This window comes from Rhizobium sp. SU303 (assembly GCF_021052345.1).
Taxonomy (GTDB): Bacteria; Pseudomonadota; Alphaproteobacteria; order Rhizobiales; family Rhizobiaceae; genus Rhizobium; species Rhizobium laguerreae.
Genome location: NZ_CP088095.1, coordinates 4,491,720 through 4,607,062, shown reverse-complemented (window position 1 = coordinate 4,607,062; position 115,343 = coordinate 4,491,720). Strand labels below are relative to the sequence as shown.

Annotated in this window: 93 protein-coding genes, 1 tRNA gene and 1 pseudogene (2 of these 95 cut by a window edge); 46 read left to right on the top strand and 49 right to left on the bottom strand. The window is 60.5% G+C overall.

Annotated elements, in window-relative coordinates; all coding sequences use genetic code 11:
- The 3 genes in view from holA to leuS are tightly spaced (at most 10 nt apart) and all read right to left on the bottom strand, a layout consistent with a single transcriptional unit that may run on beyond the window.
- Positions 1-353 carry the beginning of a DNA polymerase III subunit delta gene (gene holA, locus RlegSU303_RS22585; protein ID WP_231283330.1) on the bottom strand. Its footprint begins 688 nt before the window's first position, so 353 of the gene's 1,041 nt are visible here — the first part of the coding sequence; it begins with the start codon at positions 351-353; the stop codon falls past the left edge of the window.
- Between the two features lie 10 nt (positions 354-363).
- Positions 364-885 carry an LPS assembly lipoprotein LptE gene (gene lptE / locus RlegSU303_RS22580; RefSeq protein WP_065281676.1) on the bottom strand — a complete coding sequence of 174 codons (522 nt, stop codon included), beginning with the start codon at positions 883-885 and terminating at the stop codon, positions 364-366.
- Positions 875-3,505, bottom strand: a complete 2,631-nt coding sequence (gene leuS, locus RlegSU303_RS22575; protein WP_231283329.1) for a leucine--tRNA ligase — start codon at positions 3,503-3,505, stop codon at positions 875-877. The genes lptE and leuS overlap by 11 nt, the downstream gene beginning before the upstream one ends.
- Before the next feature lie 200 nt (positions 3,506-3,705).
- Here leuS and RlegSU303_RS22570 point away from each other — a divergent pair, with 200 nt between their 5' ends.
- From RlegSU303_RS22570 to RlegSU303_RS22560, 3 genes are all read left to right on the top strand, one after another.
- Positions 3,706-4,365: a YggS family pyridoxal phosphate-dependent enzyme gene (locus RlegSU303_RS22570; protein ID WP_231283328.1), complete on the top strand. Its 660-nt coding sequence runs from the start codon at positions 3,706-3,708 to the stop codon at positions 4,363-4,365.
- Between the two features lie 75 nt (positions 4,366-4,440).
- Positions 4,441-6,351, top strand: coding sequence for a propionyl-CoA synthetase (locus RlegSU303_RS22565; RefSeq protein ID WP_231283327.1), 1,911 nt, complete (start codon positions 4,441-4,443; stop codon positions 6,349-6,351).
- Between the two features lie 155 nt (positions 6,352-6,506).
- A complete protein-coding gene (locus RlegSU303_RS22560; protein WP_017962612.1) occupies positions 6,507-7,442 on the top strand; it encodes a flagellin N-terminal helical domain-containing protein in 936 nt (311 codons plus the stop codon).
- Positions 7,443-7,518: 76 nt separating this feature from the next.
- Here the strand turns inward: RlegSU303_RS22560 and RlegSU303_RS22555 are convergent, their stop codons facing one another.
- Complete coding sequence (locus RlegSU303_RS22555) at positions 7,519-8,223, bottom strand: DUF1013 domain-containing protein (protein WP_032984599.1); 705 nt, start codon at positions 8,221-8,223, stop codon at positions 7,519-7,521.
- Between the two features lie 228 nt (positions 8,224-8,451).
- On the opposite strand from RlegSU303_RS22555, the gene acs reads away from it, so the two are divergent.
- Positions 8,452-10,407: an acetate--CoA ligase gene (gene acs / locus RlegSU303_RS22550; protein WP_017962610.1), complete on the top strand. Its 1,956-nt coding sequence runs from the start codon at positions 8,452-8,454 to the stop codon at positions 10,405-10,407.
- A 230-nt stretch (positions 10,408-10,637) separates the two neighbouring features.
- On the opposite strand, the gene RlegSU303_RS22545 is transcribed toward acs, so the two are convergent.
- Entirely contained in the window at positions 10,638-10,862 is a 225-nt protein-coding gene (locus RlegSU303_RS22545; protein WP_017962609.1) for a DUF1674 domain-containing protein, read from the bottom strand.
- Positions 10,863-10,972: 110 nt separating this feature from the next.
- Between RlegSU303_RS22545 and htpX the strand changes: the two genes are divergently transcribed.
- The 4 genes from htpX (at position 10,973) to purH (ending at position 17,025) form a co-directional block, all read left to right on the top strand.
- Complete coding sequence (gene htpX, locus RlegSU303_RS22540) at positions 10,973-11,935, top strand: zinc metalloprotease HtpX (RefSeq protein ID WP_017962608.1); 963 nt, start codon at positions 10,973-10,975, stop codon at positions 11,933-11,935.
- Positions 11,926-13,314: an RsmB/NOP family class I SAM-dependent RNA methyltransferase gene (locus tag RlegSU303_RS22535; protein WP_017962607.1), complete on the top strand. Its 1,389-nt coding sequence runs from the start codon at positions 11,926-11,928 to the stop codon at positions 13,312-13,314. The genes htpX and RlegSU303_RS22535 overlap by 10 nt, the downstream gene beginning before the upstream one ends.
- A gap of 214 nt (positions 13,315-13,528) precedes the next feature.
- Complete coding sequence (locus RlegSU303_RS22530) at positions 13,529-15,202, top strand: heparinase II/III family protein (protein ID WP_231283326.1); 1,674 nt, start codon at positions 13,529-13,531, stop codon at positions 15,200-15,202.
- Positions 15,203-15,408: 206 nt separating this feature from the next.
- Positions 15,409-17,025 carry a bifunctional phosphoribosylaminoimidazolecarboxamide formyltransferase/IMP cyclohydrolase gene (gene purH, locus RlegSU303_RS22525; RefSeq protein ID WP_131620077.1) on the top strand — a complete coding sequence of 539 codons (1,617 nt, stop codon included), beginning with the start codon at positions 15,409-15,411 and terminating at the stop codon, positions 17,023-17,025.
- A gap of 46 nt (positions 17,026-17,071) precedes the next feature.
- On the opposite strand, the gene RlegSU303_RS22520 is transcribed toward purH, so the two are convergent.
- Together RlegSU303_RS22520 and RlegSU303_RS22515 are read right to left on the bottom strand one after the other, a co-directional pair.
- A complete protein-coding gene (locus RlegSU303_RS22520; RefSeq protein ID WP_017962603.1) occupies positions 17,072-18,460 on the bottom strand; it encodes an MFS transporter in 1,389 nt (462 codons plus the stop codon).
- 26 nt (positions 18,461-18,486) lie between these two features.
- Entirely contained in the window at positions 18,487-23,262 is a 4,776-nt protein-coding gene (locus RlegSU303_RS22515; RefSeq protein WP_168279322.1) for an NAD-glutamate dehydrogenase, read from the bottom strand.
- A gap of 276 nt (positions 23,263-23,538) precedes the next feature.
- Between RlegSU303_RS22515 and pdxY the strand changes: the two genes are divergently transcribed.
- The 3 genes from pdxY (at position 23,539) to RlegSU303_RS22500 (ending at position 26,844) form a co-directional block, all read left to right on the top strand.
- Positions 23,539-24,414 (top strand): pyridoxal kinase PdxY, encoded by an 876-nt coding sequence (gene pdxY, locus RlegSU303_RS22510; RefSeq protein ID WP_062940004.1) that lies wholly within the window; start codon positions 23,539-23,541, stop codon positions 24,412-24,414.
- 71 nt (positions 24,415-24,485) lie between these two features.
- Entirely contained in the window at positions 24,486-25,127 is a 642-nt protein-coding gene (locus tag RlegSU303_RS22505; RefSeq protein WP_017962600.1) for a carbonic anhydrase, read from the top strand.
- Between the two features lie 97 nt (positions 25,128-25,224).
- Positions 25,225-26,844, top strand: a complete 1,620-nt coding sequence (locus RlegSU303_RS22500; protein ID WP_094087090.1) for a GGDEF domain-containing protein — start codon at positions 25,225-25,227, stop codon at positions 26,842-26,844.
- A 45-nt stretch (positions 26,845-26,889) separates the two neighbouring features.
- Here RlegSU303_RS22500 and RlegSU303_RS22495 read toward each other — a convergent pair whose 3' ends face one another.
- From RlegSU303_RS22495 to RlegSU303_RS22485, 3 genes are all read right to left on the bottom strand, one after another.
- Positions 26,890-27,711, bottom strand: coding sequence for a lytic murein transglycosylase (locus RlegSU303_RS22495; protein ID WP_094087091.1), 822 nt, complete (start codon positions 27,709-27,711; stop codon positions 26,890-26,892).
- 278 nt (positions 27,712-27,989) lie between these two features.
- On the bottom strand, positions 27,990-29,024 hold the full coding sequence (locus RlegSU303_RS22490) for an aspartate-semialdehyde dehydrogenase (protein ID WP_012759513.1): 1,035 nt from the start codon (positions 29,022-29,024) through the stop codon (positions 27,990-27,992).
- Positions 29,025-29,135: 111 nt separating this feature from the next.
- On the bottom strand, positions 29,136-29,348 hold the full coding sequence (locus RlegSU303_RS22485; protein ID WP_017962597.1) for a hypothetical protein: 213 nt from the start codon (positions 29,346-29,348) through the stop codon (positions 29,136-29,138).
- Positions 29,349-29,620: 272 nt separating this feature from the next.
- Here RlegSU303_RS22485 and RlegSU303_RS22480 point away from each other — a divergent pair, with 272 nt between their 5' ends.
- Entirely contained in the window at positions 29,621-31,507 is a 1,887-nt protein-coding gene (locus RlegSU303_RS22480) for an MFS transporter (protein ID WP_017962596.1), read from the top strand.
- A 164-nt stretch (positions 31,508-31,671) separates the two neighbouring features.
- On the opposite strand, the gene lpxE is transcribed toward RlegSU303_RS22480, so the two are convergent.
- Together lpxE and leuB are read right to left on the bottom strand one after the other, a co-directional pair.
- Positions 31,672-32,406 (bottom strand): lipid A 1-phosphatase LpxE, encoded by a 735-nt coding sequence (lpxE, locus tag RlegSU303_RS22475; protein WP_094087093.1) that lies wholly within the window; start codon positions 32,404-32,406, stop codon positions 31,672-31,674.
- A 274-nt stretch (positions 32,407-32,680) separates the two neighbouring features.
- The gene (leuB, locus tag RlegSU303_RS22470; RefSeq protein WP_168279320.1) at positions 32,681-33,793 is read right to left on the bottom strand and encodes a 3-isopropylmalate dehydrogenase; all 1,113 of its coding nucleotides are present in this window, start codon (positions 33,791-33,793) and stop codon (positions 32,681-32,683) included.
- 166 nt (positions 33,794-33,959) lie between these two features.
- Between leuB and RlegSU303_RS22465 the strand changes: the two genes are divergently transcribed.
- Entirely contained in the window at positions 33,960-34,892 is a 933-nt protein-coding gene (locus RlegSU303_RS22465; protein ID WP_168279319.1) for a pyridoxal-phosphate dependent enzyme, read from the top strand.
- Positions 34,893-34,952: 60 nt separating this feature from the next.
- On the opposite strand, the gene leuD is transcribed toward RlegSU303_RS22465, so the two are convergent.
- The 3 genes from leuD to RlegSU303_RS22450 form a co-directional block, all read right to left on the bottom strand.
- The gene (gene leuD / locus RlegSU303_RS22460) at positions 34,953-35,561 is read right to left on the bottom strand and encodes a 3-isopropylmalate dehydratase small subunit (protein WP_003543984.1); all 609 of its coding nucleotides are present in this window, start codon (positions 35,559-35,561) and stop codon (positions 34,953-34,955) included.
- Positions 35,562-35,694: 133 nt separating this feature from the next.
- Complete coding sequence (locus RlegSU303_RS22455; RefSeq protein ID WP_020052186.1) at positions 35,695-36,117, bottom strand: VOC family protein; 423 nt, start codon at positions 36,115-36,117, stop codon at positions 35,695-35,697.
- Positions 36,118-36,245: 128 nt separating this feature from the next.
- A complete protein-coding gene (locus RlegSU303_RS22450) occupies positions 36,246-36,479 on the bottom strand; it encodes a hypothetical protein (protein WP_025396469.1) in 234 nt (77 codons plus the stop codon).
- Positions 36,480-36,616: 137 nt separating this feature from the next.
- On the opposite strand from RlegSU303_RS22450, the gene RlegSU303_RS22445 reads away from it, so the two are divergent.
- Together RlegSU303_RS22445 and RlegSU303_RS22440 are read left to right on the top strand one after the other, a co-directional pair.
- A complete protein-coding gene (locus tag RlegSU303_RS22445; protein WP_131628226.1) occupies positions 36,617-37,537 on the top strand; it encodes an HpcH/HpaI aldolase/citrate lyase family protein in 921 nt (306 codons plus the stop codon).
- Complete coding sequence (locus RlegSU303_RS22440; RefSeq protein WP_017962591.1) at positions 37,537-37,743, top strand: DUF1737 domain-containing protein; 207 nt, start codon at positions 37,537-37,539, stop codon at positions 37,741-37,743. The genes RlegSU303_RS22445 and RlegSU303_RS22440 overlap by 1 nt, the downstream gene beginning before the upstream one ends.
- Positions 37,744-37,847: 104 nt before the next feature.
- Here RlegSU303_RS22440 and RlegSU303_RS22435 read toward each other — a convergent pair whose 3' ends face one another.
- Positions 37,848-38,285: a metallopeptidase family protein gene (locus RlegSU303_RS22435; protein ID WP_131628227.1), complete on the bottom strand. Its 438-nt coding sequence runs from the start codon at positions 38,283-38,285 to the stop codon at positions 37,848-37,850.
- Between the two features lie 161 nt (positions 38,286-38,446).
- Here RlegSU303_RS22435 and RlegSU303_RS22430 point away from each other — a divergent pair, with 161 nt between their 5' ends.
- The 5 genes from RlegSU303_RS22430 (at position 38,447) to bfr (ending at position 45,280) form a co-directional block, all read left to right on the top strand.
- A complete protein-coding gene (locus RlegSU303_RS22430; protein ID WP_231283325.1) occupies positions 38,447-39,391 on the top strand; it encodes an ImuA family protein in 945 nt (314 codons plus the stop codon).
- A gap of 40 nt (positions 39,392-39,431) precedes the next feature.
- Positions 39,432-40,847, top strand: a complete 1,416-nt coding sequence (locus RlegSU303_RS22425; RefSeq protein ID WP_231283832.1) for a Y-family DNA polymerase — start codon at positions 39,432-39,434, stop codon at positions 40,845-40,847.
- Positions 40,844-44,308, top strand: a complete 3,465-nt coding sequence (locus RlegSU303_RS22420) for an error-prone DNA polymerase (protein ID WP_168279317.1) — start codon at positions 40,844-40,846, stop codon at positions 44,306-44,308. The genes RlegSU303_RS22425 and RlegSU303_RS22420 overlap by 4 nt, the downstream gene beginning before the upstream one ends.
- 122 nt (positions 44,309-44,430) lie before the next feature.
- On the top strand, positions 44,431-44,829 hold the full coding sequence (locus RlegSU303_RS22415) for a (2Fe-2S)-binding protein (RefSeq protein WP_017962586.1): 399 nt from the start codon (positions 44,431-44,433) through the stop codon (positions 44,827-44,829).
- Positions 44,795-45,280, top strand: coding sequence for a bacterioferritin (bfr, locus tag RlegSU303_RS22410; protein ID WP_003543950.1), 486 nt, complete (start codon positions 44,795-44,797; stop codon positions 45,278-45,280). The genes RlegSU303_RS22415 and bfr overlap by 35 nt, the downstream gene beginning before the upstream one ends.
- A 165-nt stretch (positions 45,281-45,445) precedes the next feature.
- On the opposite strand, the gene RlegSU303_RS22405 is transcribed toward bfr, so the two are convergent.
- The 6 genes from RlegSU303_RS22405 to rsfS form a co-directional block, all read right to left on the bottom strand.
- Complete coding sequence (locus RlegSU303_RS22405; RefSeq protein ID WP_131645104.1) at positions 45,446-45,979, bottom strand: RNA pyrophosphohydrolase; 534 nt, start codon at positions 45,977-45,979, stop codon at positions 45,446-45,448.
- Positions 45,980-46,016: 37 nt separating this feature from the next.
- Complete coding sequence (locus RlegSU303_RS22400; protein WP_131645103.1) at positions 46,017-47,213, bottom strand: divergent polysaccharide deacetylase family protein; 1,197 nt, start codon at positions 47,211-47,213, stop codon at positions 46,017-46,019.
- 76 nt (positions 47,214-47,289) lie between these two features.
- Positions 47,290-48,612, bottom strand: coding sequence for a S41 family peptidase (locus tag RlegSU303_RS22395; protein ID WP_065281649.1), 1,323 nt, complete (start codon positions 48,610-48,612; stop codon positions 47,290-47,292).
- Positions 48,602-49,999 (bottom strand): murein hydrolase activator EnvC family protein, encoded by a 1,398-nt coding sequence (locus RlegSU303_RS22390; RefSeq protein WP_131708597.1) that lies wholly within the window; start codon positions 49,997-49,999, stop codon positions 48,602-48,604. Before RlegSU303_RS22390 ends, RlegSU303_RS22395 begins: the two co-directional genes overlap by 11 nt.
- Before the next feature lie 172 nt (positions 50,000-50,171).
- Positions 50,172-50,654, bottom strand: coding sequence for a 23S rRNA (pseudouridine(1915)-N(3))-methyltransferase RlmH (gene rlmH / locus RlegSU303_RS22385; protein ID WP_131708598.1), 483 nt, complete (start codon positions 50,652-50,654; stop codon positions 50,172-50,174).
- 118 nt (positions 50,655-50,772) lie between these two features.
- Entirely contained in the window at positions 50,773-51,216 is a 444-nt protein-coding gene (rsfS, locus tag RlegSU303_RS22380) for a ribosome silencing factor (RefSeq protein ID WP_032984631.1), read from the bottom strand.
- 210 nt (positions 51,217-51,426) lie between these two features.
- On the opposite strand from rsfS, the gene RlegSU303_RS22375 reads away from it, so the two are divergent.
- Positions 51,427-51,801: a winged helix-turn-helix domain-containing protein gene (locus RlegSU303_RS22375; protein ID WP_131708599.1), complete on the top strand. Its 375-nt coding sequence runs from the start codon at positions 51,427-51,429 to the stop codon at positions 51,799-51,801.
- Positions 51,802-51,804: 3 nt separating this feature from the next.
- On the opposite strand, the gene modC is transcribed toward RlegSU303_RS22375, so the two are convergent.
- From modC to obgE, 7 genes are all read right to left on the bottom strand, one after another.
- Entirely contained in the window at positions 51,805-52,872 is a 1,068-nt protein-coding gene (modC, locus tag RlegSU303_RS22370; RefSeq protein ID WP_131708600.1) for a molybdenum ABC transporter ATP-binding protein, read from the bottom strand.
- Positions 52,869-53,570, bottom strand: coding sequence for a molybdate ABC transporter permease subunit (gene modB / locus RlegSU303_RS22365; RefSeq protein WP_131708705.1), 702 nt, complete (start codon positions 53,568-53,570; stop codon positions 52,869-52,871). Before modB ends, modC begins: the two co-directional genes overlap by 4 nt.
- A gap of 243 nt (positions 53,571-53,813) precedes the next feature.
- The gene (gene modA / locus RlegSU303_RS22360; protein WP_168279327.1) at positions 53,814-54,605 is read right to left on the bottom strand and encodes a molybdate ABC transporter substrate-binding protein; all 792 of its coding nucleotides are present in this window, start codon (positions 54,603-54,605) and stop codon (positions 53,814-53,816) included.
- A 498-nt stretch (positions 54,606-55,103) separates the two neighbouring features.
- The gene (locus RlegSU303_RS22355; RefSeq protein ID WP_168279315.1) at positions 55,104-55,766 is read right to left on the bottom strand and encodes a nicotinate-nucleotide adenylyltransferase; all 663 of its coding nucleotides are present in this window, start codon (positions 55,764-55,766) and stop codon (positions 55,104-55,106) included.
- Positions 55,741-57,024 carry a glutamate-5-semialdehyde dehydrogenase gene (locus tag RlegSU303_RS22350; RefSeq protein ID WP_168279313.1) on the bottom strand — a complete coding sequence of 428 codons (1,284 nt, stop codon included), beginning with the start codon at positions 57,022-57,024 and terminating at the stop codon, positions 55,741-55,743. Before RlegSU303_RS22350 ends, RlegSU303_RS22355 begins: the two co-directional genes overlap by 26 nt.
- Positions 57,017-58,186: a glutamate 5-kinase gene (gene proB, locus RlegSU303_RS22345; RefSeq protein WP_017962574.1), complete on the bottom strand. Its 1,170-nt coding sequence runs from the start codon at positions 58,184-58,186 to the stop codon at positions 57,017-57,019. Before proB ends, RlegSU303_RS22350 begins: the two co-directional genes overlap by 8 nt.
- Positions 58,173-59,261, bottom strand: coding sequence for a GTPase ObgE (gene obgE, locus RlegSU303_RS22340; RefSeq protein ID WP_017962573.1), 1,089 nt, complete (start codon positions 59,259-59,261; stop codon positions 58,173-58,175). Before obgE ends, proB begins: the two co-directional genes overlap by 14 nt.
- A gap of 84 nt (positions 59,262-59,345) precedes the next feature.
- Between obgE and RlegSU303_RS22335 the strand changes: the two genes are divergently transcribed.
- Positions 59,346-60,212, top strand: a complete 867-nt coding sequence (locus RlegSU303_RS22335; protein ID WP_017962572.1) for an endonuclease/exonuclease/phosphatase family protein — start codon at positions 59,346-59,348, stop codon at positions 60,210-60,212.
- Positions 60,213-60,304: 92 nt separating this feature from the next.
- Here the strand turns inward: RlegSU303_RS22335 and RlegSU303_RS22330 are convergent, their stop codons facing one another.
- The 4 genes from RlegSU303_RS22330 to rplU form a co-directional block, all read right to left on the bottom strand.
- Positions 60,305-60,892 (bottom strand): GNAT family N-acetyltransferase, encoded by a 588-nt coding sequence (locus RlegSU303_RS22330; protein ID WP_017962571.1) that lies wholly within the window; start codon positions 60,890-60,892, stop codon positions 60,305-60,307.
- A complete protein-coding gene (locus RlegSU303_RS22325) occupies positions 60,889-61,545 on the bottom strand; it encodes a GNAT family N-acetyltransferase (protein ID WP_003543911.1) in 657 nt (218 codons plus the stop codon). The genes RlegSU303_RS22330 and RlegSU303_RS22325 overlap by 4 nt, the downstream gene beginning before the upstream one ends.
- Before the next feature lie 126 nt (positions 61,546-61,671).
- Positions 61,672-61,941, bottom strand: a complete 270-nt coding sequence (rpmA, locus tag RlegSU303_RS22320) for a 50S ribosomal protein L27 (RefSeq protein ID WP_003543909.1) — start codon at positions 61,939-61,941, stop codon at positions 61,672-61,674.
- Between the two features lie 33 nt (positions 61,942-61,974).
- Positions 61,975-62,292: a 50S ribosomal protein L21 gene (gene rplU, locus RlegSU303_RS22315; RefSeq protein ID WP_003543907.1), complete on the bottom strand. Its 318-nt coding sequence runs from the start codon at positions 62,290-62,292 to the stop codon at positions 61,975-61,977.
- A gap of 304 nt (positions 62,293-62,596) precedes the next feature.
- Between rplU and RlegSU303_RS22310 the strand changes: the two genes are divergently transcribed.
- From RlegSU303_RS22310 to RlegSU303_RS22290, 5 genes are all read left to right on the top strand, one after another.
- A tRNA-Ser gene (locus RlegSU303_RS22310) sits at positions 62,597-62,686 on the top strand.
- 89 nt (positions 62,687-62,775) lie between these two features.
- The gene (locus tag RlegSU303_RS22305) at positions 62,776-63,966 is read left to right on the top strand and encodes a hypothetical protein (RefSeq protein ID WP_131708606.1); all 1,191 of its coding nucleotides are present in this window, start codon (positions 62,776-62,778) and stop codon (positions 63,964-63,966) included.
- Positions 63,967-64,252: 286 nt separating this feature from the next.
- Positions 64,253-64,993, top strand: a complete 741-nt coding sequence (locus RlegSU303_RS22300) for a hypothetical protein (protein ID WP_231283324.1) — start codon at positions 64,253-64,255, stop codon at positions 64,991-64,993.
- Between the two features lie 430 nt (positions 64,994-65,423).
- Entirely contained in the window at positions 65,424-68,963 is a 3,540-nt protein-coding gene (locus RlegSU303_RS22295; protein ID WP_231283323.1) for a DEAD/DEAH box helicase, read from the top strand.
- On the top strand, positions 68,960-72,133 hold the full coding sequence (locus tag RlegSU303_RS22290; protein ID WP_231283322.1) for a sacsin N-terminal ATP-binding-like domain-containing protein: 3,174 nt from the start codon (positions 68,960-68,962) through the stop codon (positions 72,131-72,133). The genes RlegSU303_RS22295 and RlegSU303_RS22290 overlap by 4 nt, the downstream gene beginning before the upstream one ends.
- A 49-nt stretch (positions 72,134-72,182) precedes the next feature.
- On the opposite strand, the gene RlegSU303_RS22285 is transcribed toward RlegSU303_RS22290, so the two are convergent.
- The 5 genes from RlegSU303_RS22285 to RlegSU303_RS22260 form a co-directional block, all read right to left on the bottom strand.
- Positions 72,183-72,245, bottom strand: coding sequence for a hypothetical protein (locus RlegSU303_RS22285; RefSeq protein ID WP_231283831.1), 63 nt, complete (start codon positions 72,243-72,245; stop codon positions 72,183-72,185).
- A 98-nt stretch (positions 72,246-72,343) separates the two neighbouring features.
- Positions 72,344-72,541: a hypothetical protein gene (locus RlegSU303_RS22280; RefSeq protein WP_231283321.1), complete on the bottom strand. Its 198-nt coding sequence runs from the start codon at positions 72,539-72,541 to the stop codon at positions 72,344-72,346.
- 58 nt (positions 72,542-72,599) lie between these two features.
- Positions 72,600-74,231 (bottom strand): ArnT family glycosyltransferase, encoded by a 1,632-nt coding sequence (locus tag RlegSU303_RS22275; RefSeq protein WP_231283320.1) that lies wholly within the window; start codon positions 74,229-74,231, stop codon positions 72,600-72,602.
- Between the two features lie 301 nt (positions 74,232-74,532).
- Entirely contained in the window at positions 74,533-75,093 is a 561-nt protein-coding gene (locus RlegSU303_RS22265; protein WP_231283319.1) for a DsbA family protein, read from the bottom strand.
- A 34-nt stretch (positions 75,094-75,127) separates the two neighbouring features.
- The gene (locus RlegSU303_RS22260) at positions 75,128-76,564 is read right to left on the bottom strand and encodes a DUF6880 family protein (RefSeq protein ID WP_231283318.1); all 1,437 of its coding nucleotides are present in this window, start codon (positions 76,562-76,564) and stop codon (positions 75,128-75,130) included.
- A 200-nt stretch (positions 76,565-76,764) separates the two neighbouring features.
- Here RlegSU303_RS22260 and RlegSU303_RS22255 point away from each other — a divergent pair, with 200 nt between their 5' ends.
- Complete coding sequence (locus RlegSU303_RS22255) at positions 76,765-77,019, top strand: DUF2934 domain-containing protein (protein WP_026158941.1); 255 nt, start codon at positions 76,765-76,767, stop codon at positions 77,017-77,019.
- 34 nt (positions 77,020-77,053) lie between these two features.
- On the opposite strand, the gene RlegSU303_RS22250 is transcribed toward RlegSU303_RS22255, so the two are convergent.
- Positions 77,054-77,623 carry a GNAT family N-acetyltransferase gene (locus RlegSU303_RS22250; RefSeq protein ID WP_231283317.1) on the bottom strand — a complete coding sequence of 190 codons (570 nt, stop codon included), beginning with the start codon at positions 77,621-77,623 and terminating at the stop codon, positions 77,054-77,056.
- A 157-nt stretch (positions 77,624-77,780) separates the two neighbouring features.
- Complete coding sequence (locus tag RlegSU303_RS22245; RefSeq protein WP_131620062.1) at positions 77,781-78,425, bottom strand: ThuA domain-containing protein; 645 nt, start codon at positions 78,423-78,425, stop codon at positions 77,781-77,783.
- Between the two features lie 249 nt (positions 78,426-78,674).
- Between RlegSU303_RS22245 and galE the strand changes: the two genes are divergently transcribed.
- Together galE and RlegSU303_RS22235 are read left to right on the top strand one after the other, a co-directional pair.
- Positions 78,675-79,658, top strand: coding sequence for a UDP-glucose 4-epimerase GalE (gene galE, locus RlegSU303_RS22240; RefSeq protein ID WP_025396443.1), 984 nt, complete (start codon positions 78,675-78,677; stop codon positions 79,656-79,658).
- A complete protein-coding gene (locus tag RlegSU303_RS22235; RefSeq protein ID WP_231283316.1) occupies positions 79,636-81,195 on the top strand; it encodes an alkaline phosphatase family protein in 1,560 nt (519 codons plus the stop codon). Before galE ends, RlegSU303_RS22235 begins: the two co-directional genes overlap by 23 nt.
- Before the next feature lie 15 nt (positions 81,196-81,210).
- Here RlegSU303_RS22235 and RlegSU303_RS22230 read toward each other — a convergent pair whose 3' ends face one another.
- Positions 81,211-81,708 carry a DUF1993 domain-containing protein gene (locus RlegSU303_RS22230; protein WP_017962562.1) on the bottom strand — a complete coding sequence of 166 codons (498 nt, stop codon included), beginning with the start codon at positions 81,706-81,708 and terminating at the stop codon, positions 81,211-81,213.
- 374 nt (positions 81,709-82,082) lie between these two features.
- Between RlegSU303_RS22230 and RlegSU303_RS22225 the strand changes: the two genes are divergently transcribed.
- The 13 genes from RlegSU303_RS22225 (at position 82,083) to RlegSU303_RS22165 (ending at position 103,431) form a co-directional block, all read left to right on the top strand.
- Complete coding sequence (locus RlegSU303_RS22225; RefSeq protein WP_065284428.1) at positions 82,083-83,012, top strand: sugar ABC transporter substrate-binding protein; 930 nt, start codon at positions 82,083-82,085, stop codon at positions 83,010-83,012.
- Between the two features lie 68 nt (positions 83,013-83,080).
- A complete protein-coding gene (locus tag RlegSU303_RS22220; protein ID WP_131620058.1) occupies positions 83,081-84,622 on the top strand; it encodes a sugar ABC transporter ATP-binding protein in 1,542 nt (513 codons plus the stop codon).
- Positions 84,623-84,656: 34 nt separating this feature from the next.
- Positions 84,657-85,682, top strand: a complete 1,026-nt coding sequence (locus RlegSU303_RS22215; protein WP_017962559.1) for an ABC transporter permease — start codon at positions 84,657-84,659, stop codon at positions 85,680-85,682.
- A 267-nt stretch (positions 85,683-85,949) separates the two neighbouring features.
- Positions 85,950-87,008 (top strand): dipeptidase, encoded by a 1,059-nt coding sequence (locus RlegSU303_RS22210; RefSeq protein ID WP_131628233.1) that lies wholly within the window; start codon positions 85,950-85,952, stop codon positions 87,006-87,008.
- A gap of 37 nt (positions 87,009-87,045) precedes the next feature.
- Entirely contained in the window at positions 87,046-88,689 is a 1,644-nt protein-coding gene (locus RlegSU303_RS22205) for an ABC transporter substrate-binding protein (RefSeq protein WP_231283315.1), read from the top strand.
- 18 nt (positions 88,690-88,707) lie between these two features.
- Complete coding sequence (locus tag RlegSU303_RS22200; protein WP_231283314.1) at positions 88,708-89,775, top strand: ABC transporter permease; 1,068 nt, start codon at positions 88,708-88,710, stop codon at positions 89,773-89,775.
- Positions 89,772-90,707 carry an ABC transporter permease gene (locus RlegSU303_RS22195; RefSeq protein ID WP_017962555.1) on the top strand — a complete coding sequence of 312 codons (936 nt, stop codon included), beginning with the start codon at positions 89,772-89,774 and terminating at the stop codon, positions 90,705-90,707. Before RlegSU303_RS22200 ends, RlegSU303_RS22195 begins: the two co-directional genes overlap by 4 nt.
- Entirely contained in the window at positions 90,704-91,537 is an 834-nt protein-coding gene (locus tag RlegSU303_RS22190; protein ID WP_131628234.1) for an ABC transporter ATP-binding protein, read from the top strand. Before RlegSU303_RS22195 ends, RlegSU303_RS22190 begins: the two co-directional genes overlap by 4 nt.
- Positions 91,534-92,283, top strand: coding sequence for an ABC transporter ATP-binding protein (locus tag RlegSU303_RS22185; protein ID WP_231283313.1), 750 nt, complete (start codon positions 91,534-91,536; stop codon positions 92,281-92,283). Before RlegSU303_RS22190 ends, RlegSU303_RS22185 begins: the two co-directional genes overlap by 4 nt.
- A gap of 162 nt (positions 92,284-92,445) precedes the next feature.
- The gene (locus RlegSU303_RS22180) at positions 92,446-92,634 is read left to right on the top strand and encodes a hypothetical protein (protein ID WP_179039126.1); all 189 of its coding nucleotides are present in this window, start codon (positions 92,446-92,448) and stop codon (positions 92,632-92,634) included.
- Between the two features lie 127 nt (positions 92,635-92,761).
- Positions 92,762-92,926 carry a hypothetical protein gene (locus tag RlegSU303_RS22175; RefSeq protein ID WP_003543858.1) on the top strand — a complete coding sequence of 55 codons (165 nt, stop codon included), beginning with the start codon at positions 92,762-92,764 and terminating at the stop codon, positions 92,924-92,926.
- Positions 92,927-93,572: 646 nt separating this feature from the next.
- Positions 93,573-102,092, top strand: coding sequence for a GH36-type glycosyl hydrolase domain-containing protein (locus RlegSU303_RS22170; protein ID WP_231283312.1), 8,520 nt, complete (start codon positions 93,573-93,575; stop codon positions 102,090-102,092).
- A gap of 100 nt (positions 102,093-102,192) precedes the next feature.
- Positions 102,193-103,431: an OpgC family protein gene (locus RlegSU303_RS22165; RefSeq protein ID WP_231283311.1), complete on the top strand. Its 1,239-nt coding sequence runs from the start codon at positions 102,193-102,195 to the stop codon at positions 103,429-103,431.
- 49 nt (positions 103,432-103,480) lie between these two features.
- On the opposite strand, the gene RlegSU303_RS22160 is transcribed toward RlegSU303_RS22165, so the two are convergent.
- The 4 genes from RlegSU303_RS22160 to RlegSU303_RS22150 form a co-directional block, all read right to left on the bottom strand.
- Positions 103,481-103,834, bottom strand: coding sequence for a VOC family protein (locus RlegSU303_RS22160; RefSeq protein WP_222354481.1), 354 nt, complete (start codon positions 103,832-103,834; stop codon positions 103,481-103,483).
- A complete protein-coding gene (locus RlegSU303_RS34575) occupies positions 103,749-104,252 on the bottom strand; it encodes a transposase (RefSeq protein WP_168279290.1) in 504 nt (167 codons plus the stop codon). The genes RlegSU303_RS22160 and RlegSU303_RS34575 overlap by 86 nt, the downstream gene beginning before the upstream one ends.
- Positions 104,253-104,298: 46 nt before the next feature.
- Positions 104,299-104,673 (bottom strand): IS5 family transposase, encoded by a 375-nt coding sequence (locus RlegSU303_RS22155; protein WP_168279288.1) that lies wholly within the window; start codon positions 104,671-104,673, stop codon positions 104,299-104,301.
- A gap of 113 nt (positions 104,674-104,786) precedes the next feature.
- Entirely contained in the window at positions 104,787-106,550 is a 1,764-nt protein-coding gene (locus RlegSU303_RS22150; protein ID WP_026158939.1) for a glucan ABC transporter ATP-binding protein/ permease, read from the bottom strand.
- A 319-nt stretch (positions 106,551-106,869) separates the two neighbouring features.
- Between RlegSU303_RS22150 and RlegSU303_RS22145 the strand changes: the two genes are divergently transcribed.
- From RlegSU303_RS22145 to RlegSU303_RS22135, 3 genes are all read left to right on the top strand, one after another.
- Positions 106,870-107,625, top strand: coding sequence for a helix-turn-helix transcriptional regulator (locus RlegSU303_RS22145; RefSeq protein ID WP_017962546.1), 756 nt, complete (start codon positions 106,870-106,872; stop codon positions 107,623-107,625).
- Positions 107,626-107,840: 215 nt separating this feature from the next.
- On the top strand, positions 107,841-111,305 hold the full coding sequence (gene pyc, locus RlegSU303_RS22140; RefSeq protein ID WP_131628237.1) for a pyruvate carboxylase: 3,465 nt from the start codon (positions 107,841-107,843) through the stop codon (positions 111,303-111,305).
- A 190-nt stretch (positions 111,306-111,495) separates the two neighbouring features.
- A complete protein-coding gene (locus tag RlegSU303_RS22135) occupies positions 111,496-112,068 on the top strand; it encodes an NADPH-dependent FMN reductase (RefSeq protein WP_041936515.1) in 573 nt (190 codons plus the stop codon).
- A gap of 409 nt (positions 112,069-112,477) precedes the next feature.
- Here the strand turns inward: RlegSU303_RS22135 and RlegSU303_RS22130 are convergent, their stop codons facing one another.
- The 4 genes and pseudogenes from RlegSU303_RS22130 to RlegSU303_RS22115 form a co-directional block, all read right to left on the bottom strand.
- Complete coding sequence (locus tag RlegSU303_RS22130; RefSeq protein WP_131628238.1) at positions 112,478-113,239, bottom strand: amino acid ABC transporter ATP-binding protein; 762 nt, start codon at positions 113,237-113,239, stop codon at positions 112,478-112,480.
- A complete protein-coding gene (locus RlegSU303_RS22125; protein WP_131628239.1) occupies positions 113,236-113,916 on the bottom strand; it encodes an amino acid ABC transporter permease in 681 nt (226 codons plus the stop codon). The genes RlegSU303_RS22130 and RlegSU303_RS22125 overlap by 4 nt, the downstream gene beginning before the upstream one ends.
- A gap of 221 nt (positions 113,917-114,137) precedes the next feature.
- Positions 114,138-114,911: an amino acid ABC transporter substrate-binding protein gene (locus tag RlegSU303_RS22120; protein ID WP_168279286.1), complete on the bottom strand. Its 774-nt coding sequence runs from the start codon at positions 114,909-114,911 to the stop codon at positions 114,138-114,140.
- A gap of 160 nt (positions 114,912-115,071) precedes the next feature.
- Positions 115,072-115,343, bottom strand: a pseudogene (locus RlegSU303_RS22115) (DMT family transporter); its annotated part runs 77 nt beyond the window's last position; the annotation flags it as partial.

Here is a 115,343-nt window from a genome sequence, read left to right as displayed (position 1 = left end):
CCGGCCTCGACGATCAGATAGGCGGCTTCGAGTGGTTTTTCGGCCAGCAGTGCCAAGGAATCGACGAGGTATTTCTCGTTGGCGACACCGCGGATCCAGATTAGTTTCTCGCCGCCGAACAGACCGATCGACTGGACCTCGTCTACCAACCGACCGGGGTCTTTCTGCAGGTCGCCGATATCGAGCTTGGTCAGCGAGAAGGGATCATCGAGAGCAACACCGCTCTTGCCGGCGAGCAGGCTTGCCCGTTCGGAAACAAGACCACGATCCGGCCCGTAGATGACGTAAATCCGATAGTTCCGCGCCGATTTCTGCAGGAACGTCTCGAATTCGTGGGATTTTATCTCTGCCACATCTCCGCCCTCAGCGGCTGAGGGCAGCGGCGATATCGGCTCCCACGAATTCCGCCACCTGATCCGCCGCGCGGTTCTGGGCATCACGGATCGCGCGCTGCTTGGCGAATTCCTGTTCGGAAAAATCCACCAGCGCCGTGGTAGCGCGACTGCCGGCCTTGATCACGTGATTGTCGCTCGCCGAACGCAGCGTGTAGGTGACGCTGACGGTCACACGGCCGGCGCGCGACGTGTCCGAGGAATCCGTCAGGAGCGTATCGGTAACAGACGAGGTAGCGCGAATCTCAACCTGATATTGCGGGTTTACCGCTTCACCGGCACCGCGCGACGCAAGGAAGATAAGGCGATTGCGCACCTGCTGCTCGACGCGGCTGCTTGCTGGGGAAAAGCCGACCGAGGAAAGCTTTTCGACGACACCGGAACTCTCGGAATAGAGCGGTCGGACCTGGCAGGCGGAGAGAAAAGCCGCCGAGGCAAGGATCATGGCGATGCCGGCATTGCGGGCCAGCTTGCAAGCGATATCAAACGACAATGTTTACAATCCTTTGGGGAACCACGATGATCTTCTTCGGTGCCTGTCCGTTCAGCGCGTTCTTCACCGCATCCAGATCCAGCACAGCGTTGGTGACGGCATTCTGATCTGCATCGCGAGAAATTGTCAATTCAGCGCGTTTCTTGCCGTTGATCTGTACCGGCAAGACGACATCGTTTTCGATGACGAGTGTTTCGTCGTATCGCGGCCAGCTTGTCCGGGCAAGCAGGCCTTCATTGCCGAGCGCGGCCCAGCATTCCTCAGCCAGATGCGGCGTCATCGGAGAGACGAGCTGAATCAGAATCTCGGCGGCATCGCGCACCGCCGCGCGATAGGTGGCATCACCCTCACCTGCCGCAACCCTCGTCATCGGTGCGGCCAGCGCGTTGACGAGTTCATAAATTCGGGCAACGGCCTTGTTGAACCAGAGCTTGTCATAGTCGTTCTCGACAGCCTTCAACGTCTTGTGGGCGGCCTGGGAGATCGACAACGCCTCCCCATCGGTTGCCGGCGCAGGTACCACGGCGGAGAGCGCGTCGGCTGCTTCGGAAATCAAGCGCCACAGACGCTGAGTGAAACGATGAGCGCCTTCGACGCCCGCTTCGGACCAGATGACGTCACGCTCGGGTGGAGAGTCGGACAGAACGAAGAAACGGGCGGTATCGGCGCCGTAGGAGGCGATGATATCGTCGGGATCGACAACGTTCTTTTTCGATTTCGACATCTTCTCGATCGAGCCGATCGCAACTTCCTCATTGTTCGCCAACAGGAAGGCTCGGCGTTTGCCGTCGAGTTCGTCGATGCGGATATCGGCGGGTGCCACCCATTCGCGATTGGCGCCGGCGCCGCGGCTATAGGTTTCGTGGACCACCATGCCCTGGGTGAAAAGACCTTTGAAAGGTTCGGTGGCGGCGACGTGACCGGTCTCGCGCATGGCGCGGGTGAAGAAGCGGGAATAGAGCAAGTGCAGGATCGCGTGCTCGATGCCGCCAATATACTGGTCGACCGGCAGCCAGCGGTTTGCCGCCTCCGGATCGGTCGGCTTTCCTTCCCAGGGCGCGGTAAAGCGGGTGAAATACCAGCTCGAATCGACGAAGGTATCCATCGTATCCGTCTCGCGGCGGGCATCCTTGCTGCAGTTCGGGCAGGAGACATGGCGCCAGGTCGGATGACGGTCGAGCGGATTGCCCGGCAGGTCGAAGGTGACGTCGTCGGGCAGCTTAACCGGCAGGTCCGCCTTCGGCACCGGCACGACGCCGCAATCATCGCAATGGATGACCGGGATCGGGCAGCCCCAATAACGCTGGCGGGAAATGCCCCAGTCGCGCAGTCGGAAATTGACCTTGCGTTCGCCCTGCGGCGCATTGCCGAGCGAAGCGGCCGACAGCCGGTCGGCAACGATATTGAAGGCTTCCTCGGTCGTCTTGCCGTCGAGGAAGCGCGAATTGATCATCACGCCATCGCCGTCATAGGCGGTATCGCCGACGGCAAAGCTTGCCGCATCGCCATCCCTCGGCATGACGACTGCCACCACCGGCAGGCCATATTTGCGTGCAAAATCAAGGTCGCGCTGATCGCCCGATGGGCAGCCGAAGATGGCGCCCGTGCCGTAATCCATCAGGACGAAATTGGCGATATAGACAGGCAGCTCCCAGGAGGGATCAAGCGGATGCCTGACGCGGATACCGGTATCCATGCCCTTCTTTTCGGCGGTCTCGAGTGCTGCGAGCGAGGTGCCGGCGCGGCGGCACTCGTCGCAGAAGGCGTCGATATCAGGGTTCTTCGCGGCGGCATCCTTCGCCAGCGGATGATCGGCGGCGATCGCCAGGAAGGAAGCGCCGAACAGCGTGTCCGGCCGGGTGGTATAGACCGTCACTTCGCTCTCGCCGGCAGGTGCCGTTTCCGGCACGATCTCCCAGCGGATCGTCAGGCCTTCCGAACGGCCGATCCAATTCTTCTGCATCAGACGCACTTTTTCCGGCCACTGGTCGAGGGTATCCAGTGCGTCCAGCAGATCCTGGCTGAAGTCGGTGATCTTGAAGAACCATTGCGTCAGTTCGCGCTGTTCGACCAGCGCACCGGAACGCCAGCCGCGGCCATCGATCACCTGTTCGTTGGCGAGCACGGTGTTGTCGACAGGATCCCAGTTCACCTTCGACTGCTTGCGATAGACCAGGCCCTTTTCCAGGAAATCCAGGAAGAGGTGCTGCTGATGCTGGTAATATTCGACGTCGCAGGTGGCAAACTCACGGCTCCAGTCCAGTGAAAGCCCCATGGCCTTCAGCTGCGCCTTCATCGAGCCGATATTCTGGTGCGTCCAGGAAGCGGGATGCACGCCGCGCTCCATGGCGGCATTCTCCGCCGGCATGCCGAAGGCGTCCCAGCCCATCGGATGCAGCACGTTGTAACCGCGGGCGCGCTTGTAGCGGGCGACGACGTCGCCCATGGCGTAATTGCGGACATGACCCATATGGATGCGCCCCGACGGATAGGGGAACATTTCGAGGACGTAATATTTTTCGCGCGGATCGGCGTTGTCGGTCTCGAAGACCTTGTCTTCATTCCATTTCTGCTGCCAGCGGGGCTCGGCATCGCGCGGGTTATAACGTTCGGTGGCCATGGTATTCGTATTTCCGGAAAATCAGGGGAGTTGGTCGAGACCTTCACCATGAAACCACCGTAGCGTCAAGTTTTGCAGGCGCTGCAAGCGTCCGATCTTGATCACGCGCAAGCGATTTCGCGAAGGCGGGCCTTGGCAAGCACAGGTTGGCTGGTTAGTTCATTGCCAATCCTTTCATGTTGGTATGTCGAGGCAAAACGATGGAACTTCAAGAGCGGTTGAACGACGTGCGGTCGCGGATCGCCGCCGCGGAACGCGAAGCAGGCCGATCGGCGGGCTCCGTTCAGCTCGTCGCGGTGTCGAAGACTTTCGAGGCGGACGCGATCCGCCCGGCCATCGAAGCCGGGCAGCGTGTGTTCGGGGAAAACCGGGTGCAGGAAAGCCAGGGCAAGTGGCCGGCGCTGAAGGCCGAGCATCAGGATATCGAGCTGCATCTGATCGGACCGCTGCAATCGAACAAGGCGGCGGATGCCGTCGCACTTTTCGACGTCATCGAGACGGTGGACCGGGAAAAGATCGCCCGCGCACTTGCCGAGGAGATGAGGCGGCAGGGCAAGGCGCTGCGGCTCTATGTCCAGGTCAATACCGGGCTTGAACCGCAGAAGGCGGGTATTGCTCCTGACGACACTCCGGCCTTCGTCGCCGTCTGCCGCGAGGGGCTCGGCCTTTCGATCGAAGGTTTGATGTGCATTCCGCCGGCCGAGGAAAATCCCGGGCCGCATTTCGCTCTGCTGGCAAAGCTCGCGCTCAAATGCGGCGTCGAAAAACTTTCCATGGGCATGTCGGGCGACTACGGGACGGCTATCGCCTTCGGCGCCACCAGCGTGCGGGTGGGATCAGCGATTTTCGGCACGCGCTGAAACGCTGCTTTGGTCGGGCTTCCTGTTCCCCTCAATGCCGCCTAGATTAGGTTTGCATGTCCTGGGGAGGAGCAGATGCGGAACGGCTATCATCAGGCCTATGCGGCCTGGAAACGCGATCCCGAAGCCTTCTGGCGCGAAGCGGCCAGTGACATCGACTGGTTCAAGCCAGCGGAACGGGTGTTCTCGCCGAATGACGGCGTCTATGGCCGTTGGTTCTCAGACGCGGAAACCAACACCTGCCACAATTGCCTGGACCGGCATGTGGCTGCCGGCCGCGGCGGCGAGACGGCGGTCATCTTCGACAGCGCAATGAACGGCGAGAAGCGCCGTTTTACCTATGATGAGCTGCTTCGGGAGGTGATGGCCATCGCGGCAGCGTTGGTCGAGCGCGGCATCGGCAAAGGCGATCGCGTCATCCTTTATATGCCGATGGTGCCGCAGGCGGTCTTTTCGATGCTCGCCTGCGCCCGCATCGGTGCGGTTCACTCCGTCGTTTTCGGCGGGTTTGCCGCCAGCGAACTTGCGGCGCGCATCGACGATTGCGCTGCGAAGCTGGTGATCACCGCGAGCTGCGGGCTCGAGCCCGGCCGCATCGTCGCCTACAAACCACTGGTCGATCAGGCGATCGAGATCGCGCATTCGAAGCCGGAGCACTGTCTGGTGCTGCAGCGGCCGGAGCTTCGGGCAGATCTCGTCAGCCGCCGCGATCAGGATTTCGAGGCGGCGGTGGCGCGGCATCGTGGCAATAAGATCGCCTGTGTCTCCGTCAAGGCGACCGATCCGCTCTACATCCTCTATACCTCGGGCACGACGGGCCAGCCGAAGGGCGCCGTGCGTGACAATGGCGGCCATATGGTCGCGCTCAACTGGTCGATGCGGAATATCTACGGCTTGAAGCCGGGCGAGGTCTTCTGGACGGCTTCGGATATCGGCTGGGTCGTCGGGCATTCCTATATCGTCTATGCCCCGCTGCTATCAGGCGTAACCACTCTGATCTTCGAGGGAAAACCGGTCGGCACTCCGGATGCCGGCACATTCTGGCGCATCGTTTCGGAATATCAGGTGCGGGTGCTCTTCACGGCGCCGACGGCATTCCGCGCCATCCGGCGGGAGGACGGTGACGGTGAACTGATGCGCCAATATCCCATGCCGGATTTGCGCGCACTGTTTCTTGCCGGCGAGAGGGCGGATCCGGAGACGTTGAAATGGGCCGAGCGCATGCTTGGCATACCCGTCATCGACCATTGGTGGCAGACGGAGACCGGCTGGCCGATCGCCGCAAATCCGCTCGGTCTCGGCGCCCTTCCCGTCAAGCACGGGTCGCCGGCGCTGCCGATGCCCGGCTACGATATTGCGGTGCTCGACGATGCCGGTCATCCGATCGAGGCGGGAACGCTCGGCAATATCGTCGTGAAGCTGCCCCTGCCGCCCGGCTGCCTGCCGACCCTCTGGAACGCCGACGAGCGTTTTCGCTCGGCCTATCTCGATGAGTTTCCCGGCTATTACAAGACGGCCGATGCCGGCTATGTCGATGAGGACGGCTATCTCTTCATCATGTCGCGCACCGACGACATCATCAATTGCGCCGGTCATCGTCTCTCGACGGGGGCGATGGAGGAGGTCTGCGCGCGTCATCCAGATGTCGCCGAATGCGCGGTCATCGGCGTGATCGATGCGCTGAAGGGTCAGGCGCCCTGCGGTTTCCAGGTGCTGAAACGACATGTTTCCCGTGACGCGACGGCGATCGAATCAGAGGTCGTGGCGATGATTCGTGATTCGATCGGGCCTGTCGCCGCCTTCAAGACGGCCATCACCGTTAACCGGTTACCGAAGACACGCTCCGGCAAAATACTGCGCGGCACGATGCAGAAGATCGCCGACGGCATACCCTGGAAAATGCCTGCAACTATCGATGATCCAACGATTTTAGAGGAAATTGCCGAGGCGCTGCGCGGACGCGGTTTAGGCTCCTTGCCGATGTGAATTAAACTTTCGGTAAGCCTAATTGAGGAATTGTTAACCATGTTGATGCAAGCATTTGTTAACGGCAATGGCTTGCATAGCAGGCTTTGCATGACGCGGTCGCCGTTACCGGCTTAGTCCGGATTGCCCCTTTCTCAACGATTGTGGAACGGATCATGACAAGCATCCTCACCAACAACGCTGCCATGGCAGCGCTGCAGACTTTGCGCGGCGTAAACGATAGCCTCAAGGACACCCAAGGTCGCGTTTCATCGGGTTATCGTGTCGAAAAGGCGGCGGACAATGCCGCCTATTGGTCGATTGCGACGACCATGCGTTCTGACAACAAGGCGCTTTCGGCCGTCTCCGATGCGCTCGGACTTGGTGCAGCCAAGGTCGATACCGCCTATTCGGCCATGGATAGCGCGCTCGATGTCGTCAGCGAAATCAAGGCCAAGATCGTCGCCGCCACGGAAAAGGGTGTCGACAAGACGAAGATCCAGCAGGAACTCGACCAGTTTCAGGAGCAGCTGCTCAGCATTGCCCAATCGGCGTCCTTCTCCGGCGAAAACTGGGTTGCCGGCGCCTCCGGCACGAAGAGCGTCGTCTCGTCCTTCGTGCGCGATGGCAGCAATGCCGTTTCGGTCAAGACGACGGACTACGTGCTCAATTCAGGCACGCTTGGAAATGTGCTTTTCGGCATGACGAGCACCGGTGCGATCGAGACGAGCAGCGGTATCATTGGTACGGCCTTCAACGGAACCTATGGCGGTACCGTCATCGTCATGCCGTCGATATATGCTCTCGACATCACCGGTTTCACTCAGGGTCAGCTCGACGCAGCCCTGGCCGGTATCGAACTGGTTCTCGGCGCCATGACCGCCGCCGGCTCGGCGCTCGGCTCGATCTCGACCCGTATCCAGCTGCAGGAAACGTTTGTCAGCGGCCTTCACGATTCGATCGACTCCGGCGTCGGACGCCTGGTCGATGCCGATATGGAGGAGGAATCGAGCAAGCTCACGGCGTTGCAGACGCAGCAGCAGCTTGCCATCCAGTCGCTTTCGATCGCCAATAGCTCGGCGCAGAACATCCTCACCCTGTTCCGCAACTAATCGAAACAGGCAATCCGCAACAAAAACCCCGCCGGTCAGCTCATACCGGCGGGGTTTTTCATTAGATCGTGATATCTCAGTACTGATCGTCGTCTTCGTCCTTCGGGGCCGAGCGCAGCGAGCTCAGCTTGCGGAAGACGGCGTCGGCATCGATTTCCTTTTCCTTTTCCTCCTCGCGCTCGTAGCTCGGGGTCAGGCGCTCGGTGTCCTGGGCCGATTGCAGCGTTGCGCCCAGCTCGGCAGCGGTCGGCAGCGGACGGCCCTTGGAGGCCTTTTCCACTTCCATGTCGAGATCGATCTGGCTGCAGAGGCCAAGCGTGACCGGATCCATCGGCGCCAGGTTGGCGGAGTTCCAGTGGGTGCGCTCGCGGATCTGCTCGATCGTCGATTTCGTCGTGCCGACGAGGCGGGAAATCTGCGCGTCCTTCAGCTCCGGATGGTTGCGAACGAGCCAGAGAATGGCGTTCGGGCGGTCCTGACGCTTGGAAACCGGCGTATAACGCGGACCGCGGCGCTTGGATTCCGGCACCCGCACCTTCGGTTCGGAAAGCTTCAGCTTGTGGTTCGGATTGGCCTCGGCGCGGGCAATCTCGTCGCGGGAAAGCTGTCCTGTCGAGATCGGGTCGAGGCCCTTGATGCCCTGCGCCGCTTCGCCGTCGGCGATCGCCTTGACTTCGAGCGGATGCAGTTTGCAGAACTGCGCGATCTGATCGAAAGACAGTGCCGTATTGTCGACGAGCCAAATGGCTGTCGCCTTCGGCATGAGCAGTGTTTGAGCCATGGATATAGTCCTTCTATCGTCCGCGCCGGTCGCGGTCCGTGGATTGTCACCACAATGTCCGGGAAATATGGCGCTATATAACCGCACTGTCGCAGAATTGCAATTCTTCCGAAATGAAATGACCTTTGTCTAATTGCCGTGGCGAGGCGAACTGCTATGAATTGCCGTGATTTCAAGTCCGGGCCATAGCTCACGCGGCCCGTCGCATGTCCCATGAGGAGGAGTTGCATGTCGGAGAAGATCTATCCGGTCACGAAGCCGGTGAAGGCGCGCGCCCTGATCGATAAGGAAAAGTACCTGAAATGGTATGAGGAAAGCGTCGAGAACCCCGACAAGTTCTGGGGCAAGCACGGCAAGCGGATCGACTGGTTCAAGCCCTATACCAAGGTCAAGAACACTTCCTTTACCGGCAAGGTTTCGATCAAGTGGTTCGAGGACGGTCAGACAAATGTCTCCTACAACTGCATCGACCGTCATCTGAAAACGAATGGCGACCAGGTGGCGATCATCTGGGAGGGCGACAACCCCTATATCGACAAGAAAGTCACCTATAACGAGCTCTACGAGCATGTCTGCCGGATGGCGAACGTGTTGAAGAAGCACGGCGTCAACAAGGGCGATCGCGTCACCATCTATATGCCGATGATCCCGGAAGCGGCCTATGCGATGCTCGCCTGCGCCCGCATCGGCGCGGTGCATTCGGTCGTCTTCGGCGGTTTCTCGCCCGAGGCGCTGGCCGGGCGCATCGTCGACTGCGAATCCACTTTCGTCATCACCTGCGACGAAGGCCTGCGCGGCGGCAAGCCGGTGCCGCTGAAGGACAACACCGATACGGCGATCCATATCGCCGCCCGCCAGCATGTTAATGTCAGCAAGGTGCTGGTCGTTCGCCGCACCGGCGGCAAGACCGGCTGGGCGCCCGGCCGCGACCTCTGGTATCACCAGGAGATTGCTACCGTGAAGGCGGAATGCCCGCCGGTGAAGATGAAGGCGGAAGATCCGCTCTTCATTCTTTATACGTCCGGCTCGACCGGCAAACCGAAGGGCGTGCTGCACACGACGGGCGGTTATCTCGTCTATGCGGCGATGACGCATGAATATGTCTTCGATTATCATCACGGCGACGTCTATTGGTGCACGGCCGATGTCGGCTGGGTGACCGGCCACTCCTATATCGTCTATGGGCCGCTTGCGAACTGCGCGACGACGCTGATGTTCGAGGGCGTGCCGAACTTCCCGGACCAGGGCCGTTTCTGGGAAGTCATCGACAAGCACAAGGTCAACATCTTCTATACGGCGCCGACGGCGATCCGCTCGCTGATGGGTGCCGGCGACGACTTCGTCACGCGCTCCTCGCGCTCTTCGCTGCGCCTGCTCGGCACGGTCGGCGAGCCGATCAATCCCGAGGCTTGGGAATGGTACTACAATGTCGTCGGCGACAAGCGTTGCCCTGTCATCGATACGTGGTGGCAGACGGAGACCGGTGGCCACATGATCACGCCGCTGCCTGGCGCCACCGATCTGAAGCCCGGTTCTGCGACGATCCCGTTCTTCGGCGTCAAGCCTGAGTTGGTCGACAATGAGGGCAAGGTGCTGGAAGGCCCTGCCGACGGCAATCTCTGCATCACCGACAGCTGGCCGGGCCAGATGCGCACGGTCTATGGCGATCACGAGCGCTTCATCCAGACCTATTTTTCGACCTACAAGGGCAAGTATTTCACCGGCGATGGCTGCCGGCGCGATGCGGACGGTTATTACTGGATCACCGGCCGCGTCGACGATGTGCTGAACGTCTCCGGCCACCGGCTCGGCACGGCGGAGGTGGAATCCGCCCTTGTCTCGCATAATCTGGTTTCGGAAGCCGCGGTCGTTGGTTATCCGCATCCGATCAAGGGCCAGGGCATTTATTGCTATGTGACGCTGATGTCCGGTCACGAGGGATCGGATACGCTTCGCCAGGAACTGGTGAAACATGTGCGGGCCGAAATCGGCCCGATCGCCGCGCCCGACAAGATCCAGTTTGCGCCCGGCCTGCCGAAGACCCGCTCCGGCAAGATCATGCGCCGCATCCTGCGCAAGATTGCCGAAGACGATTTCGGTGCGCTCGGCGATACCTCGACGCTCGCCGATCCGGCAGTCGTCGACGATCTGATCGCCAACCGGCAGAACAAGGCGACCGCCTGATAGATCGAGCCGTTCCGGTCCCTTTCGGGCTTCCGGGGCGGCTCTTTTGTTTCCGCGTATTCGATGCGTGGTTTACGGCATCCAAGCATGTTTATGGGCGAAGCCCTGAGACCATTCCCGGCGAGGTCACGCCTGCTAGATGTGGCTGAAATACCTGTCGCCTAAGATGTCGTTAGCCGGATTCTTAACTCCATTCTGCTGCGGCCGGAGAAGCCAATAGTAATATTGGCTTAGAAATCGATCGCCCTGCCATTGATTTCGTAATCGCCGAAACGCGCCGGCTCAGCTCCGCCGCGGCCGCCGATCTCCGGCGGCAGCTCCAGCGGCTTCTGGTTTTTTCGCCGCTCCTCGGCTTCGGCAAGGGCGCGTCTGGCAGCCGGGGACAGCATCTTGCGCGGCGGCTCGGATCCCCCGGCCGTCGGCGTTTCGCTGTTGTCGTTATCGGCGTCCTGCATGGCCGTCTCCTGCCGGAAATATTGAAAATGGCTGATGAATAACCAAATCATAATGCGCCGGTGCCGGGATTGAAAGCTTGTGGTGCCGAAATTGGAGATGGAGATCCGCCATGAACCTCGTTCGCACTGCCATGTTGCTTGCCTTCATGACGGCGCTTTTCATGTTTGTCGGCTTCCTGATCGGCGGTCGGGCCGGCATGATGATCGCATTCGTCATTGCCGCCGGCATGAATTTCTTCTCCTATTGGAATTCCGACCGCATGGTGCTTTCGGCCTATCGCGCCCAGGAGGTCGATGAGCGCAACGCGCCGGAATTCTTTGCGATCGTGCGCGACCTCGCCCGCAATGCCGGCCTGCCGATGCCGAAGGTTTATCTTTACGACAGCCCACAGCCGAATGCCTTCGCCACTGGCCGCAATCCCGACAATGCCGCCGTCGCCGCCTCGACCGGCCTGCTCAGCGCCTTATCTGCCGAGGAGGTCGCAGGCGTGATGGCGCATGAACTGGCCCACATCCAGTACCGCGACACGTTGACGATGACGATCACGGCAACGCTTGCCGGCGCGATCTCCATGCTCGGCAACTTCGCCTTCTTCTTCGGCGGCAACCGTGAGAACAACAGCAATCCTCTCGGCTTCGTCGGCGTCATCGTCGCGATGATCGTGGCGCCGCTCGCCGCCATGCTGGTGCAGATGGCGATCAGCCGCACCCGCGAATATTCGGCCGACCGCCGCGGCGCCGAGATCTGCGGCAATCCGCTCTGGCTTGCCTCGGCGCTCGGCAAGATCGCGCGCGGTGCTGCCCATGTGCCGAACGAGGATGCCGAGCGCAACCCGGCGACAGCGCATATGTTCATCATCAATCCGCTCTCCGGCGAGCGCATGGACAATCTGTTTTCGACGCATCCGAACACGGAAAACCGCATCGCCGCGCTGCACGACATGGCGCAAGGCGGCATGAATGTCTCGACGTCGCCGGCTCGTGCTGCTAATCCGTCGCGCAAATCGCGCTCTGTTCCGGATACGGGTCTTGGTCGCGGTGGTTCGCAACCGCCAAAAGGTCCGTGGTCTTGAATTCAGACGGCACGAAGAAGCCATTCCGCAAGCATAAGCCCTCCACCGAGCGATCCGCTCCGGCAAAGCCTGGCCTGCAGGCCCGGGCCGCGGCTGCAAAAATTCTTGCTGCCGTCGTCGACCGCAAGCTGCCGCTCGACGGTGCTCTCGATCATGAACACGGCAATCCGGCCTATAGGGCGCTCGGCGAAAGCGACCGGGCGCTCGTCCGCGCCATCCTGAACACGACGCTACGCCACCTGCCGCGCATCGATGCCGCGATTGCCGGGCTGCTGGATTCGCCGCTGCCGGAGGGCGCAAGGGCGCTGCATCACGTGCTCGCAATCGGAGCGGCGCAGATCCTCTATCTCGACGTCCCGGATCATTCTGCCGTCGATCTCGCCGTCGAGCAGGCCAATCAGGATCCCCGCAATCGCCGTTTTGCCAAGCTGGTCAATGCCATTCTTCGCCGGCTCGGCCGCGAGAAGGAACAGGTGCTTGATGAGATCGGCAAGGTCGCGCCGATGCCGGCCTGGTTCATCGCCAGGCTGGAAAAGGCCTATGGCCGGGACGCGGCGCTGGCAATTTCGGAATCCCAGCTCGAACCGGCTGCAATCGATCTGACCGTCAAGTCCGACCCCGAAGGCTGGGCGAAGCGGCTGAACGGCGTTGTTTTGCCCACAGGCGGCATTCGTCTCGCCGCCTTCGACGGCGGCATCCCCTCGCTCGAAGGCTTCGACGAGGGCGCGTGGTGGGTGCAGGATGCGGCGGCAAGCATACCGGCGAAGCTTTTCGGCGATCTCTCAGGCAGACGCACCGCCGATCTCTGTGCGGCGCCCGGCGGCAAGACAGCGCAGCTCATCCTTGCCGGCGGTGCAGTCACCGCCCTCGACCAGTCGGAAAACCGGCTGAGACGGCTGCGGTCGAATCTCGACCGGCTCGGTCTCAAAGCGGAGACGATTGCGGCAGATCTGACGACATTCGAGCCGGCGGAGCGTTTTGACGCGATCCTACTCGATGCCCCTTGCTCTTCCACCGGCACGACGCGTCGGCACCCCGACGTGTTGTGGACCAAGGGAGCTGAGGATATCGCCAGGCTGGCGGCGCTGCAGGAACGGCTGCTGCGACACGCGCTAAGATTGCTGAAGCCGGGCGGCACGCTGGTTTTTTCGAATTGCTCGCTCGATCCTGTCGAGGGTGAGGACGTCGTCGCCCGTGTTCTTTCCGATACGGATGCGGTCGAGCGCGTTCCGATCGGCGCCGGTGACTGGCCGGGCCTTGAGACGGCGATCACGCCACTCGGCGAGTTCCGCACGCTTCCCACCATGCTGAAAATGCCTGACGGCATCGGCTCCGGCCTCGACGGCTTTTATGCGGCGGTGCTGCGGCGCGTGGCCTGATTGCAGGCTTGAGCGCTCGCGGCGAGCCTGGGCTGTACGAGGTGCTTCGTAGCCTCGTGTCACGCATGCCGTTCTCCAAACCGCCCGCGTGATTTCAGGTGAAACGCGTCAATGTGCGTATATTCGAACTTTGTCACGAATTAATTCATTGCGGACGATGAAATCGGCCACTTTTCACCTATTCTTAACCACGAGGGTCAATAGACAATAGAATATGCAGTCCGGTCGGCGTTTTGCGAGCATGTATGTTCGGGAGGCTTGGCGGCGCGCCTTGCGCCGCGTCGCGTTGTTGCGCCTGAAGCTCTTTCGCCATTCGATCAAGGTGCCGGAGCGTCTGATCGTCGCACCGACCGATCTGCGCAGCATCGATCCGCATGTGGCCGACGAGATCCTCAACGGACGGTTTCTCCTCGCCGGGCGCATGCTGGAAACCAACGAGAAGTCGCCCTTCACCTTCACCCTGCCCTCGCGCCCCTTCGCCATCCGTCTTCACAGCTTCGGCTGGCTGCGGCATATGCGGGCGAACAAGACGGAGCGTAGTTCGGCTGTCGCCCGCGCGATCGTCGACAGCTGGCTTTCCATCCATGCCGGTCGCATGGAGGGGATTGCCTGGGAAACCGACGTCACCGCCCAGCGCGTTATTGCCTGGCTGTCGCATTCGCCGGTGGTACTGCAGAATGCCGACCGCGGCTTTTATCGCCGCTTCATGAAGTCGCTGGCGTTCCAGGTGAGGTTCCTGCACCGGATGGCGCCGTTCACCCTCGGCGGCCTGGAGCTGTTTCGGCTGCGTATCGCGCTGGCCATGGCCTCCGTCGCCATGCCGGCGCGCGCCTCTACGCTCAGAAGGGCGGCGCAGGCGCTCGACCGCCAATTCGATAGCCAGATTCTGCCGGATGGCGGTCATATCTCGCGCAATCCGCGCGTCGGGCTGGAATTGCTGCTCGATCTGCTGCCGCTCCGGCAGACCTATGTCAATCTCGGCCATGACCTGCCGCAGAAGCTGATCTCCGGCATAGACCGCATCTATCCGGCGCTGCGATTCTTTCGCCATCAGGACGGAGACCTGGCGCTCTTCAACGGGGCGACCTCCACGCTCGCAAACGAGCTGATGTCGGTGCTCAGATATGACGAGACCGCCGGTCAGCCGTTCAAGGCTTTGCCGCATTCGCGTTATCAGCGGCTTTCCGGGGGCAAGACGGTGATCATTGCCGATACCGGCACGCCGCCTTCGGGAGGCGCGCTTCGGACCGCGCATGCCGGCAGCCTCTCCTTCGAGATGTCGTCCGGACGTCATCGCTTCATCGTCAATTCGGGTTCGCCGAAATTTGCCGGGCATCGTTATGTCCAGATGGCGCGCACGACGGCGGCGCATTCGACCGTTATCCTCAACGACACCTCGTCCAGCCGCTTTTCGCCTTCGCCCTTCCTGAACCACGCAATCACCGAACCGGTGAGGACAATCACCGTCGAGCGTGCCGAAACCGAAGACGGACGCGACGGCATAAAGCTCAGCCATGACGGTTATCTCAGGGTGTTCGGGGTGCTGCACGAGCGTGAGCTGACACTCAATGCCGCAGGTTCGATCGTGACCGGCCGCGACCGGCTCGTCGTCCGCAAAGGATATGAGAGTGACGAGCCCCTGAAGGCCGTCGCCCGTTTTCATATCCATCCTTCGATCGTCCTGCATCAGAGTGACGGGGAGTCCGTGCTGCTGACGGCGCCGGACGGCGAAAGCTGGCTGTTTTCCGCACCCGGCAATGAAGTGCTGATCGCCGAGGATATCTTCTTTGCCGACAGCTCCGGCATCTGCGGCTCGGACCAGATCGAGATCGATTTCGATCTTGCCGAGAAGACCGAAATCCGCTGGTTTTTGTCCCGCAAAGGCTAGAAGCGGATGATTTTGAGCCGAGCGGCCAAAATCGGGATCGCATCCACATCAAAGAAGTAAAGTACGATGCCGTCCAAAAATGGCTCGTGCTTTTTGGCGTCATGCGCTGACGCCTGTTTGCGCGGCGGCAAAGCTGTGCTAACGCGGCGCCAGCATGCGAACATCCCTTGCGGATGTCCTCCCGAAGCCCGAACGGAGAAGGTTTCATGGCCGTCATTTCCAAGAAGATCCCCACCCCCGACAAGGTCGAAATCAAGACTGCGCTCATCTCCGTCTTCGACAAGACCGGGATCGTCGACCTCGCCCACGCCTTGTCTGCCAGAGGTGTGCGCCTGCTTTCGACCGGCGGCACGTTTAAAGCTATCACCGCTGCCGGTCTTGCAGTCACCGATGTCTCCGAAATCACCGGTTTTCCGGAGATCATGGATGGGCGTGTGAAGACGCTGCATCCAACGGTGCATGGCGGCCTGCTGGCGATCCGTGACGACAGCGAACACCAGGAAGCGATGAAAAAGCACGGCATCGAGGGTATCGACCTCGCCGTCATCAACCTCTACCCCTTCGAGGAGGTGCGCGCAGCCGGCGGCGACTATCCGACGACCGTCGAGAATATCGATATCGGCGGTCCGGCGATGATCCGCGCATCGGCCAAGAATCATGCCTATGTGACGACCCTGACCGATCCAGCCGATTATGCCGAGCTGCTGGAGCAGCTTTCCGCAGATGACGGCAAGACCGCCTATGCCTTCCGCCAGCGCATGGCCGCCAAGGCCTATGCCCGCACCGCCGCCTATGATGCAATGATCTCCAACTGGTTCGCCGAGGCGCTGTCGATCGACATGCCGCGCCACCGGGTCATCGGCGGTGCGCTGAAGGAAGAGATGCGTTACGGCGAAAACCCGCACCAGAAGGCCGCCTTCTATGTGACCGGCGAGAAGCGTCCGGGTGTTTCGACGGCCGCTCTTCTCCAGGGCAAGCAGCTCTCCTACAACAATATCAACGATACGGATGCGGCCTACGAGCTCGTCGCCGAGTTCCTGCCGGAGAAGGCGCCGGCTTGCGCGATCATCAAGCACGCCAATCCCTGCGGCGTCGCCACCGGATCGAGCCTGGTCGAGGCCTATCGGCGGGCGCTTGCCTGCGATTCCGTTTCCGCCTTCGGCGGCATCATAGCGCTCAACCAGACGCTCGATGCCGAAACGGCCGAAGAGATCGTCAAGCTCTTCACCGAAGTGATTATCGCGCCGGATGTCACGGAGGAGGCGAAGGCGATCGTCGCCCGCAAACCGAACCTGCGGCTGTTGTCTGCCGGTGGCCTGCCCGATCCGCGTGCCGCGGGCCTGACGGCAAAGACCGTTTCCGGCGGGCTGCTGGTCCAGAGCCGCGACAACGGCATGGTCGAGGATCTGGAACTCAAGGTCGTCACCAGGCGCGCGCCGACGGCGCAGGAACTTGATGACATGAAGTTCGCCTTCAAGGTCGGCAAACATGTGAAGTCGAATGCCGTGGTCTATGCCAAGGACGGCCAGACGGCCGGCATCGGCGCCGGCCAGATGAGCCGGGTCGATTCCGCCCGCATCGCCGCGCTAAAGGCCGAAGAGGCCGCCAAGGCCCTTGGCCTTGCAGTCCCGATGACGCATGGCTCGGCGGTTGCCTCCGAGGCCTTCCTGCCTTTTGCCGACGGTCTTCTGTCGATGATCGCCGCAGGGGCGACGGCGGTTATCCAGCCGGGCGGCTCGATGCGCGACCAGGAAGTCATCGATGCCGCCAACGAACACGGCGTCGCAATGGTCTTTACCGGCATGCGCCATTTCCGGCACTGATCGGGTGCCGGCGGTGGCCGGCGCTCTTCCTCGAGCAGGTTTGTCCCTATGCGCGATCGGCCGGATAGGATGTGCGGATCAAGAGTATCAATCCGCCGGCGAGGAACAGGATCAGCGTTGCCATTCCGAGCCGCGGTGATCCGCTCATATAGGTCACCAGCGAAAAGAGCAGAGTCGCCATGAAGCTGGTGGCGCGCCCCGAAAGCGCGTAGATGCCGAAGTAGCGGCCGGCTTCCTCGATGTTGACGCTGCGGGCGAGATAGGAGCGTGACGAGGCCTGCACCGGCCCGAAGGCGAGCCCGATCAGCAGGCCATAGAGGATATAGGCCTTTTCCGCCGCCGTGCCGAAGAGGCCGCCGGAATCCGCCGTCGGCAGCGGCATCAATCCGAACAGGGTGTAGCCCGGTCCTGTCGAAATAATACCGATGGTGGCGAGAAGCAGCATCGTGAGGCTGATGACGACGGTCACCTTCGAACCGACGCCCTTGTCGATGCGGCCGGCGATCAGGCAGCCGAAGATCGCAATCACATTCAGGATGATGCCGTAGATACCGATCTCGATCGTCGCCCAGCCGAACATGCCGGCCGCGAAGATACCGCCAAGGATCAGCAGGCCGTTGACGCCGTCCTGATAGATCATGCGGGCGATGAGGAATTTCAGGATGCCGCGGCGCTCTCTGAGCTCGCCAAGCGTGTTTTTGAGTTCCCGCAAACCGGAGCGCACCGCGGTGCCGAAGGGAAGACCCTTGCCGACATCGGGCGTGAAGAAGAACATCGGCAGGATGAAGATCAGATACCAGACGGCCGAGATCGGCCCGGTGATGCGTGCATCCTGGCCGGTCTCAGGATCGAGGCCGAACAGCGGATCAAGGCCGAGGATGGTCTTGCCGGTCTCAGGGCTCGCCGCCAAAAGCGTCACGACGGCAATGAGCACGATGATGCCGCCGAGATAACCGAGCCCCCAGGCAGTGTTGGAGAGCTTGCCGACCTCGTGCTTGCCGACCAGGCGCGGCATCATCGAATCGTTGAAGACGATCGAAAACTCGGCCGAGATCGAGGCGAGGATCATGAAAATGACGGGATAGAGAACAGGCGAGCCGGGTGCGGCGAACCACAGGCAGAAGAGGCTGGCGATCTTGATGACCGCGAAGAAGCCGATCCAGGGTTTGCGTGCGCCGGATTGGTCGGCGATCGAGCCGAGGACGGGTGAGAGAAGGGCGATGATCACCGAGGAGATCGTCGCCATGTTGCTCCACGTCGTCTGCGCGGATACCGGGTCATCGGTCAGGCGGGAAACGAAATAGGGCCCGAAGATAAAGGTCGTGACCACGGTGAAGAAGGGCTGTGCTGCCCAATCGAAGAACATCCACCCCCAGATGCCCTTCTCCGTGGCCTTCGGCGGTTGCGTTCCTGTCCAGTCAATGCGATTCAACATCCGCTCCTTCTTTGACGCGGACTGTCTCACCTCACCCGGTCGCGCGCAAGATCGGTCAGGATACCTGCAGCAACGGTAATACGCGCGAGATTGGGATCGCCGCCGTCGCTGAGGGTTGAAAGCTCCTCGAGGATACGGTTGATGCGGATACGATCCTGCGCATGCCAGGCTTGAACGGGAAGCTTTTCCTTGCCGTGATCGGAAAGGGCGGAGATGACGATGTCGCGCCTTGCACTGGCGATTTGATCGATGCTGCGGGCAAGCGCCAGATTCTCGTAATGGTCTGAGGTGAGGATCCGCCCGCCCGCCGCCAGCAGCCTGCCGATACGGAAGGTCTGCGACACTGCGATGTAGTTCTCGGCGGCGCGTACCAGGGGTTCGCCGGTGCGCTCGGCGATCTGCATGATCTCCGGCACCAGTGCGAAGATCGGGAGGCTGGCGATGTCGGCGGCGAGTTTTTCGGGCAGGCCCGCCTGGCTGTACTCCGCCTGGCGCACGGCGACCTCGCCGGCCACCTGTCCGGCGAAGGCGGTTTTCAGCTTCTTCAGGGCCGCCTGAAGCCGGCTAATCACTTCTGCCATATCGGCCTTGGTCATGCCCGTTTTCAGCAGCAGGCGCGTCAGCACGATAAAGCTGTGGCTGATCTCCTCGTAGATGCGGTTCTGCATCTCGCCCGATATCTTGCCGTCCAAGGCGTCCGTCTCGGCCCAAAGGTGGGTCAGGCCGAAACCGTCTCTAGAGACGATTGCGGCGCGCACCACTTCCGGTGCTGAAGCCGCCGTTGCGTCCATCATGGCGACGGTGAAGCTCGGCCCGCCGCGATTGATCGCTTCGTTGGCAAGCACGGTCGCAACGATTTCGCGCTTCAGGCGGTGGTTGGCGATATCGCCGGCATTCGACTTCTGCATTTTCACGGGGAAATAATTCGAAAGCGTCGCAATGAAATAGGGATCATCAGGCAGATCGCTTGCGATCAGCGCGTCGAAGAGCACGATCTTGGCATAGGACACCAGCACGCCGATTTCAGCCCGCGTCAGCGGCTTGCCGGCCGTGTAGCGTTCTGTGAGAGTCTGGTCGTCCGGAAGAGTCTCCACCTTGCGGTTCAACTGCTTGGCGCCTTCTAGAACCGTCATGAAGCGCGCAAGTTCCAGGCCGTTTGCCGTGCCTTTGCGTTCCGTCAGCGAGATCGCCAGCGACTGCAGGTAGTTGTTGCGCAGCACCAGAGTCGCCACTTCGCCGGTCATCGAGGAAAGAAGCTGGTCGCGTTTTGCGCGCGTCAGGCGTCCGTCATGCATGGCGGCTGCCAGCGCGATCTTGATATTGACCTCGACGTCCGAGGTATTGACGCCGGCTGAGTTGTCGATGGCGTCGGAATTGCAGCGCCCACCCTTCAGACCGTAGGCGATGCGGCCTTTCTGAGTAACGCCAAGATTTGCGCCCTCGCCGATCACCTTGGCGCGCACCTCCACCGCGGTGATGCGGATCGGGTCATTGGCGCGGTCGCCGACTTCGGTGTCGGTTTCGGACGGCGCTTTCACATAGGTGCCGATGCCGCCGAACCAGAGCAGGTCGACCGGGCTCTTCAGGATCGCCGTCATGATCTCGAAGGGCGTGGCCACGGCCTTGTCGATGCTGATCGCGGCAACCGCTTCCGGCGTCAGCGTGACCGATTTCGCTGCGCGCGAAATGATCATTGCACCCTTCGACAGTACGCTCTTGTCGAAATCCTGCCAGCTTGAACGCGGCAGGTCAAAAAGCCGCTGGCGCTCAGTCAGCGTCTTTTCCATATCGGGGTCGGGATCGATGATGATGTCGCGGTGATCGAAGGCGGCAATGAGCCGGATCTTCGGAGAGAGCAGCATGCCGTTGCCGAAGACGTCGCCCGACATGTCGCCGACGCCGGCGACGGTGAAGGGCGTCGTCTGGATGTCGATGTCCATTTCGCGGAAATGGCGTTTCGCGGTTTCCCAGGCGCCGCGGGCGGTGATGGCCATCTTCTTGTGGTCGTAACCGGCCGATCCGCCGGAAGCAAAGGCGTCGTCCAGCCAGAAGCCGGCTTCCTGCGCCAGTGCATTGGCGGTGTCGGAGAAGGTCGCTGTGCCCTTGTCGGCGGCGACTACGAAATAGGGGTCGTCACCGTCGAGCCTGACGGTATCCTTCGGCGGGACGATATCGGCGCCTGCTATGTTGTCGGTGATCGAAAGCAGCGTGCGGATATAGGTCTTGTAAGCCTCACGGCCGGCATTGAAGATCTCGTCGCGGCTGCCGCCGACGGGGAGTTTCTTCGGATAGAAGCCACCCTTGGCGCCGACCGGCACGATTACCGCGTTCTTGACCTGCTGCGCCTTGACGAGACCGAGGACCTCGGTGCGGTAATCCTCGGCGCGATCCGACCAGCGCAGGCCACCGCGCGCCACCTTGCCGAAGCGCAGGTGTACGCCTTCCACCTCGACGCCATAGACGAACATCTCGCGGAAGGGTTTCGGCTGCGGCAGCCCGTCCACCAGATGCGGATCGAGCTTGAAGGCCAGCATCGGTTTCGGCGAGCCATCCGGGTTCTTCTGGAAATAATTGGTGCGTAGCGTCGCATCGACGATATTGACGTAGCGGCGCAGGATACGGTCGTCGTCGAGGCTCGGCACGTCGGCAAGCTCGGCCTCGATCGCCTGGTGCAGTTCGGCAAGCTTCTTGACGCGGGCCTTCTCCGAAAGCCTGGTGTCGAGCGTGTCATGGAAGAGACGAAAGATAGCAGCGGCGACACCGGGATATTTGTCGAGCGTCGTGGCGATATAATCCTGCGAATAGGCGATGCCGGCCTGGCGGAGATAACGCGCATAGGCGCGCAGCACGTTCGTCTCGCGCGCCGAGAGCCCGGCCGAAAGGATCAGCCGGTTGAAGCTGTCATTGTCGATCGTGCCGGCGAAGGCGGCGACGAAGCCTTCCTCGAGGGCGGCGCCGTAACGCTGCAGATCGATCTCACCGCCATTGCGGGCCTCGAGCTCCATATCGTGCAGCACGACGAGCTTTTTTTCTCCATCGGCGACCGGCACCCCGATGTCGAAAGTGCGTTCACTGACGACGTTGAAGCCGAGATTCTCGAGAAGCGGCACGCGGCGCGACAGCGCCAGCTGGCCGCCAGCGTGGAAGATCTTCAAGGAAAGGATGCGGCCCTCTTCTTCCTGACGGTGGTAAAACTGAATGCGCAGCGGCTCACCGGCGGCGCAGGCACCGATATCGGCGAGGTCAGCCACGGTTTCCTCCGGCGTGAAGGAATCCTGGAAGGCTTGGTCGACGGATATCTTCGGCGCCTTGGCGCCTGCCAGCGCCTCGAAACGGTCGTCCCAGCGGGCCGTGATCTCGCGGATCACCTGCTCGAGCTTTGACTGCGGAATGCGTGGCGTCTTGCCGCCCGAGCGGCCGATGATGAAATGCACCCGCGCCACGCCGCCTTCCGGGAAAGCCGGGTAATAGGCGGAGACACGGCCGTCATAGACAGTCTTCAGATAGGTGCCGATCCGTTCGCGGACGATCGAGTCATATTCCTCGCGCGGCACGTAGACGATTACCGAGACGAAGCGGTCGAAATGGTCGATGCGCGGCAGGACGCGGACGCGCGGCCGATCGGCCAAGTCGTTGATCTGTTCGGCAAAACTTGCAAGCAGCGTCGTGTCGATCTGGAAAAGATCGTCGCGCGGATAGGATTCCAGCGTGTTGTCGAGCATGCGGCCGGAATGGCTCATCGGGTCGAAGCCGAAATGTTCCTTCACCTTCTCGATCTTGGAACGCAGCAGCGGGATTTCGGAGGCGAGCGAGGTATAGGCGGTCGACGTGAAAAGGCCGACGATGCGTAATTCGCCGGTGACGTTGCCCTCAGCGTCGAAGCGCTTAACGCCGACATAATCCATATAGGCCCGGCGATGAACGATCGACTTAACATTCGCCTTGGTGACGATCAGGAAGTCGGGACCGTCGAGGAAGGCAAGGATCTCAGGCGTCGTCGTCACGGCGTCCTTGCCGGTGCGCAGCACCAGAACATCGGGGTTGGAAAGGATGCCGAGGCCTGCACCCTTATCGCGCTCGACCCTGGCATCGGCGCCCTTGCCGGAATAGACATATTCCCGCATGCCGAGGAAAGTGAAATTCTCATCGCGCAGCCAGGTCAGGAAAGCGACGGCTTCGTCGCGATCAACCTTCTTCCGGCTGGCGCCATTGGCCGCGAGCTCGGCAATCACTCCGTCGATCTTGGAAAGCATCGGCTTCCAGTCGGAAACCGACAGGCGGACCTGTTCGAGGACTTTTTCGATGCGTTTGACGAGATCGGCGGCCTGGGCGGAGTTGAGGGGTGCAATATGAAGCTGGATATGGCTGACGCGGTTGGCCGGGTCGCTCGGGTGATCGGCGGAATACGTCGTCGGCGCCTTGCCCTTTTCCATGATCAGGATGGGATGCACGGCCATGAACAGGTCGCGATAGGTGCTCGTCACTTCGCCCATGACCGATTCAAACAAAAAAGGCATGTTCTGGTCGGTGACTGAAAGCACCGAGACGGCGATGCCATCAGGCGTCACATCGGCAATCGTGTCGATGCTGACGCGGGGCGCCTTGCCGTTCCAGACAGCAAGTTCCTTTGCCGAATGCACCGCGGAGAGCGCCAGCATTTCTGGTGTATAGAGTTCGAGATCGTCATTGCTTGCCCGGCCGAAGAGAATTTCCGGATCGAGATGCGCCTCGCCTGTCGCCTTGGCGATCTTGCGCGCGCTTTCGATCTGCTTTTCCCGTTTCGGATTGTGTCTGGCAGCCATGGATCGCCTCCCTCAATGTCTGATTTTCCGCAAGCTAGCAGAAGATTCTTCGAAAAAATCTCTAAAAAAGAGGTCCGGAGGATTGTTTTGACGCTTTTTTGGCGCTGGAAAAGAGAAATCGTAAGAGATTTTCCGCTTTCTTCGCCAAGTGAAAGCGAAAGTCCCGTCTTCCGGATTTTCGTTCCGCCGAACATTTCCACGCCCGCATGAAGAATGGTTGACAGCGTGGCGTCAAACAGATCATCAAACGCCGTCATCATTCGGATCTTGGGTATCATGTCGGAAAATGCAGCGGGCGCAGTCATCGTCATCTCCAGCCATGTGGTGCGGGGCTCGGTCGGAAACCGGGCAGCCGTCTTTGCGCTGGAGACGCTCGGTCATCCGGTCTGGGCCCTGCCGACCATCGTGCTGCCATGGCATCCCGGCCACGGCCGCTCGACGCGGCTGACTTTTGCGGAAACGGATTTCGATGCGGCAATCGACGATCTGATCCGCGCGCCGTGGATCGGCGAAGTCAAGGCGGTGCTTTCGGGCTATTTCGGCAATGCCGCCCAAGCGCGCTCCGTCGCCCGGCTGATCGGTGCGCTGAGGCAAAACAATCCCGAGCTGCTCTATGTCTGCGATCCCGTCATGGGCGATCTTGGCGGTCTTTATGTGCCGGAAGCGACCGCTGAGGCCATTCGCGACCATCTCATTCCGCTCGCCTCGCTCGCGACGCCGAACCGCTACGAGCTCGCATGGCTTTCGGGGGCAGCCCTCGAAGACAACAGCGCGATCATGGAGGCGGCGCTCGCGCTCGGACCATCGCGCATGCTCGTCACTTCGGCGGTGCCGATGATGGCGGGCGGTACCGGCAATCTCTATCTTTCCGGCCGTCACGCCCTTCTTGCCGAGCATCGCGTTGTCGACAACCCGCCGAATGGTCTCGGCGACCTCATTGCCGCCGTTTTCCTGTCGCGCCTGCTTTCCGGGATCGAGGACGAAAAGGCGCTGCAGCTTGCCACCGCCAGCGTCTTCGAGGTGCTTGCGCGTGCCGTCAAGCGCGGCAGCAACGAGTTGATGCTGGCAAGCGATGCTTCCAGCCTTTCGACGCCGATGGCCATGGTGCAGATGCGCCGCCTCGTGCACCCGGCGCAGCGGCGGAAAAAGTGACGCATCTGCCAATATGTTCATTTTGCGGTGCAGCAGTTGATCTTGTCTTCCGCGCGCGCTAATCCAGAAGCATGCAGCGTTTTCCAAATCCCCTTCTGGACGGCTATCGCAACTTTATGAACGGGCGTTATGCCGACGCCCGCGACAGGTATCGACAGCTTGCCGAAAACGGTCAGAATCCCCATACGCTTGTCATTGCCTGTTCGGATTCTCGCGCGGCACCGGAGCTGATCTTCGATGCCGGCCCAGGCGAGCTCTTCGTCATCCGCAACGTCGCCAACATGGTGCCGCCCTACGAGCCGGACGGTCATTTTCATTCGACCTCGGCCGCACTCGAATTTGCCGTGCAGGTGCTGAAGGTCTCGGATATCGTCGTGATGGGCCATGGCCGCTGCGGCGGCATCCGCTCGGCGCTCGATCCGAATGCCGAGCCATTGTCGCCCGGCGATTTCATCGGCCGCTGGATGTCGCTGGTCAAACCCGCCGCCGAGCAGATCCAGAGCAACGACGTGATGACGGCCGCCGAGCGGCAGACGGCGCTGGAGCGTGTCTCCATCCGCAATTCGATCAACAATCTCAGAAGCTTTCCCGACATCAAGGCCCTCGAGGAAGCGGGAAAGATTCATCTCCACGGTGCCTGGTTCGACATTTCGACCGGTGAACTCTGGGTCATGGACGCCGAGACACGCGATTTCATTCGTCCCGAAATCTAGGGACATGCCAGTTTATCAGTTTTTTAAGGATTGTTGTTAAGCTCGCCGTCAATTGGTCGCGCACGACCGACGTTTTTGATCACCGTGGCGATTGGCGATGAAGTTCGAAACAATCAAAAGGGTTATCCTGGCCGCCATCATGCTGCCCTTCGTCTTCATGCTCATTGAAGGCGTTGTCGTCATACGTTCTTCGGTCAAGCAATACCAGAACCTCGAAAAGGACCGGCAATTCGCCGATGTGCTTGCCCGTGGTGGGTCGATCGCCGCCACGGAGATTCTGACTGAGATTGGCGCCACCCGCCGCTACCTCGCACATCCCAGCAGCAGGACTGCCATTGACATGCAGCAAAGCCGGGCGACGCTCGATCGCGAGCGCCGCGCTTTCTATGCCAGCCTGCCCTCCCGCGATACGCTCGACGAGGGGCTCGTCGGCGAATTATCGATTCTCAGCCTTGCCTACAGCCGCATCGTCGCGGCGCGCAGCGCCGTCGACCAGGGGCGTTATACCGGCAGTGATCCCGGTTCCATCTACTGGTATGCGGCTCTCAAGCAGCTTGCCGTGGTCGATGCGCTTTCGCCGCTGATCAGCGATCCGGTGCTGCTTGAGAAATCCAACCAGCTGATGGGCATCCTGCTGACCTATTACGGCGAAAGGCTGATCACCGGGATCGGCACCCGTTATCTCAACCAAGGGGCTTCCGCCAGATTGCCGGTGGAGCTCTTCGTACAGGGCAAGGTCATGCTCGGCGAGGGCATGGATCACATGGTTTTCCATTCCTCCGCGCCGGTCGTGCGCCGCATCGTTGCTTATCTCGGTCGCAGCAGCCAGGTGAAGGCGGATGCGATCACCGATGCCATTCTCGCCGGATCGCGGCCGACACGCGCCGTGCATGACGTCTGGGTCGCCGCGCAGAGCGAGCGCATGAGCTTCCTGCAGCAGAAGATGATCGAGGCCGCACAGGATATTCACGAGACCGGCGAAAACCTTTCGACGCGCTCGCACATACACCTGACGCGGATCCTGGCGCTGTGTGCCGGCCTGCTGATTCTCGCCACATTGGTGCTGCTGCTGGCGGCAAAGGGCCTGCGCCTGATCGACCGGCTGACCCAGGATCGGGAGACGCTGGTGGGCGAGTTGCGCAGCGCCGCCCAGACCGATCTTCTGACCGGCCTTTACAACAGGCGCGGCTTCGAGGTCGCCGCATCCGCACTTCTCACACAGGCCGAGCACGGATCACGCTGGATTTCCGTCGTGCTGTTCGACCTCGATCATTTCAAGAAGATCAACGACGTTCACGGGCATGACGCCGGCGATGCCGTGCTCCGGCATGTCGCGGGCGTCGCGCGTGAGAATTTTCGTTCCTTCGATCTCTTGGTGCGCCATGGCGGCGAGGAGTTCCTGGCGCTTCTGCCGGATTCGACGCCTGACGATGCTGCAATCGTTGCCGAGCGTGTGCGGCTGGCGATCGAGGCGGCGGAAATCCCCCTGCCGAGCGGCGATGTTCTCAAGGTGACGGCAAGTTTCGGATGCGCCGGACGGGCAAATGAAGCCACCAACCGGAACTTCGAGGATCTGGTCAAACGCGCCGACCTGGCGCTTTACGCCGCCAAGGCCTCCGGCCGCAATTGCGTCGTCTCGGGACCAATCATCCCGGCCCCGGTGCAGCAGCAGCGACGCAAGACGGCGTCCGGCGGCGGCTTTGATTCCCGCATATAAAAAACGCCGCATATCGCAGCGGCGTTTTGGCTTATTCTATCGGGCCTATCTGCCGTCGATCTGCTGACCGATATAGGCGATCGCCTGCTGGTAGACGCTGGCGGCGTTCCAGCCCTGGATGGCGACGAAATTCGGCTCTCCAGGCTGATAGCCGGCGCCCGCGCGCCAGCCGTGGCCCTTGAGGAAATTCGCCGTCGAGGCCAGTGCATCGGCGCGGGAACCGACCATGTCGACGCGGCCGTTGCCGTCGCCGTCGGCGCCGAAGCGCACGACATTGCGCGGCAGAAACTGCGTCTGGCCGATTTCACCATGGGCAGCGCCCTTGGCCTGCGGGCTCAGATAACCCTCGGAGACGAGCTGGAGTGCTGCATAGAGCTGGTCGGTGAAATATTGCGAACGACGGCAGTCATAGGCAAGGGTCGAAACAGCCGACAGCGTATGTTGGTTGCCCATATAGCTGCCGAAACCGGTCTCCATGCCCCAGATCGCAATCAGCGGGCCGGCCGGAACGCCGAAGCGGCGCTCGATCGAGGCAAAAAGCGCCTGATTGGCTGCCTTCATGCTGCGACCGCGGGAGATGATCGTGGCACCGCCGCGCTTCTGCATGAAAGCGTCGAAGGAGAGCTTGAAGCTCTTCTGGCCGCGGTCGGCGGCAATCGTCGGCCTGTTGTAATTGACATTGGCGAAGGCGCGGTCGAGGACCGAGCGGCTGACGCCGTTTGCCGCCGCTTCCTGCTTGAAGTCGGCGACCCATGCACCGAAACCGCTGCTATTATTGCCGCATTGAGCGCCCTGTGCCGCTGCCGGCAGCGCGTGGAGGACGCCCGCCGCCGTAAACGCCGCCAGAAAGAATTTTGTCATGCGCATGAGAAACCCCGCTTCCGATCTACTGAAGCGCGCCGCAGCCGATCGGGGCTATGCGACGCGCTCAAAGTCTTCGTTCTGTTCATGTCGCTGTCCCGAACCGCTGCACGGTTTTGGACGGCATGCTTTGGCTTGATGCCGGGCAGAATGCCAGCCGAAGGCGATCTTGTCACGATCACCTTTTTCAGCAAGCGCTTATGGACAGAAGCGTCCACAATTCGGCAAAAAGCCCTGCCTTCATCATCAGCAGGGCTTTAGCATATTATGGTTTACAAATGGTATCAGGCGGCCTGCTTGCGGGGCTTGACGAGACCACGATTGACGAGCAACTCGGCGATCTGGATGGCGTTCAGCGCAGCGCCCTTGCGCAGATTGTCGGAGACCACCCAGATGTTGAGGCCGTTTTCGACCGTCGCATCCTCGCGGATGCGCGAGATGTAGGTCGCATCCTCGCCGGCGGATTCATATGGCGTGATGTAGCCGCCATCCTCGCGCTTGTCGATGACGAGGCAGCCCGGTGCATCGCGCAGGATGTCGCGGGCCTGGTCGGCGGTGATCTCGTTTTCGAATTCGATGTTGACCGATTCCGAATGACCGATGAAAACCGGCACGCGCACCGCGGTGCAGGTCACCTTGATCTTCGGGTCGAGCATCTTCTTCGTCTCGGCCAGCACCTTCCACTCTTCCTTGGTGTAGCCGTCCTCCATGAAGACGTCGATATGCGGGATGACATTGAAGGCAATACGCTTGGTGAACTTCTTGTTCTCGATCGGATCGGCGACGAAGACGGCGCGCGTCTGGTTGAAGAGCTCGTCCATGCCGTCCTTGCCGGCGCCGGAGACCGACTGGTAGGTCGAGATGACGACGCGCTTGATCTTGGCAAAGTCGTGTAGCGGCTTCAACGCCACCACCAGCTGGGCGGTCGAGCAATTCGGATTGGCGATGATGTTGCGCTTGGTGAACTGGCTGATGGCATCCGGGTTCACTTCCGGCACGATCAGCGGCACGTCGGCGTCGTAGCGCCAAGCCGAGGAATTATCGATGACGATGCAGCCCTGCTGGCCGATCTTCGGTGAGAACTTCTTGGAGACCTCGCCGCCGGCCGACATCAGGCAGATGTCTGTATCGGAGAAATCGTAATTCTCCAGATTGGAGACCTTCAGCGTTCGGTCACCGTAGGAAACCTCGGTGCCCTGCGAACGCGAGGAGGCGAGTGCCACGACCTCATCGGCGGGGAAGCCTCGCTCGGAGAGGATGTTGAGCATCTCCCGGCCAACATTTCCGGTCGCTCCCGCAACTGCTACTTTGAAACCCATTTCTCAAGCTCTCTTTCTCTTCTCTCCTCTTGTCCGGTGAGGGGAAAGGCGCGATTAATCGCGTCTTCCTGTCCCCAGCCGAGCCGGGGAGAGAGCGGCAGGCCAGAGACGTCAGACGGTTTTCGTCGTCGTTTTGGCCTTGGTTTTGGAAGAAACCGGAACGGCAATGTCCACCCCGGCAACTCGTGCCCGGTCATTGCATTCGGCAATGGCGTGTTCGTCGCGAACCATGGAGATTCCTTTTCCGCTGTTGCTCTTAGAAGGTTTTCCACAGGAGTCAAGGTTTTTGCGCTCAGAGCCGGAAGGCGAAAGCGGCGGCCGCAATCTCCGGTGCAGGCGCTGAGGGCTTAGCAGGTCTGCTTCGTAAAGCAGCAGAACCTTCCGCCTCCAAAATAGCATTGCCGGTAGGAGGCTACGCAGCGGCCCGATGGGGACGATGGAACGTGGTCTCATTAGACTAAAGTCATAATCCGAAAGCCTCTCTCTTTTTGATCTGTCGTTTCTGGCACACTCCCGTCAGGCGAGTCGCGGCCAGGGGTATGCTTTGAGGAGAAGCAGGTCGCGCGCGTTGATCATCACTCTGTGGAGGACAGACAATGGCAAATGTCGCAAGCATCGACGGCGCGAAGGCCGGTCCGATGACCGGCGAGGAGAAGAAGGTCATCTTCGCCTCTTCGCTCGGCACCGTTTTTGAATGGTACGATTTCTATCTGTATGGTTCGCTCGCCACCTATATCGGTGCGACCTATTTCACCCAATATCCCGAGGCAACGCGTAACATCTTCACGCTGCTCGCCTTTGCCGCCGGCTTCCTGGTCCGCCCCTTCGGCGCGCTGGTGTTCGGCCGTCTCGGCGATCTCGTCGGCCGTAAATACACCTTCCTGGTGACGATCATGATCATGGGTCTGTCGACCTTCCTCGTCGGCATTCTGCCGGGTGCCGCCACCATCGGTATCGCAGCCCCGATCATCCTGATCGCGCTTCGCCTGCTCCAGGGTCTGGCGCTGGGCGGTGAATATGGCGGTGCGGCAACCTATGTCGCCGAACATGCGCCGAACGGGCGCCGCGGCTACTTCACCTCGTGGATCCAGACGACGGCGACGCTCGGCCTGTTCCTGTCGTTGATCGTTATTGTCTTTGTTCAATATCTGATGGGTGCGGCTGAGTTCGCCGCCTGGGGCTGGCGCATTCCGTTCCTGCTCTCGTTCGTCCTGCTCGGCATTTCCGTCTGGATCCGCCTGAAGATGAACGAATCGCCGGCGTTCCAGCGCATGAAGGCGGAAGGCAAGGGCTCCAAGGCGCCGTTGACCGAAGCCTTCGGGACATGGAAAAATGCCAAGATTGCGATCATCGCGCTGCTCGGCGCTACCATGGGCCAGGCGGTCGTCTGGTACGGCGGCCAGTTCTATGCACTGTTCTTCCTGCAGAACGTGCTGAAGGTGGACCTGTTCTCGGCCAATGTCATGGTCGCCATCGCACTTCTCCTCGGCACGCCGTTCTTCGTCATCTTCGGCGGCCTCTCCGACAAGATCGGCCGCAAGCCGATCATCATGGCAGGCCTTCTCATTGCGGCGGTGACCTATCATCCGCTGTTCAAGGCGATGACCTGGACGGCAAACCCGGCGCTAGCCGAAGCGCAGGCTTCGATTCGGGCAACGGTGACAGCTGATCCGGCGGACTGCAGGTTCCAGTTCAACCCGACCGGCACGGCGAAGTTCACCAGCTCTTGCGACGTGGCGACGGCGTTCCTGACCAAGAACTCGGTGCCCTATGACGTCGTGCCCGGTACCGCCGGACAGCCGGCGACGGTGAAGGTCGGCAACGCGACGATCCCGAGCTTCGACGTCGCTGCCGCCGGCGACAAGGCCAAGGGCATGACTGCGGCCTTCGAAAAGGGCGTCAACATCGCGCTCCAAGGTGCCGGCTACCCGCTGAAGCGCGGCGCCGTCAAGGTGCCGGATGCCAAGCTCGATGCCTTCATCGCGGCCAATCCTGAACTGGCGCTCAACGCCGATACCGTGCGCGCCGGCGAGAAGGAAACCATGCCGGCCGCCAAGTTGGTCGAAGGCAAGCTGCTGACGGCGGATGAGACCAATGGCGTCACCGACATGGCGGTCTACAACATCGCCAATGGCGGCACTTTCGCCATGACCGCCGATCCCGCCCGCGTCAACTGGATCGGCACGATCGCCGTGCTGTTCGTCCTCGTCCTCTATGTGACGATGGTCTACGGCCCGATCGCCGCCCTGCTGGTCGAGCTTTTCCCGACCCGCATCCGCTATACCGGCATGTCGCTGCCCTATCACATCGGCAACGGCTGGTTCGGCGGCCTGCTGCCGGCAACGGCCTTCGCGATGAGCGCTGCCGCGGGCGATATCTACTACGGTCTATGGTATCCGATCGTCTTTGCTGCAATCACGCTGGTGATCGGCCTGATCTTCCTGCCGGAAACGAAGAACAGGGATATCCACGCCATGGATTGAGCGGCTGATTGAGGCCAATCCTTGCTTGAGAAAAAAGGCCCGGCGCTCACAAGGCGCCGGGCTTTTCCATATTACAGCGCGCGTCTTTTCGAACGCGCAAAGGACGCTGTAATATTTTGAATCGCTGCATAATTTTATCCTTAAATCGATTCCGATTTAAGGAGTTATGCCGAGCGAAACAGCTGCTTCGAGAGTGGCCAGCCGTCCGGCGCCAGCTTGAAAAGCAAGCTGCAGCGGGCAAAGACAATCGCCGTCAGCAGCGAGAACCAGCCGCCGAAGGCAAGGCCGGCGATGACGTCGCTCGGATAATGGGCGCCGACCATGACGCGCGTCATGCCGAGCCAGATGGCACAGGCGATGAAGGCAACGCGATAGCGCGGAAACAGCAGGGCGAAGGCGGCGAAGAAGGCGCCGACCGTGGTGGCATGGCCGGACGGGAAACTTTCGAAAGCGGAGTGGCCCGAAAAGGGCGCGAAGGAAAACATGCCGTAGTCGTGGAAATGATCGGGACGCGCCCTGCCGATCGCACGCTTCAGCAGATTGGCGAGAAGTCCTGAGAAGACGACGGTGGCGAAGAGATAGGCGCCGATCCAGCTCACATAAAGCGCCTGCGCCTTGGAGCGCGCCGTCTTCAAAAGCTTGTAACCCGCCCGGCCCTGAAAGAACAGCAGGATGCTGGTGTAGATCAGCCAGGCGGAATCGCCGAAACCGGTCAGCACCTCGCCGAGGTGTTTCACCGCCGCGGGAGCTTCGCTGGCACCGATCGGCGCGTCGAAGAGCAGCATGGAAAGGATCACGGCATTGATCGTGACGAAGAGGCAGGCCTGCCAGCGCAAAGGCGGCATGCCGACGTCGCTCCGGCGCCAGCGCCTGTCCAGGGAAGCCCAAAATGCCCGCATTTCGTCGTCCGTTCGAATTGGCCTAGAGCGCCGCGCGTCCAACAGGACACGCTAAGGACGCTCGATTATTTGAATTGACGCATGATCCTTCGTCGAAAATTGCTCCGACTTCGGGTTGCGCGCTGATCGAAATCCGGCGCAAAAATACACGAGATTGTGGCCGAGAATAGTCCGTTTCGGATAATTCGACCAAGCGGGACGCGCTTCACCGCCCGCAAAGAAAAGCCCTCCGCATGCGCGATGCGAAGGGTTGGATACTGTTTCACGTGAAATATCAGGCGGAAAGCGTCTTGAACTCGGCGAGGATCGCATCGCCCATTTCGACGGTACCGACCTGCCTTGCGCCATCGGCCATGATGTCGCCAGTGCGGATGCCCTTGTCGAGCACGTTGGCGATCGCCTTTTCCAGATCGTCGGCTTCCTTCACCAGATTGAAGGAGTAACGCAAGCACATGGCGAAGGAGGCGATCATGGCGATCGGATTGGCGATGCCCTTGCCGGCGATGTCGGGGGCCGAGCCGTGCACAGGCTCGTAGAGCGCCTTGCGCTTGCCGGTCTTGCCGTCGGGCGCGCCGAGCGAGGCCGACGGCAGCATGCCGAGCGAGCCGGTCAGCATGGCGGCGACATCGGAGAGCATATCGCCGAAGAGATTGTCGGTGACGATCACGTCGAACTGCTTGGGCTGGCGCACCAGCTGCATGCCGCCGGCATCGGCCAGCATGTGTTCGAGCTGGACGTCGGAATATTTCGCCTTGTGCGTCTCGGTTACCACCTGGTTCCAGAGCACGCCCGACTTCATGACGTTGCGCTTTTCCATGGAGCAGACGCGATTCTGCCGCGTGCGGGCCATTTCGAAGGCGACGCCGGCGATGCGCTCGATCTCGTAGGTATCGTAAACCTGCGTGTCGACGCCGCGCTTCTGGCCGTTGCCGAGGTCGATGATTTCCTTCGGCTCGCCGAAATAGACGCCGCCCGTCAGCTCGCGGATGATCAAGATATCGAGGCCTTCGACCAGCTCCGGCTTCAGCGACGAGGCCGCAGCAAGGGCCGGATAGCAAATGGCGGGGCGCAGGTTTGCGAAGAGCTGCAGATCCTTGCGCAGGCGCAACAGGCCGGCTTCCGGGCGCACTTCGTAAGGCACGCTATCCCATTTCGGGCCGCCGACGGCGCCGAACAGAACGGCATCGGCGGCAAGCGCCTTCTGCATGTCGGCTTCCGAGATGGCAGCGCCATGTGCATCATAGGCGCAACCGCCGACAAGGCCTTCGTCGGTGACGAAACCGGCATTCATCGCCTCGTTCATATAGGCGATGATCTTGCGGACCTCGCCCATGGCCTCGGGACCGATGCCGTCACCCGGCAGCAGGAAAAGATTGCGCGCTGTCATGAAACCCTCCTGGGAAAAACAAGTTGCGGTTTCTTAGACCCCGGAAATGGGCATTTCAAGCGACAGAAGCGGTGAATCGGTACGCTTCGCTCCGAGCCGCGACGGTTGCTCCTGCGTCCACAAACGAATTAGAACGTTGACCCTATCTTTATTCTGGATGGTTCCCATGCCTTTCGCGCCTCTCCACCTCGACACGCCCTTGCTCCAGACGGCACCTGGCTACAGCGCCAGCGGCAAACCGCTCTGGCTGAAGCTCGATGCGCTGCAGCCTTCCGGCAGCTTCAAGCTGCGCGGCGTTGGCCGGCTTTGCCAGCACGAGGTGGAAAATGGGGCGCGCGAAATCTTCTGCGCTTCCGGCGGCAATGCCGGCATTGCGGCCGCTTATGCCGGCCGGGCGCTTGGTGTGCCGGTCACAATCGTCGTGCCGGAGACGACGGCGGCCGACGTACGCCGGACGATTGCCGCAACGGGCGCGAATGTCCTCGTTCATGGTTCGGTTTTCGATGAGGCCAATGCCCATGCGGTCGAACTCGCCCGGAGCCGCAAGGCAACCTATGTGCACCCCTTCGACCATCCGCTTCTGTGGGATGGCCATGCCACGCTGATCGACGAGGTGGTGGCGAAGGGGGCAAAATTCGATTGCGTCGTCACCAGCGTCGGCGGCGGCGGGCTGCTTGCCGGTATCGTTGAGGGGTTGAAGCGCAACGGGCTTTCCGATGTGCCTGTTATCGCCGTCGAAACGGAAGGAGCGGCCTCGCTCCATGCCAGCCTCAAGGCGAATGAGCGTATCACCCTTCCCGCCATTACCTCGATTGCCAATTCGCTCGGGGCGCGGCAGGTGGCGCAGCATGTCTTCGACCTACCGCAACAGCATCCGATCGAAAGTGTTCTCGTCAGCGACGCCGATACCGTTGCCGCCTGTCTGAAATTTGCCGATGCGCAGCGCATTCTGGTCGAGCCGGCTTGCGGTGCGGCCCTTGCGGTTGCCGATGTGCACGCCGGGCTGCTTCAGCGCTTCGACAATCCGCTTATCGAAGTCTGCGGCGGCATCGGCGTGTCGCTCGAAAAACTCAGGGCCTGGAAAGAAAAGTTTCTTTGACCCACAACAAAGAAAAAGCCGGGCATAAGCCCGGCTTGATCGGTAACCAATTGGAAGGGCTCAAGCTGCCCAAGGGTGCGAAGCGGCGTTCTTCTTTTCGAAGCTGTCGATCGCCTTGCCCTTTTCCAGCGTCAGGCCGATATCGTCGAGGCCGTTCAGCAGGCAGTGACGCTTGAACTCGTCGAGATCGAACTTGATCAAGCCACCATCGGGGCCGGTAATTTCGAGATTTTCGAGGTCGACGGTCAGGATGGCGTTGGAGCCGCGCGAGGCGTCGTCCATCAGCTTGTCGAGATCTTCCTGGCTGACCTTGATCGGCAGGATGCCGTTCTTGAAACAGTTGTTGTAGAAAATATCGGCGAAGCTGGTCGAAATAACGCAGCGGATGCCGAAATCCAGAAGCGCCCAGGGCGCGTGCTCGCGCGAGGAGCCGCAGCCGAAATTGTCGCCGGCAACCAGGATCTTGGCATCGCGATAGGCCGGCTTGTTCAGCACGAAATCAGGGTTTTCTGAGCCGTCTTCGTTATAACGAGCCTCCGCGAAGAGGCCGGTGCCGAGGCCGGTGCGCTTGATCGTCTTCAGATAATCCTTCGGAATGATCATGTCGGTGTCGACGTTGACGACCGGCAGAGGCGCTGCAACGCCCGTGAGCTTCACGAATTTATCCATGACCCATGCTCCATTTCAGCAAATCTACTTCCTGAATTTGCATCTAGTCCAGTTTTTCGCCGAAATGAAGGAGAATCTTTCACAGATGGCGGCCACGCGACGTTTCGCGCGGCCCGCCGATTGCGCCGGTCCTTTATTTGGACGGTGCGTTCAACCCCCAGAGGACGCCGAACGGATCACGAAGCTGGCCATAGCGGTCGCCCCAGAACATCAGTTCGACCGGCATGACGACTTCGGCGCCGGCGGCAACCGCGCGATCCCACCAGAAATCGATATCGTCGATGATCAGCTGGATTGCAAAGCCTTCATGGCCTTTAAAGGGATGGCCGTATTCGGGATAGGCGTCCGACAGCATGAGGGAGCTGCCGTTGATGTAGAGATGCACATGCATCGTTCTGCCGCTCTCGTCGACCGGCACGAGATATGCCTCTTCGGCGCCGAAAGCCTTTTTGTAGAATTCCGCAGCTTTCACCGCGCCGCCGACCGTCAGATAGGGCAGCAGGCCGTTCTTGACCGGTGGCATCTTGGTCGGGTTGCTCTCTGTCGTCGCATCCATGCTTGTCCTCCATTCGTTTTTGAGCGCCGGCTGAATGCCTGGCTGCTTCAAGGACGTAGCATGGAAGCGTGATCCGACAGTGTCGGCCGAAATTTTTCAGCGAACCAAAATTTTCAGCGAAAAGGTGATCAGAGATCGATGATCGTGCCGCGGCCGTCGTTCCACACACGCATCTCGCGCTGGCCGTTATTTGCCTTAGCGCGGACGGGAGCGGGCTTCATCTTCATCGAAAGCGCGCGTCCGACCATGAGCACGGTCAGGATGCCGCCGACGGCAAGCGTCACCGAGAAGGTGAAAAGCAGCATGGCCACGAAAACGGTGGCGCCGGCAAGCATGAGGAAGATGGAGCGAATGTTCTGCATGTTAGAGACCTTTCTTCGGAAAGGAATGTGGTCCTTCTCTTTCCTCTCTGCAAGGCAAGCATGGCTTTTTGTTGTTCTGTGAGAGGTTCTGGGGTGGGCTGCTTGCTTCGGCTTTCAAAGCTTGGCACTAATTCGCCATGAGCCGAAACCCCGCGACCCGCTCCATCCGCCTGCGCCGTTCGGTGCTGAGCGTGCCTGCCATCAATCCCCGCGCCCTCGAAAAAACCCATGCGGTCGATTGCGATGCGGTGATCTTCGATCTCGAGGATTCCGTGGCGCCGGAAAAGAAGGCGGAAGCGCGGGAAAATCTGAGGAATTTCTTTTCGGCTCGGCTGCTTCAAGGCAAGGAGCGGATCATCCGCATCAACAGTCTGTCCACCGATTTCGGCCTGGCGGACATGGAGCTGGTGACGGCGCTTGGTCCCGATGCCGTGCTGCTGCCGAAGGTCGACGAACCGCAGGATATCATGGCGCTCAGTGACCTTCTCTCCGAGGCCGATGCACCGGAAGATCTGCGCATCTGGGCGATGATCGAGACACCGCGCGGCATCCTGAACGCGGCGGCCATTGCCGAAGCCGGGCGCACGCCGGGCTCACGGCTCGATTGTCTCGTCATCGGGCTTAACGACCTGCGCAAGGAAACCGGCGTGCTGCCGCAGCCGGGGCGGGCCTATCTCGTGCCGTGGCTGATGCAGGTCGTCCTTGCGGTCAGCGCCTACGGGCTCGATGCGATCGACAGCGTCTTCAACGATTTCAGGGACGAACAGGGTTTCGATGCCGAATGTCTGCAAGGCCGGGCCATGGGCTTTGCCGGCAAGATGCTGATCCATCCGGCGCAGATCGAGCCCGCCAACCGGCATTTCGGCCCGGATCCGGCAGCGATTGCGGAAGCGGAGGCGATCATATCAGCCTTTGCCGACCCCGCCTCCGATGGGCTGAACGTCATCAATGCAGGCGGGCGGATGGTCGAGCGGCTGCATCTTGTCCAGGCGGAAAGTCTGGTCCATAAAGCCCGCCTGATCGCAGCCCGCCAGGCTGCAGCACGAAAGACGATGTGATGAAACTCTACCGCTTCCTGACCGGTCCCGACGATGCTTCCTTCTGCCATAAGGTTACCGCCGCCCTCAACAAGGGCTGGTCGCTGGAGGGCTCGCCGACCTATGCCTTCAATGCCGCAACCGGTGCGATGCAGTGCGGCCAGGCCGTCGTCAAGCATGTCGAAGGCAAGGATTACGATCCCGAGATGAAACTCTCCGAGCAGTGAGGTTTTAGCGCATAACCCCGAAAATCGTAATCGATTTTCGGAAAGGATTATGCGTGATTGAAAGTGATAGAGCGTCCTTAGCGCGTCCTTGGACGCGCGGCGCTCTATCGTTCGGCGGCTTCCTCGGCGCTTGCCTCGATCCGCTCCATGTCATCGTCGCTCAGCCCGAAATGGTGGCCGATCTCGTGGATCAGGACGTGGGTGATGATATCGCCGAGCGTCTCGTCGTTCTCAGCCCAGTAGTCGAGAATGGGACGGCGGTAGAGGCGGATGCGGTTCGGCATCTCGCCGGTTTCCACCGTGAAACGTTCGGAAATGCCCCTGCCCTCGAAAAGGCCGAGCAGATCGAAAGGCGTTTCCAGCGCCATGTCCTCGAAAACGTCGTCATCGGGAAAATCTTCGATCTCGATCGTGAGGTTGGTCGTCAGTTGGCGGAATTCATCCGGCAGATGGCTGTAGGCCTCCATGGCCAGCGACTCGAAGGTGCTGATCGTCGGTGCATGGCGGTCTTGCCAATCATCGCTCTGGTCTACGCGGGCCATGAATATTCCTTCCTTTGCGGGCCCATATAGAACCTTTATCGCCGATTTTCGAGTGCGGAATCAAAGGCAGGAATATTTTCATAGAAAATGGACGTTGACTCTTCATTAGCTCTCTGGAATCTATAAGAACATAACAGGAACAAGACGGATCGGAGAACGCCATGGCGCAGCACGCCCTGGCGCGCGAGCAGCTTTTTGCGCTCCGCGAAACCATCGCCAGACTGGAGGGAAGGCCCGCGCCGGCGCTTGCTGCAGCGGAACGGGAAGCCCTGGCGGAAGGACGTAAGGCCCGCCAGGAGCGCACGCTGCCGCCCCTGCCGTTTGGGGTGGAGTTTCTCGACGGGGCGCTGGAAGGCGGCCTGCCGCTCGATGCGATCACCGAATTCCGTTCCGCTCTGTCTCGCGATGCCGGTGCTGCAAGCGGGCTGGCGATGGCTGTGGCCGCGCGGCTGCAAAAACAGGAAGCGGATGCCGGTCGCCTTCTGCCGTTGCTCTGGATCGGCGATGCCGTCGGCACGCTGGAGGCCGGTCGTCCCTATGCTCCCGGGCTTCGGGATTTCGGCCTAAACCCGGAGCGGTTTCTCCATGCGGCGCCGCGCAAGCTGGACGAGGCGCTCTGGCTGGCGGAGGCCGCGGTGGAAAGCGCTGCCTTCTCGGCCATCATCTTCGAAGTGCGGGGCAATCCTGCCCATTTCGGTCTGACCGAAAGCCGCAGGCTCAGTCTCAGGGCGCATGCTGCCCGCCGTCCGCTCTTTCTTGTCCGTCAGGCCGGGGCGGAGGAGGCAAGCAGTGCGGCCTTGCGTCTGCATGTCGAACCGGCCCCGTCCGCTCTGCGGCCGTTGCCGGATGGATCGAAACTTTCCGGCAGCATCGGCAATCCAATTTTCCGTCTGACGCTGGAGAAGAGCCGCAATCCGGCCCCGCTCTCCTTTCTTCTGGAGTGGAATCCCCATGAACGCGAATTTCTCCCTGTCGCCGAACCAAACCTCGTTCGTCCTCCAGGCGAACAGTCAGCGCATTCTGGCGCTCAGCTTCCCGCATCTGCCAACGGACCGCATCGCCCGCAGGCGATGGGGGCTCTCCTGGCGTTCGAAAGGGCGTCCTGAGACGCCGCCTATCGTCTGTTCCGGCAAGCTCAACAATGCCATGCGGCTGACGGCACTGGACGAGCTGGCCGAGAGGTTGGGGCTGAGGAAGGAGCTGGGCGTTGCCGAAGCGCGCGCCATGTATCCGATGCTCGAGGTCGCGGAAGAGGATCCGGCGGCCGACCGCCGGTTGCTGGAGGCAATTGCCGACTGGTGCGACGGTTATACGCCGCTGGTGGCGTTCGACGGCAAGGACGGTCTGTTTCTCGATATTAGCGGCTGCGCCCATCTCTTCGGTGGTGAAAAGGCGCTTCTCAGGGATGTGCTGTCGCGGCTTTGTCATATGGGGTTCGATGCGCGCGGTGCAATTTCATCGGCGCCCGGCCTTTCCTGGGCCGTGTCCCGCTTCGGGCAGGGCGGCGTGATCGAGGACGAAGAGACGGAACATGTGCTGGCGCCCTTGCCGGTTGCAGCCTTGCGACTGGAAGGACAAACTGTCGATGCCCTGAAGAAACTCGGTCTGAAATATGTCGGCGACATCATCGAAGCGCCGCGGGCGCCGCTGACCCGCCGGTTCGGCCCGGAGCTGCTTCTGCGTCTCGACCAGGCGCTGGGACGTGAAGAGGAGCCGGTCTCGCCCCGGCGTCCTGTTGCCAGCCTCTCGGCCGAAAGCCGGCTGATCGAGCCCATCGGGACGGAAGAACAGATCCTTGCCGTCACCAGGCAGATCGCCTTATCGCTGCAGCCGTCGCTGGAGGCGCGGGGGGCTGGCGGGCGGGTGTTCGAACTGGTCCTGTTCCGCGTCGACGGCAGGGTCTTTCGTATCTCCGTCGGCGCTTCACAGCCGCTTCGCGAACCAAAGTTCATCGCCGGGCTTTTTTCTGAGCGATTGCAGGCGGTCTATGACGATCTCGATGCCGGCTATGGCTTCGAGATCCTGCGGTTGAATGTGTTGCAGCACGATCCCTTCAACGAGACGCAGGGTGATTTCGAGGGCGACCGTCAGGGAGAGATCTCGCTTTCGGCCTTCGTCGACCGGGTCTCGGCCCGGCTTGGTGCGGATTGCCTGCAAAGCTTTCAGCTCCGCGAGAGCCATGTGCCGGAACGCGCCGTCATCACGGTTCCTGTGATGGAGAGCCTTCCCAGGCGGAAGGCCGCGCAGGACATCCAGCTTCCTTTCCGCGAAGAGCGCCCGCTGCGGCTCTTTGCAACGCCGGAGCCCGTCGAGACCATATTTGCCGAAGTGCCCGATGGTCCGCCGCAGATCTTCCGCTGGCGGCGGATGCAGCATCAGGTGGCAAGAAGCGAAGGGCCGGAGCGGATTGCCATGGAGTGGTGGATCGATGGGGATGACGCCGAGGCGCGTGACTATTTCCGCATCGAGGATGAGACCGGACATCGCTTCTGGATCTATCGGCGGGGCTTTTATGGTCAGGAGCTTGACCCTCGCTGGTTCATGCATGGCGTGTTCGCATGACAACCACGCGCGCATTCTTTGAGATCGGCACAAGGACGAATTTCTCGTTTCTTGAAGGCGCCTCTGGCCCCGAGGAGATGGTCGTGCAAGCCGCTCATCTCCGGCTCGGCGGTCTCGGGATTGCGGACCGGAATTCGGTTGCTGGCGTGGTGCGGGCGCATGCGCAGGCGGAGCAACTTGAGGAGAGATACAAGAACAGGGATGAGATTCTGGCCGAAGCGAAGAAGGAAGGAAAAATGGAGGTCATCCTCGATCCTATCCGGGTTCAACCAGGCGCCCGTCTCGTCTTTTCCGACGGAACGCCTGATATCCTTGCCTATCCGCAAAACCGGCGAGGCTGGGCAAACCTCTGCCGTCTTCTGAGCGCCGGCAATCTGAAGGAGGAAGCGGTCAAGGGAAGCTGCATTCTGACGGAAGCGGAACTCATGGAATGGGGGGACGAAATGATGCTTGCCCTCGTTCCCGATCGCACCCTTGTCGATCATCAGGCGGCTCAGTCGACGCTGGAAGATTACCTGGAACGGTTTCGCAGACGCTTCCGCAAGGCTTTTTTTATGGCGCTGGCGCCAGCCTATGACGGCCGCGACAGGCAGGTCTTTGCGGTGCTTGCCATGCTTGCTGCCCGAAACCGTGTGCCGCTGATTGCCACCAACCAACCGCTTTACCATCATCCCGAACGCCGGCCGCTTTCGGATGTCGTGATCGCGATCCGGGAGCATGTACAGATAGCGCAAGCCGGTTTCCTGCTGGCGCCGAATGCTGAACGCTACCTCAAGGATTCACGTGAAATGGCCCGGATCTTCCGGGACTATTCTGGTGCGGTCGAGAATACGCAGGTATTTTTCGACAGCTTGACCTTTTCGCTGAAGGAACTGGAGCACAATTATCCGCCAGAAAACGATCCCGGCGAAACGCCGCAGGAGACTCTCGAAAGGCTGACGAGAGCGGGAGCGGTAAGACGCTATCCCGAGGGTATCCCGCCCAAGGTGGCGCAACAGATCGATTATGAACTGAAACTCATTGGGGATAAGAAATATGCCTCCTATTTCCTGACGGTGCACAGGATCATCCAGCACGCCCGCTATGAACTCAAGGTCTTGTGCCAGGGGCGCGGATCGGCGGCAAATTCGGTCATCTGCTATTGTCTCGAGATAACGGAAGTCGATCCCGAAAAGAGCACACTGCTCTTCGACCGCTTCATTTCCATGGATCGCGACGAACCGCCGGATATCGATGTCGATTTCGAGCATGACCGGCGTGAAGAGGTCATCCAGTTTATTTACAAAAACTACAAAAGAGAACATGCGGGACTGACGGCGGGGGTGACCACCTACCGCACCCGTTCGGCCGGCCGCGAGGTCGCCAAGGCCTTCGGGCTGTCGGAGGATGTCCAGTCGGCGATCAGCAGTCTCGTCTGGGGGTGGTCGGAGGACAATCTTTCCGAACGCGATGCCAAGGCGGCCGGCCTCGACGTCAAGGATCCGGTGACGCGGAACGTGCTGAAATATGCCTCCGAGCTCCTCGGCTTCCCGCGCCACCTCACCCAGCATGTCGGCGGCTTCGTCATCACGCGGGACCGGCTTGACGAAGTGGTGCCGATCATGAAGACGGCGATGCCGGATCGCTACATGATCGAGTGGGACAAGGACGACCTCGATAATGTCAAGATCCTCAAGGTGGATGTGCTGGCGCTCGGCATGCTGACCTGCCTGCGGAAGGCCTTCTCGCTGCTTGAATTGCATTACGACGTGAAGAAGACGCTCGCAGACCTCGGCAACAAGGAGCATGGGGATGAGGGCAAGCCGGTTTATGAGATGATGGGCCGGGCCGATACGCTCGGGGTCTTCCAGATCGAAAGCCGGGCGCAGATGAGCATGCTGCCGCGTCTCCGGCCGACGCGATTCTACGACCTCGTCATCGAGGTGGCGATCGTGCGGCCGGGTCCGATCCAGGGCGACATGGTGCATCCCTATCTGAAGCGCCGGGAGCAGCGGGCCAAGAACATTCCGATCGAATATCCGAGCAAGGAGCTGGAAACTGTTCTGGAAAGAACCCTCGGCGTGCCCTTGTTCCAGGAACAGGCCATGCAGATCGCCATTACCGCAGCAGGGTTCAGGCCGGCGGAAGCCGACAAGCTTCGCAGAGCGATGGCAACATTCAAGAGAACGGGTACGATCGGTAACTTCGAAAAGCGGTTCATCGAAGGAATGGTCTCAAAGGGCTATGCCCAGGAATTCGCGCAGCAGTGTTTCAACCAGATCAAAGGCTTCGGCGAATACGGTTTCCCGGAAAGCCATGCCGCCTCCTTCGCGCTGCTCGTCTATGCTTCCTCATGGCTCAAGGCCTATTATCCCGACGTTTTCTGTGCGGCGATGCTGAATTCCCAGCCGATGGGGTTTTATGCACCGGCGCAACTGGTGCGGGATGCACGCGAGCACGGGGTAAAAATCCTGCCGGTCGATATCAATGAATCGAACTGGGATTGCGGTCTGGAGGAAGCTGCCTTCGATCGGAATGCCATCGATTTCCGGCATGACAAGATGCGCGAGATCATCAAGACCCGACATGCGGTGCGGCTGGGTTTCCGGCAGATCAAGGGCCTTTCGACAGACGATATGGAACGGCTCGTCAGCAATCGAGGCGAAGGCTACAGCTCGGTCCGCGATCTCTGGCTACGGTCGGGTCTGCAGAAATCCGTCATCGAGCGATTGGCGGATGCGGATGCATTCCAATCCCTCAAACTATCGCGACGCGACGCGCTCTGGGCGGTGCGGGCGCTGGATGTGAAGAGTGCTGCCGAGGAGCTGCCGCTTTTCGAGCAGGTCCGTCATGTCGACCTCCAGATCGAGCCTGCGGCAAAGCTGCCGGAAATGCTGCCCGGAGAGCAGGTCATCGAGGATTATCGTTATCTCTCTTTGTCGCTGAAGGCGCACCCCCTGTCCTTCCTGCGCGAGGAATTGCGCAAGGCCGGTGTGACACGCAATGTCGATCTGTTGAAGGTCGCGAACGGAAAGAGGGTGACGATCGCGGGCCTCGTGCTGGTGCGCCAGCGGCCGGGTTCGGCCAAAGGTGTGATCTTCATGACGCTGGAAGACGAGACCGGCGTGGCCAATGTGATTGTCTGGTCGAAAATGTTCGACAAATACCGCTCGGTCGTGATGGGCGCCCGGCTGGTGAAAATCCGCGGCAGGCTGCAAAGCCAGAGCGGGGTGATCCATACCGTCGTCGAGCATATCGAGGACATGACGCCGGCGCTCGGTATCCTGCAACGCGAGGCCCGGCGTTTCGGCGTCTGCGAGCGGGCAGACGAGGTGCTGAGGCCGGGTGCCGATCAGCGGCAGAAAAAGCTTGTAAATGCGCAGGAGAGGGCCGAGCTGGAAAAACGGGTGGTTGCCTCGGGCCGCCATGCGGGCGCGGCGGAAACCGCTCAGGTGATGCCGCGCGGACGCAACTTTCATTAAAAATGCATCGCATCGATCAAGACCATGCGGCGCGCTTCAATTGCCTTATGGCGTCATCACCCTGAAACCGCTGCATAATCCCGGACGATATGCATGAAGGCATCACCGGACACCGCTATTCAATGATGCGGGGCTCGAATTTTTTCTTGACAGCCACCATCTTCTTTAGCAGAAAACACGATAGTCAGTGTCATGTTTGGAATGAAGACGTGCTTGTCTGCAGCTGCAATTACATAACCGATAAAGAAATCCGGGAGGTTATCACCAACCTTCTCGATGAAGACTGTTGGCAGCTTATCGTGCCTGCGAAAGTCTACCACGCTATGGAAAAACGCGGCCGCTGCTGCGGCTGTTTCCCCAACGTCGTCGACCTCATTATCCAGACAACCGAGGAATATCACGCCCGTCGCCACTCGACGGAGGCCGAAATATTTGATTTCATGTCCCGCTTGAAACAATTCCATGAGGAAAACAGGAGAGCGGACATTGAAAGGCGACAAAAAGGTCATCGAGCGGCTTAACGAGGCGTTGTTCCTCGAACTCGGTGCGGTCAACCAATACTGGGTTCATTATCGTCTTCTTGAGGACTGGGGTTACACCAAGCTCGCCAAGAAGGAGCGCGCCGAATCCATCGAAGAGATGCACCATGCCGACCGGCTCGTTGCGCGCATCATTTTCCTCGAAGGCCATCCCAATCTGCAGACCCTTGCACCTCTGCGCATCGGCCAGAACGTCAAAGAAGTTCTGGAAGCCGATCTTGCCGGCGAGTACGACGCCCGCGCGGCCTACAAAAAGTCGCGCGATATCTGTCATGACGCCGGCGATTACGTTTCCATGAAACTTTTCGAAGAGCTGCTGGCGGACGAGGAAGGTCATATCGACTTCCTCGAAACACAGATCGACCTGCTCGAGAAAATCGGCGAGAGCAAATACGGCCAGCTCAACGCCGATTCCGCCAACGAAGCCGAATAATATTCGAACGGGATGCCGGCCGCCTATGGCGGCCGGTGTTACCTATCGAATTATCAGCTGCCAGCCACCGCGATCGACTGCATCAAACCGGATTGAAACCGGTGCGCCTTATTTCCATCTGCTGAAATTAAATGGAACTGATCAATCGCGATCATGCTGTATCGATCAGTCTTCCGAATGTAGTGCTGCTAGATGCTGGAACTCGGCCACAACCTGGTCGTAGACGGCGCGCTTGAAGGGGACGATCAGCCCCGGCAGTTGCCGCATCGGCTTCCATTCCCAGGCATCGAATTCCGGCTCGTGGCCGCCAGGTGGCGGATTGATGGCGACCTCGCTGTCGTCGCCGTCGAAGCGGAAGGCGAACCAGCGCTGCGTCTGGCCGCGGAATTTCCCCCTGAGCCCGATGCCGATCAGTGCCGGCGGCAGATCGTAGTTGATCCAGTCTCTCGCTTCTGCAAGCAGGGTCACCGTCTTGATGCCGGTCTCCTCGTAAAGCTCGCGGTAGGCGGCGTCCAATGGATCCTCGCCCTTGTCGATCCCTCCCTGCGGCATCTGCCAGAGCTGTGGCGAGCCGTCATATTCGGAATTGCCGTCGGAGATGCGCCGCCCCGCCCAGACGAGGCCATCGCGGTTCAGGATCATCACGCCGACGCAGGGGCGGTAGGGCAGATCCTCGGCTTTCACGGTCGCCTGGCTCATCTTCTTCTCCGTTCTGGAATTCTTCTCAAGGATCCTCTCAAGGATTCTTGGGGTCGTTGGAAAGGGCGGCAACGCCGACGATCTCGATGCCGCGCATCGCGGCCTCCTCGCTCCACTTGGCGATGGCGTCAACGCTCTCATCGAAAGCCGAGGCGACGCCGATCGCCTGGCCGTTCTTGCGGGCGATGCGCTCGAGCTCGTCGAGCTTCTTCAGGACGGCGTTGATATCGAGCTGGCCGTCGAGCTGCAGGTCGGCGAAGGCATAGGGCAGTTCGGTTCCCTTGGCGATCGCCGCCGTCTTCGACTGCGCCGATGTGCCGTCGTCGAGAAACAGCAATCCGCGCTTGCCGATGTCGCGCATGACAGGCTCCATGGCGGCGGGATCAGACAGGAAACGGCCGCCGAGATAATTCATGACGCCGGTATAGTTGGTGATCTCGCCCATCGCCTTGTGCAGGTTCTCGATGTTGCGTGCGGCCGGTTTCGTGGTCAGCAGTGTTTCGGGGCCTGGATCGTTCGCCGGGTAATCAAAGGGTTCGAGCGGCACCTGGAGAAGGATCTCGTGACCGCTGCGGCGGGCCTCCTGCATCCAGCGCTGCAGGCTGTTGCCGCTTGCGGCAAAAGCGAAAGTGATCTCTTCCGGCAATTCCGCGATGGCGCGCTGCGTTCCCGTCTGGCTGAGCCCGAGGCCGCTGACGACGATGGCGATGCGGACGCCACGCGCGCCGGACGAGGGGCGCGCATATTGATCCATCGGCCGCCGGCCATCGGGGCCGATAATCGGCAGCCTGCCAAAAGGCGTCTCTTCGAGCAGTGCTTCATTGGGCTGGGCCGCCATGCGCGGATCCTGGCCGATCTGCATGGCGTCGACCAGCACCGGCCCGCCGCCGTCGCGCGGGCGAGGGCTGTATTTGGTGACGACCGAGCCGTCACCGGTGACCATCTGCTCGACATTGGCGCCCGAGCGCGGGTCGGCGCGGGGCATAACGTCCGCCGCTTGGCCCGTGGTGGCCGTCGGCGGCTGGGGGGTATTGGCAGGGGGTGTTGCGGCTTGTTCGGCCGCCGGCGGTTTGGTGCGTTCGAGCCCATCGCCGCGAAATGCCGTATAGAGGGAAAAGCCGCCTATGGCGAAAAGGCAAAGACTGGCGGCGATACGACCGAGGCGCAGGACACCTGGGCGCCGGCGGCCGGTTTTGCGGTTGCGGCCCAAAGGCGCATGGAGGTCCGTTCCCAATTTTTCGCCCGCTCCAAAACCGGGAAACAGCAGAAAGGGTCAAGGCCGAGCGAGTGCCCGGCCTTGACGTAATCGATTACTTGGCGACAACGGCCTTGTCCGGGTTCGGCGGGAAGGCCGGATCGGTCTTCTTGCCGCGCAGAAGGTCGAGCGCGTAGTTCAGCTGTACGTCGTCCTTCGGGTCCGGCGGGACGTAGGCAACGGAGCCCGAACCTTCGTCCGTCTCGCTCTGGCCCTTGATGTGGCCGCGCAGGCTGGATTCGCCTTCGGTCACCATCTTGCCCTGCAGTTCCTCCGGCAGTGGCTCCTCGACCTTGATGTCGGGGGCAATGCCGGTGCCCTGGATCGAGCGGCCCGACGGCGTGTAGTAGAGCGCCGTGGTCAGGCGCAACGCGCCGTTTTCGCCGAGCGGGATGATCGTCTGGACGGAGCCCTTGCCGAAGGAGCGCGTGCCGAGAACGGTGGCACGGCGCAGATCCTGAAGAGCGCCGGCGACGATTTCCGATGCGGAAGCCGAACCGCCGTTGATCAGCACGATCACCGGCTTGCCATCCGTCAGGTCGCCCGGGCCGGCATTGAAGCGGCGGGTTTCATCGGGATTGCGGCCGCGGGTCGAAACGACTTCGCCGCGCTGCAGCAGGGCATCGGAGACGTTGATCGCCTGGTCGAGCAGACCGCCCGGATTGAGGCGCAGGTCGAGAACATAACCCTTCAGCTTGTCGGCGGGAACGGTGTCCTTGATCTTCTTGATCGCCTTTTCCATGTCGGGATAGGTCTTCTCGGTGAAGGAGATGATGCGGAGATAACCGACATCGTCCTCGACACGCGACTTGACTGCCTGGACGGCGACGACGTCACGGACGATCGTCAGCTCGATCGGCTTGTCGGCACCCTTGCGGATCAGCGTCAGCTTGATCGGCGTGTTGACGGCACCGCGCATCTTCTCGACGGCGTCTTCCAGCTTCAGGCCGCGCACAGACTGGCCGTCGATCTCGGAGATGTAATCGCCGGCGAGAACGCCGGCCTTGGCGGCAGGCGTATCGTCGATCGGGGTGATGACCTTGACGAGTTCGTCTTCCATCGTAACTTCGATGCCGAGGCCGCCGAACTCACCCTTGGTCTGGGTGCGCATGTCCTCGGCGTCCTTCGCATTCATGTAGCTCGAATGCGGGTCAAGCGAGGAGAGCATGCCGTTGATGGCGTTCTCGATCAGCTTGTCTTCCGCAGGCGGCGTCACATATTGCGCACGCACACGCTCGAAGACATCTCCGAAAACCGAAAGTTCCTTGTAGGTCGAGGATCCGGCCGCTTCTGCCGGCACACCCGCCGAGTAAATGACGCTCATTGCGGTCGCACCCATCAATGCGCCGACCAGAACAAGAGAAGCCCTACGAATCATTGCGTGCCTTTCCAGTGTCTTTGGCGGTCCACCACGGCCGGGAATCGACCGGTTTACCGTCCTTTCGAAATTCAATGTAAAGCGTTGGCCGGTTCGTTTCCAGCGCCAATGCAGTTGCGCTTGCCACTCTTTTCGCGCCCATCACGGCAAGCGGCTCGCCGGAGAAAACGAATTTTCCCTGACGGGTATTGATCGTATCCATTCCCGAGAGAACCAGATGGTATCCATCGCCCGCGTCGAGGATGATCATCTGGCCGTAACTGCGGAATGCGCCGGCGAAAACCACCAGACTATCCGCCGGCGCCGTCACCACCGTCTCTGGATTGGTGGCGACCGTCATTCCCATGGCTTCGTGCCCGGTGCCGTCGGCATCGCCGAACTGGCGCAGGATATCGCCCGTAACGGGCACCTCCAATTTCGCCTTCAATTCTCCGAAGGGATATGCGGGCGCAATGCGGTTTTTATCGGGCACGCCGCTGTCGGCGAGCGCCTTGGCCTGGGCGCGCTGCTCGTCCGTCAGCAGCTTGCGGTTCTCCTCGGCCTGACGGGCGGCAGCGGCGGCATCCCGCACCGAAGCGATCTCGGATTCCATCGAGTCGACCAGGCCTTCAAGGCTCGTCGCCTTGCCCGCCAGCTCCTCGGAGCGTTTCCTTTCGGCCTCGAGTTCGGCGGCGTTGCTGCGGCTGAGCTTGTCGTTTTCGGCAAGCAGCAGGTCCATGCGCCGCTCTTCCTCGATGCCATCAGTCATCGTCGCGGTCAGCGAAATCTTCTCGGCAGCACTTGCGGTCTGCAATGCGGCGAGGCTTGCGAGGTCTGCGGCAAGCTTGTCGGTCTCCTTGCGGATGCCGGGCACGACGGCGCCGAGCAGAATGGCGCTGCGCACGGAGCCAAGCGCGTCATCGGGGGTGACGAGCAAAGCGGGCGGCGGATTGCGGCCCATGCGCTGGAGCGCTGCCAGCACCTCGGCCAGCAGGCCGCGGCGCTGATGCAGGGAACGGCGGATGCCGTCCTCCTTGACGCCGAGATCGGCAAGCTTCTTCTCGCTTTCGAGGATCTGCTTTTCGAGCGCCTTGCGGCGGGCAGCGGAATCGATGAGTGCCTGGCGGATGCTTTCCGTGCTCTTTTCGAGATCGGCGATGCTCTGCTGAAGCGCGCTCACCTTGTCGGTGGAGAGGCTGATCGTTTTCGACAGGGTTTCGAGTTCGGCACGGGTCTGGTCACGCTTGGCGGCAAGTTCGGCTGCCGGATCGGGCGGCGGCCCGGCTGCCGGCTGCGGTGCGGATTGTGCCGCCTCGGGCGCGGCATCCTGCGCCCGGACGATGAACGGGTTTGCCGACATGACAATCACCGCCACACCGACGCCAGCCGCGATAGCCGGCAGGATCATGCGGTGTCGCCTGGTGGATGCTCTCGTCATGCGTGTTGGGGCACTTTCTCAAATCGCGCGGAGACTAAGCTGATTTGGTAAGCTTTGCCAGAAAGTTTGCAGGAGAACGGGCTGCCTAGCAAAACACGGCTGCGTGACATTGCGATTGCCGACGCATCAGGCCGACGCGGCCTCAGACGCGGTGATAGGGGTGGCCGGAGAGGATGGTGACGGCACGATAAAGCTGCTCGGCGATCAGCGTGCGCACGAGCTGGTGCGGCCAGGTCATCTTGCCCAGGCACAGCGTGGCGTCGGCACGGTCGTAAAGCGAGGGATCGAGGCCGTCGGCGCCACCGATCGCGATGGTCAGCTCGCGTTTGCCCTGGTCGCGATAGGAGCCGAGCAGGTTTGCGAAGGCTTCGCTGTCGAGCGCCTTGCCGCGTTCATCGAGAAGAATGAGGATGCTGCCATCGGCAAGCGATTTCAGAAGCAACGCCGCCTCTTCACGCTTGCGGGTCTCCGCATTGGAGGCCCGGCTTTCGGCAACTTCGGCAACGCGGGTCAATTCGAGGCCGACGGCAGGCCCGGCCTTGGCGAAACGGTCGAAATAACGGGCGGCAAGATCCTTTTCCGGGCCGGACTTCAGCCGTCCCACCGCAAAAAGACCTATTCGCATTCATCCGCCTCCGCCCATGCGGCACATCGGGCGCGCACTGCGCCACCGGCCGGCTTATGATGTTTGCCGGCCAGCCAATGCCACGTCTCAGGCGCCGGACAGAATGCCGGCTCGCCTGTCAGTGCCGTGTTTCTTCATCCATATCCGGAGCCGCCCACATCTTTTCGATGTTGTAGAACTCGCGGATTTCGGGACGGAACACATGCACGATAATGTCACCGGTGTCGATCAGGACCCAATCGCCGCCTTCCTGACCTTCGACGCGGGCCGTACCGAGGCCGTCGTCCTTAAGGTCGGTAAGCAGGTGATCCGAGATCGCCATGACATGCCTGTTCGAGCGGCCGGAGACGACGATCATGTAGTCTCCCAGGGCCGATTTTCCGGCAATGTCGATGGTGACGATATCTTCAGCTTTGGAGTCCTCGAGGCTGGCGAGGACGGTTTCTAGGGCACGGGCGGCGGCATCGGCGCCACGTTCCGCACTCTTCGGGATAACGGCGAGCGTTTTTCCCTTGGCGTGTACTGTTGTCAGTGCTTTCCCTTTCCTGGAATGACAAACTATGCACAACACAGATCCGATCGCGACCGGATCATGGTTAAGATAGGCATCAAACCATTAATGTTTCAAGACATGCTAAGGTACAGAACGGTCGAAAATCCGATCTGCCGTTCGAATTGAAGTATTTGGCTGCTCGGGGCGGCCTCGTGCGGGCGGTGTACAGTTTCCCTGCCGCAGCGTAAAGTGCGGCAAATTCCACGATCTCCAGATTCAATGACCGACTCAGCCGCAAAAACACTCGTGCCCGTCCTGCGAATCAGCTTCCCGGACGAGGATCGTCTTGGCCACGGCAAGATGGAGCTGCTGGAGCATATCCGCCAGACCGGATCGATCTCGGCTGCCGGGCGGGCGATGGACATGTCCTATCGGCGGGCATGGTTGCTGGTCAGCGAGATGAACCGGATGTTTAACGAACAGGTGGTGGAATCGCAGCGCGGCGGGCAGAAGGGCGGCGGCGCGGCGCTGACGCCGTTCGGCGAGGAATTGCTCGGGCGTTTCCGCCGGATGGAAAGGACGATGCGCACGAGCCTTGCCGAAGATCTCGCCTGGCTCGAGGCCAAGCGCAACCTGCAGCAGGGCGAGCGCTGATGATCAGGCCTCCAGGGCAACTGTCTTGATGATGGCGAAGACCGCCCTTCCCGGTCGAAGATCCAGACGCTCGCAGGACAGTGTCGTGATCCGGGAAAGAATGATATCGCCGCCGCAATCGAGCCGGATTTCCACCGTTCCGTCCTCGGCCGACGACATTCCGTCTATTCTTGCTTCCAGGATATTCAGTGCGCTGAGCCCCTCGGGCCTTGCGGTCGCCAGCATGACATCGCGGGAGGGGATGCGGATGCGGACCGATTTGCCGGGCGCAAGGGCCGCACCCGGAATATGGAGCCGACAGGATTTCAGCGCGACCGTCGATAGATGGTGCCGCGCATCGAAGCTTTCCACCGTGCCTTCCAGCAGTGCGCCTGCCTCGCGCCGGTCGGCGGCGGTGGAAGGGCGGCTCAATATGTCGATAGCGGAGCCTGTCGCTTCCACCTTGCCGTCACGCATGACGACGACCTGGTTTGCCAGCCGCGCCACCTCGGCGATCGAGTGGCTGACATAGACGATCGGGATGTCGGTTTCGTCGCGCATTCGTTCTAGATAAGGCAGGATCTCGGCCTTGCGCGCATCATCGAGGGCGGCGAGCGGCTCGTCCATCAACAGCAGGCGGGGGGAGGAGAGAAGCGCGCGGCCGATGGCGACGCGTTGCTTCTCGCCGCCGGAAAGCTTCGCGGGGCTGCGCTCCAGCAGCGTCTCGATGCCGAGCAGGTCGACGATGCGGTCGAAGCTCTCGCCGCGCGCCGTTCTCGCCGCAAACCATCGGCCGTAGAACAGATTGGCGCGAACGCTGAGATGCGGGAAAAGCCGCGCCTCCTGGAAGACATAACCGAAGCGGCGGCGATGTTTCGGGACGAAGATGCCGGTTTCGACTTCGGTCAAGGCCTCGCCGTCGAGGACGACGCGGCCTTCATCCGGGCGGGCAAGGCCGGCGATGATGCGGATCATCGAGGTCTTGCCGGAGCCGGAACGGCCGAACAGCGCGGTGACGCCCCGCTCGGAGGTGAAGGCGGCATCGAGCGAAAAGGCGCCGAGCCTCTGTTTTGCCTCGACGATCAGCGTCATTCCAGGTCGATCCTCCGGCCGGCGAGACGGGCGAGGAATTCAGAGGCGAGCAGGGCGGCCATGGAAATAACGACGGCGACGAGCGTCAGGCGGAGCGCGCCGGCATCGCCGCCCGGCACCTGGGTGAAGGTATAGATCGCCGCCGACAGCGTCTGGGTTTCGCCGGGAATGTTGGAGACGAAGGTGATCGTCGCGCCGAATTCGCCCATCGCCTTGGCAAAAGAGAGGATCATGCCGGCCATGATGCCGGGCAGCGTCAACGGCAGGGTGATCGTCAGGAAGACCCAGACCGGGCCGGCGCCGAGCGTTCCGGCCGCCTCTTCCAGCTTGCGGTCGACCGCCTCGATCGACAGGCGGATGCTGCGCACCATCAGCGGAAAGGCCATGATGGCGCAGGCCAGTGCAGCACCCGTCCAGCGGAACGACAAGACGATGCCGAAATACTGGTCGAGCAGGCTGCCGATCGGACCGCGGCGGCCAAACAGGATGAGGAGAAGAAAACCAGTGACCACCGGGGGCAGGATCAGCGGCAGGTGAACGACGCCGTTCAGCACCGGCTTGCCCCAGAAGCGGCCGCGGGCAAGCAACAAGGCGACGAGGATGCCGAAGGGCAGGCTTGCCAGCATGGCGACGATCGAGACGCGCAGGCTGAGCAGGATCGCCGTCCATTCCTCATTGCTCAAGCCCAGAGCGTCCAGCAAGCGCTTCTATTCCTCAAAATGAAGGCTCGCACATGCAAGCCATTTGTTGCCAAATCACGCTCTTTACTCGGCTGTCCGAGGATCTGCTGCCCTATTCAAAAATTGACGGGCTGCAGATGCTCGGGACAAAAACTCGCATGACGATAGAGTAGTTAGCGGTCTTCGTCAGCAGACTGAAGCACCCTTGTGAGCCTCAAGTCAGGCACCGTCGTGCAAATCCGCAATCATTTCGGCCCCCGATTATTTCAGTGTGGTGAAACCCTGCGCCGTGAAGAGGGCTGCAGCCTTGTCGGATTTCAGGAAGTCGAGATAGGCTGACGCATCCGGGTTCTTGCTCTCGGCGAGGATCGCGATCGGATAGACGATCGACGGATGCGAATCGGCGGGGAAAGTGCCGACGATGGTGACACCCTTATCGGCTGCGGCATCCGTCTGATAGACGATGCCAAAGGGCGCTTCGCCGCGCGAAACGAGGGCCAGGGCGGCGCGCACGCTTTCGGCGCCGGCGACCTTGGTTTCGACCGATTTCCAGACGCCGAGCTTTTCGAGCGCGGCCATGCCGTATTTGCCGGCCGGAACCGATTTCGGCTCACCCATGGCAAGCCTGCCGTCACCGAGGAGCCCGGCGAGATCGAAGCCGTGCTTGATCTCGACCGCTTTTGCCTTGTCCTTTTCGGCAACGAGCACGATGCGGTTGCCGAGCAGGTTGGAACGGGTATCGGTCTTGATCAGGTCCTTCTTGGCGACGTAATCCATCCAGTCGAGGTCGGCCGAGATGAAGATATCGGCGGGTGCGGCGTTTTCGATCTGTTTGGCCAGCGCGCCGCTTGCCGCATAGGATACGACGGCGTCCTTGCCGCTTTCCTTCGCCCAGGCGGCATTGGCGGTGTCGAGCGCATCCTTGAGGCTCGCCGCCGCAAAGACGGTAAGTTTTTCGGTTGCGGCGGCAGGCGCCGGAAGCGCTACTGCGCCAAGCCAGAGGGCTGCGATCGCGGCGGTGGCCAGTTTCATCCATCGGCGGCGCTTTTGCATCATTCAATTCCCCGGAGTACGAGATATTGCGACGAATATAACGGGTGAAGCGTCTTGGCTAGGGATATATCCAGGAAAATATAACCATATTGGATCGCGATCTCCGCAACGACCCCATAGTGACGCTTTGTTGAAGTGCATGGCTTGAACCGCAGCGTGAGATCCACAGGGTGGAAATACCCGAGCGACAGGTTGGCAGACCGCAAGGACTCCCGGCGGCAGGCCATGCACCGTCGATTTCTGCTAAGAAAAACGGCAATACCAAAGCCACAAGACTGCGCAGGATTGCACGCAATGCATTGCTGCAATGCAACAATCGATATTCATCTTCCTGCGAAATATGCTACAACACACTCATCGAAACGGCTTCTCCTCCTCCCATAGCCGTTCGATAGGATCGACAGCACTCCTCCTCCCAGTTGTCGATCGAGTTTATAAGCCCGACGGATCTCCTCCCCCGTCGGGCTTTCTCGTTTTCCGGATTTTCTGAAAATTAGGCTATTCGGCGTCGCTGTGCGACGAGCCGTTGCGGATTGCCGTCGAGCTTAGGCCGGAGCGCGGTCCGTGGATGAAGGTCCAGGCCGGCGCACGCTTCTTCCAGAGAACACGGGCATCATCCTCGTCGACACGGGCGAAATCGAAGGTCCTTGCCATTTTCGAGGAGAGGAAGGACAGCGTCGCGCCCGGCCGGTCGATCACCGCGATCGGGAAGGTGCGGGCAATCTCCTGCCATTTCTGCCATTTGTGAAAGGACTGCAGGCTGTCTGCGCCCATGATCCAGATGAAATGCACATGCGGATTGCGCGCCTTGACGCGGGCAAGCGTGTTGGCGGTGTAGCTGGTGCCGAGCGTCTGTTCGAAGGCGGTGACCTTGACGCGAGGGTCGGCGGCAACACGCTCGCTTTCGGCAATGCGCTCGGCAAGCGGAGCGAGCTGGTTGCGGCTCTTCAGCGGATTGCCCGGGGTGACCATCCACCAGAGCTGGTCGAGGCCGAGCCGCTTGATGGCGATTTCGGCGACGAGCGCATGGCCCTGATGCGGCGGATTGAACGAACCGCCGAACAGACCGACGACCATGCCGCGCTCGCTGTGCGGCATGCGGAGATAGTGCCCGTCCACATTCTCGGTCGTCACGTCAGGGCCGCGTCTGTCCGGCACCATGCACCCGATATTTGAAAGAAGTGAGCTGTTCGACGCCGACGGGGCCACGGGCATGCATCTTGCCGGTGGCGATACCGATTTCCGCACCCATGCCGAACTCGCCGCCATCGGCAAACTGCGTCGAGGCATTGTGCAGGAGGATCGCTGAATCGACTTCGGTGAAGAAACGCGCGACGACGGCGGGGTCCTCGGCGATAACCGCCTCGGTGTGGTTGGAGGAATATGTCTGAATGTGGGCGATGGCGCCCGATATGCCGTCGACGACGGCAACGGAAATGATCGCGTCGAGATATTCGGTCGACCAGTCCTCTTCGGTCGCGGGCTTCATGCCGGGTGCGACCTTCAGCACCGTTGCCGAAGCGCGGATCTCGCAGCCGGCCTCCGTCAGAACCTCAAGCAGCGGCGTAAGATGCGTGCCGATCGCGGCGCCATCGACGAGCAGGGTTTCGGCCGCCCCGCAGATGCCGGTGCGGCGCATCTTGGCGTTGACGATGATCTTCTTGGCCATTTCGATATCGGCCGAAGCGTCGACATAAATGTGGCAAAGGCCTTCGAGATGGGCAAAAACCGGCACGCGAGCCTCGCTCTGCACGCGGGCAACCAGGCTCTTGCCGCCGCGCGGCACGATGACGTCGATCGTCCCGTCCAAGCCCCGCAGCATGGCGCCGACTGCGGCGCGGTCGGTGACCGGCACGAGCTGGATAGCATGCTCTGGAAGTCCCGCCGCCTTCAGGCCCTCGACCAAGCAGGCATGGATAGCCTGCGATGAACGGCGCGAATCCGAGCCGCAACGCAGGATAACGGCATTGCCCGCCTTGAGGCAGAGGGCGCCGGCATCCGCGGTAACGTTCGGTCGGCTTTCGAAGATCACGCCGATGACGCCGAGCGGCGTGCGGACGCGCTCGATTTTCAGCCCGTTCGGCCGGTCCCAGGCAGCGATGACTTCGCCGACCGGATCGGCAAGGGCAGCGATGGCGCGGATTCCCTCGGCCATTTCGGCGACGCGCTTGTCGTTCAGTGTCAGCCGGTCGACGAAGGAAGCGAGCGTCTCGGTGCCTTCGATATCCTTCAGGTCCTTGGCGTTCTCGGCAAGAATATGCGCCTTGTTGCCCAGGATCGCATCGGCCATGGCGTTCAACGCGCTGTTCTTCGCCTCGGTGGACGCAAAGCCCAGCGGTCGTGCCGCAGCCTTTGCCTTGCGGCCGATGTCGTTCATCAGCACGTCAATGTCAGGGCCTGGCGCAACGGTATCAAGCATAGCTCGCGTCCTTCTTCTGCCTTTCCGATTTCGAACCGGTCTGCGCGGTCATCACCATGTCGTCGCGATGGATCATGGCGGCGCGCCCGGCATAACCGAGGATGGCCTCGATCTCCGCCGACTTGCGGCCGGCAATCCGGCGGGCGTCGTCGGCATCGTAGCTTACCAGGCCGCGGGCAATCTCGCGGCCGGCCGGGCCGATGATCGCCACCGTATCGCCGCGGCTGAAGAGGCCGGAAACGCTGCGAACGCCGGCGGGAAGCAGACTCTTGCCGGCCCCGAGGGCAACGACGGCGCCGTCGTCGACATGCAGTTCGCCGGCCGGCTGCAGCTGCCCGGCAATCCAGGTCTTGCGGGCGGTAACGGGTGTGCCCGACGGCGCGAACCAGGAGGAACGCGCGCCGTTTTCGATTGCCGACAGTGGGTTGTCGGTCTTGCCGGAGGCGATGATCATGGCGCAGCCTGATGCCGTCGCAATCTTGCCGGCATCGATCTTGGTGCGCATGCCGCCACGCGAAAACTCGGAGGCAGCACCCCCGGCCATTGCCTCGATCTCCGGGGTGATTTCAGCAATTGTCTCGAGGAACGTTGCGTTCGGATCGAGATGGGGCGGCGCGGTGTAGAGACCGTCGATATCGGAGAGAAGAATGAGCAGATCGGCGCCGGTCATCGTCGCGACGCGGGCGGCTAGCCGGTCGTTGTCGCCATAGCGGATCTCGCTGGTGGCAACCGTGTCGTTTTCATTGATGATCGGCACGGCGCCGATCTTCAAAAGCTGATTGATGGTGGCGCGGGCATTGAGATATCGGCGGCGCTCTTCGGTATCGCCGAGCGTCAGCAGGATCTGGCCGGCGACAATCTCGTCGCGTGACAGGCTTTCCGACCAGGCGCGCGCCAGCGCAATCTGGCCGACGGCAGCCGCCGCCTGGCTTTCCTCCAGCTTCAGCGCGCCCGAGGGCAGGTCGAGCACCGAGCGGCCGAGCGCGATTGCGCCCGAGGAAACGACGAGCACGTCGATGCCCTTGGCCTTCAAGCCTGAGATATCGGCGCACATGGCGTCGAGCCAGGCCTTCTTCAGCCCGGCCTTGCGGTCGACCAGAAGCGCGGATCCGATCTTGATGACGATGCGGCGGTAGCGGCCAAGCGGCTTACGGCTGGTCATCGTCCTCGTCCCCACCCTTGTCCTCATCGGTGACGACCATGTCGCGATGGCGCAGCTTCGGCACCTTGGCCGGCTTCTCCTCCGTATTGGCTTCGACGATGATGTCGCGGAGTGCACGCAGCACTTCGGTCATGCCCTTGCCGGTGACGGCCGAAATCTGGAACGGCGTCTTGCCGCAGGCCTTGGCCAATTCCTTGGTCTTCTTCTTCAGTTCGGCATCATCGAGCACGTCGATCTGCGACAGTGCCACGATCTCCGCCTTGTCGGCCAGATCGTTTCCATAGGCTTCGAGCTCGTGCTTGACCGTCTTATACGCCTTGCCTACCTTTTCCTCCTGGGCGGAGATGAGGTGGAGCAGCACGCGGGTGCGCTCGACATGGCCGAGGAAACGGTCGCCGATGCCGACACCTTCATGGGCGCCTTCGATGAGGCCCGGAATGTCGGCCAGGATGAATTCGCGCTCGTCGATGGTGGCGACGCCGAGATTAGGATGCAGTGTGGTGAAGGGATAGTTGGCGATTTTCGGCCGGGCCCGGGTGACTGATGCCAGGAAGGTCGACTTGCCGGCATTCGGCATGCCGACGAGGCCGGCATCGGCAATCAGCTTCAGGCGTAGCCAGATGGTCTTTTCCTCGCCGGGCAGACCGGGATTGGCCCAATCCGGCGCCTGATTGGTCGAGGTTTTGAAATGGGCGTTGCCGAAGCCGCCATTGCCGCCATGGGCGAGACAGTAGCGCTGGCCTTCGACGGTCAGGTCGCAGATCAGCGTTTCCTGGTCTTCCTCGAAGATCTGGGTGCCGACCGGGACCTTCAGCGTCACGTCGCTGCCGTTGGCGCCGGTGCGGTTCCTGCCCATGCCATGGGTGCCGATCGTCGCCTTGAAATGCTGCTGAAAGCGGAAATCGATCAGCGTGTTGAGGCCGTTGACGGTCTCAACCCAGACGTCGCCGCCGCGTCCGCCGTCGCCGCCATCCGGGCCGCCGAACTCGATGAATTTCTCGCGTCGGAAGGAAACGCTGCCGCCGCCGCCGTCCCCGGACTTGATATAGACCTTTGCTTCGTCGAGAAATTTCATTTTACTTCCAATATTCAGTGGCAGTTGGACGGCCCGTCTTGGCCCATTCGATATAGGCGGTTCCGACGGAGGTCAAAGATTATCGTGAATTTTGCGAGCTATAACATACAGTACGGCTTCGGTCTCGACGGCAGATACGATCTGGCGCGCATTGCCCGCAGCCTCGAGGGTGCCGATGTCATCGCGCTGCAGGAGGTCACTCGCGGATTCTCCCGCAACGGTTTCGCCGACATGGCGGCCGATGTTGCAGCCTTCTTTCCCGACTATTTCTGGGTGTATGGGCCGGCCTGCGACATGCATGTCAAGGCGGCCGAAGGCGGGCTGCAGCCGGCGCGCGGCACGCGATTCCAGTTTGGCAACATGGTGCTGTCGCGCTGGCCGATCGTCTCGACCCGGACGCTGCTTCTGCCGCGCAGCCGGACGATCGGCAAGATCAACCTCCAGCGCGGCGCGACCGAGGCGGTGATCGATGCACCCGGCGGTGCGATCCGCGTCTACTCTGTCCATCTCGACCATGTCTCTGCCGACGAGCGCATCCGCCAATTGGAATTCTTGAACGCGCATATCAATGCCTTCGTCCAGGAGGGTGGGTCGCTGACGGGGGGTGGTGAATTCGATCTGCCGGAGCCGCCGCTGCCAGAGGATTATGTCATCATGGGTGATTTCAACATGGAGCCGGAATCGCCGGAATATTGCGCGCTTGCCGGTGCTGCCGGCGGATATTACGGCCGCGTGGCGAGGATTGGCACGCCGGTCGACGCCTTTGCGGCGCTGGAGGCTTACTCTCCGGGGAGCTATAGCTGGATGGATCCTGAAGATCGCGGCAAACGCATGCATCTCGATTATTGCTTCGTCAGTTGCGGCCTGCAGAGCCGGTTGGAATCCGCCCGGATCGATACGCAATCCGTCGGTTCCGATCATTTCCCCGTATGGGTCGAGATCGGCGATTGATGGAGACGCCGCCGGTGCGGCGACGTCTCCTTTCTAGTCCTGGAGCATGATGTTGTCCGAAAACCGCATACACTTTTCGGCATCATGCTCTATCAGGCGACCTTCCGCGGCTGCAGCATGCCCGGCTCCAGCACGGTCTCGATGTGCGACACCATCGTGTTGCGGGCGAAACAATAGATTTCGCCGCAACCCGTCATGCGGAAACCGAGCTTCTCCTGCAATCGCAGCGAAGCCGGGTTGTCGGCGAAGACGCCGGAATGAACAGGCGTCTCCGGCATGCGGCGCGAGAAGCGTTCGATGATCGCCGTCACCGCCTCGCTCATATAGCCGCGCCGCCAGTAGTAGCGGTTCAGCCAGTAGCCGAGGTGCCAGCGGCCGTGGCGCAACTCGATCGAGACGTTACCGATATGGACATCGTCCTTGCCGGTGATTGCCAGCGGCCAGTCGGGCAAGGTGCCCGATGTGACCGGGATCAGCCAGTCCAGCGCATCCTGCCGGTCGAACGGCGCGGGTACGCGGGACAGCATGCGCGTGACCGCGAAATCGGAGAGCGATTCCGCGATATCAGGCGCATCGCTCAGCCTGTGGGGGCGGAGCGTCAGGCGGGCGGTCGAGATGACCGGCGCGGGGCCGGGCATCATCGGCTTGGCCTCTGGCCTTTGCAGCGCAGTCGTGCTCATGCGATGTTCCCCCAGCTTCTGAGGGACATCCAGGTCTTGCGGTCGAGCCTGTACCATTCGACCGGCACGTTGCTGCCGAGCGCCAGCGAGGCGGCGAGCCCCGAACCCTGAAACTGGAAGCCGCACTTCTGGATGACGCGGCGCGAGGCGACGTTCATGACCCGGCAACGGGCGTCGATCTGATCGACGTCCTGACGGGTCCTGAACACCATATCGACCAGGGCATGGCAGGCCTCGGTCGTATAACCCTTGTTCCAATAGGGCTCGCCCAGCCAGTAGCCGATCTCGACGGTCTTGCCGTCTGTCTGCGGTTCCACGCCGCAGCAGCCGATAAATGCGCCGTTTTCGGCCTTGGTGATCGCATAGACGCACTTGCCAATCTCGCCATTTTTCGTGCGACGCACGAAGTCGGCAGCATCATCGGCGGTATAAGGGTGCGGCATACGCGATACCATGGTGGCGACTTTGGCGTTATTGGCGAGATGGGCAAGGGCGTCGATGTCTTCTTCGTGGGGCGCGCGCATGACGAGCCTTTCCGATAACAAGACAGGGCAATCGGTCCTTAACCGTTCCGGCCTCAGCCGCTCCGTGGAAGACCGCTGGTCTTCCTGGGGAGACCGTGATTGGTCTACCCTTAACAATTCGCCTTGCATGGTACAGTCCTCCTTGAGGGGTAAAGAAAAAGGGGAGATGGCGCCCCATCTCCCCTGTTTTCTAGACTGAACCTGATACGGCCAGCCGGGTCGATGAGACGCCGGCTGTTTTTGAGCGCTACCGGCTTATTCCGCTGCTTCCGCTTTCGGCATGACAGACACGTAGACGCGACCGTTGGCCTTGGTTCGGTAGTTCACATTGCCGGCGGTAAGCGCAAAAATCGTGTGATCCTTGCCGAGGCCGACGTTGGAACCCGGATGCCACTCAGTACCGCGCTGACGCACGATGATGTTGCCTGCGATGACGGCTTCGCCGCCGAACTTCTTCACGCCAAGGCGCTTGGACTGAGAATCGCGACCGTTGCGCGATGAACCGCCAGCTTTTTTGTGTGCCATTGGAGTTCTCCTTTAAACCTTGTCCCGTTGATCTTACTTGGCAGCCACGATGTCCGTGATACGGACGACCGTGTGATGCTGACGATGGCCGCGCGAACGCTTCGAATTCTGACGGCGGCGCTTCTTGAAGGCGATGACCTTCTTGCCGCGGTTCTGTTCGACGACTTCTGCCTTGACAGAGGCGCCGGTAACGAAGGGCGCACCGATCGCAGCGTCGGCGCCTTCGCCGATCACGAGCACTTCGGTGAATTCAATGGAGTCGCCAGCGGTGGCTTCCAGCTTTTCGATGGTCAGCACGTCGTTGGCTGCCACACGGTACTGTTTACCGCCGGTCTTGATGACTGCGAACATTTTTTATCCTTTCATGTTCGTTCCAGCGCTCCCCGCTAATCCAGCAGGTGGCTGTCTTTTTATCAGTCGAAGTTAAGCAGGGATTTCAGAGGTCTAATCCTCGAACTCTTCCTGCCGGTGAAGCCCCGCGCGAGCGCGGGACGGCCAAGGCGCGGATTTCTCCAAACCTATTGCGCAGCCGAGATACGCGAGTGACAAAAAGGTGTCAAGGCAAAAGGATGGAATGCTTCGACTTTTCGGCTTGCCAGCCTGTCATTTGCCCGTTATGAGAACGCCCGCGCCGAACAAGCGCCGACCAGACCGCGGAGAGGTGGCAGAGTGGTCGAATGCACCGCACTCGAAATGCGGCATACCTGCAAGGGTATCGTGGGTTCAAATCCCACCCTCTCCGCCATGACTTGGGTCACTCTTCCCCAATTACCCGCAAGCCTTGGGTTTCCTCGCTGATTTCCTGACCGATCACCCAAAAAGGGAAGTTCAGTCATGAATGTATCGCGCATTGTATCGCGCCATGTACAGTCCGATGTATCGCCGGACGCGGAAATCATTTCCGCGAAGAAACGGAATCGCAAGCTTAAAAAGCGATCGTCCGGGCTCTATCTGGTCAGAAGCGGGGGTATCTATCTCTTCCAGATCAGATTGCCGAAACGCATTGGCGGCGGTGCGGGTTCTCGACCCATTCGGGTCAGCCTTGGTGCCCTCCCACATCAGGAGGCACGAGAACTCGCGGATGCGCTAGCCGCATTGGCGCGGACGGTGTTCAAGGAGATTGAAAAGAGAATGGCTGGCTACGAAGGACCCGATCTGTCGCACATCGTGAGCGGCCTTGCCGACGAGGACATCCCTGCCGACGACTGGCCATTCGAGTTCGCGACGCTGATTCTCAAAGGCGGACTGTTCGACTTGCGCGAGCCCGCTCGCGCCCCGACGCCGGAAGAGGCCAAAGGTTTCGAGATGATGCGCGGGCTTGTGCGCATCGGTCGGGAGGCTTCGGCGCTATCCAACAAGAAAGTCGAGTTGCTGCTCAAGACGGGCGTGCAGTCGGGTTTGTTGGATAATGCAATGCTGCCACTCCTCGGCCTGTTGACCGGAAGGCGGCTCGGTTTGCTGGTTCATCTTCAAGGGATCGATTTCCGCGAGAAGTTCGAGGGCGTCTGGGTCGCGCAGACTGGCGGCATCGTCTACGGCGACGGTATCTGGCGGCGAGTTCCGTACAAGACAAATGCCAGTGTCAGCTTTTTCGTTCTCCACAATTTCCTCGTTGAAATCGGGTTTCCGCAGTGGGCGAAAGAGCAGGGTGGTGAGTTTATTTTCAAGGAACTCAACAGGCTGGCGGACCCGAGCAAGAGCGCCTCGTCATACATGGCTCGGTTATTTGAACGGGCGGGCATCAAGGAGGTTCGTCAGGAGGTGTACCATTCCCTGAGGAGCGGGTTCATTTCGGCCTCCGGCGATAAAGGTATCGAAACCCGTGATCGAAAGCTTCAGGCCGGCCATGAACTTGGTGCGGACGAGCATGAGCTTTATGGTTTTAAAACTTTGACCGAAACCAAGGCACGGCAGATTGCATACATGCAGCTTCCGGATATCGATCTATCTCCATATCTTGGGCTGGATTTCGATAAGTTGGCCAGGGCGGAGCGCACGCGAGGGCGTAAGATTAAAGGTGCTTAGGCCGTGCGGCCCTCCGAAGCCGGGATTCCCAAGTAAGGAATTCACTCTTTTCAAGCCGTTGAGACGGCCATTAAATCCCGATCACCTGCGATTCAATACGACAGTCTTGCACAACAGTGTGGGAGTTTTGACCGCATGCGGAAATAATTCCCATCTGCACCACACACAGACATCTCAGCGGCATCAGTTCATGATGCTAACGCCAATTATATCGCGGACAGAACACTTGCCCAATGTGCGGCTGCCAACTAGACTTTCTAGCGAGAGTTGAGGGACCGGCAGGACTATGACAGAATCTTCACTTTGGGAGGTTGAAGAGCTCTCAAGCCACTTATTTATCCATTTCGATGTCGAAGATCATTTTCTCAAGCTCGATACGTTCATTCAAACTGCAGAAAGTGCCCGTGATATTATCACGGCGCTAGACGAGACTTTTTTCCAAGGCTCATTGAAGTTTGATCTGATCGTTTTGCCACCAGATGACGGCAGCTTTTTAACAAAGCTTGTGGTCTGGGTCAGCGCGGGCACGACGGCGGTATTTGCTTTTTTGAACAGTGACGTAGGTGCGGCATATGTCGAGGGGCTGACAGGAAAGTCGCCAGTCGAATGGGCACAAGAGCTCGGGCAAGATCATCGAGAGCGCGTACAAGAGGCTTATGAGATGATCGAGCCTAGCGAAGACGATCCACAAGACACTTCCGAGCCGACGCATGCATACGCAATCGACGCGATACCGGACAGCGACCCAGGCGCGTGCCGATCAAGTGAAAAAATAATCGTCGCTATGACCCGCGGAGTTCTTGAAAAGGAAAATAAGGAACTAAGCAAGATCGGGATGGAAGTCGGCCTCGCCAAAGCATTGGACGCACGCTCGGAGTTTTATGTTGCTTGTCTCAACAATAGGAAAGTCAAACGGATAGGCTTCACGCCGACGATGACTTCCCGGTTCCTCGCGGTTCTTTTGCCGAACGGGCTCAGAAGCCCGCTCGTAAAGAAAAAGAAGAGGAACCACCGGAGTGGACGGTAGCCATTGAAAGTATCTACGTCACCTCCCCCAACTGGGATGAGGAAGACCAGAGGGCACGTCAATGGAAAGGAAAAGACCAGGTTCGCCGTGACTGCTATTTCGTGATCGAAGACGCTGAATTCTGGCGATTAGTTAAGAGGAAAGAATTGCACGTTGAGGTGCTGGATATCCTCAAAGTGCAATGGGCATACCAAATCTCTGAAGGCAGGCCGAAGAATCGTCGGGTCTTACGCGTTCTTGAGTTCAATGGGGATAAGCTGGCTGACCCTCTCACGCCTGAAGCAATCGGCGTACCCTGGAGAGCTATTCCACCGCGAATGTTCAGCGTAGCGAGCCTTCCCTGTTCGATGATTGGGGCTAGACGGGGCGTAACGTGGTTAAACAGCTAATTTGTTAGCGCAGACTTATTTTAATCTTGGTAGCAAGAGATATGATTGAACTCCTCAACAATACAACAACTATCTTGGCTTCATTCCTTGACGACCAGTTACCCAAGCAGTCTGCAGACTGGTGGCGAATCCTTGTAATTGAGCGGTTAAGCTTCCAGCAGCAACGTATGGCCACTGAGCGTCGGATAACCTCGTTAAAGCAGTTGGACCTAGCGGCGCTTCTTCGAGTGTTGGACCAAAATTGGTATGAGCTTTCCGAAGCACTCCAGTGGCCGCGCGACGGGCGAAACTGGATTAAGGAGCTCCAGACAATCCGGAACAGGTGGGCGCATCGATCAACTGAGGAGCCTCCACTGGGTGAAATCTTTCGAGATGCAGATACGCTTGTTCGACTGCTCATGCTGATCGGTGCGCCATCTGACATGCTCGAAAAAGTAGAGGCAGAAAAGCGGCGGGTGCTAATGGCAATAGCGTCCACCAACTCTGACAACTCGCAATCAACGACGCCACCATCTACGTCAACGACTATGACCTCTCTCTTTCGGCTGGGAGACATCGTGGCACTCCGAGCGGACCCGACGAAGCACCTACCGGTTGTGGAAGTGCTGCCTGGTAGCAGCGAATACCGCTACCATGTTTTCGAGAATGGCGCGAAGGCGCTTTATTACGAAAGCCAACTCCAGCCTACCAGCACTTCGTCATCCAACGAAGTGCTACTCGGAGCCAGTGAATTGCAGGCGCATCTGACCAGCCTTCAGATACTCTCACCTTCCACAGCCAACCTGTTCTCACTGCGCTCGGGTCGCGTCCAGTTCGTGCCCTACCAATACCGGCCAGTTCTCAAGATTATCCGCGCCGATCGCCCGCGCATCCTCATTGCCGACGAAGTCGGTGTGGGCAAGACGATCGAAGCAGGTCTGATCATTAAGGAACTGCGGGCGCGGATGGATATTTCATCGGTACTGGTGATCTGCCCCAAAGCGCTCGTTGCCGAGCGCAAGTGGCACAACGAAATGAAGCGGTTCGATGAGAGTTTCACGGCGCTCGACGGCGCGCTTTTGCGTCACTGCATCAAGGAGACTGAGCTCGAAGGCGAGTGGCCAGAACAGTACGCAAAGGCCATCCTACCCTTCTCCCTTTTCGATTCCGACCTCGTGCTCGGGACTGGAACTGGACGCCGCAAGGACCAAGGCCTTGTATCGCTCGATCCACCACCTAAATTTGATCTTGTGATCGTGGATGAGGCGCATCACATCAGAAACTCCGAGACATATCTACACCAAGGAATCCGGTATTTTTGCGATAACGCGCAGGCCGTCGTGCTGATGACGGCTACACCGGTCCAACTCGGCAGCCACGATCTTTATACTCTCCTCAACGTATTGCGGCCTGATCTCGTCATCGATCCTGCCAGCTTTCAGCAAATGGCGGAGCCAAATCAGTTTATCAATGAAGCTGTGAAGCATTGCCGTGCAGCCGCGCGCGGCTGGCAGGAAGCAGCGCGCGGCTGCCTTGACAGCGTCGCTCAAACCGACTGGGGCCGTCTCTTCATCCGCGAGACACCCGCTTTCCAAAATATCTACGATTGGCTTGGCGCAGAATCCCTAAGCGATCAGGAGCGCATCAGGACGATCCACGGCATCGAGCAGCTGTATACTTTCAGCCCATTGATCAACCGTACCCGTCGGCGTGATATAGGCGAGTTCACAAGCCGCAAACCTGAAACGCTGACGGTCGAGTTCACCACGGCCCAGAAGCAGCTGCATGACGATCTGCTCGCCGTGATAGCCCGAATCCTTGGCTACGCGCATGGACAGCAGAACGTAGCCTTCATGATGACCACCATTCGCCGTCAGGCAGCAAGCTGCCTCTACGGCCTCGCGCCGCTGCTCTCGGACATGCTCAACGGGAAACTCGACCAGCTGGAGCTGATGGAAGCCAGCGATAGTGACAGTGACGGCGACTTGCGCTTTGTTGATAAGGTCCGGCCTGACATCGAGGCCGTGCTTGCTCAGGCTGAAGCGCTCGACGAGAACGATCCCAAGGCTGAAGCCTTCGTGAAAATTCTACGAGACAAAAGCAGCCGCGATAATAACAAGGCACTCGTATTTAGCACATTCCGACATACGCTCCGCTATCTCGTGCAGCGCACGGCAGACACCGATCTTCGCGTGGGCCTAGTTCACGGTGACGTGCCGGATCACGAGCGCTCTGAATTACGTCGCCGCTTTGCGTTGCCTAAGGCCGAAGAAGACGCCATTGATGTCCTGCTTTCGTCCGAAGTGGGCTGCGAAGGTCTTGATTTCCAATTTTGTGATTTCCTCGTGAACTACGACCTTCCGTGGAATCCGATGCGCATCGAACAGCGGATCGGACGCGTGGATCGTTACGGCCAGAAGAGCGAGACCGTGGCGATCATCAACTTCGTGACGCCGGGCACCGTTGACGCGGACATCTATAATCGCTGCCTCTGGCGGATCGGCGTTTTCCATCACGCCGTCGGCGGTAGTGAAGAGATACTTGGGGCAGTAACCAAAGAGCTGCACGATATAGCGGAAAGTTTCACCTTGACCCCCGACGAGCGGGTGGCGCGGCTGCAGCAGCTGGCCGACAACGGCATTCGCCAGATTGAGGAGGAACAGGAGCTGGAGTCGCGCCAGGCAGAACTGTTCGGCCTGAATGTGCCGAAACCGTCCTGGAAGGATGAGATCGACGCCGCCGAATCGTTCTGGCTTTCGCCGGGTGCGCTACAGGCCTGTGTGGGCGTCTATCTGGCCAAACGTCTGGGCACTGACACAGAGTATTTGCTTGGCGAAAAGCCTCTGAAGACCCTGCGCATAAACCAGGCAGCCCGTGCATCGCTTCTGGATGATTTCCGGCGTCTGCCACGGTCCAACGAACCCATCTCGCGCGAATGGGAGAAGTGGCTGAAAGGATCGCAGCCGACGGTCTCCGCTACGTTCGATCAGCAGACCGCCGCCGAGAACCCGAAGGCGCTGCATCTAACCGTTGTACATCCCCTCGTGCGGCAAGCCGCCCACGCTCTGGAAGTGGTGGATACGGAGTCCTGCGCGGTCACCTTTGAATCCGCCGATCTGCCAATCGGAAATCATCCTTTTGCGATTTATCGCTGGTCCTTGCATGGGGTAAAACCGGACCGCATGCTCGTACCTGTGGCTGACCCCGCGCTCGAGGCCGCACTGTTGACCGTACTGCAGAACGCGCGAATCGTTGAAGGCGGCGCTTCACCCGCACCTGCCGACAAGGACGGTCTCGATACCCGCCATCATGCCAAGTGGGCGGAGGCACAGGGTACACATGTCGCTGAAAACCATCAACTCGTCGAGCTGCGCGTCCAAAGCCTCACTGTCAGCCATCGCGCTCGTTGCAAGGCTATCGAGGACCAGCTGGCGCGCGCGACAAACGAAAAAATCCGCTTGATGAAAGAAAGCGAACTTGGGCGGGCGCAGGTGGATTTCGAGCGCCGCATGGATGAGCTGAGGCGCGCTGCGGCGACCGGTGACATTCGCGTTTCGCCGGTAGTTTTTGGTATGCTGACCGTGACGAGGCCATCCGCATGAACGCTTTCTTGCAATCCCTGATGGAACAAAGGCGCAAGTTCCTCGATGGACTCGACGCCAATGAAAACGATATCAACCTCGACATCTTCGAGGATTTCTATCCGGACCAGGCTCACTTTGTGTTCGAGCTGCTTCAAAACGCCGAGGACACGGGCGCGACGGAAGCCGCTTTCAAGCTGTCGAAGGAAGGCTGCTGGTTCGAGCACAATGGCGCGCGGACCTTCACCGAATCCGACGTGCGCGCGATTACCGGCATTCACAACAGCACGAAAACTAAATCGTCGGACCAGATCGGGAAGTTTGGCGTCGGCTTCAAGTCCGTGTTCGTTTACACGCAGACGCCGACAATCTACGCTGCGGATTTCTCGTTCAAGATCGTAAAATATGTCATGCCCGAGCCCGTTGCCGACGATGTTGGGATCGACGCTCAGACAAGGTTCTGGTTGCCCTTTAATAATCCGAAGAAGACGCCGGACATCGCTTACGCCGAAATCGCCGCTGGTTTCAACGAACTTGCCGAAACAACCATTCTGTTTCTGCCGAACATCGAGTCGATCAAATGGCAGGTTGGCGACACTGTCTCTGGCGAAGTCCTTCGGATAGCCCATACACCGGTTCATGTGGAGGTGCTCAAGCAGATCAACGGACAGACGACAACGAGCGCCCATTTCCTGAAGTTCGATCAAGCGGTCAAGGGCCTGGAAAAGCAGCGCGTTGCGGTCGCTTTTGCTTTGGATTTCCTGCCCAACGTCAAGACGTTATCGGCAGACAAGGCTCTTTCTCAGCAGCTGAGGATCGTACCCGTCTCCGGGCAGGTCTGCGTATTTTTTCCGGCAAGCAAGGAGTCATCGGGGCTCCGTTTTCACCTGCATGCGCCCTTTGTGCCTGAACTGAGTAGGGCCAGCATCAAAGACACGCCGGCGAACAACCCGCTTTATGACCAGCTGGCCGCGCTGTCGGCGTCCGCGCTTCACGACGTCCGTGATCTTGGCCTTCTGACCACTGATTTCCTGGGCGTTCTTCCGAACGCACAGGACCCGCTTGGCAAAGGGTACGGATACGAAATAATCCGCGATGCGATCACCGAGGCCATGAAGACGGAACCGCTGTTCCCCACTCATGGTAAGGGTCACGCGCCTGCTAACAGATTGGTGCAGGCCAAGGCATCCCTCAAGGAACTCCTCAACGAGGATGATATCAAATACCTGATAGAATACGAAAACAAACAGCCCCTTTGGGCCGCCAGCCGTGCCCTGCAGGGGACGAACGTCGAACGATTCATGACAGGACTGGAAATCAGGGATTGGGATATCGAGGCCTTCGTTGACTGCCTCGGTGACAAAGCCACCGATGGCAATTGGGGCGGCGTCGACAAAGAGTTCATGGCATGGCTCGGGCGCAAGAGTGTCGATTGGCATCAGCAATTCTATTCACTTCTCGACCGCGAAAGCGAAGCGCGGGACGAAATTTACCGGCTGAAGCGCTGCCGGATCATCCGACTCACCGACAGCAACTATGCCATCGGTTCAGCATGTCATTTCTCGGAAGAGCGTCATCCGCAGACAGACGGTGTACGCTGCGTCGATTCGGCTGTGTACACGGCGGGAAAGAGTAAAGCCCAACAGGAAAGCGCGCGGCGGTTTCTGGAGTCAACTGGGGTGACGCCAGTGGGAGAGCGCCAGCTTGTTGAAGCTGAGCTCAAGTTTAAGTACGAAGGCGAGAAGCGCGCGCTTAACGAACGCGAATACCTTGCCGATCTGCGTCGCTTCATGAAAGTCCTCGATGAAGACGCTTCAACATCTTCGACCCTGGCCCCTTTCCGCCTCTTCATGGGGAAGGACAACACTTGGCGAAAAGCCTCCGAAATCTACCTTGATGAGCCTTATCTCGACACCGGCCTAAGCGAATACTTCGGGTTGGGAGGGGCGTACCAGCTTTCACCTTTGGCAGACTTTTACCAATTGATGAAAATCGACACGGCAAAAATCGCGCGCTTTGCTGAAGTACTTGGCGCTCGCACCAAACTCCCGGTCTTTAACGCGAAATGCGAAAAAAATCCTCAATGGCAATATCTGTCCTCGGTCTCGGGCTCCCGCTACACCACTCCGATTGACCGCGACTTTTCGTTTGGCAGCTTTGCCTCAATGGTTGAACGGAAATCGGAAAAGCTGTCCAAACTAATTTGGAGCACGATGTGCTCTCTGCCTAATACGAACCATGGCTATGATTCAACATACCACGAGAATCTTTTGCGCGCTGTTTATCGAAAGAACGAAACAGGCGGTGCGCACTTCGCCCACTCGCAGCTTGTTCACCAGCTACGAAGAGCTGCTTGGGTGCCGCAGCGAGGCAGCGGCTTTGTGAAACCAGCTGATGCCCGCTCGGAACTGCTACCCGGCGGCTTCACCTTCGATGCCGGCTGGCCTTGGATCAAGGCAATCCAGTTTGGCGTAAATATCACGTTGGAGAGCGAGAAGGCGCAGGCCGAGTTTTCCGCTGCGATAGAACGGCACAAGAAGGAACAGCAGGCTGCGGAGTCGCTTGGCTTCAAGGATGCCGACACCGCGCGTAGATTTTCAGCCATGCCACCCGACGAACAAGAACGGGCTCTCGCCGAATTCGAGCGACGCAAGAGAGTTGCCCTACCAGATCACACCCCAGGCAATCCGACGCGTCGCCGGGAACGTATTTTTGCCCATTCGGCAAACGCGCCCCTACGTAGAACGGAGGAGCGTACACGGTCTGTCTCCATAGGACTGGACGGGGTTAAGGACGAGGCCAAGCAGTATCTGCGCCAACAATATACCAACGTCGACGCGGAACAAATTTGCCAGATTTGCAAGGATGTTCTTCCGTTTACGCTCGGCGATGGGTCCTTTTATTTCGAAGCCGTGGAACTTCTGCCAGAGCTGAAGCTGCATTATGATCAGAACTATCTTTGCCTCTGCCCGAATCATGCAGCCATGTTTAAACACGCAAATCCCTCGCGGACGACGCTGAAGGGGCGACTAGCAGCACAGGCCGAAAATGAACTGGAGATTGTTCTCGCGCAGACTGACGCAACCCTCTATTTCTCAAAGACACACCTTGCCGACCTTCGCACAATCATCGAGGCGGATCAGAACGCATTAGATCGGGCGGACTATTTGCTCGATGGCACAACAAATTAGCGCTATCACCCGCATTACCGAATGGCTTGAAGCGGAAATAATTTCCGCCTCAGGCCATAACTCGCTCGAGCCGTTGCTTCCGATTTGACCAATCCGGCATCACGCGGCTCAGCAGATCATAGAAAGTCGGTCCATGATGCGGCTCGGCAATATGGCATTAATTCATGGGTTATTACATAGTCGAAGCACACGATCGAGATCGGCTGTCTCCTAGACCATCTGTGCTGCCACGCTGCGTGGGCTCAAGCCGCGGTCGTCAGAGCCACATGCTGCAGCCCGGCGCTTGAGGTGAGCGGTGCGCGACCGATTGCGGCCGGCGCCGAAACGGCTCTGCACCACGTCACGAAACTCATTGCAGATGCGCAGCATTTCCAAGACATAGGTGAGGAAAAACGCGATCGTCTTCACTGCGAAGATGCTGGGCGTGATGCGGTCGAAGGCCCATGACCCCTGACTGTCGCGGCTCTCATGGACGGGTTATCCTATAGATCAGCAAATTATTCAAATCCGCAAGCTTGGTTGCGGTCTTGTCCAGATGGTCGATAACCCCATCATGATGCTCGACGAACAGCCGGCCCTCCTTGTCGGTCGCGTTCTTGGTCACGCCGAACAGATCCGCGCCTTGCGCCCGCAGTTCCTCGAGCTGCGCGATCGCAGTGGCGTCATCCGCAACGAATTTCGACCATTCCGCATCACCTCCGCCAGGCGGGAACACCCAGCCGCGCGCCCTGCTGTAGTAGACTGCGACGGGATCGCCGACCTCAGGCGCGATGGCGACGACAAGGTCGCCCGGTTGCGCCAACCGCGCCAGTTCCTCGCCAAGCAGCTTGCCGTTCATGGCGATTGGCTTCTTCATCGTCCTGACGAGGGGCAAGGTCGACCAGGCAAGCGCGATGGCCACGATGAAGATCGAGCGAAGCACCACCGCCGGCGTCAGAACGGTTCTCGACCCAAGCGTTGCCAGAAGAAGCGCGCCATGGCCGCAGAACATCGCGATCGGCACATGGAAGATATGGAAGTTCCACACATTGCTGGTGATCTCGCCTGCCGCCGCCAGATAGAGGATGATGGCCGCAGTCAGCCACACATAGGGAATGGCCGAAAGGCTGCGTTGCTTCGGGTCTTCGGCGCGGCTGAGCGGTATCCACAAGCCGACGGCCAGCAGCACCAGGAACGGATAGCCGTAGAACCACAAGACCGAGGTGTTCCACAAGGATTTGAAGTAGAATCTGTCCCTGACATAAGTCCAGAAGCCGTCATCCCAGATATAGCCGCCGGTGCCGGCGACATGAAACGGCGGATAGCTGCGGCCGAGATAAATCGCCCAGATGTAATAAGCGCCGATGACGGCCAGGCTCGAAAGCCCCGACAGGAAAACCCAGCTTGCCTGCTTTCGTTTCTTCTCCCGAATCCAGCAGACCATCAGGTAGAAGATGACGGCGCCGGCAGCGATGCCTGGTAGCTTTGACAGCACGCCGAGCGAGAAGCTGAGCGTGGCGAGCGGCAAGAGCCAGCGGCTGCCGCCGGCCCAGTATTTGGCGAACAGCCAGACACCAAGAGTGACCAAGGCCAGCATCGCGGGATCGGGAAGAAACGAGCTGTCGATCATGATCGCCGCCGGCATCAGCGCGTAGGCCAGCGCCGCCGCGTGAGCGTGCATCTCGCCCCAGCATAGCGCCGTTAGCCTGTGCAGCGAAAACACCGTCACCAGGCCGAATAAGGCCGCAACCGCGCGGCCGAACCAATCGTGCCAGCCGAAGAGTTGGTAGAGCAGGGCCGTGAGATAGCTGACGATCTGGAACTCACGGCCCTGATAGCTTGGCCCGGGCCCGGTCCAGCTGACCTCCGGAAAGAAGATGTTCCAGCTGCGCTGCTGGAAATTGTCGGCCATCATTGCGGTGCTTATCTCGCGCCAGCTGAAGCCGTCGACCAGCGGTAAGGTGATCTTATGAAACCTGAAGACGATGGCAATAAACAGGATCCCCAGCAAGATCGCAGTGTCGAGGCTCGGGTATTTGCGAGAAACCATGTCCCAGTCGCTCGTCTGCTGCTGACATTGCTGACCTTCGGCACGATTCAATTTCGGGTCGTCGCTCATCTGAACCGTGTCCTTCCCACTGACGCCCGACACGGCGCGATACGCGCCGTCATCGGATCGAGAGGAGGATTAGGCTGAGGGGGATCTCGCCGCCGGCGCGGTCGGCTGCGGAGCGGCTCGTAGGCTTCACCGAGCAGCGGCTTGGAAGGCTTGCGGGGCGGCTTTGTCATGACGGCAGTTCATCAGCAATGCCTTAAAAAGCAATTAGCCCAGATTGATTACTGACTCCATTCCCCATGCGAACACGATAAGGACAGCGGCGAGACGGCTCACCTTGATAGTCTCTGGCACACGGCCAGCGTCAATTGCCCAGCGCCTTCTTCACCCAGGCTCCAACTTCGTCGCCGCTGCTCATGTCGGGCTGCACCAGCCCGTCGATCATGAAGGTTGGCGAGACATGGATGCCGTTCTGGCGGGCATATTTGCAGTGCCATTTGATCTCCCGATCGAGATCCGGAATTGCGAAGGCTTCCTTCAGCTTGACGCCGCTGTAGCCTTCCAGGCGCTCGACGATCTGGTTCGGCGTCACATCCATATTCGGGCCGCCGGCATGATGTTCGAATTCGAGCTCCTCGCGATGGGCGGCGATAGCTGATATCACTTGCTTTGCAGTCTCCTTGCCGTCTTCCAGCGTCGAGGCTGCGATGATGCAGCGGACGAGGACGCCCGAATACATATGCCAAGGTTGCGACTGCAGGCGGATCTTCACGGTGATCTTGTCTTCGCCGGCCTGGCTCAGCAGTTGGTCGAACTTGTTGAACGCCCTGACCGAATAGGGGCAAGTCGGCTCCAGAAAGGCCTCGAAGATGCGGGGTCCGTTGCCCCAATTCAGTGGATCGGCGTGCCAGGCGGTGGTGGTCATGGAATTCCTCCGGAGGTGAGATGTCTGAAGCGACTTAGGTCGCCAGGCTCCAGAAGCCATGCCTCTTGCCGTGTCGACGCTTAAGTTCTGCGACATAGACGTCATGGGGTCTTGTGTCGCCGAAGTCATTGATATGAGGCGCAAGCGATGCGCAGTCCGCAAGATGCCTCGCCGCATGTTTATAGCGGCTGGACCGGCCGCTATCGAGCGCGAAATCGATCATGGAGCGCAAGAGGATGGTTGCCGCAAGCGGATGTTTCTCCGCCAGAGCTTCGGCCGCCGGCGGCATCAGCTCATAGAGATTGCCATCCAGTTCCGCCTTCCGCCTCATCACGAGTTTCGCTGCCTCGGCGGGTGCCTGCCAAAGCAGGAAAAATGCAAGCGCCTGGTGGACGTCCGGGAAAGCCTGGGCATGGGCGAATGCCTTCTCCTCCGCCTCTAGATCGTCGAAGTCCGGCAGTCGCTTGAGGAAGGCGCGGAGATGCTGGTCGTGCAGCGACTGCTCGAAGCACGTCCATCTATAGGTCTGCGCCTCCTCTGCGCGCCCCAGGGCCTCCAGCGTCTCGACGCGCGCGAGCTGCCATTCGAACGGCATGTCGACCCGGTCTTTCGTCTCGACCTCATTCAGCATCTCAAGCGCTTCCTTCGCCCGGCCGGCCGAGATCAGGCGAGTGGCGATATCGGCCGCAATCATCGGCGCCTTGCGTGTGTTCTCGGGTTGCTGGGCGATGTAGGCATCGACATCGCCCTGGGCGTCGGCAATTTCCTGCAAGGCTATGCGCACCGTCAGATCCCGCTGAGTGCCGTAGATCTCATCTTCGTAAAGGGGACCAGCGCTGCCCCAGCCGATGACCTCGAGCTTGTCATTAGCCGGCTTGTCGTTCGGCTCCTTGGACCATTGGACGAAGAGGGTCTTCAAACAATCGAGGCCATCCTTACCGAGAGCGGGCGCCATCGCCGCAATGAGGTTGTCGTACTGACCGTAACCATCGTCCTGCACGGCTTTGAACACCTTGTCGGCCAGGACTTTGGAGTCGATCTTGGCGGACGCGGCGATTGCGGCAGCATCCACGCAAGCCTGATGAAAACTTTCGATGAGAGAACCGCTGCTGTCGCTGGATCTCTCAAAAATCGGGTTCGCCAGTGCGAGGAACTGCCATATCAGTTCGAAAGCTTCCTGGGGATCATCGGCGGCAACCGTCTCTGCAATCGTCTTGCGCTGGGTTTCGAGATCGCTCTTCAGCGCTTTCACTTTGCGCCAGTTGATGACGGTGCGGGCACGGGCAATGCTGGCAAGCCGCTTTCGCACCTCACGCGCCACCTCGGCGCCGCCATGATTGCCGGCAAGCTCCATTCGAAGCCGCCGCTTGTGGGCAGCACTGCCCGTGCTGATCTCGATCAGCAGTTCGGCAAGACGCTGCGCGCCAAGGGATTCGAGATTCTTCGCATTGAGTGTTGTCTTGGCTGCCATCGGTCATCGCTGTCGTTTCTGCGATAAACCTACCCTGGAGGCGGTACGAGGCCAAGGTCCGGGAATGTATGCGCGGGATAATCCTTCGGCACGTCGCTATTAGCTAAAAACTAACGCTGCCTTGTAACGACTCCTAAAGCCGGTTTTGGCACCTTGTTGCCTGTCGAATATTGCTTCCAAATTTCTCGCTGGGGTTGATTATGAGTCATAATAAAGACGCCTGGGTCAGCCAGCGCGCTTATTCACTATGGGAATCGGAAGGCAGGCCGGATGGGCGTGGGGAAAGCCATTGGGCGCAGGCGCTGAGGGAGTTCGAGCAGTTGGAGCGGACGAAGGCCTCGCCTGATGGAAACGACCTCATCGAGAAACTCAAGGCCGCCGGGCGGCTGATGCGGATCTATGACGAGGCGGGTCCCGCCTTGGAGAACGACCGGCAGATCAAGGCGGCTCGCTAGGCGGTATCTATCAATCCCTGGGTTGCCGAAATATTCAGCGGCATTCCAGGCGCACGATCGGCCTTGCCGGCAGGCGTCTTGCCACTTCGGCGAAACCGGCATCCAGAAACATCGATAGAGTTCCCGGATAGAGCTCGGCTCCGTTCGAAGCACGGGCTGACTGATCGACAGGGTAGGCTTCGAGACATTCGGCGCCGTTCGCGCTTGCAAATTCAACCGCGTGTTTCAATAACAATCGCGACAGACCCTGCCGCCGGAACGGCTTGCGGACGATGAAGCAATTGATCGACCAGGCCGGCCTGTCATCGACTGAAGCAAAGGGTTTTGAGCGGCGCAGCCGATCGAATACGGCGCGTGGCGCGACACCGCACCATCCGGCCGGCTCATTCTCGTGATAGCCGAGAATGCCGGGCGGGCGTCGTTCGGCGACGAGGCTGCGGAACCAGTTGCGATTTCCCTCGCCCCATCCTGCCTTGTAGTCGGCATTCGGAAGATACCAGTAGGCGCAGCGACAATTCCGGCCGTCGGCGCAATCGTCGAAAACCGCTTCTATGTCGGCCAGGCGGTCGGCGGTAGCGGGGAAGAAAGAGAAGCGATCCTGCATCCGGGCAAGTTATGGCGCGGGCGGACGATCGGCAAGCGGCCGCCCCATGCCGGCCGATCAGGCGAGGCTGCCCTGCAGCCTGAAATCCGCGTTCTTTAGCCGCCGACATCGCCCGGATATCGTTGCCGATCCTCATCCGCGGGCGATCGTTCTGGCGCTACTGGCGTGCGGCCCAGCTGAGGCCACGCCGCAGGATGAGGGGCATGTAGGGATGGTCGAATTCGGCCGCGACGTGGCCGAGGGCGGAATAGAAGATGCGGCCGGCGCCGAAATGGCGCTTGAAGACGACGGGCATCACGACATTGCGGGCCGCCGGATCGTAGGCGCCGGTGAAGGTGGTGGTCGCGAGGATTTCGACGGTCGGATCGTAATGGAGGTAATATTGCTCCGAACGATAGTCGAAATCGGGAATGCCCTCCATGACGGGATCGTCCTGGCGGGTAACGGCAACGCGGAAGTCGATGATATTACCGGGATGGGCGACCCAGGTGACGCCGGAGACATAGCGGAAAGGCGCGCTTTCCTTGAAGGACGTGGCGAGCGCGCCGTGATGGCCGGCGAGCCCCAGACCGCTGCGCACGGCTTCGACGAGGCCAGCGGCATGCTCCTTCTCAAGCTTTTCGCCGGTAATGATCGGCACCAGCAGATCGGCTTTCGCCAGCGTCGGAGATCCGAACACGCCGAGATCGCCGGTCACCTCGACCGTAAAATCGTCCTCGCGCAAGAGATCGGCGACGATATGGGCGCATTGCTCTGGCTCATGACCCTGCCAGCCGCCCCAAACGATCATTGCCTTCCTCATTTGCGCTCTCCCTGCTTTATAACTGCAGACGTTGATCATCACATGGTGGTGCAAGCCCATTAGATCGGGCGGCTGTGCAAATCACGCGAATAATTCATGACTATCTGCTGACTCGGCACAAACCGCACGAATGGGGCGACTTCGGCATTTGACGTATTGTCCATTGACGCCGATCGTAGTTCCTTCTTTTTATTGACGTGTATCTCGTCTAGGTTTCTCCCATCTCTCAATGAATAATAAGGGTGGTGCATGGCAGGTGAAACGGTTCTTGTCGTCGGCGGTGCCGGCTATATCGGCTCGCATACGTGCCTCGACCTGGCGAATAAGGGCTATAGGCCTGTCGTCTTCGATAATTTTTCGAACGGCCATCGCGAGTTCGTCAGATGGGGGCCGGCCGAGGAAGGCGATATTCGCGATCGCGCCCGGCTGGATGAGGTACTGGCCAAGCACAAGCCGGCGGCGATCCTGCATTTCGCGGCGCTGATCGAGGTCGGCGAATCGGTCAAGGATCCGGTTTCCTTCTACGAGAACAATGTGATCGGCACCTTGACGCTGCTCTCAGCGGCACAGGCGGCCGGCATCAACGCCTTCGTCTTCTCCTCCACCTGCGCGACCTACGGCCTGCCGCAGAGCGTGCCGCTCGACGAGACGCACCGGCAGGTGCCGATCAATCCTTACGGGCGGACGAAATATATCGTCGAGCAGGCGCTTGCCGATTACGACCAGTACAGGAGCCTGCGCTCGGTGGTGCTGCGTTATTTCAATGCGGCCGGCGCCGATTTCGAGGGCCGGATCGGCGAATGGCATCAGCCGGAAACCCATGCGATACCGCTGGCGATCGATGCGGCGCTCGGCCGCCGTCAGGGTTTCAAGGTGTTCGGCAGCGATTACGAGACCCGTGACGGCACCTGTGTGCGCGACTATATCCATGTGCTCGATCTTGCCGATGCGCATGTGCGCGCCGTCGAATATCTGCTGAAGGGCGGCGATTCCGTCGCGCTCAATCTCGGCACCGGCACCGGCACGACGGTCAAGGAATTGCTCGGCGCCATCGAGGACGTGTCGAACCGGCCTTTCCCGGTCGAATATATCGGCCGTCGCGAAGGCGATTCGCATACGCTGGTCGCCAATAACGACAAGGCGCGCGACGTGCTCGGCTGGGTGCCGCAGTATGATCTGTCTCAGATCATCCGCTCCGCCTGGGACTGGCATGCAAAATCCAACCAGCATTGAGCCAATCAGCATTGAGAAAGCCCGCCGGCCGAACATCCTGCTGATCACGGCGGACCAGTGGCGCGGTGATTGCCTGTCGGCCGTCGGCCATGCCTGCGTAAAGACGCCGGGTGTCGATGCGCTGGCGCGCGAAGGCACCCTCTTCCGGCGGCACTATGCAGGGGCGGCACCCTGCTCGCCGGCGCGGGCAACACTCTATACCGGTCTCTATCAGATGAACCACCGCGTCTGCCGCAACGGTTCGCCGCTCGATGCTCGCTTCGACAATCTGGCGCTGGCCGCCCGGCGGGCGGGATACGACCCGACGCTGTTCGGCTACACGGATACGGCGCCCGATCCGCGCGGGATGGATGCCGGCGATCCGCATCTGACGACCTACGAAGGCGTGCTGCCGGGTTTTACCGCCCGCCAGCTTCTGCCCGAGCATGAGAAACAATGGCTCTCCTGGCTCAGGTCCCGTGGCCACGCGGATGCCGTCAGCCGCGACATCCATATTCCCGTCGGCGTGGAAGCGGGCGACATTTCCGATGCAGCGCCGGCCTATTCACGCGACGAGACCCAGACGGCTTTCCTGGCCGGCGAGTTCATCCGCTGGATGGGCGAACAGGACAGGCCGTGGTTTGCGCATGTCTCTTTCTTACGTCCGCATCCGCCATTCTCCGTGCCTGAGCCGTTCAACCGAATGTTCAAGCCGGGGGACGGACCGGTTTTTGCACGCGCGGCAACCTGCGAAGCCGAACAGGACAGTCATCCCTACCTCGCCTATGCCATGCCACGCTCCGACAAGGGCAACTTCATCCACGGTGCAGCGGGGCCGCTCAGCGGCTGGAACGATGAGGATTTCGCCGCGATCCGGGCGATCTATTACGGCATGATATCAGAGGTCGATGCGCAGCTCGGCCGCATCTGGCAGGCCCTCAAGGATGCGGGTGCCTGGGACGATACGCTTGTTGTCTTCACGTCCGACCACGCCGAAATGGCGGGTGATCACTGGACGCTCGGCAAGGGCGGCTTCTTCGACGGCAGCTATCATATTCCGCTTGTCATTCGCGATCCCGCAAGCAGTGCTGCGGGTGGGGTCGTCGACAAATTCACCAGCGCTGCCGATATTTTTCCGACACTTTGCCAAAGGCTCGGCATCGACGCGAAGAACGGGCTCGATGGCCGGTCGCTCATGCCGTTTGTCAGGGGTGGGAGCGGAGAGGGCTGGCGGGATGCGGCATTCTGGGAATTCGATTTCCGCGACATTGCGCATGGCGAGGCCGAGCGGCATTTCCGGCTGCGGCCCAACGAATGCAATCTCGCGGTGATCCGCGACGCACGGTTCAAATATGTGCATTTTACCGCTTTGCCGCCGCTGCTCTTCAATCTTGCCGACGATCCGATGGAACTCGACAATGTTGCGGCGGATCCGGCCTATGCGGCGATACGGCTCGATTATGCCGAGAAGCTGCTGTCGCTCAGAGCACGCCATCTCGATCAGACGCTCGCCTATACCGAGCTGACGGAAAGAGGGCCGGTGACGCGCCGGCCCTGATATTCACTCAATCACTCAACCGAGATAATCGCGCTTGCCGATCGGAGCACCCTGGCTACGCAGGATGGCGTGGGCCGTCGCGACGTGGAAATAGAAGTTCGGCAGGGCGAAGGTGGCGATATATTCGTCACCCGGCAGCACGATACCACTCTTTCCCGGCAGGGTGATCTGGCGGGTTTCTGTGCCTTCCAGTGCTTCCACCGAGAAACCGGCGAGATAGGCTTCAGTCTTTGCCAGGCGCTCACGAAGGTCTTCGAACGTCGTTTCGTTATCCTCGAACTTCGGGGCGTCGGTCGCCGTCAGGCGGGCGAGCGCAAATTTGGCGGTGTCGCTGGCGCGCTGATACTGGCCGGAGAGCGGCAGCATGTCGGGCGCCAGGCGAGCGGCGACCAAGATGACGGGATCGATATTCTTTTCCTTGGCATAGGCTTCGGCCTTGTCGAGGTAGGTTTTCAGGCTGGCGAGGCCGCGCTGGAACATCGGAACGGTGAGGCGATACATCGAAATGGACATCTGTCCTGTCTCCAAAATCTTCAAATGATTGGGTCGCGGCGAGAGGTCGAAGGCGTCTGTGGCCGTGAGCCCGTCTTCGACCCTCCCATAGATGGATGCTCGCCTGGTCTTTCACAACAGAGCGAATGCGGGCGTCGGTCGTGAAGCCCGCATGGCATTGCGCTCTCCTCCCTATCTCGTCGCCGCTAAAGATACTTGACGTCGTCCCCAGAAAATGGAATGAATATTCCGCAGAACAGATTTGACGGTTTGTTTGTTCCGTTTTGCGGAGCGCCGCGGGAGAGGTGGCGCAGAAAATTGCGGCTTCAGAGCAAATGCCTGGAGCTCCGGCGTGAGGAGGGTGCAGCCGGGCACCGCTTTGTGGAGGAAGTAAAATGAAAAAGTTTATCCTGGGCACTGCGATGGCGCTCGTCATGTCGACGGCGGCTCACGCAGAGACGGTCGGCGTCTCGATGGCGAAATTCGACGACAATTTCCTGACGGTTCTGCGCAACGGCATGACCGATTATGCAAAGACACTGAGCGGCGTGACGCTGCAGGTCGAAGACGCGCAGAACGACGTTTCCAAGCAGCAGAGCCAGATCCAGAATTTCATCGCCTCCAAGGTCGATGCAATCATCGTCAACCCTGTCGATACCGATGCGACCACGGCGATGTCGAAGCTCGCGGCCGATGCCGGCATTCCGCTGGTTTACGTCAACCGTCAGCCGGTCAACGTCGACACGCTGCCGGACAAGCAGGCCTTCGTCGCTTCCAACGAGCTGGAATCCGGCACGCTGGAAACCAAGGAAATCTGCCGTATTCTCGGCGGCAAGGGCAAGGCCGTCGTCATCATGGGCGAGCTCTCCAACCAGGCTGCGCGCATGCGGACCCAGGACGTCCATGACGTCATCAAGACAGACGAGTGCAAAGGCATCGAGATCGTCGAAGAGCAGACGGCCAACTGGGATCGTACCCAGGGTGCCGACCTGATGACCAACTGGCTCTCCAGCGGCATCGAGTTCGACGCGGTCATCTCCAATAACGACGAAATGGCGATCGGTGCCATCCAGGCGCTGAAGGCAGCCGGCAAGGACATGAGCAAGGTCGTCGTCGGCGGCGTTGACGCCACGCAGGACGCGCTTGCCGCTATGCAGGCGGGTGATCTCGACGTTACCGTGTTCCAGGATGCCGCCGGCCAGGGCAAGGGCTCGCTTGATGCAGCGCTCAAGCTCGCCAAGGGCGAAAAGATCGAGAAGAAGGTCTACATTCCCTTCCAACTCGTCACGCCTGCCAACGTCAAGGACTTCGTCACCAAGAACTGAGGCGAATGCCAAGCAGGATGCGGGCTTTGCCCGCATCCTTTCGCCTACCCGTATCTGGAGGAGATGATATGGCCGTCAGCCCGACAACCATGGCCGCCGTGCGCGCGAGCGGCGCCGTCCCGAATGCGGAATATCTCTTGAGCGCCGAGGGTGTCCGCAAGGAATTTCCTGGCGTCGTCGCACTCGACGATGTGCAGTTCCGGCTGAAGCGCGCTTCCGTGCATGCGCTGATGGGCGAAAACGGCGCCGGCAAATCGACCTTGATGAAGATCCTCGCCGGCATCTACACGCCCGATAAGGGTGATATTCGCCTGAAGGGGATCGAGATCCGGCTGAAATCTCCGCTCGACGCGCTGGAGAACGGCATTGCCATGATCCATCAGGAACTGAACCTGATGCCGTTCATGACGGTTGCCGAAAATATCTGGATTCGCCGCGAACCGAAGAACCGCCTCGGCTTCATCGATCACGGCGTGATGCATCGCATGACCGAGGAGCTGTTTGCCCGGCTCAATATATCAATCGATCCCGATATCGAGGTCCGGTTCCTGTCGGTCGCCAACCGCCAGATGGTCGAGATCGCCAAAGCGGTTTCCTATAATTCCGACGTGCTGATCATGGACGAGCCGACTTCGGCGCTGACGGAGCGCGAGGTCGAGCATCTTTTCAGTATTATCCGCGACCTCAGGGCCCAAGGCATCGGCATCGTCTACATCACCCACAAGATGAACGAGCTTTTCGAGATCGCCGACGAGTTCTCCGTCTTCCGCGACGGCCGATATATCGGCACGCATGCCTCGACCGATGTCACCCGCGACGACATCATCCGCATGATGGTGGGGCGCGAGATCACCCAGATGTTTCCCAAGGAAGAGGTGCCGATCGGCGAAGTCGTGCTCTCCGTCAAGGATCTCTGTCTCAAGGGCGTCTTCAACAACATCTCCTTCGAAGTGAGAGCCGGCGAAATCCTCGGTGTGGCCGGCCTCGTCGGCTCCGGCCGGTCGAACGTCGCCGAAACGCTTTTTGGCGTGACGCCGGCAAGCTCCGGCTCGATCGAGCTCTACGGCAAACCGGTGGCCATTTCTTCGCCGACCGAGGCCATCCGCAATCGGATGGCGTTTCTGACCGAAGACCGGAAAGATACCGGCTGCCTGCTGATCCTCGATATTCTCGAGAACATGCAGATCGCCGTTCTGCAGGACAGATACGTCAAGGGCGGCTTCGTGCAGCAGGGCGCAGTCGAGGCAACCTGCGAAGACATGGCAAAAAAGCTGCGCGTGAAAACGCCAAATCTTTACGAGCGGGTGGAGAATCTTTCGGGCGGCAACCAGCAGAAAGTGCTGATCGGGCGCTGGCTGCTCACCAATCCGCGCATCCTCATCCTCGACGAGCCGACGCGTGGCATCGATGTCGGCGCAAAGGCGGAAATCCACCGGCTGGTCACGGAGATGGCGCGAGACGGTGTGGCGGTGGTGATGATCTCGTCCGAGATGCCCGAGGTTCTCGGGATGAGCGACCGCATCATGGTCATGCATGAGGGACGCGTGACCGGTTTCCTCAATCGCGATGAAGCAACGCAGATCAAGGTGATGGAGCTGGCTGCGCAGTGATGCGTTGACGGCGATCGCCCAAGGGAGGTTTGACATGACTACCAAGGCAGCAGAGGGCGCGGCTCCGCTCGCAACCCGGCAACGGCGGCGGCGCATACCGACGGAACTCAGCATTTTCCTTGTGCTCGTCGGCATCGCGCTCATCTACGAAGTGCTCGGCTGGATGTTCATCGGCCAAAGCTTTCTGATGAATTCGCAGCGTCTGACGATCATGATCCTGCAGGTCTCCGTCATCGGCATCATCGCCGTCGGCGTCACGCAGGTCATCATTACCGGCGGCATCGATCTTTCGTCGGGTTCGGTCGTCGGCATGACGGCGATGATCGCAACGAGCTTTGCCCAATCCTCGACCTGGGGACGGGCCGTATTTCCCTCGCTGACCGACCTGCCGGCTTTCGTACCTATCGTCGTTGGTCTGCTGATCGGGGCGGCCGCCGGTCTCGCGAACGGCGCGCTCATCGCCTACACGAAGATCCCGCCGTTCATTGCCACGCTTGGCATGTTCGTTTCGGCCAGAGGTGTCGCGAAGTGGTATACGAAGGGACAGCCGGTTTCCGGGGTCACCGAGCAGTTTCATTTCATCGGAACGAAAGCCTGGCCGGTTGTCGTCTTCCTGGTCGTTGCGCTGATCTTTCACATTGCGCTGCGCTATACGCGCTATGGAAAGTTCACCTATGCCATCGGCGCCAACCCGCAGGCCGCGCGTGTTTCCGGCATCAACATCGAGGCGCATCTCGTCAAGGTCTATGTGATTGCCGGATTGCTTGCAGGTCTTGCCGGTATCGTCACGGCGGCACGTGCGGAAACCGCACAGGCCAGCATGGGCGTCGGATATGAACTCGACGCGATCGCTGCGACCGTCATCGGCGGCACCTCGCTCACCGGCGGTGTCGGGCGCATCACCGGCACTGTCATCGGCACCATCATCCTCGGCGTCATGACTTCCGGCTTCACGTTCCTGAGGATCGACGCCTACTACCAGGAGATCGTCAAGGGCCTCATCATCGTCGCGGCTGTCGTCATCGACGTCTACAGACAGAAAAAACGCCGCAAACACTAATTTCCTGCAGCGTGATCTGATAATTTTGCGGGGGCCTCGGCCCCCGTTCCGTTTTCAGAGCATGATGCCGAAGAGTGTGAGCGGTTTTTGGACAACATCATGCTCTAACTGTTTAACTTAGAAGAGCATTCAGATTTTAGGCCGATCCGGCCGAAAATCATGCTGTTCTAGCGCCGATGACGGATTTCAAAAAAAGAGGTAGCGAATTCCGTCAGCTTTTCTATTCTGGCCGCTTCATTCGCCCGCTCGGGCAGCGCAGGAAGACAGATGCAATTCGTATTTGACGGTCACAACGACGTTCTCCTTCGGCTCTGGACACATTCAAAAGACGGCAGCGATCCGATTGCGGAATTCGCAGACGGCACGACGGTCGGCCATATCGATGCGCATCGCGCCAGAGAGGGCGGTCTTTCGGGCGGTCTCTGCGCCATTTACATTCCCTCGGGCGATCTCGTCTTCGCCGATCCGGATGCCGATGGTCGCTATGTGACGCCGATGGCGGCCCCTCTCGATCCGCTGCCTTCGCTTGCCATCGCCAATGAAATGGCCGCGATCGCGCTGCGGCTCGACCAGGCCGGCGCCTGGCGGCTCTGCCGGACGGTGAAGGATATCCGCAGCGCCATGGCGGACGACATTTTCGCCGCCGTCATGCATATGGAAGGCTGCGAGGCGATCAGCGCCGATCTCTCGGCGCTCGAGGTGTTCTATGCGGCAGGGCTGCGGTCGCTCGGTCCGGTCTGGAGCCGGCACAATGTGTTCGGTCACGGCGTGCCCTTCGCCTTCCCGATGTCGCCGGACACGGCGCCCGGCCTCACCGATGCCGGCTTCGCGCTGGTCAGGGAATGCAATCGCCTCGGTATCCTGATCGACCTTGCCCATATCACCGAGAAGGGTTTCTGGGACGTGGCGAAGAAGACGGACCAGCCGCTGGTCGCCAGCCACTCCAATGCCCACGCCCTGACGCCGGTCGCGCGTAACCTGACGGACAGGCAGCTCGATGCGATCCGCGAAAGCCGCGGGCTCGTCGGCATCAATTATGCCACCGCCATGCTGCGTGCCGACGGCCGCTCGGACAGCGATACGCCGCTTGCCGACATGATCCGCCACATCGACTATCTTGTGAATCGCATCGGCATCGACTGCGTGGCGCTCGGATCGGACTTCGACGGGGCCACCATTCCCGAGGAAATCGGTGATGCAGCCGGTAATCAGAAGCTGATTGCCGCTCTCAGAGAGGTTGGCTATGCTGATGCCGACCTGGCAAAACTCGCCCGTGAAAACTGGCTTCGCATTCTGGCGCAGGCTTGGCGGGAGGACCACGCCTAAGCCTTTCGTATCCAATCAAAAAACAGGGGAACAGACCATGATGATGACCAAGCTCAACCGCAATTTCCGCATGCTTTCCGCGGGAGCTGCGCTTTCACTGCTGATGATGGCCGCACCCTCGGCCTTTGCCGAGACGCCGAAGGATACGCTGGTCGAAGGTTTCGCCATCGACGATATCATCACGATGGATCCGGGCGAGGCTTTCGAGCTTTCGACCGCCGAAATCACCACCAACAGCTACAGCCTGCTCGTCCGTCTCGACATGGACGACACGTCCAAGGTGAAGGGCGATCTCGCCGAGAGCTGGAGCGTTTCCGATGACGGCCTTACCTATACGTTCAAGCTGAAGCCAGGCCTGAAATTCGCCTCTGGCAACCCAATCACCGCCGAAGACGTTGCCTGGTCGTTCGAGCGTGCCGTCAAGCTCGACAAGAGCCCGGCCTTCATCCTCACCCAATTCGGTCTGACCGGCGACAACGTCACGGAAAAGGCCAAGGCGGCCGATGCCGGCACCTTCGTCTTCACGGTCGACAAGGCCTATGCGCCGAGCTTTGTGCTCAATTGCCTGACGGCAACTGTCGCTTCCGTCGTCGACAAGAAGCTGGTGCTGGAGCATGTGAAGGCGGTGACGCCCGATGCCGACCACAAATACGACAACGACTTCGGCAATGAATGGCTGAAGACCGGCTATGCCGGCTCCGGCCCCTATAAGATGCGCGAATGGCGCGCCAACGAAGTCGTCGTGCTGGAGCGCAACGACAATTATTATGGCGACAAGGCAAAGCTCAACCGCGTCATCTACCGCTACATGAAGGAAAGCGCTGCCCAACGCCTGGCGCTCGAAGCCGGTGATATCGATATCGCCCGCAATCTCGAGCCGGGCGACATCGACGCCGTTTCGAAGAATGCCGATCTTGCGATAACGAGTGCGCCGAAGGGCACGATCTATTATGTCAGCCTGAACAACAAGAACGAGAACCTGAAGAAGCCGGAAGTCCAGGAAGCCTTCAAATACCTGGTCGATTACGATGCGATCAGCGCAACGCTGATCAAGGGTATCGGCGAGATCCATCAGACCTTCCTGCCAAAGGGTCAGCTCGGCGCACTCGATGAGAATCCCTACAAGCTCGATGTCGCCAAGGCCAAGGAACTGCTGGCCAAGGCCGGCGTACCCGACGGTTTCTCGATCACCATGGACGTGCGCAACAGCCAGCCGGTGACTGGTATCGCCGAATCGATGCAGCAGACGCTGGCGCAGGCCGGCGTGAAGATGGAAATCATCCCCGGCGACGGCAAGCAGACGCTGACCAAGTACCGCGCCCGTACCCACGACATGTATATCGGCCAATGGGGTTCGGACTATTTCGACCCGAATTCCAATGCCGACACCTTTACCAGCAATCCCGACAATTCCGATGCCGGCACGGTGAAGACGCTCGCGTGGCGCAACAGCTGGGAAGCGCCGGAACTCGACAAGCAAGCCAAGGCAGCCCTTCTGGAACGCGATGCCGCCAAGCGTGCCGCCATATACCAGGACATCCAGAAGAAGTATCTGGCAAACAGCCCCTTCGTCTTCATCTTCCAGCAGACCGAGGTGGCCGGCTACCGCAAGAACCTGAAGGACTTCAAGCTGGGTCCGAGCTTCGACACCAATTTCGTCGGTCCGATCGCCAAGGAATAGTCCGGCAGGATTGGTCGCTTGAGCACCGTCGAAACAACGCAGGAGGCGCGGCCCCGAAAGGGCCGTGCTAGGGCCTTTGCAAAGGCGCTAGGGCGGTTTCTGTTTGCCGCCGTCACCACCTATCTCGGCCTTCTGGCCGTCACCTTCTTCATCGGCCGCGTCGTGCCGATCGATCCCGTGCTCGCCATTCTCGGCGACCGCGCGCCCAACCACGTTGTCGAGCGCGTACGCCAGGAAATGGGCTTCAACCTGCCGCTTTACCAGCAATTTTTCATTTATATCAAAGGCATACTGTCCGGCGATTTCGGCAATTCGGTGCTGACGACCAATCCTGTCATGGTCGATATCCGCCGGGTGCTGCCGGCGACAATCGAGCTCGCAACGCTCGGAACGCTCATCGGCGCCTTCGTCGGCGTACCGCTCGGCGTTCTCGCAGCGGTGCGCCGCGGCAGCATTGCCGACCAGGTGGTGCGCGTCGTCGGCCTCGTCGGTTATTCGGTGCCGATCTTCTGGCTGGCGCTGATCTCGCTCGTCATCTTCTATGCGCAACTGCGCTGGGTGGCCTTTCCCGGCCGCATCGACATCGTCTTCGAATATACGTTCACGCCGATCACCGGCCTCTACCTCTTCGACAGCGCCTGGCAGGGGCAATGGGACGTCTTCTATGATGTCTTCCGCCACATCATCCTGCCTGCCTCGCTGCTCGGCTATTTCTCGCTCGCCTATATCAGCCGCATGACGCGCAGCTTCATGCTGAACGAGCTTTCCCAGGAATATATCGTTGCCGCGCGGGCCAAGGGGCTTTCGGAAACGCGGGTGATCTGGGGCCATGCTCTGCGCAATGCCGCCGTGCCGCTCGTCACCGTCATTGCGCTTTCCTACGCCGGTCTGCTCGAAGGATCGGTGCTGACCGAGACCGTCTTTTCCTGGCCGGGCATCGGGCTCTACATCACCAACTCGCTGCAGAACGCCGATATGAACGCCGTGCTCGGCGGCACGATCGTCATCGGTACTGTTTTCATCGGCATCAACCTTCTGTCCGATCTTCTCTACCGGACGCTCGACCCGAGGACGCGAAACCGATGACGTTTCCCGCCAACCCATCCCAGCCAATGAGCCGCCGTGAATGGCTGCTTTCCGATCGACCGCAATCGCGCCTGCAGGCTCGCCTCGGCCGCACCTACGTCACCTGGCGGCAGTTCACGGCCAACAGGCTCGCCGTTGTCGGCCTGCTGATCATCGTGGCGCTGCTTTTTATCGCCGCCTTTGCCGATGTGCTCGCCACGCATAACCCCGTCGTCGGCGATCTTCGCAATGCCCGCCTGCTGCCGCCCGGCACGGGGGGATTCTGGCTCGGTTCGGATGACCAGGGCCGCGATATCTATTCGCGGTTAATCTACGGATCGCGGTTGACGCTGCTCGTCGTCGTGCTGGTCGCCGTCATCTCGGCGCCGGTCGGGCTGATCGTCGGCACGGTCTCCGGTTATGCCGGAGGCTGGGTGGATGCGACACTGATGCGCATCACCGATATCTTTCTCGCCTTCCCGAAGCTGGTGCTGGCGCTCGCCTTCGTCGCAGCGCTCGGTCCCGGTATTCAGAACGCAATCATCGCCATCGCCATCACCTCCTGGCCGCCCTATGCCCGCATCGCGCGCGCCGAGACGCTGACGGTTCGGCGTTCCGATTATATTTCGGCGGTGAAGCTGATGGGCGCCTCGCCTCTTCGTATTATCGTGCGCCATGTCATGCCGCTCTGTATTTCCTCGCTGATCGTGCGCGTGACGCTCGACATGGCGGGCATCATCCTGACGGCCGCCGGTCTCGGTTTCCTAGGCCTGGGGGCGCAGCCGCCGCTGCCGGAATGGGGGGCGATGATCGCTTCGGGACGGCGCTTCATCCTCGATCAATGGTGGGTCGCGGCGATGCCCGGCATCGCCATCCTCATCGTCAGCCTCGGCTTCAATCTCCTCGGCGACGGCCTGCGCGACGCGCTCGATCCGAAGGAGAGCGGCCAATGACGACACTTCTGACGGTGGACAAGCTCAAGGTCAGCTACCCCACGCGCACAGGCGTGATCGAGGCCGTGCGCGGCGTCTCCTTCACGCTCGGCAAGGAAAGGCTCGGCATCGTCGGCGAATCCGGTTCCGGCAAGTCGCAGACCGGACGGGCCATCATGGGCCTGACGCCGAAACACGGCATCGTCACGGCCGACAGGCTTAATTTCAACGGCATCGATCTTATCAATGCCTCGGCCGGCGAAAGGCGCAGGCTGCGCGGCAAGCGCATCGCCATGATCTTGCAGGATCCGAAATATTCACTCGATCCCGTCATGTCGATCGGGCGGCAGATCTGCGAAACGCTGCGCACGCATGAGAAGGTCGGCAAGACGGAGGCGCGCGATCGTGCGCTCGCCATGCTGGAAGCGGTGCAGATTCGCGATCCGAAGCGTGTCTTCGACCTGCATCCGCACGAGGTCTCGGGTGGCATGGGGCAGCGCGCGATGATCGCCATGATGCTGATTGCCGGGCCGGAACTGCTGATTGCCGACGAGCCGACCTCGGCGCTCGACGTGACGGTGCAACTCGACGTGCTCCGGATCATGGACAGGCTGGTGTCCGAGCGCGGCATGGGGCTGATCTTCGTCTCCCACGATCTGAGGCTGGTCTCCTCCTTCTGCGACCGCGTCATCGTCATGTATGCCGGAAAGATCGTCGAGGAGCTGGCGGCGGCCGATCTCAAACATGCGCAGCATCCCTATACACAGGGGCTGCTGAACTGCATGCCGGAGATCGGCGCGAACCGTCATCCGTTACCGGTGCTCGACCGCAAGCCGGAGTGGGCGGCATGAGTGCAGCTCTCGAGATCGCCGACCTCAGCGTCGTTTACGACCATTTTCATGCCTTGAAGGATGTCAGCATCGCCATCGAACGCGGCGAATCCTTTGGTCTTGTCGGCGAATCCGGCTCGGGAAAATCGACCTTGCTGCGGGCCGTTGCCGGACTTGCGCCGGTCAGCGGCGGCGCGATCAACATCGATGGCGAGCCGCTGAAAGGTTCGAAACGCAGCAAAGTCTTCTACCGGCGCGTGCAAATGGTCTTCCAGGACCCTTATGGTTCGCTGCATCCGCGCCAGACGATCGACCGGCTTCTGCTCGAACCGCTAGCAATCCACGGCATCGCCGACGGCGAGAAGCGCATCGCCCGCGCGCTTGACGAGGTCGGCCTCGGCAATGGTTTCCGTTTCCGCTACCCGCACCAGCTCTCCGGCGGCCAGCGCCAGCGCGTGGCGATCGCCCGGGCGCTGATCGTGGAACCGTCGATCCTGCTGCTTGACGAGCCGACATCGGCGCTCGACGCCTCGGTGCAGGCCGAAGTGCTGAACCTTTTGGAAGAGATCCGACGCGACCGCAAGCTCACCTTCGTGATGGTCAGCCATGATCTCGGTGTCGTCACCCATATGTGTGAAAGGCTCGCCGTGATGCGCAACGGCGCCGTCGTCGAGCGGCTGAGCTCGCAGGAACTGGCGCAAGGCGCGGTTCACGAGGACTATACGAGAAATTTGATGATCGCGAGCAAGGGTTTCGTCAAAGCCTGAAAACCAGTCTTTTCAAACCGTTGAAAAGAAAAGACCGGCGGCGGTGTTAAGGATAATGCTTCCCTAAAAGACGACCATTCAGCTAGACTATTGACAGCTGCCTCGCTTCTGTCATGATCCCGTTAACGATTGTTAGCTTTCGTGATCGATGGAGGTTGATGCATGTTCTTTCTCGGTGGGATGACCATGGGTTACCTCGATCCTCCTGTTCGAGCCGATCGCCGGGAACAGATTTCGGCATCCATTCCTGCGGAAAAGGGCCGTCGGCTGATCGAGACTTCCTCCAACCCGTCGCAGAACGAGAACGCCGTCGAGCGCTCGTTGATCTGGGCATGGCGCACGCTCTGCTAAAAGGGCTGGTTGAATTTTCTCTTCCGCTCGCTCTGGACGGAAATTTATCTCTACCTACTTGATAGAGAAAATAAGAATATAAGCGCGAGCCGCACAACCGGCCGCACGAGAACAACGGAGGCGACATATGGCAGATCTGGGTATTTCGCATGCTCACGTGAACCAGTATGGTTCCGTACCGACCAAGAAGCCGCTCACCACGCGCCACAGGCTTCAGACGATGCTTCATGGCGCGATCTTCACCGCAGCATTCCTGTTCGTCGTAGCCATGGTTTGCGGCGTCGTCGGGTAATCCGGCCTGATCAAGCGTCGGCAGGTGCCGGCGCTGCGGCGGTTTCTGCCTTTATTGAATTCCGGAACATTTAATTTGTCTCGGCATTCTCCTGACACTCGAATGTCAAAAGGAGAATGGTCACGAGAGACATCTTGTTATGGTGATCGGCATTCCGATCCCCATCGTCTTCTGTACTTTTTTCACGCCATCCAAAACACGCCCGAGCGACCTTGATCTCGAGCGGAAGCGGCGTGGGCCGCAACCGCCCAACCCGCCGCCAGACGCATGGTCAGGCGATCAGCGTCTTTCGTTTTTCTCGAATCGAAGAGCTCTTGCATTGCCGGAACCAGGTGCCGGCATTTTCGTCATTTCCGCCGCCCAGACAAGCTCGCCGGGCGGCGGCGCATGCCGCTTGACTTGAATTTTCCCGAGGGTGTCCAAATTTTCGACATGGCTTTCGCAGAGAGGGTATCGATGGTCTTGATCCCGTCGGGTCACGTCCTGAACAGGGCTTAGCCCGTTTGCATTGCTTGGCCCGAGTGTCGTCACCCCCAGCTTCATCGATCTTTGAAGAATAGGGCTCCGTTCATGTAGCAGTCATGATAAGCAGTGCAAAAGGCTGAGCAAAACAGCCATAACTTTGTTTGGATCCAGAACCGAACCCATGTCTATTTCTCATCTTTCTCCGAGCCTTCCGCGCGAACCCGATATGAAGCAGATCGATCACAACGGTTCGATCCGTTCGACCTATCTGTCGATCGGGGACATCAAGGCGATGGGCGATGCGGTCGCCCGCAACGGCGTCGACCAGCTGCCGGCTTTCGCCCCCTTCGATTTCTTCGCGCGCCATAAGGAAAACGAGAAGGAAATCCTGCGTGTCTACCGGACCACGGCGACCGACGTCGAGGCCGGCGAGACTATCACGCCGGCGGCAGAATGGCTGCTGGACAATCACTATATCGTCGAAGAGGCGATCCAGGAGGTGCGGCGCGACTTCCCCCGGCGCTTCTATCGCGAATTGCCGACCATGGTCGTCGGCGGCGTCGAAGTACCGCGGACCCTCGTGCTTGCCTGGCTCTATGTCGCCCATACCCACAGCACGATCTCGCAGGAAAGTCTGACGGCGCTGGTCGACGGCTTCCAGGCCAGCGAAACGCTCAGGATCGGCGAACTCTGGGCGTTGCCCTCCCTCGTGCGCTACGTGCTCGTGGAAAATCTTCGTCGCATTTCGAGCCGTGTCGAAGCCAGCCGCCGCCTGCGTCGCCGCGCCAACGAGGCGGCCGACGAATTGGTGCGCCTTACCGATCCAGCCGCGGCGGCCGCCTATCTGAAGACGCTGGAACCGCTTGCTGAGGACAATACCTTCTCGACGCAGTTCCTCTATCGCCTGCGCGACGGCTCGCAGACGTCGAGCTTGGCGATCACCTGGCTCGACGAGCGGTTGGAACAACTCGGCCGCAACACCGAAGAGGCGACGACGGCCGAACACAGCCGGCTCTCTTCCGGCAACGTGACCATGGGTAACATCATCCGCAGCCTTCGCGAGATCGACGATGCCGAATGGTCCGTCTGGGTCGAGCAGGTCAGCCATGTCGATAAGCTGCTCTGGGAGCATTCGGATTACGGCATCCTCGATTCCGGCTCGCGCAACAAATATCGCAAGCAGATCGAGAAGCTGGCCAAGCGCTCGCCGCTGTCGGAAATGGAAATCGCCCAGCTGGCGCTCGACATGACCGATGCCGCCAAGGCCTCCGACGAGCCGCAGCCGCATGAACCGAACGTTGGCGGCTTCCTGTCGGGCGCGCAGCGGCCGAAGCTCGAGGCGCGGGCGAATTATCGCCCGACGGTCATCCAGCATTTCGTGCGCGCCGTGCGCCGGTTCAACTGGCTGGCGATTGCCGTGCCCGTCATGCTGCTGACGGTTATCGCCATGGCGATCGTCGGCAAATTCATGGCGAATGCCGGCATGGGTGCTTTCGAAATCGCCTTGCTGCTGATCATGTTCTCAGTGCCGGCATCGGAGGGGGCGACAGGCCTCTTCAACACCTTGCTGTCCTTCTTCGTGACGCCGGCGCGCCTCGTCGGCTACGAGTTCAAGGAAGGCATTCCAGAAGATGCGCGCACGCTGCTCGTCGTGCCCTGCCTGATCTCGAACCGCGACAGTGTCGACGACCACGTGCGCAATCTGGAGGTCCATTATCTCGCCAATCCGCGCGGCGAGATCTATTTCGCGATGCTCAGCGACTGGCCAGACAGCGAGGCCGAGGAAACGCCTGCCGATCTCGAGGTTCTCGATTATGCCAGGCGCGAGATCGCCAATCTCTCCGCCCGCTATGCCTATGACGGCAAGACGCGTTTTTATCTGCTGCATCGCCGCCGCCTCTACAACCCCTCGGAAGGCGTCTGGATGGGCTGGGAACGTAAGCGCGGCAAGCTGCACGAGCTGAACATGCTTCTGCGCGGCGACCGCGACACGACCTACCTGCCGGGCGCCAATACCGTGCCGGCCAATGTGCAATATGTCATGACGCTCGATGCCGATACGCGCCTGATGCGCGATGCCGTCACCAAGCTCGTCGGCAAGCTCTATCATCCGATCAACCGCCCGGTCATCAACCCGAAAACCGGCCGCGTCGAAAGCGGCTATGGTGTGCTGCAGCCGCGGGTCACTCCGTCGCTGACGACGGGCAAGGACGCGTCGGTCTTTCAGCGCGTCTTTTCGATCAACCGCGGCCTCGATCCTTATGTCTTCACCGTTTCCGACGTCTATCAGGATCTCGCCGGCGAAGGCACCTTCACCGGCAAGGGCCTTTACCATGTCGACGCCTTCGAAGCGTCGCTGAAGGGCCGGATCGACGAGAACTCCGTGCTCAGCCACGATCTTCTCGAAGGTTCGATGGCGCGTTGCGCGCTCGTCACAGATCTCGAACTGGTGGAGGATTTCCCGATCCGCTACGAGGTGGAAACCTCGCGCCAGCATCGCTGGGCGCGTGGCGACTGGCAGCTTCTCCCCTACATGTTCAATCCGAAATACGGCGTCACGGCACTCGGCCGCTGGAAGATGTTCGACAATCTGCGCCGCTCGCTGACGCCGATCGCCTGGTTCTTCGCCTCGGTGCTCGGCTGGTATTTCATGGGGCCGCTCGGCGCGCTCATCTGGCAGATTCTGCTGATCTTCTGCCTCTTTGTCGCGCCGACGCTGTCGCTCATCAACGGCATCATCCCGCGCACCAGCGATATCATCGCCCGCGCTCATCTCTATACGGTCTGGGCCGATATCACCGCCGCCAATGCGCAGGTTGCGCTGCGCATCGTCTTCATCGCCGATTCGGCTTGCATGATGGCGGATGCGATCGGCCGTTCGCTCTACCGCCTGTTCGTCAGCCGCAAGCTGATGCTGCAGTGGCGGACCGCCGCCAGCGTTCAGGCCGGCGGCCAGGGTACGTTGATCTCCTATTACAAGGCGATGTGGCATGCACCGGTGCTGGCATTGCTGGCGCTCGGTTTTGCTGCCCTTCCCGGCGACAACGCCTTCCTCGTCGGCATTCCCTTCGCGCTGCTTTGGATCCTGTCGCCTGTTGTCGCCTGGTATGTCAGCCAGTCGGCGGAGACCGAGGACCGGCTCGAGGTCGCCGATTCCGTGTCGAGCGAACTGCGCAAGATCGCCCGGCGCACCTGGCGTTATTTCGAGACCTTCACGACGGCCGAACAGAACTATCTGCCGCCGGACAATATCCAGGAAACGCCGCATGTGATTATCGCGGCGCGCACCTCGCCGACCAATATCGGCGTTTATCTGCTTTCCGTCGTCTCCGGCCGGCATTTCGGCTGGTTCTCCTTCGAGGAGACGCTCGAGCGGCTGGAGCAGACGATCGCGACGATCGACAAAATGGAGAAATTCCGCGGTCACCTGTTCAACTGGTACCACACCGATACGCTGCAGACGCTTGGCCCACGTTACGTCTCGGCTGTCGACAGCGGCAATCTCGCCGGCCATCTGATCGCCATTTCGTCGGCCTGCCGCAACTGGGCCGAGGCGCCGTCCGCCCATATGCAGGGCAATCTCGACGGCGTCGGCGACACGGCCGGCATTCTCGGCGAAGTGCTGGCGGACCTGCCCGACGATCGCAAGACCGTGCGCCCGCTGCGCCGGCGCCTGGAGGAGCGCATTGTCGGCTTCCAGAACGCGCTTGCCGCCGTCAAGCGCGAGCACGAATTCGCCTCGATCCGCATCATCAATCTCGCCGTTCTCGCGCGCGATATCGAGAAGCTCGCCGCCAATCTCGACCATGAGGTCAAGTCAAAGCAGAGCGAAGAGGTCACCTTGTGGGCGGCATCGCTGGTGAAGGTCTGCGAGGCGCATATTTCCGACAGCACCTTCGATCTTTCCAAGGTCGATGCGCTGAGGCCGCGGCTGGTGGCGCTGCGCGACAAGGCGCGCGATCTCGCCTTCTCGATGGATTTCGGCTTCCTGTTCCGGCCGGAGCGGCGTCTGCTGTCGATCGGCTATCGCGTCGAAAGCGGTGAACTCGACCAGGCCTGCTATGACCTTCTCGCCTCGGAATGCCGCCTGACCAGCCTCTTCGGCATCGCCAAGGGCGACCTGCCGACGGAACACTGGTACCGCCTCGGCCGCCAGGTCGTGCCGGTCGGTTCGCGCGGCGCGCTGGTTTCCTGGTCCGGCTCGATGTTCGAATATCTGATGCCGCCGCTCGTCATGCAGGAGCGCGGTGGGGGGATCCTCAACCAGACGAACAATCTGGTCGTTGTCGAGCAGATGAATTACGCCCGCAAGCTCGGTATTCCCTGGGGCATTTCGGAAGCGGCCTTCAATGCCCGCGACCATAACCTCAATTATCAGTACACGAATTTCGGCGTGCCGACGCTCGGCCTGAAGCGCGGTCTCGGCCACAATGCCGTCATCGCCCCTTACGCCTCGCTGCTTGCCGCCCAGTACGACCCGCCGGCCGCGCTGGAAAACCTGCAGAGGCTGCGCAAGGTCGGGGCGCTCGGCAAGTTCGGCTTCCACGACGCCGTCGACTTCACGCCGACGCGCGTGCCGGAAGGCAAGAAATGCGCCGTGGTCTACAATTATTATGCCCACCATCACGGCATGTCGATCGCGGCAGTCGCTAACGTCGCCTTCAACGGCCATCTGCGCGAGCTCTTCCACGCCGATCCCGTCATCGAGGCAGCGGAGCTGCTGCTGCAGGAAAAGGCGCCGCGCGACATTCCCGTCATGAGCGGCAAGCATGAATCCGACACGCCGGCCAGCATCCAGGACGATCTCCTGCGGCCGGAGCTCAGGAAGATCAGCGATCCGGCTTCGCGCGACCGCGAACTCGTGTTCCTGTCGAACGGCCATTATTCGCTGATGCTGACGGCGACGGGCGCCGGTTATTCCCGCTGGAACGGCCTTGCCGTTTCACGCTGGAAAGCCGATCCGACCGAAGACCGCTGGGGAAGTTTCATCTTCCTGCGCGATACCGCCACCAACGAATGGTGGTCGGCGACATCAGAGCCGAAGGGTATCGAAGGTGAAAAGATCAAGGTCGAATTCGCCGACGAGAAGGCGCAGTTCACCAAGATCGTCGGCGACCTCACAAGCGAGGTGGAGTGCATCGTCGCGACCGAGCATGATGCCGAGGCCCGCCGCGTCACGCTGCTCAACATGGGTACGGAAGACCGCTTCATCGAGGTTACCTCCTACCTCGAACCGGTGATCATCTCCGACGATACCGACAATGCGCATCCGGCATTCGCCCGCATGTTCGTCAAGACTGAGATCGGCAAGCGCGGCGACGTTATTCGCGCCGAACGCAACAAGCGCGATCCAAACGAGCCCAATATCAGCATCGCACACCTGATCGTCGACAATGCCGGGGATACCCGCCATACCGAATTCGAGACCGACCGGCGTAAGTTCATCGGCCGTGGCCGCAGCCTTGCCGATGCGGCGGCCTTCGATCCGGGCGCTACGCTTTCCGGCAGCGACGGCTTCATGCTCGATGCCGTCATGTCGCTGCGCCGCACCGTCCGCGTGCCGGCCGGCAAGAAGGTCAGCGTGATCTTCTGGACGATCGCTGCCCCGAGCCGCGAGGAAGTCGACAAGGCGGTCAATCGCTACCGTCATCCCGATGCCTTCACCCACGAGCTCGTCCAGGCCTGGACACGCACGCAGGTGCAGATGCGCCATGTCGGCGTCACCTCCCAGCAGGCGGCGGCCTTCCAGCATCTTGGACGCTATCTGGTCTATCCTGATATGCAACTGCGCAAGGACGAGGCGACCGTCGAGGCCGGCCTGCAGTCGCAATCGGCGCTCTGGCCGCTGGCAATCTCCGGCGACTTCCCGATCTTCACGCTGCGCATTAACGACGACATGGATCTCGACATCGCCCGCGAGGCGCTGCTGGCGCAGGAATATCTGCGCTCGCGCGGCGTCACCGCCGATCTGGTGATCATGAACGAACGCGCTTCGTCCTATGCGCAAGACATGCAGCATGCGCTCGACGCCATGTGCGAAAACGTGCGCCGCATGGGCCAGGCCGATGGGTTGCGCCAGCATATCTTTGCGGTTCGCAAGGACCTGATGGAGGAAAGCACCTACCATGCGCTGATCGCGGCTTCCCGCGTCACGCTGCACACCAAGAACGGCAAGGTGGTCGACCAGATCAATCGCGCCGTCGCGCTGTTTGCACCCTCCAAGGAGGAGTTGCAGGAGATGGAACGGGCCGAGCGCAACAAGGCCCCCGTCAAGCGTGTTGCGCCGGTGCCGCCGCCTGTCGTGCCCGCTGTCGTCATCGAGGAGGAAGGCGATCTCGACTTCTGGAACGGCATCGGCGGCTTTGCCCGCGATGGACGCGAATATGTCGTTCGGCTGCCTGGAGGTCATGCGACGCCGCAGCCCTGGATCAATGTCATTTCCAACGACAGCTTCGGCTTCCACGTGTCGGCCGAAGGTTCGGGCTTCACCTGGAGCGTCAATTCGCGCGACTATCAGCTGACCTCCTGGTCGAACGATGTGGTGGTCAACCGTTCGGGCGAGGCGTTCTATCTCACCGATCTGGACAGCGGTGCCGTCATGACGCCGTTCGCGGCGCTTTCCCGCCGGCCGGACATTCGTTTCGAAGCCCGCCACGGGCTCGGTTACTCCGTCTTCTCCAGCGTTCAGCACGATATCGCGCTCGAGCTGACGCAGACGATCGACCGCGAAAAGCCGGTGAAACTGCAACGTCTGCGCCTGCGCAACACCGGTTCGACCAGCCGCAAGCTGCGTCTCTACGGTTATGTCGAATGGATCCTCGGTAGCAATCCGGGACGCACGGTGCCTTTCATCCTGTCGAGCCATGATGAGGAAACGGGGGCGCTATTTGCCACCAATCCCTACAGCATCGATTTTTCCAACCGCACCGCCTTCTTCGCGGCGAGCGAGACACTTTCGAGTTTCTCGGCAAGCCGGCGCGAATTCATCGGCAAGGCGGGGACGATCCAGGCGCCGCAGGCCGTCACTTCCGCCGCCGCCCTTTCCGGCGCGACGGAACTCGACGGTGATCCGGCCGCGGCGCTTGCAATCGACATCGAACTTAGCGCCGGCGAGGAGCGCGACTTCACCTTCTTCCTCGGCGATACCCCGACAGAAGAAGAAGCGCGCACCGTCATCGCCGATATCCGTAAGGCTTCGTTCGACGATGCCGTCGAGGCAAACCGCGCCTTCTGGCGGGACTTCACTGGCAGGCTACAGATATCGACTCCGGATCGCGGGATGAACAATCTCGTCAACACCTGGCTGCCGTATCAGAGCCTCGGCTGCCGCATTATGGCGCGCACCGCCTTCTACCAGGCAAGCGGCGCCTTCGGGTTCCGCGATCAGCTGCAGGACACGCTGGCCTTCGTGCTGCACGAACCCTCGCTTGCCCGCCGGCAGATTCTGAATGCCGCTTCGCGGCAATTCCGCGAAGGCGATGTCCAGCATTGGTGGCTGCCGGGAACGGGTGCGGGCGTGCGCACGTTGATCTCGGACGACGTCGTCTGGCTCGCTTACGCGATCCATCACTATTGCAGCGTCACCGGCGACAAAAGCGTCCTTGACGAGGAGATCGCCTTCCTGGAAGGGCCGGCACTGCTCGAAGGCCAGCACGACTCATTCTACAAGCCGGAGATTTCCGAGGACAAGGCGAGCGTCTACGAACACGCGGCGCTGGCGCTCGATCTCGCCATCGCTCGCAAGGGGGAAAACGGCCTGCCGTTGTTCCTCGGCGGCGACTGGAACGACGGCATGAACCGCGTCGGCGTCGGCGGCCGCGGCACCAGCGTCTGGCTCGGCTGGTTCCTGGCGGGGGCATTGCGCTCCTTCATTCCCTATGCCGAAGAGCGCGGCGACACGGTCCGTACGGGGCGCTGGTCGGCGCATCTCGCCGAGCTGAAGAAAGCGCTCGAAACTGCGGCCTGGGACGGCGGCTACTATCGCCGCGGCACGTTCGACGACGGTGCACTGCTCGGCTCCAGGGAAAGTCCGGAATGCCGGATCGATTCGATCGCGCAGTCCTGGAGCGTGCTGTCCGGCGAGGGCGATCCGGCCCGCGCCGTCACGGCGATGGATGCGGTGCTCGATCAGCTGGTCGACGAGGATGCCCGCATCATCCGGCTGTTCACGCCGCCTTTCATCAATTCCGCCAGGGATCCCGGCTATATCAAGGCCTATCCGCCGGGTGTGCGCGAAAATGGCGGGCAATATACCCACGCCGCGACCTGGGTGGTGATGGCGCTGGCGGAGCTGAAGCGGGGCGACGATGCCTTCCGCTGCTTCCAGATCCTCAACCCGATCACCCATGCGCTCGACAAGGCTTCAGCGGAGCAATACCGCGTCGAACCCTATGTCGTGGCGGCCGACGTCTACGGACATGAGCCCTATACGTCGCGCGGCGGCTGGACCTGGTACACCGGGTCAGCCGGCTGGCTCTACCGCGCTGCCGTCGAGGGCATCCTCGGCATCCGGCTGAAGGACGGCCGGCTCTATGTGCGCCCGTCGCTCCCGTCGGAATGGGACGGTTTTGCGGCAGAGGTGGAGCAAGGCGGCGGCAAATACCGCATTTCGGTCTCAAAAGCGTCCAATGACAGCGGCTACACTCTGTCTATCAACGGCTGCGAAGTCACCGATCCCGAAGAGGGATATCCGCTCGGATAACAGCGTTCTCCACGCTGAAAAACACGGCGATTCGCGACGGCCAAAAGGGAACCCTTTTGGCCGTCGTCGCGTTTGCAAATCGGATAATAAGGAGAGACCCATGGCAAGCACGCCGACAGAAGCCATCGTCACGGGGCGCAGTTCCCTATCCGCAGCTGCGCCAGTGCGTGACACGAGGCTCGACGTCTTGCGCGGCGTGGCGCTGATCATGATTTTCATCAATCATGTTCCCGGACAGATCTTCGAATATGTAACGACGAAGAATTTTGGTTTCTCCGATGCCGCCGAGGCCTTCGTGCTGATCTCGGGCATTGCCGTCGGCCTTGCCTATGGATCCCGCTTCCAGCCGGGCAACCGGCTCGCGGTGGCGATCAAGGCGGTAAAGCGCGCCTTCACGCTCTATCTCGCCCATATGATCACCACCTTCATGACGCTGGCGCTCTTCATCTGCGGTGCCTGGCTGTTCCACCGGCCGGGATTGCTGGTTGAAATCAATATCCTGGCGGTTCTGATGAATCTGAAGGAAGGCATTCCGGCGCTGCTCCTGCTCGGCCACCAGATCGGCTACAACAATATCCTGCCGATGTACGGCGCGCTGATGCTGATGGTGCCGATCATCCTGCTGTTAAATGCGCGCAGCCCGTGGCTGGCGCTCGGCGTATCGGCCACGGTCTGGCTGCTTGCGGGCATCTATGAAGTGGCGCCGCACAACATGCTGATCGAGAGCTACTGGTTCCTCAATCCGCTCTCCTGGCAGTTCCTGTTTGCGATTGGCATCGTCTCGATGCTGCATATCAAGCGCGGTGGTGCGATCCCGCAGCATCCGCTGCTGCTTGCGGCCGCTGCCGGTTACGTCATGCTGTCCTTCATCTGGGTGACCGGCCATCTCTGGATCTGGGGCAATTCGCTGGCGGCACTCGGCCTGCCGACTGTTATCACCGGTTTCGACAAGACCTTCCTGTCGCTGCCGCGGCTGCTGCATGTGCTGGCGCTGACCTACCTCGTTATCAGCATTCCCGCGCTCTCGCGTATCCTGCGCCGTCCTGCCGACCATCCGCTGACGATCCTCGGCCGCCATTCGCTGAACATCTTCGTCGCCGGCACCATCCTCGCCATGATCGGCCAGGTGGTGCTCTACATCACCAACAAGGACCAACTGGTCGGTCCGCTCTTCGTGATTGCAGGGATCGCGATACAATTCGCCTATGCCTATTATCTCGAGCGCAAACGTCAGCAGGGCAAGGTCAAGGGGAAACTTGTCGCCGATACCGCCACCATCCCCGTTCCCGTCCGCATTGGCCGGACGGCAAATGCCTATCGCCAGAACGATCGGAAATAGGGCTCGGATTTGCCCGACATGAAGGAGCCGGTGGCCGATGGCCCCCGGCTCAATTTTTATGGACGAGGATGTTCACCAGCTTGCCGAAGGGATCGCGCACATAAAAGCGCCTGACGCCCCAAGGCTCGTCGGCCGGGCCGTACTCGATCGGGAAGCCTGAGGCCGACATCGCCTCGAAAGCGGCATCGAGGTCGTCGACCTCGATCGAGAGGTCGGGCACCTCCGTTCCGGAACCGCCTTCACTGGCGATGCTGAGCTGAACGTGCATCGAGCGCGCCGCTCCCAACGTCATGATCCAGCCGTGATCCATGATGACGTCAAGACCGAGGATATCCTGATAGAAGCGCCGGGCCAGGGCGATATCCGCTGCCTGGATATTGGCGACGATGCGCAGGACCTTCATGGGTTTTCTCCCCGTTGCTCTTCGACTGGCGGAGGCTAGGGGAGATCGGGGCGGGGATCAATCGTCCAAGTCCTGCGGAGACACATTGCGGCGTCGGATATCCCTCGGGCATGCCGGGCATCTCCCCGACGGCCTTGATACATAGCTGACAGATGTTCGGAGACATGCCTGACACTTCCGTGATGATTTCTCGGGAGGTCGGCATGGTCTGGTCTGGCGGAGAGATGCCCGGCAGGTACGACACCATCTCTCGGTTTTGGGAGGGGTTTGAGGGTATGACCGCCTCGGCCTCCATCTTCGCGATCGTTGCGCGCAAGGCATTGCTGTCATAGGCTTTATCGACCAGAACGGCCTGACCTGTCTGGTCATGAAGAAGAGCGGGAGCTTGCGTGATGTCGCCGACCTGGCCGGCCGTCACGATAAAGCGCGCCCGAGCGTATCGACCAGCATATGGACCTTGGCCGTCAGTCCACCTCCGGAAGGCCCCAGCGCCTGATCCTCGGCCCCTCTTTTCCGCTCGCAGCCTGTTGATGGGCACGCATGATGGTGGTGTCGATCATTAAGTACAGATTGTCCCGGTCAGCAGTGAGGGCATCAAAGACCAGCTCCCATACGCCGGCATGGCACCAGCGACTGAACCGGCGATGGACCGTCTTCCACTTGCCGTAGCGCTCCGGCAGATGCTGCCAGTGTGCGCCGGAGCGCAGCACCCACAAACACCCGTTCACAAACAACCGGTTCTCTACCCCCGTCCGACCTGGATCGCCGGCCCTACCTGGCAACAAAGGCGCAATTCTTAACCATTGCGCCTCGTTCAACTCGTGTCGCTTCACGCCCATCAAAGGCCTCCGTGCCCACCGATTTGCGAATGTCGATCGATCCGCGGTCCGAGAGCAAACAAAAAGGCCGGAAGGAGCTACCCTTCCGGCCTTTATCTTGAAACCCGAACCGATCAGGCGGCTTCGGTGGTGTGGGCCTTGCGGACCTCTTCGTCCGTCAGGATGCCGCTGGCGCGCAGCAGGGCGGCGAAGCGGCCGTTGCTGTGGCTGAGTTCGTCGAAGCTACCCTGTTCGACGACGCGGCCGTCATCCAGGAAGAGCACCATATCGGCTTCGCGGACCGTCGACAGGCGGTGGGCGATGATGAAGGTGGTGCGGTTCTGGCGCAGATTGTCGATCGCGGCCTTGACTCGGGCTTCGGTTTCGACGTCGAGCGCCGAGGTCGCCTCGTCGAGCACCAGGATCGGCGCGTCCTTCAGAATGGCGCGGGCGATCGCAATGCGCTGGCGCTCGCCGCCGGAGAGCTTGTTGCCGCGTTCACCGACATGCGTATCGTAGCGATCCTCGCGGGTCTCGATGAAGTCGGCAGCGGCGGCGGCTTCGGCCGCACGGCGCATTTCCTCTTCACTGGCGCCCTCGCGGCCAAGGCGGATATTGTCGCTGATCGAACGGTTCAGCAGGCCCGCATCCTGGAAGACGGTGGCGATGTGGCGACGCAGCGACTTGCGGGTCACCTTGGTGATATCGGTGCCATCGACGAGGATCTTGCCGCCCTGGGGTTCGTAGACACGCTGCAGCAGGTTGACGAGCGTCGTCTTGCCGGCTCCGGTCGGGCCGACGATCGCGACCGTCTGGCCTGCCTTCACCGAGAAGGAGACGTTGTGCAGGCCCTGTGAGCTGTTGCCGAAGCCGAAGGAGACGTCGCGGAACTCGATCGCACCCTTGACGTCCTTGATCTCGCCGTTGCCTGCGGGCTCTTCACGTTCACGCACCGAGTCTTCCAGCGCATAGAATTCCTCGAGCTTGGAACGGGCTTCGAAAATCTGCGTTGCGAACTGGCGCATCAGGTCGAGACGACCGATCAACAGGTTGGCAAAGCCGATGAAGGCGATGACGTCGCCGACGCGCAGCTGGCCGGCCTGGACGAGCATGGTGCCGATGATCAGGACCACCATCATCGCGATGGTCGACGCCATGCGGTTCAGTGCGCTGGCGATCGCCCACCAGTCGAGCACCGGATACTGGGCTTCGAGCAGACGGTCGGCGAAGGATTTCAGCGCCCTGGTTTCGGCCTCGATGCGGTTATAGCTGTGCAGGACCGAAACGTTGCTGATCGAGTCGCTGACATGCGAGAAGACGGTATGATAATGGTTCTCGACCGAAGCCTGGCCGTCCTTGGTGCGGCTCATCACGACGCGGCCGATCAGCCAGTAGGCGATGGCGAGCACCATGAGCACGGCGGAAAGGCGCAGGTCCATCGACATTGCGGTCGGTATCAGAAGGGCAAGCGCGATGACCGTCGACAGGTGGTTGCGCATGAATTCCAGCCAGAGGCCAAACAGCGTCTCGCAGGCGCGCAGCAATGTATGCAGCGCGTTGGAAGTGCCACGCTGATGGTGCCAGCCAAGCGGCATGGAAATGATGCGGCCGAAGGCTTCCGTCAACAGCGTCGCCCGCCGGCCATGGGCCAGCCGGTCGGCCTCGCGGGCCACCAGAACGAAGGCAATGGTGTTGAAGACGGCGAAAGTCGCCCACATGAAGAGGATGGGCTTGACCTCACCCTTGCCCGAAATCGCATCGATGATACGACCGAACAGGATCGGCTCCGCGATAGTGATCGTCGCAAGAACAATGTTTGCGACAACGACCAGGGATACGCGCAGCTTGTAGGCGCCAAGATAGCGCAGAGCTCTTGCATAGACCTTGAATAGCGTCACGTGGAACCTCTTGTGCATCTGCGAAAACGGGATGATGCGATGCTACAAAAGGCTACCTGAACGGGCGATTAACGGAGTATTCAGGGTTCAACCGATGTGATGATTGATACGATCGTACTATTGCAGGACGCGACGAGATGGCCATGGCGCAGAAATTGCCGTTCGGCTATATCTCGCAACAATTTGCGCTTGCATTTTATTAAATTTTTAGCGCAGCATTAAAATTACAGACTGCATTTATTGAAGACCGTTTCGCGACCAGTTTGACCAGCCGCCGACGGCCTCATGCGGGCATCAGGTCCGGGCAAGGGGCATTTTTGTGAATATTAATTCGTTAATTCAATTGCTTGTAATTCTGGAAGAATGCTCAAATCCTGAAGCTGTCGTCACCGAGCTGGAGCAGATCCTCCACGGTTGTGGCTTCGAATATTACGGTCTGCCACGCCATTTGCCGCAGACCCCGGTGCAGCAGAATCCGGAGCCCTGGGCCGCGGCGCTTGCCGGCCGCTGGCCGGAACAATGGCCGCAGATATATACCGCGAAAAAATATGCGCTGATCGATCCGATGGTGCGCTATCTCGCTCATGCGCAGCGGCCTTTCCGCTGGCGGGAGGCGATGGCGGCCTTCCGCAAGGACGCGTATCATCGCCGCATGGAGCAGATGATGGTCGATGCCTTCGGGCACGGGTTGGAGGATGGCTACATCTTTCCCATCCACGGACGCAACGGCATTCTCGCCAGCCTTAGTCTCGCCGGCAAGCCGATCGAGCTGTCGCCGGTGGAAATCGCATTGCTGGAGGCGGTGGCGCGCAAGGCCTTCTGGCGGTTGCTCGATCTGAAAGGCGAGGCGCAGGCACTGGAAACCGTGCTGCCGGCCGACACGCCGCTGACGCGGCGCGAGATGGAAATCCTGCATTATCTCGCCGAAGGCATGACTTCGATGGAGATCAGCAAGATGCTGAAGATATCAAACCACACCGTCGACTGGTATATGAACGGCTTGCAGGACAAGCTGAAGGCGAAAAACAGGCAGCAGGCGGTAGCGCTTGCCTTCCGTCATGGCCTGATAAGTTAGGGCAATTCCGCTTCTCATCGAAGCGAAACCGCTTTGCATTTTGTTTTTACGCAACTCCGGACGGAAACCGCATCGCACTTTTCCTGGAATTGCTTCAGCATGTCGAAAAATTGCATTTCGCAGTCGCAAGATAAATTGAAGTTTCTGTGACAAGAAGTTAAGAATTTCCTTCGCGGGTGCAGCATTCCCGCGTCTGAACGTCTGAGGAGACCGTTTTGCCCATTTCCAAGATTCTCGTTGCCAATCGCTCCGAAATTGCCATTCGCGTGTTCCGCGCGGCCAACGAGCTTGGAATAAAAACCGTGGCGATCTGGGCGGAAGAGGACAAGCTGGCGCTGCACCGCTTCAAGGCAGACGAGAGCTACCAGGTCGGCCGCGGTCCGCATCTTTCCAAGGACATGGGCCCGATCGAGAGCTATCTGTCGATCGAGGAGGTGATCCGCGTCGCCAAGCTTTCGGGCGCGGACGCGATCCACCCGGGATACGGCCTGCTGTCCGAAAGCCCCGAATTCGTCGATGCCTGCAACAAGGCCGGCATCATCTTCATCGGCCCGAAGGCCGATACGATGCGCCAACTCGGCAACAAGGTCGCAGCGCGTAACCTGGCGATCTCGGTCGGCGTTCCCGTGGTGCCGGCCACCGGGCCGTTGCCGGAGGACATGGCCGAAGTGGCGAAGATGGCGGACGGGATCGGCTACCCCGTCATGCTGAAGGCCTCCTGGGGCGGCGGCGGGCGCGGGATGCGCGCGATCCGCGATCCAAAGGATCTCTCCCGCGAGGTGACGGAAGCCAAGCGCGAGGCGATGGCGGCCTTCGGCAAGGACGAGGTCTATCTGGAAAAGCTCGTCGAGCGCGCCCGCCATGTCGAAAGCCAGGTTCTCGGCGATACGCACGGCAATGTCGTACATCTCTTCGAGCGTGACTGCTCGATCCAGCGCCGCAACCAAAAGGTCGTCGAGCGCGCGCCGGCGCCCTACCTCTCTGAGGCGCAGCGCCAGGAACTCGCCGCCTATTCGCTGAAGATCGCGGCGGCGACCGATTATATCGGCGCCGGCACCGTCGAATATCTGATGGATGCCGATACCGGCAAATTCTACTTCATCGAAGTCAATCCGCGCATCCAGGTCGAGCATACGGTGACCGAAGTCGTCACCGGCATCGATATCGTCAAGGCGCAGATCCACATTCTCGACGGTTTTGCGATCGGCACGCCGGAATCGGGCGTGCCGCTCCAGCAAGATATCCGTCTCAACGGCCATGCGCTGCAGTGCCGCATCACCACGGAAGATCCGGAGCATAATTTCATTCCGGATTACGGCCGCATCACCGCCTATCGCTCAGCGTCCGGTTTCGGCATCCGCCTCGATGGCGGCACATCCTATTCGGGTGCGATCATCACCCGCTTTTACGATCCGCTTCTCGTCAAGGTCACGGCATGGGCGCCCAATCCGTCCGAAGCGATCGCCCGCATGGATCGGGCGCTGCGCGAATTCCGCATTCGCGGCGTGGCAACCAACCTGACCTTCCTCGAAGCGATCATCGGCCATCCGAAGTTCAGGGATAACAGTTACACGACGCGCTTCATCGATACGACGCCGGAACTCTTCCAGCAGGTCAAGCGCCAGGATCGCGCCACGAAGCTCCTGACCTATCTCGCCGACGTCACCGTCAATGGCCATCCCGAGGCCAAGGATAGGCCGAGGCCGCTTGATAACGCTGCCGAGCCGGTGGTTCCCTACGCCAACGGCAATGCGGTCAAGGATGGTACGAAGCAACTCCTCGACACGCTTGGCCCGAAGAAATTCGGCGAATGGATGCGCAACGAAAAGCGCGTGCTTTTGACCGACACGACGATGCGCGACGGCCACCAGTCGCTGCTCGCCACCCGCATGCGCACCTATGACATCGCCCGCATTGCCGACACCTATGCGCATGCGCTACCAGGCCTTTTGTCGCTCGAATGCTGGGGCGGCGCGACCTTTGACGTCTCCATGCGCTTTCTGACCGAGGATCCGTGGGAGCGCCTGGCGCTGATCCGCGAGGGCGCGCCGAACCTTCTGCTCCAGATGCTGCTGCGCGGCGCCAACGGCGTCGGCTACACCAATTATCCCGATAATGTCGTCAAATATTTCGTCCGCCAGGCGGCCAGGGGCGGCATCGATCTCTTCCGCGTCTTCGACTGCCTGAACTGGGTCGAGAACATGCGCGTCTCGATGGATGCCATTGCCGAGGAGAACAAGCTCTGCGAGGCAGCGATCTGCTATACCGGCGATATCCTGAACTCGGCCCGTCCGAAATACGATCTGAAATACTACACCGACCTTGCGGTCGAGCTCGAGAAGGCCGGGGCGCATATCATCGCGCTCAAGGATATGGCGGGCCTTCTCAAGCCTGCGGCTGCGAAGGTTCTGTTCAAAGCGCTGCGCGAAGCGACCAGCCTGCCGATCCATTTCCACACGCATGATACATCGGGTATTGCGGCCGCGACCGTTCTTGCCGCCGTCGATGCCGGCGTCGATGCCGTCGATGCCGCGATGGATGCGCTGTCCGGCAATACCTCGCAGCCCTGTCTCGGCTCGATCGTCGAGGCGCTGCGCGGTACGGAGCGCGATCCGGGCCTCGATCCGGAATGGATCCGCCGCATCTCCTTCTATTGGGAAGCGGCGCGTAACCAGTATGCCGCCTTCGAAAGCGATCTGAGGGGCCCGGCATCCGAAGTCTATTTGCACGAAATGCCGGGCGGCCAGTTCACCAACCTCAAGGAACAGGCCCGCTCGCTCGGCCTCGAGACCCGCTGGCATCAGGTGGCGCAGGCCTATGCCGACGCCAACCAGATGTTCGGCGATATCGTCAAGGTGACGCCGTCTTCCAAGGTCGTCGGCGACATGGCGCTGATGATGGTGTCCCAGGACCTGACGGTTGCCGACGTCGTCAGCCCCGACAAGGAAGTCTCCTTCCCGGAATCGGTGGTCTCGATGCTGAAGGGCGATCTCGGCCAGCCGCCGTCAGGATGGCCCGAAGCGCTGCAGAAGAAGGCGCTGAAGGGCGACAAGCCCTATACCGTGCGCCCCGGCTCGCTGCTCAAGGAGGCTGATCTCGATGCGGAGCGCAAAGTCATCGAGACGAAACTCGAGCGCGAGGTCAGCGACTTCGAATTCGCTTCCTACCTGATGTATCCGAAGGTCTTCACCGACTTCGCGCTCGCCTCCGATACCTACGGCCCGGTCTCGGTACTGCCGACACCCGCCTATTTCTACGGTCTCAGGGACGGCGAGGAGCTGTTTGCCGATATCGAGCGCGGCAAGACGCTCGTCATCGTCAATCAGGCGATGAGCGCGACCGACAGCCAGGGCATGGTGACCATCTTCTTCGAGCTCAACGGCCAGCCGCGCCGTATCAAGGTGCCGGACCGGGCCCATGGGGCCACGGGTGCCGCCGTCCGCCGCAAGGCCGAACCGGGCAATGCCGTTCATGTCGGCGCGCCGATGCCGGGTGTCATCAGCCGTGTCTTCGTCTCGCCCGGCCAGGCCGTCAATGCCGGTGACGTGCTCGTCTCCATCGAAGCGATGAAGATGGAAACGGCGCTGCATGCGGAAAAGGATGGGACGATTTCGGAAGTACTGGTGCGGGCCGGCGATCAGATCGATGCCAAGGACCTGCTCGTCGTCTACGCAGGCTGAAGCGCTGCCATCCTCCGCAAAGGCGCCCATCAGCCGACTTTGCGTGCTGGCTCCATTCACTCGATTGTGTACGATCGGCCTGTCAAAAAGCTGATTTTTCGAAGCCTTCGCGCCTTGCCCGGCGCGGAGGCTTTCTCATAAACTTGCGCTCCCACCATCCGCCCCCAAGACCAATCAGGAAGTGATATCAATGAGCAAATTGAAGATTGCGGTCATCGTCGGCAGCACGCGTATTGGCCGTTTTGCCGAGCATCCGGCCAAGTGGATTGCCGCTATCGCCGCCGAGCGGCAGGACATCGAGGTCGAGGTTCTCGACCTGCTCGACTACCCCATGCATTTTTTCGGTGAGCAGCGTGCCACGACCGCTGAAAGCGAGACGGCAGAGCGCTGGAAAAAGAAGCTGCGTGAATTCGACGGCTTCATTTTCACCGTCGCCGAGTACAATCACGCTCCGACGGCGGTTCTGAAGAACGCCATCGACCTCGGCGAGTTCATCCACAAGCCGGTCGGTTTCGTCGGTTACGGCGGTGTCGGCGGTGCACGTGCGGTCGAGCATCTCCGGCTGATCTTCGTGGAAATGGGGGCGGCTTCGGTGAAAACGGGCGTGCATATCGCGCTTGGCGAATATCTCGGCGTCCTCAAGGAAGGCAAGAGCCTCAGCGATTACGCGCATCTCAACGAAGCGGCGAAGAACCAGCTCGACCAGCTCACCTGGTGGGGCAATGCGCTGAAGGCGGCGCGCGCCGTCGTCACCGCCTCCTGATTGGCGTTCCAGCAATGCCGGGATCTTCGCATCCCGGCATTAGATCCGGATGATTTTAGGCCAGGTCGGCCTAAATCAAAGAAATAGAGCATGATGTCGTCCGAAAACCGCTCACACTTTTCGGCATCATGCTCTAGAGCCTTTCCGGGTTAGATTGAAGCATTCTGTTGGCTCAAACGGAGTCGGATGGTCGACCGGCCGGCGCGCGTCGTAGCCAAGCTCTACGGCCAAGCCGGCCGGTCGATCAGCCGGCCCGTTTCAGCCAACCCGAAGGGCCGGGCATCTTTCCGCCAGGATCAGAGGCGATCGGCTCGGACGTACCTTGGGGTATGCCCTTCGCCAATCGCCTCTGCCCTGACGAAAACCTGCTCCGGCAGAATGCTTCAATCTAACCCGGAAAGGCTCTAGCTCAGATATCGTAAGTATGGGCGGCGTTGATCGTCGAGATGAAGCGCTTGGTGCGTTCGCGCTCCGGCGCACTGAAGATTGCTCTGGCGCTGCCCGTTTCCACCACGCTGCCGGCTTCCAGGAAAACGACGTCATTGGCGATCTTCGAGGCGAGCCGGAGATCGTGGGTCGCCATCACCATCGTCGTGCCTTCGCTGGCAAGCTTGCCCAGCACATCGACCACTTCGGCCGAAAGCTCGGGATCGAGGGCGGATGTCGGCTCGTCGCACAGAAGCACGCGCGGCGAGGGCGCCAGCGCACGGGCGATCGCGACGCGCTGCTGCTGGCCGCCCGATAGTGTCGAAGGCCAGGCATCGGCCTTGTGGGTCATGCCGACCTTGGTCAGCAATTCCATCGCACGCTCGCGAGCTTTTGGCCTCGGCCATCTCAGCACCGTCACCAGGCCTTCCATGACATTCTCGATCGCGGTCTGATGCGGAAAGAGCTGGAAGTTCTGGAAGACCATGCCGGTCTGGCGGCGGATCTTCTGGATCGCCGGCCAGCTCGTTCGTTTGCCGGGCGCAAAATTAAGCGTTTCTTCTCCGAGGCGGATGGAGCCGGCAGTCGGGATTTCGAGCAGGTTGATGCAGCGCAGCAGCGTGCTCTTGCCGCCGCCGGAAGGTCCGACGAGTGCGGTGACGCTGCCTTCGGGGATGCGGATGCTGATGTCCTTCAGGATGACGGCATCGCCGAAGCGCTTTTCGATGTTGGAAAGCTCGATCATGCATTTGCCTCCAGCATGCCGCCGTAACGCGCGAAGCGGCGTTCCAGCCGCCCCTGCAGCTGCGAAAGGACGGAGCTCAGGACGAGATAGATCAGCGCCGCCTCGATATAGAGAATCAACGGCTCATAGGTGGTGGCGACGATGCGCTGTGCCGCCTGGAAGAGCTCGGGCACGGTGATGGCGGCGGCAAGCGAGGTATCCTTGACCAATGAGATGAAGGTGTTCGACAAAGGCGGCACGGCGACGCGGGCCGCCTGCGGCAGGATGGTACGGCTCATCGCCTGGCGCCAACTCATGCCGATCGAATAGGCGGCTTCCCACTGGCCCTTCGGCACTGAGGAAATGACGGCGCGGATGATCTCGGAGCTATAGGCGCCGATATTCAGCGTGAAACCGATGAGGGCGGCCGGAAAGGCATCGAGCAGGATGCCGAGGCTCGGCAGGCCGTAGAAGATGACGAAGAGCTGCACGAGCAGCGGCGTGCCGCGAATGACCCAGACATAGAAGCGCGCGACGGCGGACAGCGGCATCGGCCCGAAGAGCCGGGCGATCGCGGTGGCGAGCCCAAGCGTCAGCCCGAAGGCGAAGGATAGCAGGGTCAGCGGAATGGTGAAGATCAACCCCGCCCAGAGGAGCGAGGGGAGCGATTCCGCCATCAGTTGGAGCCAGTGCGGCAAGGGCGTTCCTTCTGGTCGGGTTGGGTGGTGATATCTCGGAATACCTCTCCCCAACCCCTCCCCACAAGGGGGAGGGGCTCATCTAGTCTCTCGCCCTGCACGAAATAGCAACCGAACTGCCAGCGGAAACGATTATTTTGAGATGAGGCGATCCGTCCGCCGCCAAAGCCCCTCCCCCTTGTTGGGAGGGGTTGGGGAAGGGACTTTTTCTTGAACGAAGCTTACTTGGAAACGTCCTGGCCGAAATATTTGTCGGCGATCTTCTTGTAAGTGCCGTCGGACTTGATGTCGGCAAGCGCCTTGTTGATTTCGGCCAGAAGCTCCGGCTCGTTCTTGCGGATGATGATGCCGGAGTAATCGGCATTTTCCTGCTCGGCGACGATCTTTACCGGCGCGTCCGGCTTGTGCTTCTTGAAATCGAGGAAGGAGAGGCTGTCGTTGATCGTGGCGTCGGCGCGCTTGGTCAATACCAGCTGGATCGATTGATCGAAACCATCGGTGCCGACGAGCTCGGCGCCGGCTTCGGTTGCGAGCTTGCCGAAGTTGCTGGTCAGCGACTGGGCGGCCTTCTTGCCCTTCAGGTCGGCGAAGGTCTTGATGCTGTCGTCGCCCTCGCGGGCGATCAGCACGGCCTTGGAGGCGATATAGGGCTCGGAGAAATCGTATTTCTGCTTGCGGGCTTCGGTGATGCCGACCTGGTTGATGACCGTGTCGTAGCGCTTGGCGTCGAGGCCGGCGATCAAGCCATCCCACTTGCCTTCGACGAACTCGGCCTTGACGCCGAGCTTGGCGGCGATCGTTTCGCCGATCTCGACATCGAAGCCGACAAGCTTGCCGCTTTCGTCATGATAGGTGAAGGGCGCATAGGTGCCTTCGGTGCCGATCTTGAAGACGCCGGCCGATTTGATGGCGGCGAGGTTTTCGCCGGCATGGGCGGGCAGCAGGGCTGCAGCCTGAATGAGGGCAGCGGCGGCGACGGTTTTCAACCAGTTCATTGTTTTATCCATCCTTGGGAGGTTGTCATCGGGTGGGGATAGTTTGCAGAAAATTAGGGCGCCGGAAGCGTAGAAAACTGCGAATAAAAGCAGCAACTGCAAATATTTTTCTCAAGCGGCCGTCTGAATCACGAATCCTGCAGAAACAGGCACAGGGCGCGATGCGGCGGCGCAGCTTTTCGCTGACGATGATGATCAATCCGGCGCCAAGGATCATCGCCGCGCCGACGACCACATTGGGCGTGGAGATATCGGCCCGCAAGCACGGAGACGGGCGCCAGGCGCATGCCTTCGAAAAGGGCGAACTGCGCGCAGCCCGCAACGACGCCGGTGGCGATGAGAAGGGCGAGCTGCGTCATGTCGGGTGTCTGCCAAGTGTAGAGAACGGCAATGCCGGTCATGGCAAGAAAAAAGACGTTGGAAACGGCGAGC

Bases quoted from the DNA above. Each gene is read 5' to 3' on its own strand.
- leuS (WP_231283329.1), bottom strand. From the start codon at position 3,505: ATGGCCACCGAACGTTATAACCCGCGCGATGCCGAGCCCCGCTGGCAG.
- RlegSU303_RS22570 (WP_231283328.1), top strand. From the start codon at position 3,706: ATGGAACTTCAAGAGCGGTTGAACGACGTGCGGTCGCGGATCGCCGCC.
- RlegSU303_RS22565 (WP_231283327.1), top strand. From the start codon at position 4,441: ATGCGGAACGGCTATCATCAGGCCTATGCGGCCTGGAAACGCGATCCC.
- RlegSU303_RS22560 (WP_017962612.1), top strand. From the start codon at position 6,507: ATGACAAGCATCCTCACCAACAACGCTGCCATGGCAGCGCTGCAGACT.
- RlegSU303_RS22555 (WP_032984599.1), bottom strand. From the start codon at position 8,223: ATGGCTCAAACACTGCTCATGCCGAAGGCGACAGCCATTTGGCTCGTC.
- acs (WP_017962610.1), top strand. From the start codon at position 8,452: ATGTCGGAGAAGATCTATCCGGTCACGAAGCCGGTGAAGGCGCGCGCC.
- RlegSU303_RS22545 (WP_017962609.1), bottom strand. From the start codon at position 10,862: ATGCAGGACGCCGATAACGACAACAGCGAAACGCCGACGGCCGGGGGA.
- htpX (WP_017962608.1), top strand. From the start codon at position 10,973: ATGAACCTCGTTCGCACTGCCATGTTGCTTGCCTTCATGACGGCGCTT.
- RlegSU303_RS22530 (WP_231283326.1), top strand. From the start codon at position 13,529: ATGCAGTCCGGTCGGCGTTTTGCGAGCATGTATGTTCGGGAGGCTTGG.
- purH (WP_131620077.1), top strand. From the start codon at position 15,409: ATGGCCGTCATTTCCAAGAAGATCCCCACCCCCGACAAGGTCGAAATC.
- RlegSU303_RS22520 (WP_017962603.1), bottom strand. From the start codon at position 18,460: ATGTTGAATCGCATTGACTGGACAGGAACGCAACCGCCGAAGGCCACG.
- RlegSU303_RS22515 (WP_168279322.1), bottom strand. From the start codon at position 23,262: ATGGCTGCCAGACACAATCCGAAACGGGAAAAGCAGATCGAAAGCGCG.
- pdxY (WP_062940004.1), top strand. From the start codon at position 23,539: ATGTCGGAAAATGCAGCGGGCGCAGTCATCGTCATCTCCAGCCATGTG.
- RlegSU303_RS22505 (WP_017962600.1), top strand. From the start codon at position 24,486: ATGCAGCGTTTTCCAAATCCCCTTCTGGACGGCTATCGCAACTTTATG.
- RlegSU303_RS22500 (WP_094087090.1), top strand. From the start codon at position 25,225: ATGAAGTTCGAAACAATCAAAAGGGTTATCCTGGCCGCCATCATGCTG.
- RlegSU303_RS22495 (WP_094087091.1), bottom strand. From the start codon at position 27,711: ATGCGCATGACAAAATTCTTTCTGGCGGCGTTTACGGCGGCGGGCGTC.
- RlegSU303_RS22490 (WP_012759513.1), bottom strand. From the start codon at position 29,024: ATGGGTTTCAAAGTAGCAGTTGCGGGAGCGACCGGAAATGTTGGCCGG.
- RlegSU303_RS22480 (WP_017962596.1), top strand. From the start codon at position 29,621: ATGGCAAATGTCGCAAGCATCGACGGCGCGAAGGCCGGTCCGATGACC.
- lpxE (WP_094087093.1), bottom strand. From the start codon at position 32,406: ATGCGGGCATTTTGGGCTTCCCTGGACAGGCGCTGGCGCCGGAGCGAC.
- leuB (WP_168279320.1), bottom strand. From the start codon at position 33,793: ATGACAGCGCGCAATCTTTTCCTGCTGCCGGGTGACGGCATCGGTCCC.
- RlegSU303_RS22465 (WP_168279319.1), top strand. From the start codon at position 33,960: ATGCCTTTCGCGCCTCTCCACCTCGACACGCCCTTGCTCCAGACGGCA.
- leuD (WP_003543984.1), bottom strand. From the start codon at position 35,561: ATGGATAAATTCGTGAAGCTCACGGGCGTTGCAGCGCCTCTGCCGGTC.
- RlegSU303_RS22455 (WP_020052186.1), bottom strand. From the start codon at position 36,117: ATGGATGCGACGACAGAGAGCAACCCGACCAAGATGCCACCGGTCAAG.
- RlegSU303_RS22450 (WP_025396469.1), bottom strand. From the start codon at position 36,479: ATGCAGAACATTCGCTCCATCTTCCTCATGCTTGCCGGCGCCACCGTT.
- RlegSU303_RS22445 (WP_131628226.1), top strand. From the start codon at position 36,617: ATGAGCCGAAACCCCGCGACCCGCTCCATCCGCCTGCGCCGTTCGGTG.
- RlegSU303_RS22440 (WP_017962591.1), top strand. From the start codon at position 37,537: ATGAAACTCTACCGCTTCCTGACCGGTCCCGACGATGCTTCCTTCTGC.
- RlegSU303_RS22435 (WP_131628227.1), bottom strand. From the start codon at position 38,285: ATGGCCCGCGTAGACCAGAGCGATGATTGGCAAGACCGCCATGCACCG.
- RlegSU303_RS22430 (WP_231283325.1), top strand. From the start codon at position 38,447: ATGGCGCAGCACGCCCTGGCGCGCGAGCAGCTTTTTGCGCTCCGCGAA.
- RlegSU303_RS22425 (WP_231283832.1), top strand. From the start codon at position 39,432: ATGCGGCTGACGGCACTGGACGAGCTGGCCGAGAGGTTGGGGCTGAGG.
- RlegSU303_RS22420 (WP_168279317.1), top strand. From the start codon at position 40,844: ATGACAACCACGCGCGCATTCTTTGAGATCGGCACAAGGACGAATTTC.
- RlegSU303_RS22415 (WP_017962586.1), top strand. From the start codon at position 44,431: ATGATGCGGGGCTCGAATTTTTTCTTGACAGCCACCATCTTCTTTAGC.
- RlegSU303_RS22405 (WP_131645104.1), bottom strand. From the start codon at position 45,979: ATGAGCCAGGCGACCGTGAAAGCCGAGGATCTGCCCTACCGCCCCTGC.
- RlegSU303_RS22395 (WP_065281649.1), bottom strand. From the start codon at position 48,612: ATGATTCGTAGGGCTTCTCTTGTTCTGGTCGGCGCATTGATGGGTGCG.
- RlegSU303_RS22390 (WP_131708597.1), bottom strand. From the start codon at position 49,999: ATGATCCTGCCGGCTATCGCGGCTGGCGTCGGTGTGGCGGTGATTGTC.
- rlmH (WP_131708598.1), bottom strand. From the start codon at position 50,654: ATGCGAATAGGTCTTTTTGCGGTGGGACGGCTGAAGTCCGGCCCGGAA.
- RlegSU303_RS22375 (WP_131708599.1), top strand. From the start codon at position 51,427: ATGACCGACTCAGCCGCAAAAACACTCGTGCCCGTCCTGCGAATCAGC.
- modC (WP_131708600.1), bottom strand. From the start codon at position 52,872: ATGACGCTGATCGTCGAGGCAAAACAGAGGCTCGGCGCCTTTTCGCTC.
- modA (WP_168279327.1), bottom strand. From the start codon at position 54,605: ATGCAAAAGCGCCGCCGATGGATGAAACTGGCCACCGCCGCGATCGCA.
- RlegSU303_RS22355 (WP_168279315.1), bottom strand. From the start codon at position 55,766: ATGGTGCCGGACAGACGCGGCCCTGACGTGACGACCGAGAATGTGGAC.
- RlegSU303_RS22350 (WP_168279313.1), bottom strand. From the start codon at position 57,024: ATGCTTGATACCGTTGCGCCAGGCCCTGACATTGACGTGCTGATGAAC.
- proB (WP_017962574.1), bottom strand. From the start codon at position 58,186: ATGACCAGCCGTAAGCCGCTTGGCCGCTACCGCCGCATCGTCATCAAG.
- obgE (WP_017962573.1), bottom strand. From the start codon at position 59,261: ATGAAATTTCTCGACGAAGCAAAGGTCTATATCAAGTCCGGGGACGGC.
- RlegSU303_RS22330 (WP_017962571.1), bottom strand. From the start codon at position 60,892: ATGAGCACGACTGCGCTGCAAAGGCCAGAGGCCAAGCCGATGATGCCC.
- RlegSU303_RS22325 (WP_003543911.1), bottom strand. From the start codon at position 61,545: ATGCAAGGCGAATTGTTAAGGGTAGACCAATCACGGTCTCCCCAGGAA.
- rpmA (WP_003543909.1), bottom strand. From the start codon at position 61,941: ATGGCACACAAAAAAGCTGGCGGTTCATCGCGCAACGGTCGCGATTCT.
- rplU (WP_003543907.1), bottom strand. From the start codon at position 62,292: ATGTTCGCAGTCATCAAGACCGGCGGTAAACAGTACCGTGTGGCAGCC.
- RlegSU303_RS22305 (WP_131708606.1), top strand. From the start codon at position 62,776: ATGAATGTATCGCGCATTGTATCGCGCCATGTACAGTCCGATGTATCG.
- RlegSU303_RS22300 (WP_231283324.1), top strand. From the start codon at position 64,253: ATGACAGAATCTTCACTTTGGGAGGTTGAAGAGCTCTCAAGCCACTTA.
- RlegSU303_RS22295 (WP_231283323.1), top strand. From the start codon at position 65,424: ATGATTGAACTCCTCAACAATACAACAACTATCTTGGCTTCATTCCTT.
- RlegSU303_RS22290 (WP_231283322.1), top strand. From the start codon at position 68,960: ATGAACGCTTTCTTGCAATCCCTGATGGAACAAAGGCGCAAGTTCCTC.
- RlegSU303_RS22275 (WP_231283320.1), bottom strand. From the start codon at position 74,231: ATGAGCGACGACCCGAAATTGAATCGTGCCGAAGGTCAGCAATGTCAG.
- RlegSU303_RS22265 (WP_231283319.1), bottom strand. From the start codon at position 75,093: ATGACCACCACCGCCTGGCACGCCGATCCACTGAATTGGGGCAACGGA.
- RlegSU303_RS22260 (WP_231283318.1), bottom strand. From the start codon at position 76,564: ATGGCAGCCAAGACAACACTCAATGCGAAGAATCTCGAATCCCTTGGC.
- RlegSU303_RS22255 (WP_026158941.1), top strand. From the start codon at position 76,765: ATGAGTCATAATAAAGACGCCTGGGTCAGCCAGCGCGCTTATTCACTA.
- RlegSU303_RS22250 (WP_231283317.1), bottom strand. From the start codon at position 77,623: ATGCAGGATCGCTTCTCTTTCTTCCCCGCTACCGCCGACCGCCTGGCC.
- RlegSU303_RS22245 (WP_131620062.1), bottom strand. From the start codon at position 78,425: ATGAGGAAGGCAATGATCGTTTGGGGCGGCTGGCAGGGTCATGAGCCA.
- galE (WP_025396443.1), top strand. From the start codon at position 78,675: ATGGCAGGTGAAACGGTTCTTGTCGTCGGCGGTGCCGGCTATATCGGC.
- RlegSU303_RS22235 (WP_231283316.1), top strand. From the start codon at position 79,636: ATGCAAAATCCAACCAGCATTGAGCCAATCAGCATTGAGAAAGCCCGC.
- RlegSU303_RS22230 (WP_017962562.1), bottom strand. From the start codon at position 81,708: ATGTCCATTTCGATGTATCGCCTCACCGTTCCGATGTTCCAGCGCGGC.
- RlegSU303_RS22225 (WP_065284428.1), top strand. From the start codon at position 82,083: ATGAAAAAGTTTATCCTGGGCACTGCGATGGCGCTCGTCATGTCGACG.
- RlegSU303_RS22220 (WP_131620058.1), top strand. From the start codon at position 83,081: ATGGCCGTCAGCCCGACAACCATGGCCGCCGTGCGCGCGAGCGGCGCC.
- RlegSU303_RS22215 (WP_017962559.1), top strand. From the start codon at position 84,657: ATGACTACCAAGGCAGCAGAGGGCGCGGCTCCGCTCGCAACCCGGCAA.
- RlegSU303_RS22210 (WP_131628233.1), top strand. From the start codon at position 85,950: ATGCAATTCGTATTTGACGGTCACAACGACGTTCTCCTTCGGCTCTGG.
- RlegSU303_RS22205 (WP_231283315.1), top strand. From the start codon at position 87,046: ATGATGATGACCAAGCTCAACCGCAATTTCCGCATGCTTTCCGCGGGA.
- RlegSU303_RS22195 (WP_017962555.1), top strand. From the start codon at position 89,772: ATGACGTTTCCCGCCAACCCATCCCAGCCAATGAGCCGCCGTGAATGG.
- RlegSU303_RS22190 (WP_131628234.1), top strand. From the start codon at position 90,704: ATGACGACACTTCTGACGGTGGACAAGCTCAAGGTCAGCTACCCCACG.
- RlegSU303_RS22185 (WP_231283313.1), top strand. From the start codon at position 91,534: ATGAGTGCAGCTCTCGAGATCGCCGACCTCAGCGTCGTTTACGACCAT.
- RlegSU303_RS22180 (WP_179039126.1), top strand. From the start codon at position 92,446: ATGTTCTTTCTCGGTGGGATGACCATGGGTTACCTCGATCCTCCTGTT.
- RlegSU303_RS22175 (WP_003543858.1), top strand. From the start codon at position 92,762: ATGGCAGATCTGGGTATTTCGCATGCTCACGTGAACCAGTATGGTTCC.
- RlegSU303_RS22170 (WP_231283312.1), top strand. From the start codon at position 93,573: ATGTCTATTTCTCATCTTTCTCCGAGCCTTCCGCGCGAACCCGATATG.
- RlegSU303_RS22165 (WP_231283311.1), top strand. From the start codon at position 102,193: ATGGCAAGCACGCCGACAGAAGCCATCGTCACGGGGCGCAGTTCCCTA.
- RlegSU303_RS22160 (WP_222354481.1), bottom strand. From the start codon at position 103,834: ATGAAGGTCCTGCGCATCGTCGCCAATATCCAGGCAGCGGATATCGCC.
- RlegSU303_RS22155 (WP_168279288.1), bottom strand. From the start codon at position 104,673: ATGGGCGTGAAGCGACACGAGTTGAACGAGGCGCAATGGTTAAGAATT.
- RlegSU303_RS22135 (WP_041936515.1), top strand. From the start codon at position 111,496: ATGAGCAAATTGAAGATTGCGGTCATCGTCGGCAGCACGCGTATTGGC.
- RlegSU303_RS22130 (WP_131628238.1), bottom strand. From the start codon at position 113,239: ATGATCGAGCTTTCCAACATCGAAAAGCGCTTCGGCGATGCCGTCATC.
- RlegSU303_RS22120 (WP_168279286.1), bottom strand. From the start codon at position 114,911: ATGAACTGGTTGAAAACCGTCGCCGCCGCTGCCCTCATTCAGGCTGCA.